111 protein-coding genes and 12 tRNA genes (2 of these 123 only partly in view) are annotated in these 112,101 nt (G+C 65.1%); 94 read left to right on the forward strand and 29 right to left on the reverse strand.

Annotation, left to right across the window (positions count from 1 at the left end):
• From ASD68_RS02355 to ASD68_RS02370, 4 genes are all read left to right on the forward strand, one after another.
• Positions 1-539, forward strand: partial view of an aspartate-semialdehyde dehydrogenase gene (locus ASD68_RS02355; RefSeq protein ID WP_056603034.1) — the 3' portion only. Its footprint begins 490 nt before the window's first position; the window shows 539 of its 1,029 coding nt (coding positions 491-1,029); its start codon lies beyond the left edge, outside the window; it ends in the stop codon at positions 537-539.
• 363 nt (positions 540-902) lie between these two features.
• On the forward strand, positions 903-3,254 hold the full coding sequence (locus tag ASD68_RS02360; protein ID WP_056603036.1) for a FimV/HubP family polar landmark protein: 2,352 nt from the start codon (positions 903-905) through the stop codon (positions 3,252-3,254).
• A 95-nt stretch (positions 3,255-3,349) separates the two neighbouring features.
• Positions 3,350-4,117, forward strand: a complete 768-nt coding sequence (gene truA / locus ASD68_RS02365; RefSeq protein WP_056603040.1) for a tRNA pseudouridine(38-40) synthase TruA — start codon at positions 3,350-3,352, stop codon at positions 4,115-4,117.
• Entirely contained in the window at positions 4,114-4,740 is a 627-nt protein-coding gene (locus tag ASD68_RS02370) for a phosphoribosylanthranilate isomerase (protein ID WP_056603043.1), read from the forward strand. Before truA ends, ASD68_RS02370 begins: the two co-directional genes overlap by 4 nt.
• Positions 4,741-4,746: 6 nt before the next feature.
• Here the strand turns inward: ASD68_RS02370 and ASD68_RS02375 are convergent, their stop codons facing one another.
• Positions 4,747-5,631: a LysR family transcriptional regulator gene (locus ASD68_RS02375; protein ID WP_056603046.1), complete on the reverse strand. Its 885-nt coding sequence runs from the start codon at positions 5,629-5,631 to the stop codon at positions 4,747-4,749.
• 106 nt (positions 5,632-5,737) lie between these two features.
• Here ASD68_RS02375 and trpB point away from each other — a divergent pair, with 106 nt between their 5' ends.
• From trpB to accD, 3 genes are all read left to right on the forward strand, one after another.
• Positions 5,738-6,949 carry a tryptophan synthase subunit beta gene (trpB, locus tag ASD68_RS02380; RefSeq protein ID WP_056080806.1) on the forward strand — a complete coding sequence of 404 codons (1,212 nt, stop codon included), beginning with the start codon at positions 5,738-5,740 and terminating at the stop codon, positions 6,947-6,949.
• Positions 6,946-7,746, forward strand: coding sequence for a tryptophan synthase subunit alpha (gene trpA, locus ASD68_RS02385; RefSeq protein ID WP_056603049.1), 801 nt, complete (start codon positions 6,946-6,948; stop codon positions 7,744-7,746). The genes trpB and trpA overlap by 4 nt, the downstream gene beginning before the upstream one ends.
• A gap of 195 nt (positions 7,747-7,941) precedes the next feature.
• Positions 7,942-8,811: an acetyl-CoA carboxylase, carboxyltransferase subunit beta gene (accD, locus tag ASD68_RS02390; protein ID WP_056078394.1), complete on the forward strand. Its 870-nt coding sequence runs from the start codon at positions 7,942-7,944 to the stop codon at positions 8,809-8,811.
• 437 nt (positions 8,812-9,248) lie between these two features.
• Here accD and ASD68_RS02400 read toward each other — a convergent pair whose 3' ends face one another.
• Together ASD68_RS02400 and ASD68_RS02405 are read right to left on the reverse strand one after the other, a co-directional pair.
• Complete coding sequence (locus ASD68_RS02400; RefSeq protein WP_056603056.1) at positions 9,249-9,812, reverse strand: phosphatase PAP2 family protein; 564 nt, start codon at positions 9,810-9,812, stop codon at positions 9,249-9,251.
• Entirely contained in the window at positions 9,781-10,941 is a 1,161-nt protein-coding gene (locus ASD68_RS02405) for a glycosyltransferase family 1 protein (protein ID WP_056605047.1), read from the reverse strand. Before ASD68_RS02405 ends, ASD68_RS02400 begins: the two co-directional genes overlap by 32 nt.
• 156 nt (positions 10,942-11,097) lie before the next feature.
• Here ASD68_RS02405 and ASD68_RS02410 point away from each other — a divergent pair, with 156 nt between their 5' ends.
• The 16 genes from ASD68_RS02410 (at position 11,098) to hisIE (ending at position 23,565) form a co-directional block, all read left to right on the forward strand.
• Positions 11,098-11,532 (forward strand): DUF4399 domain-containing protein, encoded by a 435-nt coding sequence (locus ASD68_RS02410; RefSeq protein ID WP_056080813.1) that lies wholly within the window; start codon positions 11,098-11,100, stop codon positions 11,530-11,532.
• 72 nt (positions 11,533-11,604) lie between these two features.
• Positions 11,605-13,005 carry a glutamate--tRNA ligase gene (gene gltX, locus ASD68_RS02415; RefSeq protein WP_056603059.1) on the forward strand — a complete coding sequence of 467 codons (1,401 nt, stop codon included), beginning with the start codon at positions 11,605-11,607 and terminating at the stop codon, positions 13,003-13,005.
• 181 nt (positions 13,006-13,186) lie between these two features.
• Complete coding sequence (locus ASD68_RS02420) at positions 13,187-13,465, forward strand: hypothetical protein (protein WP_056603062.1); 279 nt, start codon at positions 13,187-13,189, stop codon at positions 13,463-13,465.
• A 42-nt stretch (positions 13,466-13,507) separates the two neighbouring features.
• On the forward strand, positions 13,508-13,990 hold the full coding sequence (locus ASD68_RS02425; RefSeq protein ID WP_056078415.1) for a transcriptional repressor: 483 nt from the start codon (positions 13,508-13,510) through the stop codon (positions 13,988-13,990).
• 142 nt (positions 13,991-14,132) lie between these two features.
• On the forward strand, positions 14,133-14,564 hold the full coding sequence (locus ASD68_RS02430) for a MerC domain-containing protein (RefSeq protein WP_056078418.1): 432 nt from the start codon (positions 14,133-14,135) through the stop codon (positions 14,562-14,564).
• Between the two features lie 79 nt (positions 14,565-14,643).
• Positions 14,644-15,591, forward strand: a complete 948-nt coding sequence (locus ASD68_RS02435) for a cation diffusion facilitator family transporter (protein ID WP_056603065.1) — start codon at positions 14,644-14,646, stop codon at positions 15,589-15,591.
• An 86-nt stretch (positions 15,592-15,677) separates the two neighbouring features.
• Positions 15,678-15,839: a 30S ribosomal protein THX gene (locus ASD68_RS16460; protein WP_082520091.1), complete on the forward strand. Its 162-nt coding sequence runs from the start codon at positions 15,678-15,680 to the stop codon at positions 15,837-15,839.
• Between the two features lie 156 nt (positions 15,840-15,995).
• Positions 15,996-16,328, forward strand: a complete 333-nt coding sequence (locus tag ASD68_RS02440; protein ID WP_056078423.1) for a YerC/YecD family TrpR-related protein — start codon at positions 15,996-15,998, stop codon at positions 16,326-16,328.
• Entirely contained in the window at positions 16,325-17,218 is an 894-nt protein-coding gene (gene hisG, locus ASD68_RS02445; protein ID WP_056603069.1) for an ATP phosphoribosyltransferase, read from the forward strand. Before ASD68_RS02440 ends, hisG begins: the two co-directional genes overlap by 4 nt.
• Positions 17,219-17,389: 171 nt before the next feature.
• Entirely contained in the window at positions 17,390-18,715 is a 1,326-nt protein-coding gene (gene hisD / locus ASD68_RS02450) for a histidinol dehydrogenase (protein ID WP_056603072.1), read from the forward strand.
• A complete protein-coding gene (gene hisC, locus ASD68_RS02455) occupies positions 18,712-19,764 on the forward strand; it encodes a histidinol-phosphate transaminase (RefSeq protein WP_056603075.1) in 1,053 nt (350 codons plus the stop codon). Before hisD ends, hisC begins: the two co-directional genes overlap by 4 nt.
• Positions 19,761-20,825 (forward strand): bifunctional histidinol-phosphatase/imidazoleglycerol-phosphate dehydratase HisB, encoded by a 1,065-nt coding sequence (gene hisB / locus ASD68_RS02460; RefSeq protein WP_056078435.1) that lies wholly within the window; start codon positions 19,761-19,763, stop codon positions 20,823-20,825. Before hisC ends, hisB begins: the two co-directional genes overlap by 4 nt.
• Positions 20,825-21,415 (forward strand): imidazole glycerol phosphate synthase subunit HisH, encoded by a 591-nt coding sequence (gene hisH, locus ASD68_RS02465; protein WP_056078437.1) that lies wholly within the window; start codon positions 20,825-20,827, stop codon positions 21,413-21,415. The genes hisB and hisH overlap by 1 nt, the downstream gene beginning before the upstream one ends.
• A 10-nt stretch (positions 21,416-21,425) precedes the next feature.
• On the forward strand, positions 21,426-22,157 hold the full coding sequence (hisA, locus tag ASD68_RS02470; RefSeq protein ID WP_056603080.1) for a 1-(5-phosphoribosyl)-5-[(5-phosphoribosylamino)methylideneamino]imidazole-4-carboxamide isomerase: 732 nt from the start codon (positions 21,426-21,428) through the stop codon (positions 22,155-22,157).
• Positions 22,151-22,921, forward strand: a complete 771-nt coding sequence (gene hisF / locus ASD68_RS02475; RefSeq protein WP_056603082.1) for an imidazole glycerol phosphate synthase subunit HisF — start codon at positions 22,151-22,153, stop codon at positions 22,919-22,921. Before hisA ends, hisF begins: the two co-directional genes overlap by 7 nt.
• Before the next feature lie 17 nt (positions 22,922-22,938).
• Positions 22,939-23,565, forward strand: coding sequence for a bifunctional phosphoribosyl-AMP cyclohydrolase/phosphoribosyl-ATP diphosphatase HisIE (gene hisIE / locus ASD68_RS02480; RefSeq protein ID WP_056078446.1), 627 nt, complete (start codon positions 22,939-22,941; stop codon positions 23,563-23,565).
• A gap of 21 nt (positions 23,566-23,586) precedes the next feature.
• Here hisIE and ASD68_RS02485 read toward each other — a convergent pair whose 3' ends face one another.
• Complete coding sequence (locus tag ASD68_RS02485) at positions 23,587-23,826, reverse strand: hypothetical protein (protein ID WP_056078449.1); 240 nt, start codon at positions 23,824-23,826, stop codon at positions 23,587-23,589.
• Positions 23,827-24,119: 293 nt separating this feature from the next.
• Here ASD68_RS02485 and ASD68_RS02490 point away from each other — a divergent pair, with 293 nt between their 5' ends.
• Positions 24,120-25,382: a cupin domain-containing protein gene (locus ASD68_RS02490; RefSeq protein WP_235578609.1), complete on the forward strand. Its 1,263-nt coding sequence runs from the start codon at positions 24,120-24,122 to the stop codon at positions 25,380-25,382.
• 8 nt (positions 25,383-25,390) lie between these two features.
• Here ASD68_RS02490 and ASD68_RS16740 read toward each other — a convergent pair whose 3' ends face one another.
• The 5 genes from ASD68_RS16740 to ASD68_RS02515 form a co-directional block, all read right to left on the reverse strand.
• Positions 25,391-26,185 carry a DUF4232 domain-containing protein gene (locus tag ASD68_RS16740; RefSeq protein WP_056603085.1) on the reverse strand — a complete coding sequence of 265 codons (795 nt, stop codon included), beginning with the start codon at positions 26,183-26,185 and terminating at the stop codon, positions 25,391-25,393.
• Between the two features lie 92 nt (positions 26,186-26,277).
• Positions 26,278-27,282 carry a C13 family peptidase gene (locus tag ASD68_RS02500; protein WP_056603088.1) on the reverse strand — a complete coding sequence of 335 codons (1,005 nt, stop codon included), beginning with the start codon at positions 27,280-27,282 and terminating at the stop codon, positions 26,278-26,280.
• Positions 27,283-27,302: 20 nt separating this feature from the next.
• Complete coding sequence (gene mtnC, locus ASD68_RS02505; protein WP_056080818.1) at positions 27,303-27,989, reverse strand: acireductone synthase; 687 nt, start codon at positions 27,987-27,989, stop codon at positions 27,303-27,305.
• A 67-nt stretch (positions 27,990-28,056) separates the two neighbouring features.
• Positions 28,057-28,614 (reverse strand): acireductone dioxygenase, encoded by a 558-nt coding sequence (locus ASD68_RS02510; RefSeq protein WP_056603091.1) that lies wholly within the window; start codon positions 28,612-28,614, stop codon positions 28,057-28,059.
• Entirely contained in the window at positions 28,611-29,258 is a 648-nt protein-coding gene (locus tag ASD68_RS02515; RefSeq protein WP_056603094.1) for a methylthioribulose 1-phosphate dehydratase, read from the reverse strand. Before ASD68_RS02515 ends, ASD68_RS02510 begins: the two co-directional genes overlap by 4 nt.
• A 162-nt stretch (positions 29,259-29,420) precedes the next feature.
• Between ASD68_RS02515 and ASD68_RS02520 the strand changes: the two genes are divergently transcribed.
• Positions 29,421-29,756, forward strand: a complete 336-nt coding sequence (locus ASD68_RS02520; RefSeq protein ID WP_056603098.1) for a high-potential iron-sulfur protein — start codon at positions 29,421-29,423, stop codon at positions 29,754-29,756.
• Positions 29,757-30,140: 384 nt separating this feature from the next.
• Here the strand turns inward: ASD68_RS02520 and ASD68_RS02525 are convergent, their stop codons facing one another.
• Together ASD68_RS02525 and ASD68_RS02530 are read right to left on the reverse strand one after the other, a co-directional pair.
• Entirely contained in the window at positions 30,141-31,619 is a 1,479-nt protein-coding gene (locus ASD68_RS02525) for an amino acid permease (RefSeq protein WP_056603101.1), read from the reverse strand.
• 89 nt (positions 31,620-31,708) lie between these two features.
• Entirely contained in the window at positions 31,709-33,238 is a 1,530-nt protein-coding gene (locus ASD68_RS02530; protein ID WP_056078467.1) for an amino acid permease, read from the reverse strand.
• A 171-nt stretch (positions 33,239-33,409) separates the two neighbouring features.
• On the opposite strand from ASD68_RS02530, the gene ASD68_RS02535 reads away from it, so the two are divergent.
• Positions 33,410-33,964, forward strand: coding sequence for an NUDIX hydrolase (locus tag ASD68_RS02535; protein WP_056605053.1), 555 nt, complete (start codon positions 33,410-33,412; stop codon positions 33,962-33,964).
• A gap of 86 nt (positions 33,965-34,050) precedes the next feature.
• Here the strand turns inward: ASD68_RS02535 and ASD68_RS02540 are convergent, their stop codons facing one another.
• The 4 genes from ASD68_RS02540 to ASD68_RS02555 all read right to left on the reverse strand — a co-directional run bounded on the left by ASD68_RS02540 (position 34,051) and on the right by ASD68_RS02555 (position 39,838).
• The gene (locus tag ASD68_RS02540) at positions 34,051-34,572 is read right to left on the reverse strand and encodes a 3-hydroxyanthranilate 3,4-dioxygenase (RefSeq protein WP_056603104.1); all 522 of its coding nucleotides are present in this window, start codon (positions 34,570-34,572) and stop codon (positions 34,051-34,053) included.
• A gap of 235 nt (positions 34,573-34,807) precedes the next feature.
• The gene (locus ASD68_RS02545) at positions 34,808-35,878 is read right to left on the reverse strand and encodes a PLP-dependent cysteine synthase family protein (RefSeq protein WP_056603107.1); all 1,071 of its coding nucleotides are present in this window, start codon (positions 35,876-35,878) and stop codon (positions 34,808-34,810) included.
• A 152-nt stretch (positions 35,879-36,030) separates the two neighbouring features.
• Entirely contained in the window at positions 36,031-37,920 is a 1,890-nt protein-coding gene (gene parE / locus ASD68_RS02550; protein WP_056603111.1) for a DNA topoisomerase IV subunit B, read from the reverse strand.
• Positions 37,921-38,035: 115 nt separating this feature from the next.
• Entirely contained in the window at positions 38,036-39,838 is a 1,803-nt protein-coding gene (locus tag ASD68_RS02555) for an aminopeptidase P family protein (protein ID WP_056603115.1), read from the reverse strand.
• Positions 39,839-40,001: 163 nt separating this feature from the next.
• Here ASD68_RS02555 and ASD68_RS02560 point away from each other — a divergent pair, with 163 nt between their 5' ends.
• The 8 genes from ASD68_RS02560 to truD all read left to right on the forward strand — a co-directional run bounded on the left by ASD68_RS02560 (position 40,002) and on the right by truD (position 47,922).
• Complete coding sequence (locus tag ASD68_RS02560) at positions 40,002-41,672, forward strand: CTP synthase (RefSeq protein WP_007082770.1); 1,671 nt, start codon at positions 40,002-40,004, stop codon at positions 41,670-41,672.
• A gap of 34 nt (positions 41,673-41,706) precedes the next feature.
• On the forward strand, positions 41,707-42,540 hold the full coding sequence (gene kdsA / locus ASD68_RS02565) for a 3-deoxy-8-phosphooctulonate synthase (RefSeq protein WP_056603118.1): 834 nt from the start codon (positions 41,707-41,709) through the stop codon (positions 42,538-42,540).
• Between the two features lie 67 nt (positions 42,541-42,607).
• The gene (gene eno / locus ASD68_RS02570) at positions 42,608-43,909 is read left to right on the forward strand and encodes a phosphopyruvate hydratase (protein ID WP_056603121.1); all 1,302 of its coding nucleotides are present in this window, start codon (positions 42,608-42,610) and stop codon (positions 43,907-43,909) included.
• A gap of 18 nt (positions 43,910-43,927) precedes the next feature.
• Complete coding sequence (ftsB, locus tag ASD68_RS02575; RefSeq protein WP_007082767.1) at positions 43,928-44,269, forward strand: cell division protein FtsB; 342 nt, start codon at positions 43,928-43,930, stop codon at positions 44,267-44,269.
• The gene (ispD, locus tag ASD68_RS02580; protein WP_007082766.1) at positions 44,266-44,961 is read left to right on the forward strand and encodes a 2-C-methyl-D-erythritol 4-phosphate cytidylyltransferase; all 696 of its coding nucleotides are present in this window, start codon (positions 44,266-44,268) and stop codon (positions 44,959-44,961) included. The genes ftsB and ispD overlap by 4 nt, the downstream gene beginning before the upstream one ends.
• A 46-nt stretch (positions 44,962-45,007) precedes the next feature.
• Positions 45,008-45,481 carry a 2-C-methyl-D-erythritol 2,4-cyclodiphosphate synthase gene (gene ispF / locus ASD68_RS02585; RefSeq protein WP_007082765.1) on the forward strand — a complete coding sequence of 158 codons (474 nt, stop codon included), beginning with the start codon at positions 45,008-45,010 and terminating at the stop codon, positions 45,479-45,481.
• A complete protein-coding gene (gene mgtE / locus ASD68_RS02590) occupies positions 45,478-46,872 on the forward strand; it encodes a magnesium transporter (protein WP_007082764.1) in 1,395 nt (464 codons plus the stop codon). Before ispF ends, mgtE begins: the two co-directional genes overlap by 4 nt.
• A 39-nt stretch (positions 46,873-46,911) precedes the next feature.
• Positions 46,912-47,922, forward strand: coding sequence for a tRNA pseudouridine(13) synthase TruD (gene truD / locus ASD68_RS02595; RefSeq protein WP_056603124.1), 1,011 nt, complete (start codon positions 46,912-46,914; stop codon positions 47,920-47,922).
• A 97-nt stretch (positions 47,923-48,019) separates the two neighbouring features.
• On the opposite strand, the gene ASD68_RS02600 is transcribed toward truD, so the two are convergent.
• A complete protein-coding gene (locus tag ASD68_RS02600; protein WP_040671227.1) occupies positions 48,020-48,562 on the reverse strand; it encodes a Smr/MutS family protein in 543 nt (180 codons plus the stop codon).
• Between the two features lie 194 nt (positions 48,563-48,756).
• Between ASD68_RS02600 and surE the strand changes: the two genes are divergently transcribed.
• From surE to ASD68_RS02620, 4 genes are read left to right on the forward strand one after another with little or no spacing between them, the layout of a single operon-like run.
• Positions 48,757-49,554 (forward strand): 5'/3'-nucleotidase SurE, encoded by a 798-nt coding sequence (gene surE, locus ASD68_RS02605; protein ID WP_007082761.1) that lies wholly within the window; start codon positions 48,757-48,759, stop codon positions 49,552-49,554.
• Positions 49,555-49,602: 48 nt separating this feature from the next.
• Complete coding sequence (locus tag ASD68_RS02610; protein WP_056078509.1) at positions 49,603-50,253, forward strand: protein-L-isoaspartate(D-aspartate) O-methyltransferase; 651 nt, start codon at positions 49,603-49,605, stop codon at positions 50,251-50,253.
• Complete coding sequence (locus tag ASD68_RS02615) at positions 50,253-50,858, forward strand: DedA family protein (RefSeq protein WP_007082759.1); 606 nt, start codon at positions 50,253-50,255, stop codon at positions 50,856-50,858. Before ASD68_RS02610 ends, ASD68_RS02615 begins: the two co-directional genes overlap by 1 nt.
• Before the next feature lie 35 nt (positions 50,859-50,893).
• On the forward strand, positions 50,894-51,862 hold the full coding sequence (locus ASD68_RS02620; protein ID WP_056603129.1) for a peptidoglycan DD-metalloendopeptidase family protein: 969 nt from the start codon (positions 50,894-50,896) through the stop codon (positions 51,860-51,862).
• A gap of 24 nt (positions 51,863-51,886) precedes the next feature.
• Here ASD68_RS02620 and ASD68_RS02625 read toward each other — a convergent pair whose 3' ends face one another.
• Both ASD68_RS02625 and yhbY read right to left on the reverse strand, forming a co-directional pair.
• Positions 51,887-52,276, reverse strand: a complete 390-nt coding sequence (locus tag ASD68_RS02625) for an Mth938-like domain-containing protein (RefSeq protein ID WP_007082757.1) — start codon at positions 52,274-52,276, stop codon at positions 51,887-51,889.
• Between the two features lie 14 nt (positions 52,277-52,290).
• The gene (yhbY, locus tag ASD68_RS02630) at positions 52,291-52,587 is read right to left on the reverse strand and encodes a ribosome assembly RNA-binding protein YhbY (protein ID WP_007082756.1); all 297 of its coding nucleotides are present in this window, start codon (positions 52,585-52,587) and stop codon (positions 52,291-52,293) included.
• Between the two features lie 80 nt (positions 52,588-52,667).
• On the opposite strand from yhbY, the gene rlmE reads away from it, so the two are divergent.
• From rlmE to ASD68_RS02710, 16 genes are all read left to right on the forward strand, one after another.
• A complete protein-coding gene (gene rlmE, locus ASD68_RS02635) occupies positions 52,668-53,321 on the forward strand; it encodes a 23S rRNA (uridine(2552)-2'-O)-methyltransferase RlmE (protein ID WP_050982466.1) in 654 nt (217 codons plus the stop codon).
• A complete protein-coding gene (gene ftsH / locus ASD68_RS02640) occupies positions 53,314-55,272 on the forward strand; it encodes an ATP-dependent zinc metalloprotease FtsH (protein WP_200945314.1) in 1,959 nt (652 codons plus the stop codon). The genes rlmE and ftsH overlap by 8 nt, the downstream gene beginning before the upstream one ends.
• 259 nt (positions 55,273-55,531) lie before the next feature.
• Positions 55,532-55,608: transfer RNA gene (locus ASD68_RS02645), tRNA-Arg, on the forward strand.
• Between the two features lie 178 nt (positions 55,609-55,786).
• Positions 55,787-55,863, forward strand: a tRNA-Pro gene (locus tag ASD68_RS02650).
• A 24-nt stretch (positions 55,864-55,887) separates the two neighbouring features.
• A tRNA-Arg gene (locus tag ASD68_RS02655) sits at positions 55,888-55,964 on the forward strand.
• A gap of 15 nt (positions 55,965-55,979) precedes the next feature.
• Positions 55,980-56,056 (forward strand) — tRNA-His (locus ASD68_RS02660).
• Between the two features lie 35 nt (positions 56,057-56,091).
• Positions 56,092-56,167: transfer RNA gene (locus ASD68_RS02665), tRNA-Lys, on the forward strand.
• A 278-nt stretch (positions 56,168-56,445) separates the two neighbouring features.
• Positions 56,446-56,530: transfer RNA gene (locus ASD68_RS02670), tRNA-Leu, on the forward strand.
• Between the two features lie 87 nt (positions 56,531-56,617).
• On the forward strand, positions 56,618-57,910 hold the full coding sequence (tig, locus tag ASD68_RS02675; RefSeq protein WP_056603131.1) for a trigger factor: 1,293 nt from the start codon (positions 56,618-56,620) through the stop codon (positions 57,908-57,910).
• Positions 57,911-57,992: 82 nt separating this feature from the next.
• Positions 57,993-58,622 carry an ATP-dependent Clp endopeptidase proteolytic subunit ClpP gene (clpP, locus tag ASD68_RS02680; protein WP_056078525.1) on the forward strand — a complete coding sequence of 210 codons (630 nt, stop codon included), beginning with the start codon at positions 57,993-57,995 and terminating at the stop codon, positions 58,620-58,622.
• Between the two features lie 110 nt (positions 58,623-58,732).
• Entirely contained in the window at positions 58,733-60,025 is a 1,293-nt protein-coding gene (gene clpX / locus ASD68_RS02685; protein WP_007082751.1) for an ATP-dependent Clp protease ATP-binding subunit ClpX, read from the forward strand.
• Positions 60,026-60,192: 167 nt separating this feature from the next.
• Positions 60,193-62,676, forward strand: coding sequence for an endopeptidase La (lon, locus tag ASD68_RS02690; RefSeq protein WP_056603134.1), 2,484 nt, complete (start codon positions 60,193-60,195; stop codon positions 62,674-62,676).
• Positions 62,677-62,976: 300 nt separating this feature from the next.
• Positions 62,977-63,249, forward strand: coding sequence for an HU family DNA-binding protein (locus ASD68_RS02695; RefSeq protein WP_007082749.1), 273 nt, complete (start codon positions 62,977-62,979; stop codon positions 63,247-63,249).
• A gap of 19 nt (positions 63,250-63,268) precedes the next feature.
• Positions 63,269-63,343, forward strand: a tRNA-Val gene (locus ASD68_RS02700).
• A 7-nt stretch (positions 63,344-63,350) separates the two neighbouring features.
• Positions 63,351-63,427 (forward strand) — tRNA-Asp (locus ASD68_RS02705).
• A gap of 20 nt (positions 63,428-63,447) precedes the next feature.
• Positions 63,448-65,505 carry a SurA N-terminal domain-containing protein gene (locus ASD68_RS02710; protein ID WP_162247401.1) on the forward strand — a complete coding sequence of 686 codons (2,058 nt, stop codon included), beginning with the start codon at positions 63,448-63,450 and terminating at the stop codon, positions 65,503-65,505.
• A gap of 159 nt (positions 65,506-65,664) precedes the next feature.
• On the opposite strand, the gene ASD68_RS02715 is transcribed toward ASD68_RS02710, so the two are convergent.
• On the reverse strand, positions 65,665-66,855 hold the full coding sequence (locus ASD68_RS02715; protein WP_235578610.1) for a transglycosylase SLT domain-containing protein: 1,191 nt from the start codon (positions 66,853-66,855) through the stop codon (positions 65,665-65,667).
• Positions 66,852-67,616 (reverse strand): hydroxyacylglutathione hydrolase, encoded by a 765-nt coding sequence (gloB, locus tag ASD68_RS02720; protein WP_056605063.1) that lies wholly within the window; start codon positions 67,614-67,616, stop codon positions 66,852-66,854. Before gloB ends, ASD68_RS02715 begins: the two co-directional genes overlap by 4 nt.
• A 202-nt stretch (positions 67,617-67,818) precedes the next feature.
• On the opposite strand from gloB, the gene ASD68_RS02725 reads away from it, so the two are divergent.
• From ASD68_RS02725 to dnaQ, 3 genes are read left to right on the forward strand one after another with little or no spacing between them, the layout of a single operon-like run.
• Complete coding sequence (locus tag ASD68_RS02725) at positions 67,819-68,505, forward strand: class I SAM-dependent methyltransferase (RefSeq protein ID WP_235578611.1); 687 nt, start codon at positions 67,819-67,821, stop codon at positions 68,503-68,505.
• 22 nt (positions 68,506-68,527) lie between these two features.
• Complete coding sequence (rnhA, locus tag ASD68_RS02730) at positions 68,528-68,971, forward strand: ribonuclease HI (RefSeq protein ID WP_056605065.1); 444 nt, start codon at positions 68,528-68,530, stop codon at positions 68,969-68,971.
• Positions 68,968-69,711: a DNA polymerase III subunit epsilon gene (dnaQ, locus tag ASD68_RS02735; protein ID WP_056603142.1), complete on the forward strand. Its 744-nt coding sequence runs from the start codon at positions 68,968-68,970 to the stop codon at positions 69,709-69,711. The genes rnhA and dnaQ overlap by 4 nt, the downstream gene beginning before the upstream one ends.
• Here dnaQ and ASD68_RS02740 read toward each other — a convergent pair.
• Positions 69,704-70,405 (reverse strand): protein phosphatase 2C domain-containing protein, encoded by a 702-nt coding sequence (locus tag ASD68_RS02740; RefSeq protein ID WP_056603145.1) that lies wholly within the window; start codon positions 70,403-70,405, stop codon positions 69,704-69,706. The two genes, dnaQ and ASD68_RS02740, sit on opposite strands and share 8 nt — an antisense overlap.
• Positions 70,406-70,516: 111 nt before the next feature.
• On the opposite strand from ASD68_RS02740, the gene ASD68_RS02745 reads away from it, so the two are divergent.
• Positions 70,517-70,607, forward strand: a tRNA-Ser gene (locus tag ASD68_RS02745).
• Positions 70,608-70,698: 91 nt separating this feature from the next.
• Here the strand turns inward: ASD68_RS02745 and ppsA are convergent.
• Positions 70,699-73,071 (reverse strand): phosphoenolpyruvate synthase, encoded by a 2,373-nt coding sequence (gene ppsA / locus ASD68_RS02750; protein ID WP_056603147.1) that lies wholly within the window; start codon positions 73,069-73,071, stop codon positions 70,699-70,701.
• Positions 73,072-73,297: 226 nt separating this feature from the next.
• Between ppsA and ASD68_RS02755 the strand changes: the two genes are divergently transcribed.
• Positions 73,298-74,113, forward strand: coding sequence for a pyruvate, water dikinase regulatory protein (locus tag ASD68_RS02755; protein WP_056078546.1), 816 nt, complete (start codon positions 73,298-73,300; stop codon positions 74,111-74,113).
• Positions 74,114-74,149: 36 nt separating this feature from the next.
• Positions 74,150-74,626: a DUF1249 domain-containing protein gene (locus ASD68_RS02760; RefSeq protein WP_056078550.1), complete on the forward strand. Its 477-nt coding sequence runs from the start codon at positions 74,150-74,152 to the stop codon at positions 74,624-74,626.
• A 71-nt stretch (positions 74,627-74,697) separates the two neighbouring features.
• Here ASD68_RS02760 and ASD68_RS02765 read toward each other — a convergent pair.
• The 3 genes from ASD68_RS02765 to ASD68_RS02775 form a co-directional block, all read right to left on the reverse strand.
• Positions 74,698-74,774, reverse strand: a tRNA-Asp gene (locus ASD68_RS02765).
• Positions 74,775-74,819: 45 nt separating this feature from the next.
• A tRNA-Glu gene (locus ASD68_RS02770) sits at positions 74,820-74,895 on the reverse strand.
• Positions 74,896-74,904: 9 nt separating this feature from the next.
• Positions 74,905-74,980 (reverse strand) — tRNA-Ala (locus ASD68_RS02775).
• A gap of 178 nt (positions 74,981-75,158) precedes the next feature.
• Between ASD68_RS02775 and ASD68_RS02780 the strand changes: the two genes are divergently transcribed.
• The 5 genes from ASD68_RS02780 (at position 75,159) to ASD68_RS02800 (ending at position 80,137) form a co-directional block, all read left to right on the forward strand.
• The gene (locus ASD68_RS02780; RefSeq protein ID WP_056603149.1) at positions 75,159-76,913 is read left to right on the forward strand and encodes a cation:proton antiporter; all 1,755 of its coding nucleotides are present in this window, start codon (positions 75,159-75,161) and stop codon (positions 76,911-76,913) included.
• Positions 76,914-77,094: 181 nt separating this feature from the next.
• Positions 77,095-77,847, forward strand: coding sequence for an FKBP-type peptidyl-prolyl cis-trans isomerase (locus ASD68_RS02785; protein WP_056078556.1), 753 nt, complete (start codon positions 77,095-77,097; stop codon positions 77,845-77,847).
• 146 nt (positions 77,848-77,993) lie between these two features.
• Positions 77,994-79,337: a UDP-glucose/GDP-mannose dehydrogenase family protein gene (locus tag ASD68_RS02790; RefSeq protein WP_056603152.1), complete on the forward strand. Its 1,344-nt coding sequence runs from the start codon at positions 77,994-77,996 to the stop codon at positions 79,335-79,337.
• On the forward strand, positions 79,334-79,552 hold the full coding sequence (locus ASD68_RS02795; protein WP_056078561.1) for a SlyX family protein: 219 nt from the start codon (positions 79,334-79,336) through the stop codon (positions 79,550-79,552). The genes ASD68_RS02790 and ASD68_RS02795 overlap by 4 nt, the downstream gene beginning before the upstream one ends.
• 21 nt (positions 79,553-79,573) lie before the next feature.
• Positions 79,574-80,137, forward strand: a complete 564-nt coding sequence (locus tag ASD68_RS02800; RefSeq protein WP_056078563.1) for a DUF2058 family protein — start codon at positions 79,574-79,576, stop codon at positions 80,135-80,137.
• 41 nt (positions 80,138-80,178) lie between these two features.
• Here the strand turns inward: ASD68_RS02800 and ASD68_RS02805 are convergent, their stop codons facing one another.
• Positions 80,179-82,257, reverse strand: coding sequence for a 3-hydroxyacyl-CoA dehydrogenase NAD-binding domain-containing protein (locus ASD68_RS02805; protein WP_056603155.1), 2,079 nt, complete (start codon positions 82,255-82,257; stop codon positions 80,179-80,181).
• 291 nt (positions 82,258-82,548) lie between these two features.
• Here ASD68_RS02805 and ASD68_RS02810 point away from each other — a divergent pair, with 291 nt between their 5' ends.
• The 11 genes from ASD68_RS02810 to recO all read left to right on the forward strand — a co-directional run bounded on the left by ASD68_RS02810 (position 82,549) and on the right by recO (position 94,635).
• The gene (locus ASD68_RS02810; protein ID WP_235577482.1) at positions 82,549-83,031 is read left to right on the forward strand and encodes a hypothetical protein; all 483 of its coding nucleotides are present in this window, start codon (positions 82,549-82,551) and stop codon (positions 83,029-83,031) included.
• A 10-nt stretch (positions 83,032-83,041) separates the two neighbouring features.
• A complete protein-coding gene (locus tag ASD68_RS02815; protein ID WP_056603157.1) occupies positions 83,042-85,600 on the forward strand; it encodes a bifunctional diguanylate cyclase/phosphodiesterase in 2,559 nt (852 codons plus the stop codon).
• Positions 85,601-85,767: 167 nt separating this feature from the next.
• Entirely contained in the window at positions 85,768-86,361 is a 594-nt protein-coding gene (gene rpoE, locus ASD68_RS02820; RefSeq protein ID WP_200945315.1) for an RNA polymerase sigma factor RpoE, read from the forward strand.
• Positions 86,358-87,017 carry a sigma-E factor negative regulatory protein gene (locus ASD68_RS02825; protein WP_056603160.1) on the forward strand — a complete coding sequence of 220 codons (660 nt, stop codon included), beginning with the start codon at positions 86,358-86,360 and terminating at the stop codon, positions 87,015-87,017. Before rpoE ends, ASD68_RS02825 begins: the two co-directional genes overlap by 4 nt.
• Positions 87,018-87,158: 141 nt before the next feature.
• Positions 87,159-88,616, forward strand: a complete 1,458-nt coding sequence (locus ASD68_RS02830) for a Do family serine endopeptidase (RefSeq protein WP_056603164.1) — start codon at positions 87,159-87,161, stop codon at positions 88,614-88,616.
• A 182-nt stretch (positions 88,617-88,798) separates the two neighbouring features.
• Positions 88,799-90,592 (forward strand): translation elongation factor 4, encoded by a 1,794-nt coding sequence (gene lepA, locus ASD68_RS02835; protein ID WP_056080845.1) that lies wholly within the window; start codon positions 88,799-88,801, stop codon positions 90,590-90,592.
• A gap of 102 nt (positions 90,593-90,694) precedes the next feature.
• Positions 90,695-91,594 (forward strand): signal peptidase I, encoded by a 900-nt coding sequence (gene lepB / locus ASD68_RS02840; RefSeq protein ID WP_056078578.1) that lies wholly within the window; start codon positions 90,695-90,697, stop codon positions 91,592-91,594.
• Between the two features lie 127 nt (positions 91,595-91,721).
• Positions 91,722-92,108, forward strand: a complete 387-nt coding sequence (locus ASD68_RS02845; RefSeq protein ID WP_056078581.1) for a DUF4845 domain-containing protein — start codon at positions 91,722-91,724, stop codon at positions 92,106-92,108.
• A 16-nt stretch (positions 92,109-92,124) separates the two neighbouring features.
• On the forward strand, positions 92,125-92,784 hold the full coding sequence (gene rnc, locus ASD68_RS02850; protein ID WP_056603166.1) for a ribonuclease III: 660 nt from the start codon (positions 92,125-92,127) through the stop codon (positions 92,782-92,784).
• Positions 92,785-92,905: 121 nt separating this feature from the next.
• Entirely contained in the window at positions 92,906-93,835 is a 930-nt protein-coding gene (era, locus tag ASD68_RS02855; protein WP_056603169.1) for a GTPase Era, read from the forward strand.
• Between the two features lie 89 nt (positions 93,836-93,924).
• Entirely contained in the window at positions 93,925-94,635 is a 711-nt protein-coding gene (gene recO, locus ASD68_RS02860) for a DNA repair protein RecO (protein WP_056603172.1), read from the forward strand.
• Between the two features lie 9 nt (positions 94,636-94,644).
• Here recO and ASD68_RS02865 read toward each other — a convergent pair whose 3' ends face one another.
• On the reverse strand, positions 94,645-95,379 hold the full coding sequence (locus ASD68_RS02865; RefSeq protein WP_235578612.1) for a response regulator: 735 nt from the start codon (positions 95,377-95,379) through the stop codon (positions 94,645-94,647).
• Positions 95,380-95,424: 45 nt separating this feature from the next.
• Between ASD68_RS02865 and ASD68_RS02870 the strand changes: the two genes are divergently transcribed.
• The 16 genes from ASD68_RS02870 to ASD68_RS02950 all read left to right on the forward strand — a co-directional run bounded on the left by ASD68_RS02870 (position 95,425) and on the right by ASD68_RS02950 (position 110,044).
• Positions 95,425-97,449: a hypothetical protein gene (locus ASD68_RS02870; protein ID WP_056603178.1), complete on the forward strand. Its 2,025-nt coding sequence runs from the start codon at positions 95,425-95,427 to the stop codon at positions 97,447-97,449.
• A 35-nt stretch (positions 97,450-97,484) separates the two neighbouring features.
• Positions 97,485-98,087: a YdbL family protein gene (locus ASD68_RS02875; protein WP_056078599.1), complete on the forward strand. Its 603-nt coding sequence runs from the start codon at positions 97,485-97,487 to the stop codon at positions 98,085-98,087.
• Between the two features lie 66 nt (positions 98,088-98,153).
• On the forward strand, positions 98,154-99,491 hold the full coding sequence (gene rlmD, locus ASD68_RS02880; RefSeq protein ID WP_056603180.1) for a 23S rRNA (uracil(1939)-C(5))-methyltransferase RlmD: 1,338 nt from the start codon (positions 98,154-98,156) through the stop codon (positions 99,489-99,491).
• Positions 99,492-99,685: 194 nt separating this feature from the next.
• Complete coding sequence (locus ASD68_RS02885; RefSeq protein ID WP_056603183.1) at positions 99,686-100,207, forward strand: CYTH domain-containing protein; 522 nt, start codon at positions 99,686-99,688, stop codon at positions 100,205-100,207.
• Entirely contained in the window at positions 100,201-101,226 is a 1,026-nt protein-coding gene (gene nagZ / locus ASD68_RS02890) for a beta-N-acetylhexosaminidase (RefSeq protein WP_056603186.1), read from the forward strand. Before ASD68_RS02885 ends, nagZ begins: the two co-directional genes overlap by 7 nt.
• 50 nt (positions 101,227-101,276) lie before the next feature.
• Positions 101,277-101,831 carry a hypoxanthine-guanine phosphoribosyltransferase gene (locus ASD68_RS02895; RefSeq protein ID WP_056603189.1) on the forward strand — a complete coding sequence of 185 codons (555 nt, stop codon included), beginning with the start codon at positions 101,277-101,279 and terminating at the stop codon, positions 101,829-101,831.
• A gap of 141 nt (positions 101,832-101,972) precedes the next feature.
• Positions 101,973-102,734 carry an S-methyl-5'-thioinosine phosphorylase gene (locus ASD68_RS02900; RefSeq protein WP_056603192.1) on the forward strand — a complete coding sequence of 254 codons (762 nt, stop codon included), beginning with the start codon at positions 101,973-101,975 and terminating at the stop codon, positions 102,732-102,734.
• Positions 102,735-103,055: 321 nt separating this feature from the next.
• Positions 103,056-103,265, forward strand: coding sequence for a cold-shock protein (locus ASD68_RS02905; protein WP_056078616.1), 210 nt, complete (start codon positions 103,056-103,058; stop codon positions 103,263-103,265).
• A gap of 159 nt (positions 103,266-103,424) precedes the next feature.
• Entirely contained in the window at positions 103,425-104,462 is a 1,038-nt protein-coding gene (locus ASD68_RS02910) for a N(4)-(beta-N-acetylglucosaminyl)-L-asparaginase (RefSeq protein WP_056603195.1), read from the forward strand.
• A complete protein-coding gene (locus tag ASD68_RS02915; RefSeq protein ID WP_056603198.1) occupies positions 104,459-105,202 on the forward strand; it encodes a copper homeostasis protein CutC in 744 nt (247 codons plus the stop codon). The genes ASD68_RS02910 and ASD68_RS02915 overlap by 4 nt, the downstream gene beginning before the upstream one ends.
• 200 nt (positions 105,203-105,402) lie before the next feature.
• On the forward strand, positions 105,403-106,605 hold the full coding sequence (gene fabV / locus ASD68_RS02920) for an enoyl-ACP reductase FabV (protein ID WP_056603204.1): 1,203 nt from the start codon (positions 105,403-105,405) through the stop codon (positions 106,603-106,605).
• A gap of 90 nt (positions 106,606-106,695) precedes the next feature.
• A complete protein-coding gene (locus ASD68_RS02925) occupies positions 106,696-107,010 on the forward strand; it encodes a type II toxin-antitoxin system RelE/ParE family toxin (RefSeq protein ID WP_056603207.1) in 315 nt (104 codons plus the stop codon).
• 2 nt (positions 107,011-107,012) lie between these two features.
• Positions 107,013-107,303, forward strand: coding sequence for a helix-turn-helix domain-containing protein (locus ASD68_RS02930; RefSeq protein WP_200945316.1), 291 nt, complete (start codon positions 107,013-107,015; stop codon positions 107,301-107,303).
• Between the two features lie 216 nt (positions 107,304-107,519).
• Complete coding sequence (locus ASD68_RS02940) at positions 107,520-107,999, forward strand: GNAT family N-acetyltransferase (protein WP_056603213.1); 480 nt, start codon at positions 107,520-107,522, stop codon at positions 107,997-107,999.
• Between the two features lie 125 nt (positions 108,000-108,124).
• Positions 108,125-108,520: a GFA family protein gene (locus ASD68_RS02945; protein ID WP_056603217.1), complete on the forward strand. Its 396-nt coding sequence runs from the start codon at positions 108,125-108,127 to the stop codon at positions 108,518-108,520.
• Between the two features lie 177 nt (positions 108,521-108,697).
• Complete coding sequence (locus ASD68_RS02950; RefSeq protein ID WP_056603220.1) at positions 108,698-110,044, forward strand: MFS transporter; 1,347 nt, start codon at positions 108,698-108,700, stop codon at positions 110,042-110,044.
• 69 nt (positions 110,045-110,113) lie between these two features.
• Here the strand turns inward: ASD68_RS02950 and ASD68_RS16470 are convergent, their stop codons facing one another.
• Positions 110,114-110,449 (reverse strand): Lrp/AsnC ligand binding domain-containing protein, encoded by a 336-nt coding sequence (locus ASD68_RS16470; protein ID WP_235578613.1) that lies wholly within the window; start codon positions 110,447-110,449, stop codon positions 110,114-110,116.
• Positions 110,450-110,475: 26 nt separating this feature from the next.
• On the opposite strand from ASD68_RS16470, the gene ASD68_RS17040 reads away from it, so the two are divergent.
• Both ASD68_RS17040 and ASD68_RS02960 read left to right on the forward strand, forming a co-directional pair.
• Entirely contained in the window at positions 110,476-110,793 is a 318-nt protein-coding gene (locus ASD68_RS17040) for a hypothetical protein (RefSeq protein WP_162247395.1), read from the forward strand.
• A 129-nt stretch (positions 110,794-110,922) separates the two neighbouring features.
• On the forward strand, positions 110,923-111,309 hold the full coding sequence (locus ASD68_RS02960; RefSeq protein ID WP_056603226.1) for a carboxypeptidase-like regulatory domain-containing protein: 387 nt from the start codon (positions 110,923-110,925) through the stop codon (positions 111,307-111,309).
• Between the two features lie 146 nt (positions 111,310-111,455).
• Here the strand turns inward: ASD68_RS02960 and msrA are convergent, their stop codons facing one another.
• Positions 111,456-112,101, reverse strand: the 3' portion of a protein-coding gene (gene msrA / locus ASD68_RS02965; protein ID WP_056603229.1) for a peptide-methionine (S)-S-oxide reductase MsrA. The gene runs 65 nt beyond the window's last position; only the last 646 of its 711 coding nucleotides appear in the window; its start codon lies off the right edge, out of view — the gene reads right to left on this strand; its stop codon occupies positions 111,456-111,458.

Here is a 112,101-nt window from a genome sequence, read left to right on the forward strand (position 1 = left end):
CGGGCGCAGGCCGCTCGGGCATGGACGAGCTGGGCAAGCAGACCGCCGCGCTGCTGAACTTCCAGAGCGCGGAGCCGCAGAAGTTTCCCAAGCAGATCGCGTTCAACGTGATCCCGCACATCGACGACTTCCAGGCCAACGGCTACACCAAGGAAGAGATGAAGCTGGTGTGGGAAACCCGCAAGATCCTGGAAGACGACACCATCCAGGTGAACCCGACCGCCGTGCGCGTGCCGGTGTTCTACGGCCATGCCGAGGCGGTGCACATCGAGACGCGGGCCAAGATCAGTGCCGAGCGCGCTCGCGAACTCCTGGAGCAGGCGCCGGGCGTGGTGGTGCGTGACCAGCGCGAGGCGGGCGGCTATCCCACGCCGGTCAGCGATGCAGCCGGCACCGATCCCGTGTTCGTGGGCCGTATCCGCGAGGACATCTCGCACGAACGTGGCCTGGACATGTGGGTGGTGTCGGACAACATCCGCAAGGGTGCCGCGCTCAACGCAGTGCAGATTGCCGAAGTGCTGATCGCCGACTACCTGTAAGCGCACCACCGCAGCCGTGCCCACCGTGAACTGCAGCCAAGCGGATTCGCGGTGGGCATTCTGCTTTCTGCAGGGCGCCGATAGCCCGCGGCCCCAGGCGAATGCGCCGCTTTCCGCCGTGCGCGGCACCGCCCTGACCGGGCCATGAAACCGGCGCGGGCGGTGGCGAAGGGCTTCGTCATCGGTATTTCCGGTAACGTCGCGCTACGGCATGGGCGAGAACGCGTAACAGAAATGTGTCGCAAGTATTCGACCTGCCTATTGTTGATTGGCCAGTTTGTAACTTAAAGTGGCATGCGTTTCGAGAAGCCGCCGGTATTGGCGGCCATATGAAAGTGCCAGGTTTGTTCGGGGGAACACGTGATGAATCGTTCGTTGAAGTGGTCGGTGCTGATGGCGCTGGCCCTGGGTAGCAGCCAGGTCATGGCGCAAGGCAGTGGGCAGGCCGGTGCGCTGGATCTCGGCCAGATCCAGGTCAAGTCGGCCCTCGGCCAGCCCTTGCTGGCGGAAATCCCGGTGCATTCGAGCCATCCGGCCGACCTGCGCAACCTCAAGGTGCAACTGGCCTCGGGCGAGGATTTCGCACGGGCCGGCATCGCGGGCGGTCGCACGACCTTGCCGCTCGAATTCAAGGTTGTCGACCTCGGCAACGGTCGCCAGGTGATTCGCATCACCAGCAGCACGGCGGTGGACGATCCCTACCTCGACCTGCTGTTGCAAGTCGATGGGGCCGCTGGCAAGAGCGTGCGCGAGTACACGCTGCTGCTCGATCCGCCAGGCTCGATCGCCGGTGCCCCGGCGTACACGCAAGCTCCGGCGCCGGCGCCGCGGGCGGCACCCGTACATCGCGCGGCACCGGCCGCCGCCGCACCTGCAGCCGCGCCCGCACCTCGGGCGAACGCGGCGGCCAATGGCAACTATGGTCCGGTCCAGCGTGGACAGACCTTGTCGACGATCGCGCGCAGCGCGGTGCCCGACGCGGATGTGCACCAGGTCATGCTGGCATTCAAGCGCGCCAATCCCGACGCTTTCTACCGCGACAACATCAACGCGCTGAAGAGCGGTGAGGTGTTGCGCGTGCCCACGCGCGAGGAGATTCAGTCGACCGAGCGTGCGGCTGCCGTCGCCGAAGTGCGTCGCGAAAACAGCGACTGGCGCGCCACTGCCGCCAGCACGCCGACCACCGTGGCCGATGCGGCCACGCGTGCTTCCACCAGCAGCGCGCCGGCCGCCAGCCAGGCGTCGTCGGCCGATCGTCTGGCGCTGGTTCCGGCCAGCGCAGGCAAGTCGTCCTCGGGTGCCGATGACAAGGCATCGGCGGCGCTCAAGCAGGATCTGCTGCGCAGCCAGGAAAGCATTGCCAACCTGCAGCAGCAAAGCGGCGACCTGAAGGATCAGCTCAAGGAGCTGGCCGACATCAACAGCAAGAACAAACGCTTGCTGGCGCTGAAGGACAACCAGATCGCCGAATTGCAGGCAAAACTGGCCGCCGCCGGCCAACCGGTGGAGGGCGCGCCGAAGAGCGCCGCCGTCGTTGCGGCGCCTGCCCTCGCGACCACGACCAGCGCCGCGAGCAAGGCCGAACCCGCCGCCCTCGCACTGGCTGGCACCGCCGCTGCCAAACCGACACCGGCACCGGTCACCGCTGCATCCACGGCAATGACCACGGCAATGACGGCGCCGGCAAAGACCGAAGCCCCCGCCAAGGCCAAGCCGGCGGCGCAGCATCCTGCGCCCAGGTCGGCGTCCGAGGCGGCCGAGGTCGAGCAGCCCTGGTATATGCAACAGGTGGCGTGGCTCGCCGCGGGCGGCGTTATCGTGCTGTTGTTGTTGCTGGCCTTGCTGGGTCGCCGCAAGAAAACCGTGAAACTGCCGGCAGCGGCGGCATCGTCATCGCTGGCCGACCGCTTTGCGGCGGCGCCCACGGATGAATATGGCGGCGATGATGTCGACCAGAACGAATTGCTGGATCAGCTGGCCGAGCACCCGGATGACGTGAGCCTTCATCTGGAGCTGGTGAGCCTGTATTACTCGCGCCGCGACGTGGAGCACTTCGAGGCGGCGGCGGAGGCGATGCATGCGCATATCGCCGATCCGCAGCAGGAGGAATGGCAGGACGTGGTGCACATGGGCGAGGATCTTTCGCCCGGTCATCCGCTGTTCGCCGCTCACGACGACATGCCCGCCGATGATGAGACCCAACTGCGTCCGGCATTCGATATCGACCATTACGGCGAAGAAACCGAGTTCGCGCCGGTGGCCCCGGCTTCGCCGAAAAAGGTGAGCGAGTACAACTTCAACTTCCAGCTCTCGCCGACGCCTTCGGCGTCGGAGTCGCCCAAGGCGCCTTATACCGAAGTGCCGCCGGCGGATGAATTTGCGTCATTCCAGTCGGAGGACGACATCCTGCCTCCGTCGCCCGCCGCCGAGTTCGAACCACTGGACATCGGTGAACCGGCCGCCGACGAACCTGTTTCCACCTGGAAGTTCGATGGTGATGAAATGGCCGCTCCGGCCGAGTCGTTCGATCACGATGCGGGTGCCGAACCGGGCGAATTCAGCGACGACCCGGTCGACACCAAGCTCGATCTGGCCCGTGCCTACATGGACATGGGCGACGCCGATGGCGCCCGCGCCATGCTCGACGAAGTGCTGCGGGAAGGCACCCAAATGCAGCGCGACGTGGCACAGCGGTTGTCCGACAGCCTCAGCTGAGCGGGAATCGCGCATGATGCAACGGGCCGGCTTGCCGGCCCGTTGTCGTTGGCGTACTGCTAACCTTTGTTGTTTTCTTTCCGGCTTCACACGTCATGCGCATCGCCCTGGGCATCGAATACGACGGGACCGATTTCTTCGGCTGGCAACGGCTGAAGGAAGGTCCCAGCGTGCAGGCCCGACTGGAACAGGCGCTGTCGCGGGTGGCCGATCATCCCGTGGAAGTCAGCTGTGCCGGACGCACCGATGCGGGCGTGCACGGGCGTTGCCAGGTGGTGCATTTCGACACGCCGGCGCAGCGGGACATGCGCGGCTGGGTGCTGGGCAGTTGCTCCAACCTGCCGGACAGCGTGGCGGTGTTGTGGGCGCAGCCGGTGGCGGACGATTTCCATGCGCGCTACGCCGCCCGCAGCCGGCGCTACCGCTACCGCATCCTCAACCGTCCCGTGCGGGCGGCACTGGAAGCGCGTTACGTGACATGGGAGCGCTTGCCGCTCGATGCCGCGCGCATGCACCAGGCGGCCCAGGCGTTGCTGGGACTGCACGATTTCAGCGCGTTCCGCGCGCTGTCCTGCCAGGCGAAACATCCCCATCGCACCGTGTTGTCGGTCGATGTGCGGCGCGATGGTGAATACGTCACGCTGGAGATCGAGGCGAACGGTTTCCTGCATCACATGGTGCGCAATATCGTGGGGTCGCTGCTGCTGGTTGGACGTGGCGAGCGGCCGGTGGAATGGATGGCCGAACTGCTGGCCGGATGCGACCGCCAGGTGGCCGGTCCCACCGGCCCGGCGTCCGGCCTCACGTTTATCGGGCCGCGCTACGAGGCCCGTTGGGGCCTGCCACCGGAGGTAAGCCAATGACCCGCATCAAATGTTGCGGCATGACCCGCGTCGAGGATGCGCTGCTGGCGGCGCGCCTGGGCGCCGATGCCATCGGCGTGGTGCTTACCGCGCGCAGCAAGCGCCGCGTGGCGCTGGATCAAGCCGCGTCGATCGTGGCTGCGATGCCCGCGTTCGTCACCACGGTGGCGTTGTTCATGGACGACGATGCGGAGCTGGTGCAGCAGGTGCTGCGCGACGTGCGTCCGGACCTGCTGCAATTCCATGGGGACGAAACCGACGCCTGGTGCCAGCAGTTCGGTCAGCCTTTCCTGAAAGCCGTGGCGATGGGCGAGGGCGCCGCGGCGTTGCCGGCGTTGCAGGCTTATCCGCACGCTCGCGGCTTGCTGCTGGACGGTCACGGTGCGGGCGAGGCCGGAGGCAGCGGCAAGACCTTCGACTGGTCGTTGATACCGCCGGATATGGGGGCGCGGTTGATCCTGGCCGGAGGGCTTTCGCCCGCGAATGTAGCCAGCGCGGTGCGCGAGGCGCGGCCGTGGGCGGTCGACGTCGCCAGTGGTGTCGAATCGTCGCCGGGCATCAAGGACCCCGTCAGGATGGCAGCCTTCATCCAGGCGGTACGTGAGGCGGACGCTGACCGCTAGGGCGTGTCAGCCCCTGGCCAGCTCGTTCGCCAGCCACGCCGCCAATGCCGGCGCGCGTCGATCGTGTCGGCGACCGGGTACGGCCAGGATCCAGGCCGCATCGGTCGGCACGAATTCCCATGGCGCCAACAAACGACCGGCAGCCAGTTCGTCGGTGACCAGCGGCGCGGGCACGATGGCGACGCCGAGGCCTGCGATGGCTGCTTCCAGCAGGTAATAGAGATGGGGAAATCCCTGCCCTGAAGGCGGCGAGCCTGGCAGCTTCGCCGCACGTGCCCACTCGTGGGAAGCTTGCGGTCGCGATGCGGTATGCAGCAGGGGTTCGTCCAGCAGGCAGGACGCGGGTTGGCCCTTCAGTTTTGGCCAGCCGCTGTAACCCGGACTGACCACGGGGCCGACGGTTTCCGGCGCCAGCACCTCCACCTGCCAATCCTTCGGCCACGGCGGCGCGGCCAGCAGCAACGCGGCATCGAGGCCGTCCAGCGCATGCGGCAAGTCTTCCAGCGCCGACAGGTGCAAGGGGATTTCCGGCAGGTCGTGGCCCATGCGCTCCAGGCGCGGAATCACCCAGCGCGCCAGCAGGCTGCCGGAGCAGCCGAGCACAAACGGCGTGCGTGTCTGGTCACGGGAAATCTCGACGCAGACATCGCGGAGCTGGCCGAACGACAAGGCGGCGGCGTCCCTCAGACGGAGGCCCGCCGCGGTCAGGCTCACGCCACGTCCCTGGCGTTGAAACAGAGGTACGCCCAGCTCGGCTTCCAGTGCACGGATCTGACGGCTGATCGCGCCGTGCGTCACGTGCAGTTCGCTGCCGGCGCGGCTGATGCTTTCCAGTCGTGCTGCGGCTTCGAACGCGCGCAGGGCGTTCAGTGAGGGGAGTTCCCGGGCCATTCGTATGTGTGAGTTTTACTGACAGGTTGCGTGCGATCTTATCGCTTTTTGCGGCGCCGGTGCTGCGCTATGGTGACGCTTCATCTCCGTCACATCGAGCTTCAACATGCCCACCATCGACGACTTCCACGCCTGGCCCGACGAGCTCGGCCGCTTCGGCAACTACGGCGGCAGCTACGTTGCCGAGACGCTGATGGCGCCGCTGGCCGAGTTGACCGAGGCCTACCTGCGCCTGCGCAAGGACCCCGAATTCATCGCCGAACTCGACCGCGACCTGAAGTATTACGTCGGTCGGCCCAGCCCGATCTATCACGCCGAACGCCTGTCGCAGCACGTGGGCGGGGCACGCATCCTGCTGAAGCGCGAGGACCTGAACCACACCGGCGCGCACAAGATCAACAACACGGTCGGCCAGGCGTTGGTCGCCAAACGCATGGGCAAGCCGCGCATCATCGCCGAGACCGGCGCCGGTCAGCACGGCGTCGCCAGTGCCACGGTCGCCGCGCGGCTGGGCCTGAAATGCGTGGTCTACATGGGTGCGGTGGACATCGAGCGGCAGAAAATGAACGTCTACCGCATGAAGCTGCTGGGTGCTGAAGTCGTGCCGGTGACCTCCGGTTCGAAGACGCTGAAGGACGCGTTGAACGAGGCGATGCGCGACTGGGTTACCAACGTGGCCGACACCTTCTACATGATTGGCACGGTGGCCGGTCCGCATCCGTATCCGCTGATGGTGCGCGACTTCAATGCCATCGTGGGCCGCGAGGCGCGCGCACAGATGCTGCAGGATTACGGCCGGCTGCCCGACGCGCTCACCGCCTGTGTCGGTGGCGGTTCCAACGCGATCGGCCTGTTCCACGAATTCCTCAACGATCGCGACGTACGCATCGTTGGCGCCGAAGCGGCCGGCGATGGTATCGAAACCGGCCATCATGCCGCGTCGCTGGCGGCGGGCCGCCCCGGCGTGCTGCACGGCAATCGCACCTACGTGCTGTGCGACGACAACGGCCAGATCACCGAAACCCATTCGGTCTCCGCTGGTCTGGATTACCCCGGCGTCGGTCCCGAACATGCCTTCCTGAAAGACGCCGGCCGCGCCGAATACGTGGGCGTCACCGATGACGAAGCGTTGCAGGCATTCCATCTGCTGGCGCGCACCGAAGGCATCCTGGCCGCGCTGGAATCCAGCCACGCGGTGGCGCAGGCGATCAAGCTGGCGCGCGAATATCCGAAGGACGGCCTGGTCCTGTGCAACCTGTCCGGCCGCGGCGACAAGGACGTGCACACCATTGCTGCGCGCGAAGGAGTGGAAGTATGAGCCGCATCGATTGCCGCTTCGCGGCCCTGAAAGCCGCCAGCCGCACCGGTCTGATTCCGTTCGTCACCGCCGGTGATCCGTCGCCCGAGCACATGGTCACGCTGATGCATGCGCTGGTGGAGGGCGGGGCTGACCTGATCGAGCTGGGCGTGCCGTTCTCCGATCCGATGGCCGATGGCCTGGTGATCCAGCATGCCAGCGAGCGGGCGATCGCCAAGGGCGTCGGTATCGGCGAGGTGCTGGGCTGGGTGGCTGCGTTCCGCCAGCGCGATGCAGAGACGCCGATCGTGCTGATGGGTTACCTCAACCCGGTCGAGATCCATGGCTACGCGCGTTTCGCGCAGGAGGCCGTGCAGGCCGGCGTGGATGGCGTGTTGCTGGTCGATTGCCCGCTGGAGGAAGCGGCCGTCTTGCAACCGCTGCGCGATGCCGGCTTGCAGCAGATCCTGCTGGCGGCGCCGACCACCGCACCGGTGCGGATGGAGCGGTTGTGCGAGGCCGCGGAGGGCTTCCTGTATTATGTGTCCTTTGCCGGGATCACCGGGGCAGGGCAGCTCAGCACGCAGGATATCGCGGGGCGCGTGGCTGGCGTCCGGGCCAGCGCCAAGGTACCGGTGGCGGTGGGTTTCGGCATACGCGATGCACAGAGCGCGAAGGAAATCGCGGGGTTTGCCGACGCTGTGGTGATCGGCAGCGCGCTGGTCGCGCGGTTGGCGGGAGCCACCGGGCCGGACGACATCGCCGGCCGGGCGAAGGATTTCCTGCAGCCGATCCGGGCAGCGCTGGACGCACACTGAGAGGTTGTGATTTTTCGACCTCTCAGCCCGGCCACGATGGCCGGTCGCGGATCGGTCACGCAAGTGACTGATTCGCGTGAGCGCGTCCGGGCATGTACCGGGCGCGCGATGGAAGAAAACCACAGGACGTGGTTTTCTTCCCAGCTCTGAGCGGTCATCTGGCCGCTTCAGGTCAGAAACGTTTGAGGTGTTTGCATGAACTGGTTGCAGAAAATCATGACGCCGCGCACGCGGCCCCAGAGCTCCACCGCCGGCAAGGGCTCGGTGCCCGAGGGCGTGTGGGAGAAATGCGGTGGCTGCGGCGCGGTGCTGTACCGGCCCGAACTCGATCGCAACCTGATGGTGTGCCCCAAGTGCGGCCATCACCATTACATCGCGGCGCGCACGCGGTTGCGTGCGCTGCTGGATGAAGGCTCCGGCCAGGAGCTGTGGGCCAGCATGGAGCCCACCGATCCGCTGAAATTCCGCGATTCGAAAAAGTACCGCGACCGCATCATCGCCTCGCAGAAGAAGACCGGCGAGAAAGACGCGCTGCTGACCATGAGCGGCAAGCTGAAAGGTCGCCCGTTGATGGTGGCGGCGTTCGAGTTTGCCTACATGGGCGGCTCGATGGGTTCGGTGGTGGGCGAGAAATTCACCCGCGCCGCCGAACGCGCGCTGGCCGACAAGAGTGCGCTGGTGTGCTTCTCCGCCACCGGTGGCGCACGCATGCAGGAGGCGCTGTTCTCGCTGATGCAGATGGCCAAGACCTCCGCCGCGCTGGCGCGCCTGCGCGATGCCGGCGTGCCGTACATCAGCGTGCTGACCAACCCCACCACCGGCGGCGTCTCGGCCAGCCTGGCCTTGCTGGGCGACATCAACATTGGCGAGCCGAAGGCGTTGATCGGTTTTGCCGGCCCGCGCGTGATCGAACAGACGGTGCGCGAGACGTTGCCCGAGGGCTTCCAGCGTTCGGAGTTCCTGGTCGAGCACGGCGCCATCGACATGATCGTCGACCGCCGCGAGATGCGCGACAAGCTGGCCGACCTGCTGGGCATCCTCGGGCGCGAACAACGCGCGGCCTGACCGCCACGTTGTCGCCATGCGATGCCGCCTTCGGGCGGCATCGTCGTTTCCGCACACGGGTTTTCCACAGCGGTTGTGGAAGCAGCTCGGTAAAGCCTGTGGACAAGCCGCGGCCACGGCTTTTGCATCAGCCACTTGCTACGCATTGCGCAGGAAATGAGCAGCGGCTTTCCACGCGGCGTCGCCAGCGCGGTGCCAGTTTTCCACAGCCGTTGTGCGCCGCTTCTGTACAAGCCTGTGGACAACACCGACGCGTCCTTTGCCGACAATCACTTGGCACGGCGTGTCGATGTTTTGCCCAGTTCGCGATACTTCATCGCGAAGTTCTCCACAGCGATTGTGGACCGCCGTTGGTAAAGCCTGTGGACAACCAGTCTATGTGTCTGAGCGCAAAGGAACTGCCGACGGCGTGCGCAGTTGCTGACCAGGCGAAGGGCTCAGGTCAGTGATTGCATCACCCACAGCGACGCGGTGCCGAGTCCCCCGCCGATGGCGATGGCGGCGAGTACATCGCTGGGATAGTGCAGGCCGAGAATCACCCGCGAGGCGGCGACCAGTGCGGTGAAGCCCAGCAACAGGGACGCCATCGGCGGATACCAGGCCAGCGCCACCACGGTGAAACTCACCGCCTGCAAGGTGTGCCCCGAAGGGAAACTGAACTCGTCCAGCGGCGGCACGTGCGCGATCACGCCGGGGCAGGAGCGGTAGGGCCGGGGTCGGCGCGTCCAGCGTTTCAGCAGGCGGTACAACAGCAGCGCGGCCAGCCCGGTCACGGCCATGTGCGCAGCGGCGATGAGGCCGTCGCGTCCACCGAACAAGGCCAGCACCGCCATCAGCGTGTACCAGAACACACCGTCGCCAAGGCGGCTGATCGCGCCGAAGAACAAGCCGACCATGCGCCGAGCGCCCCAGCGGTTGGCCGCCACGCAGACGCGGCGGTCCAGTGCAAAACGTGGCCCGAGCAAAAGCTCAGGCGTGGGCGATGGTGGTGGCGTGCTCATGCAGGTTCTCCTCGGCCATCTCGCGCAGCAGGGTTTCGAAATCGCAGATCACGGCCTCGGGCGACAGGCCGGCCATGCCGACGTGGGCGGCGCGGCCCATGTATCGGATCAGCGCCGGATTGCTGGCCAGCTTCACCGCCGCATCGGTGAAGGCCGGTGCGTTGCCCGGCTCGATGCCATAGCCGTTGATGCCGTCGACCAGGTGTTCGCGCGCCGCACCCTGGGCATAGGCGACCACGGGCAGGCCGGCAGCCAGCGCCTCGAGGATCACGTTGCCGAAGGTTTCGCTGAGGCTGGGGAAGGGAAACAGGTCGGCGCTGGCGTAGTGGCGTCCCAGCGCTTCGCCGCGCTGCACGCCGGCATGGATGAAGTCCGGACGCGCCGCCATCAGCGCGGCGCGGGCCGGGCCATCGCCCACCCACACGTAGCGTGCCTGTGGCAGTTGCTGCTGGATGGCGCGGAAGGTATCTATCGCCAGGTCGAGGTTTTTCTCCGGCGCGATGCGTCCCACGTAGAGGACCACGGGCGCCGACGCATCGACGCCCCACGCGGCGCGCAGGCTGTCGTCGCGTCGGGAAGGATGGAACAGCTGCGTGTCCACCGCCCGTCGCAACAGGCGCGCATTGGAGATGCCCATGCCGTGCAACTCCCGCACGAGCGCGTGGGTGGGCACCAGGGTGGCGGCCGCCCGCTGGTGAAAGCGGCACAGGTACGCGCGAACCCATGGCGTGAGCATGCCCACGCCGTAATGCTCGGCGTAGTTGTCGAAGCGGGTGTGGAAACCGCTGCTCAGCGGGATGCCCAGGCGGCGCGCCGCCCGCATCGCCGACCAGCCCAGCGGGCCTTCGGTGGCGACGTAAACCGCGTCGGGTCGCCGCAGCTTCCAGTGCTGATTCAACGTGCGCCCGGCTGGCATGCCGAAGCGCAAGCCGGGGTAGCGCGGCAGGGCGCCGCCGCGCACCTCGAGTACATCGATGCCGGGTTCGTCCTGCTGCGGTCGCGCCTGGCGCGGGCGGATCAGGTCGACATCGTGGCCGCGCGCTGCCAGGCCGGCGGCGAGGCTGTGGACGGTCAGGGCCACGCCGTTGATTTCCGGCGGATAGGTTTCGCTGACGATACCGATACGCATGACATGCCCCGTGCTGGCTTGGCCCAGCTTCGCGGGGCGGCGTTGCGTCGGCATGGCGGGGGCATGACATCACGGTGACGCCAGACGCGAGTGCGGTTTCTTTGGCGGCGACACTGCGCCTACACTGGCCGTTGTCATCATGCCTGGAGAATGAATGTGAAACGTATCCTGCTTGCGCTTGCCCTCACTGGACTGGTCGGTTCCGCGATGGCCGTCGATGCGCCGGGCTTGCCCGTCACCAAGGCGCCCGCCGGTGCCGAGGTCTACATCATCTCCCCCAGCGATGGCGCCACCGTGGGCCAGGATGTCACCGTGCGCTTCGGCCTCAAGGGCATGGGCGTGGCGCCGGCTGGGGTGGCCAAGGAACACACCGGCCATCATCACCTGCTGGTCGATGTGACCGAACTGCCCGCCGCCGGCAAACCGATCCCCGCTGATGCCCATCATGTCCATTTCGGCGGCGGCCAGACCCAGACCACGCTGAAGCTGGCGCCCGGCACGCACACGCTGCAACTGGAGCTGGGCGACCAGAACCACGTGCCGTTCGATCCGGCCGTGGTGTCGAAGAAGATCACCATCCACGTGAAGTAAGCCATCGCGTCGGTTATCGGTGGCGGATCGGCTAAAATCGGTGGCTTCATCCCCACCTTGCCGATGCCACCGATGACCGTACGTACCCGCTTCGCTCCCAGCCCCACCGGTTTCCTGCATATCGGCGGCGCGCGTACCGCGCTGTACTGCTGGCTGGAATCGCGTCGTCGCGGCGGCGAATTCGTGTTGCGCATCGAGGACACCGATCGCGAGCGCTCCACCGACGCGGCGGTGCAGGCAATCCTCGATGCCATGCACTGGCTTGGCCTCGATGCGGACGACGGCCCGTACTACCAGACCCAGCGCCTCGATCGCTACAAGCAGGTAGCCGATGAACTAGTCGCTGCCGGCAAGGCCTATTACGCCTACGAGACCAAGGCCGAGATCGAGGCGATGCGCGAGGCGGCCATGAAGGCGGGCGAGAAGCCGCGCTACAACGGCTATTACCGCGACCGCAACGAACCGCTGCGTGACGACCCGAACCGGGTGATCCGTTTCCGCAACCCCGCGGAGGGTTCGGTGGTGTTCGACGACAAGGTCAAGGGCCGCATCGAGTGGGCCAACAGCGAGCTGGACGATCTGGTGATCTTCCGCTCCGATGGCTGGCCCACCTACAACTTCGCGGTGGTGGTCGACGACATCGACATGGGCATCACCGAGGTGATCCGCGGCGACGACCACGTCAACAACACGCCGCGGCAGATCAACATCTACAAGGCGCTTGGCGCGACCGTGCCGGAGTTCGCGCACCTGCCGATGATCCTGGACAAGGAAGGCAAGAAACTCTCCAAGCGCACCAGCGCGGTCAGCGTGATGGAATACCGCGTCGACGGTTTCCTGCCGCACGCGATCCTCAATTATCTGGTACGTCTGGGCTGGTCGCATGGCGACCAGGAAATCTTCTCGCGTGAGGAAATGATCGCGCTGTTCGACATCGCCGACGTCAACAAGGCCGCCTCGCGCTTCGACACCGAGAAGCTGGCCTGGCTCAACCAGCACTACCTGAAAACCGACGAGCCGCAGACGCTGGCGGCCGAGTTCGAATGGCATCTCGCGCAGGCCGGCATCGACTTCAGCCAGGGTCCGGCACCGACCGACGTGATCGTGGCGCTGCGCGACCGCGTGCACACGTTGAAGGAAATGACCGAGCGCGCGAAGATCTGGTACGCGCCGATCGTCGAGTGGGACGAAAAGGCGGTCGCCAAGCATTTGAAGAACGATGCGGCACCAGCCGTGCTGGAAGCGGCGAAAGCGTTGCTGGCCGAATGCACCTGGCAGCCCGAGCCGATCCACGACGTGATCGCGCAGGTGGCCGCGAAACTCGACCTGGGCATGGGCAAGATCGCGCAGCCCTTGCGCGTGGCGATGACGGGCACCCAGGTGTCGCCGTCGATCGAACACACCATCTATCTCGCCGGCCGCGCCGAGGCGCTCAAGCGCATCGATGATGCGCTGGCGTTGGCGCGGGGGTGAGTCTTGGTGTGGGCGGGGGTTCGAGGGAACGCGTGCCCCCATCCGCCTTCGGCACCTTCCCCCGCGGGCGGGGGAAGGAAGCAGCAGGTTCGCCGCGAGCCCCTTGGTTTCCTTCCTCCGCCAGGCGGGGGAAGGTGCCGAAGGCGGATGGGGGCGCTCTCCGCTTTTCCAGGCAAACTCCATGAATGACCTGCTCGCCAAGGCACTGCAAGGCGTCGACCCCGACGCCCCGGGGGCGTTCTGGCAGATCTTCGCCAATCTGTTGCATTTGGTACCGTGGGCAGCCATGTTCTGGTGGAACCTGCTTTTCATCGCCATCGGCGCCCTGCTGGGCCGCTGGCGGGGACGCACGGCGGAAGGCGTGGCGTGGGCGGCGGTGCTGGGACCGATCGGCTGGCTGGTGATCCTGTTCAGGCATCGCCGAAAACAGCGGGTCCTGCCGCCACCGCTGCCGCGCTGAACCCCGCCGCCGGCACTATGATCGACAACGAGGTGAATCAACGTGGCACACGAAGGCGCCGACATCCTGCACACCCACCCGCATCATCACGATGCGAAGGGTTTTGTGCATGCGGTCGAAGCGGCCAGCCAGGCACGTGGCCTGCGCCTGACGCCGCTGCGCAAGGAGGTGCTTGAGCTGATCGCCAGCGAACACAAGCCGATCAAGGCCTACGACCTGCTTGCCCTGCTGCGCGAGAAGCACGGCAATGCGGCGCCGCCCACGGTCTACCGGGCGCTGGATTTTCTGCTCGAGAACGGCTTCATCCACAAGCTGGAGTCGATCAACGCTTTCGTCTCCTGCCATCACCCCGATGAAGCCCATCAGGTGCCGTTCCTGATCTGCGATGTCTGCTCCAGCGCGCAGGAAGTCTGCGATGAACGCGTGGCAAGCCTCATCGAGGCCCAGGCCAGCGCCTTCGGTTTTCGCCCGCAAGCGCAAACGCTGGAAGTGCACGGGGTCTGCAAGCGCTGCCTCAAGCTTTGACCGCCCGCGTTGTTGTAGGGGCGACTTCAGTCGCGATGCTCCTTTCCCGCCGGTCCAAAAATGAAGTGGCGCTCAGTAATGTTATAAAGTAACATTACCGCACAGGCAGAAGCGGCCATCTCCGGCAGCGCCCGGCAACTCGATGAATTCCGAACAAGCGAGCAAAACCCGGTGGTGGCACATGGCCGACCGCGTCGGTGCGGTTGCATCGTTCCTGTGCGCGATCCACTGCGCGCTGTTGCCCTTCATGATCGCGGCCTTGCCTTTCCTCGGCATGGAATTTCTGGCGGACCATCGCTTCGAGCGCGGCTTCGTGATGTTTGCCTGCGTGCTTGCGTTGCTGGTGCTGGTGCGAGGTTTCCGCCGGCACCGGTGGTCGCTGCCGTTGCTGCTGGCCGCGCCGGGGCTGGGCCTGCTGCTGCTCGGCGTGACGTATGCCGAGAGCTATTCCATCGTGCTGCACAGTGCGCTGGTGACCTGCGGCGGCTTGCTGCTGGCCGCGGCGCATTTCATCAATCTCCGCCGTGACCACCGCAGCGATGGCCATGTGCATGGTCCCCAGTGCGCGCACTGAGCGCCGGTGATTCTTCAAGCTCCCGCGCGGGCGGTGAGAGTGATTGTGTAACGGCCGGCCCGCTTTCTAGCATGGGCGCATGAGCCACCCGCACTCCCACGATCACAACCACGCACACGATCACGATCACCCGCACACCGTGACCACGGACCGCCGCGGAAAACTGATGTGGGCGCTGTGCCTGACCGTGGCGATGACGCTGGTGGAAATCGTCGGCGGCTGGTGGTCCGGCTCGCTGGCGCTGCTGGCCGACGCCGGCCACATGGCGGTGGATTCGCTGGCACTGCTGCTGGCCTTCATCGGCGCGCGGATGGCAGTGCGCCCCGCCGATGCGCGCCGCAGTTACGGCTACGGCCGGATCGAAGTCCTGGTGGGCTTCGTCAACGCGCTGAGCCAGTTCGCGCTGGTGGGCTGGATCGTCTACGAGGCCGTTGTTCGCCTGCGGCATCCGACGCCGATCCTTTCGGGGTTGATGCTGGGCGTGGCGATCGCCGGGTTGCTGGTCAACGCGGTGGTCCTGCGCACGCTGCACGGCCACGCGCACGATGACGTGAACATGGCCGGCGCAAGCCTGCACGTGCTGGGCGATCTGCTCGGCTCGCTGGCGGCGGTGGGTGCAGCGCTGGCCATACGCTGGTTCGGCTGGTTGTGGGCCGACCCGGCGTTGTCGCTGGTCGTGGCGGTGTTGCTGCTTGGCAGCGCCTGGCGGTTGCTGCGCCGTTCGTCGCACATTCTGCTGGAGGGCGTACCCGAGGGGCTGGATACCGCCGCCGTGGAGGCCGCCTTGCGCGACGCCGACGACGCCATCTGCGATGTTCACCACCTGCATTTGTGGCAACTGGCCTCGGGTTCGCGGATGGCCACCGTCCACGCCGAGCTGCGCGAGGATGCCGACAGCGCCCGGGCGATGCGGGCGATCAACGACGTGCTGCGCGAGCGCTTCGGCGTGCAGCACGTGACCGTACAGATCGACACCGGCGGTTGCCTCGACCGCCACGGCGGCTGCGCCGAACATGTACCGCACTAGAACCCGGCCGGGGCTTCGTGGCTATGGCCGGCGTTGCCGCGCTGCTATGATTCAAGCCTCCCCACGATACGCATCAAGGAGTTTCCATGGGCAAGGGTGATCGCAAGACACGGCGCGGCAAGACCAACCGCGGCAGCTATGGCAACAGCCGCGCGCACACCGCGCAGCCGGCAGTGGTCGGCGCCAAGCCGACGGTGACCAAGCCGGCGGCGGCCAGGAAGGCAGCACCGAAGAAAAAGTCGGCCTGATCTTCACCTGACGAAAGCCCCACCCCGGTGGGGCTTTTTCGTTTGAGGCCGTGTCTGGCGGGTTTTCCCGACACGCGCATCCCCGTTTTCAACGCTTGCCGCACTGCGGCACACTGCGTATGATGCCGACCCAACGTATTAACGCGTTAGTACATTATGAAGCGTCGATCGCGGGATCCCGAGACACCCATCGAGTCCGCCGAGCTCAGTCTCTGCGAGGCGTTGCTGTCGCTGAAGAACGCCGAGGAGATGGCCGCCTTCCTGCGTGACCTGTGCACGCCATCGGAACTGGAAGTGCTGGTCGACCGCTGGCGCGTGGTGCCGCACCTGCTCGAAGGTGTGTCGTATCGCGAAATCCATGAGCGCACCGCCGTCAGCATCACCACGATCGGGCGGGTGGCGCGTTATCTCAACCAGGGCAGCGGCGGCTATGTGGCCGCCGCCGCCCGTGCCGCACGGCGACGGGCACAGAAGAGGACAGAGGCATGAAGGAACGTGACCGATTGCGGATCGCGATGCAGAAATCGGGCCGGCTTACCGAGCCCGCGCTGGATTTGCTGCAGCGTTGCGGCCTGAGCTTCCGCCAGAGCCGCGACAAGCTGTTTTGTTTCGGTGAAGGCGAACCGGTGGATTTGCTGCTGGTACGCGACGACGACATCCCGTCGCTGATCGCCCAGGGCGTGTGCGACCTGGGCATCGTCGGGCGCAACGTGCTGAACGAATTCCAGCTCACCGCTGGCGAGGAAAGTCCGCCGCTGGCGGAATTGCGCCCGCTGGGTTTCGGCCGCTGCCGGTTGTCCATCGCGGTGCCGCAGGAGTTCGAATACCAGGGCCCGCAACATCTCGAAGGTACGCGTATCGCCACTTCGTATCCTGGGTTGCTGGCTGCGTGGTTGCGCAAGAACGGTGTGGATGCCGGCGTGATGACGCTGGCCGGCTCAGTCGAGATCGCCCCGCGCCTGGGCACTGCCGATGCGATCTGCGACCTGGTGCAAAGTGGCGGCACGCTGGTGGCCAACCAGTTGCGCGAGACGGACGTGCTGCTGGAAAGCGAAGCGGTACTGGCCGCCGCCGGCACACCACCGGCCGATGAGCGCGGCGACATGCTGGAGCTGCTGCTGAAACGCCTCGACGGCGTGATCCAGGTGCGCGAATCGCGCCTGCTGCTGTTGCAGACCTCGCGCCAGACCCTGGAAGCGGTCACCCGGCTGCTGCCGGGCGGCCCGCAGCCGACCCTGATGCCCGTGGCCGGCCAGCCCGACCAACTGATGCTGCAGGCGCTGTGCGCCGGTGAAGTCAGCTGGCGCCAGCTGGAAGAAATCAAGAAGGCCGGCGCGCGCGAGATGTTCGTGTTGCCGGTGGAAAAAATGTTGGCGTGAATCCGAGAGGTGCGTTTTCAACCTCTCGGCCCGGCCACGGATGGCCGGACATGAAGCAGTCACGCAAGTGACTACTTCATGTGAGCGCGTCCGGGCATGCACCGGACGTGCGATAGAAGAAAACCACAGGAAGCGATTTTCTTCTCAAACTCTGAAGCTGGGTATTGAACGATGAAACAGCTGGACTGGAATCAACTGGACGAATCCGCACGGCGCGAGGCGCTGGCGCGTCCCACGCAGTCACGCACCGACGACCTGAGCGGCGGCGTGGCACGCATTGTCGCTGCCGTGCGCGAGCGCGGCGACGATGCCTTGCGCGAATTCAGCGCCGCCTACGACGGCTGCGCGCTCGACGCACTGGAAGTGACTGAGGCCGAGTTTGCCGCTGCCGAGGCTGCGCTCGATCCCGCGCTGAAGGCGGCGATCGACGAAGCGGCCGCGCGCATCGAGCATTACCACCGCGCCACCGCGTCGAAGCCGGTCGCCGTGGAAACCGCGCCCGGCGTACGGCTGGAGCGCATCGTGCGGCCGATCAATCGAGTGGGCCTGTATGTGCCCGCCGGTACCGCACCGCTGCCGTCCACCGCCTTGATGCTGGGCGTACCGGCGCGGGTGGCCGGTTGCCGCAGCGTGGTGCTGTGCTCGCCGGCGCGCGCCGATGGCAACTGCGACGCGGCGGTGTTGTACGCCGCACGCGTTACTGGCGTGCATCGGGTGTTCAAGATTGGTGGCGCACAGGCGATCGCGGCGATGGCCTATGGCACCGCCTCGGTGCCGCGCTGCGACAAGCTGTTCGGGCCGGGCAATGCCTGGGTCACCGAAGCCAAGTTGCAGGTGTCGGTGGACGCCAACGGTGCGTCGATCGACATGCCGGCCGGGCCTTCCGAAGTGCTGGTGATCGCCGATGAGCAGGCCAACCCGGTATTCGTCGCGGCCGACCTGTTGTCGCAGGCCGAGCACGGCGTCGATTCCCAGGTCATTCTGCTCACCCCGTCGAAGGCCATGATCGAGAAGGCCGCCAGCGAGGTCGAGCGGCAGTGTGCGCAGTTGCCGCGCCGCGAAATCGCAGAGAAGTCGCTGGCGCAGAGCCGCCTGATTCTGGTGGATTCGCTGGTGCAGGCGGTGGAAGTGAGCAACCGTTACGCACCGGAGCACCTCATCGTGCAGGTGCAGGATCCGCACGCGCTGCTCGACGGCATCGAATCGGCGGGCGCGGTTTTCCTGGGCGAATGGGCACCCGAATCGCTGGGCGATTACTGCAGTGGCAGCAACCATGTGCTACCCACCTATGGCCATGCGCGCAGCTACAGCGGCGTGTCGGTATCGAGCTTCCAGAAGCAGATCACCGTGCAGGACGTCAGTGCCGCCGGCCTGCGCGCCATCGGTCCCTGTGCGGCGACGCTGGCGGCGGCCGAACAACTGGAAGCCCACCGGCGCGCCGTGACCTTGCGGCTGGCCGCACTGGATGCGCGCGAAACGACGGAAGCATCGGCATGAGCGTGCTCGATCTGGCGCGGCCGGAAATCCGCGCGATGCAGCCGTATTCGTCGGCACGCATGGAAGCCAGCGGCGGCAAGGTTTTTCTCAACGCCAACGAATCGCCGTGGACGCCGCAAGGTGACGACCTCGGCTGCAACCGCTATCCCGATCCGCAACCCGCGGCGCTGATCGATGCCCTGGCCGCGCTCTACGGCGTGCAGCGCGACCAGCTGCTGGTGGGTCGTGGTAGCGATGAGGCCATCGACCTGCTGGTGCGTGCGTTCTGCCGCGCGGGCGAGGACGCGATCCTGATCCAGCCGCCCACGTTCGGCATGTATGCGGTGTGCGCGCACATCCAGAACGCCGCCGTGATCGAGGTGGCGCTGGCGGCCGATTTCACGCTGGACGTGGATGCGGTGCTGGCGGCGGTGACGCCCGCGGTGAAGCTGGTTTTCATCTGCTCGCCGAACAACCCGACCGGCCAGACGGTGCCGCGCGCTGCCGTGGAACGGTTGGTGCAGGCGTTGGCCGGGCGCGCGGTGCTGGTGGTGGACGAAGCCTACGTGGAGTTCGCGGAGGCGGGCAGCGTGGCCGACCTGATCGGTCAGTACGACAACCTCGCCATCCTGCGCACCTTGTCCAAGGCCTGGGCGCTGGCCGGCGTGCGCGTGGGCACCTTGCTGGCGCACGCCGACGTGATTGCCTTGCTGCGTCGGATCATGCCGCCGTATCCGTTGCCGTTGCCTTGCGTCGCGGCGGCGCTGGACGCGTTGTCGACACCTTCCATCGCGGCCGAACATATAGCGATCATCGACGAACAGCGTGGCGTGATGCGCGCGGCGCTGGCGCGGGTCGCCGGTGTGCGCGAGGTACTGCCGTCGCAGGCGAATTTCCTGGCCGTGCGTTTCGATGACGCCGGCGCGGTCTACCAGCGCCTGCTTGCCGCCGGCATCGTGGTGCGCGACGTGCGGCGCTATCCCAACCTTGCCGATGCGCTGCGCATCACCATCGGCACGCCGGCGGAAAACGCCCGCGTGCTGGCCATTCTCCAGGGAGGTGCGGCATGAGCCGCAAGTTGCTTTTCGTCGATCGCGACGGTTGCCTGATCGAGGAGCCTGCTGACGAACAGATCGACAGCTACGAGAAGCTCGCGCTGTTGCCGGGCGTGATCGCCGCGCTTCAGCGCTTCGTCGGCGCGGGCTACGAACTGGTGATGGTGACCAACCAGGATGGCCTGGGCACCGACAGTTTTCCCGAGGCGCATTTCAGCGGCCCGCATGAACTGCTGCTGCGGATACTCGCGTCGCAGGGCGTGCGGTTCCACGAGGTGTTGATCGACCGCAGCTTTCCGCACGAAGGCCTGGATACGCGCAAGCCGGGCATCGGCCTGATGCGGCATTACCTCGCCGACGACAGCTGGAGCCGGGCCGCGTCGGCGATGGTCGGCGATCGCGAAACCGACCTGCAGTTTGCTGCCAACCTGGGCGTGCGTGGTTTCCGGGTGGGGCCGCAAGGCGTGAGCTGGACGGAGCTGGCGCACCAGTTGCTGGATGCGCCGCGTACCGCCACGGTCACCCGCAACACCAAGGAAACCCGCATCACCGTCAGCGTGAACCTGGACAAGGTGGCCGAGCCGAAGGTGCACACCGGCCTGGGCTTCTTCGACCACATGCTGGAGCAGATCGGCAAGCACGGCGGTTTTGCGCTGGAGCTGCGCTGCGATGGTGACACCCACATCGACGATCACCACACCATCGAGGATTCCGCGCTGGCGCTGGGGCAGGCCATGAAACAGGCGCTGGGCGACAAGCGCGGCATCGGCCGCTATGGCTTCACGCTGCCGATGGACGAGTCGCTGGTCAGCGCCGCACTGGACCTTTCCGGGCGGCCGTACTTCGTGTTCGAGGGCAGTTTTCCGCGCGAGCGTGTGGGCGACATGGCGACCGAACTGGTGCCGCATTTCTTCCGCTCGCTGTGTGAAACGATGGGCGCGAACCTGCGCCTCACCGTGCAGGGCGAGAATGCGCACCACATGATCGAGGGCTGCTTCAAGGCGGTGGCGCGCACTTTGCGCCAGGCGATCCGTCGCGAAGGCAACGAGCTTCCCAGCACCAAGGGCACGCTGTAATGAGTGTCGTGCTGGTCGATGCCGGCGGCACCAATATCGGCTCGGTGCGCTACGCGCTGCAGCGCCTTGGCGTGGATGCCGCCTTGACGGCGGATGCGGCGGCGATTCGTGCGGCCGACAAGGTGATCCTGCCCGGCGTAGGTGCCGCCGCGCCTGGCATGGCGCGCTTGCGCGAATTGGGGCTGGTGGATCTGCTGCGCTCGCTGACCCAGCCCGTGCTGGGGGTATGCCTGGGCATGCAACTGCTGTGCGAACGCTCGGCCGAAGGCGATACCGAATGCCTGGGCCTGATTCCCGCGCCGGTGTTGCGCTTTGTCGAAGCCCCCGGGCTGCGCGTGCCGCACATGGGCTGGAACCGCCTGGAAACAACGCGGCACCATCCGCTGGTGGATGGCCTTGGCAGCGACGACCAGGCGTATTTCGTGCACAGCTATGCGGTGCCGGTGGGCGATTACACGCTGGCCACGGCCGACTACGGTGGCGCGTTTTCCGCGGTGATCGCGCGCGGCAATTTCCACGGCATGCAATTTCATCCCGAGCGTTCCGCCGCCGTGGGGGCGCGGCTGCTCGGTAATTTCCTCAAGCTATGACGGCGTTCTCATGACGAGTTTTGCGGTGATTCCCGCGATCGATCTGCGCGGTGGCCAGGTAGTGCGGCTGAAGCAGGGCGACTATGCGCAGCAGACCACCTATGCCGCCGACCCGCGCGAACTGGCCTGGAGCTATGCGGAGGCGGGCGCGGACTGGCTGCACCTGGTTGACCTCGACGGCGCCCGCTCGGGCAACCTCGACAACCTGGCGGTGATCCGTTCGATCGCCGCCAGCGGCATGCGTATCCAGGCCGGTGGTGGCGTGCGTGCCGAAGAGGATCTGCACCGACTGTTCGATGCCGGCGTGCACCGCGTGGTGCTCGGCAGCGTGGCCATTCGCGATCCCGACCAGGTAGCGCGCTGGCTGGACAATCACGGTGCCGAACGGCTGGTGATCGCGCTGGACACGCGCCGCATCGGCGATCGCTGGGCTTTGCCCAGCGCCGGTTGGACCGAAGTGGAAACACGCACGCTGGACGAGCTGGCGCCCTGGTATGCCGAACGCGGTGCGCGCCACCTGCTGTGCACCGACATCGATCGCGACGGCATGCTGGCCGGGTTCAATCTCGACCTCTACCGGCACCTCAGCGAAAGCGTGCCGCAACTGGCGTTGCAGGCGTCCGGGGGCGTGCGCTCGCTGGACGATATCCGCGCCGCCCGCGACGCTGGCGCACAAGGCGTGATCCTGGGCCGCGCGCTGCTGGAAGGTCGCTTCACTTTGGCGGAAGCACTGGTATGTTGAGCCGCCGGCTGATTCCCTGCCTGGATGTGCGCGACGGCAAGGTCGTCAAGGGCGTGCGTTTCCGCGATCACGTGGTGATGGGCGAAATCGTGGAGCTTGCGCTGCGTTACCGCGACGAGGGCGCCGACGAGCTGGTGTTCTACGACATCACCGCCAGCCCCGAGGGACGCAGCGTGGATCGTGGCTGGGTCGAGAAGGTGGCGCGGGCAATCGACATTCCGTTCTGCGTGGCCGGCGGCATCCGTTCGGTCGATGACGCGCGCGCCGTGCTGCATGCGGGCGCCGACAAGATCTCGGTGAACTCGCCCGCACTGGAACGGCCCGGACTGATCGACGAACTGGCCGCCGCATTCGGCGTGCAATGCGTGGTGGTCGGCATCGACTCGCTGCGGGACGCCGACGGCGAGTGGCGCGTGCGCCAGTACACCGGTGACCCCAGCAAGACCCAGGCGCTGCCGCGCCGCACGCTGGACTGGATGACCGAGGCACAGCAACGCGGTGCCGGCGAGATCGTGCTCAACTGCATGGGCAGCGACGGCGTGCGCCGCGGCTACGACCTGGAGCAACTGCAGGCCGCGCGCGCGATCTGCAACGTGCCGTTGATCGCCTCCGGTGGCGCCGGTAAACCCGAACATTTCCGCGACGCCTTCGTCGAAGCCGACGTGGACGGCGCGCTGGCCGCCAGCGTGTTCCACTCCGGTGCGATCGCGATCCCCGCATTGAAACACTATCTGCACGAGCAGGGCGTCCCGGTACGCCTGTAGCACGAGGAATCACAGCGATGAGCGATACCACCGATACCAGCCGTCTCGATTGGTCCAAGGGCGAAGGCCTGCTGCCGGCCATCGTGCAGCATTGGTTGAGCGGCGAAGTGCTGATGCTCGGCTACATGAATGCCGAGGCGCTGGCCGAAACGCAACGCAGTGGCCACGTCACCTTCTACAGCCGCAGCAAGCAGCGCCTTTGGACCAAGGGCGAAGTCTCCGGTCACGTGCTCGACCTGAAATCGGTCCGCATCGACTGCGATGCCGACACCTTGCTGATCCAGGCCGACCCGCACGGCCCCACCTGCCACGAAGGCACCTCAAGCTGTTTTGGCAACGGTGACGACGTGCGTCCGCCGCTGGGCTTCCTGGCCGAACTCGATGCGCTGGTCGCGCAACGCCACGCCGACCGCCCCGAAGGCAGCTACACCACGAAACTGTTCGACGGCGGCATCCGCCGCATCGCGCAGAAAGTGGGCGAAGAAGGTGTCGAGACCGCGCTGGCGGCCGTGGCGCAGGGCGATGAGGAACTGCTGGGCGAGGCCGCGGATCTGGTGTTCCATCTCACCGTGACCTTGCGCGCACGAGGTTTGTCGCTGGCGGATGTGGCGAAGGTGCTGGTCGCGCGGCATCGCAAACCCTGACCGCGAGAGGTTGGCGGCCGCTCAGCCGCCGCAACCACCGCAGCATATCGTGGGCAACTGAACCACCTGGTCCGGCGCGATCGTCCAGCCCGTTCGCTGCATGACGTCGATCAGATCCTCGATGGTCACGAACGACGAGATGCGCAAGGTCGAACCGCTGGGGTCGAGATCGACGAGGGCGTTCGAGTCGACATCGAACATGGCGTCTTCGACGGCTTCGAGTTGCGGGCGTGTGTCGGTAATGGCGATGTGGAATTCCATCGTTGTGTCTCGCTCATGAAATCCTTGGGTTACTGGGCCGATCTTCATCGAGCCGGGCGGCCAGCGTCTTGATCCTGATCAGGTTTCGCCGCGGGTGCGACGATCCGGCGCGGGAAGCTTGCCCGCGCTTGACCGGCGTCAATGAGGGAGCGGGTCGGTACGTCGACCATTCGCGCAACGCTCATGGCGACGCCGCACCCAGGCTCCAGTGCGGCACTGCAGGCCTTTTGCAATACTAGGTGGCGCGCAGCGGGAAGCTTTCGGCCCTGCGATTAACTCAAGACAGAAGATCCATGAACCCGATAGATTTTCATTCCCTGCTCGATCCCGGCACATCCGGAGAACCGCCGGCACCGGCGGCATTGAGTGGCCGTGAACTCCAGGAACTGGTGAGCCCGCTCGATGCCGGGGAGTTCGTGGATTCATTTTTCTCGCGCACGTCGGTGAGCGTCAAAGGACATCCCGGAAAATTCGACCATATTTTCGGTTGGGCGAGATTGAGGCAGGCGCTTTCGCGCGGAAAGGCGCTGGCCGGTACCAGCTACAACATAAAAGCGGCCTTTACGCGTGGTGAGGAGGCCGGAAGTTCGCGGGGCATGATCGACGCGGACCATAACCAGGTCGCCGACTTGCTCAACGCGGGCGCGACGATCTGCATTACCGATATCCACCTGGCCGATCCCGTGCTTTGCCAGTGGGCACAAGCCGTGCGCGCGCAGCTCAATTTCAATGGTCTCGTGGGCGCCAATTGTTACGTCTCGCCCGACGGTTCGGGGCTGCCCACGCATTACGACAAGCGGGTTGCCACAAGCATCCAGATCGCCGGCAGCAAGCGCTGGCGGTTCTCCATGAAGTCGGCCAAGCCGTGGCCGCTCGAGAATGCCGTGTATCAACCCGGCATCAGTGCGGATGTCGGCACGCTGCCCGAACATATGGAGTTTGGCGAGGTGGAGCTCAATCCCGGCGACTTGCTCTGCCTCCCGGCCGGGGCCTGGCATTCGGCGCGCGGCGTGGGCTATTCATTGGCGCTGAATGTCTATTTTTCGCCCCGTAATCTGTTTTTTGACCTCGGACCGCTGGTTCAGCGGCTCTCGATGTCGAGCGAGAAATGGCGAGGTGGGCCGCCTGCCACCCTGGAGAAAGCCCGGGGAAGCATGCCGGACGCGGTAGCTGCGTATATCAGCGAATGCCTGGACGAAATCAGCAAGGTGGCCGCCGAGCCCTGGCTGAAATCGCTGAAGCAGGAGCCCTTCACGGGATGGAAGGCGGCACCGCTGCTGCCGGTGCCGAAGATGGCACCGGATCAACGATTCAGCGTGTCCGCGTCACTGCGTTTTGTCCAGGTGCAGGACGACATCGTCGTGCCGTGCGAGACCGGCGTGCTCAAGTTTCCCGTCGCCATGGGGCCGGTACTCCAGCAGCTGTCGTCCCAGGTGGGGAGCTTCACCATCCCCGACGTTCTGGCATGGCAACGGGACCCGGGTGGTCCGGGGCGTGACGAGATGCTGTTCGCGCTGAAAATGCTGTACGAGCACGGCATCCTCAGGATGGAATAACCCGCCCATCAGGGCGCGCGACAAGCCACGCCATTGGCCGAAGGGTAAGTCTCGCCCTCGCGCAGCGGCGAGAGCCACGCGTCGTGCATGCCTTTGGTCCACCACTGCCAATGATCGCCCACGTAACGCGCGCCGTCGGCCGAGATGGCGATATGCAGGTGGTGGGTGTTTCCGTCGAGCGTGACCACGGCGGTGGCGGTATCGGGGTAGCTGGCCTGTACCTTGCGGCCGTCGTCGCAGGCATAGGAAAGCACCGGCGCTGCCACGGCGCGGAATGGCGTAAGCGTATAGGTGGTCGGCTTGCCACCGGCGCCGCACAGGTGGCCGGTGAAGGCCGTCGAAACCTTTTCCCCGCCGATGGCCAGATCGATGAGGGCAGGGGATTCGCAATGCCCATCCTCGTAGACATTGCCGGACACCCAACGCATCTCGCTTTCCACGGCTGCGCCGGGTGCCAGCCGGATCGTCGACGACGCGGGCGCGGCGGATGGCTGCGCGATGATGTCCACGGGCCGCTTATCGGCGTCGGTCAGCACAAGCTGCGGTTGCGCGGGGACGATGCACGCAGCGGTTCCCGTATTGCGCACGACCAGCATGGTGCCGGAGTGAGACATGCCGTTGAACTGGCCGTCGCCACTGTCGACGCTGAAGCCCAGTTGCGATGCGCGGCACGCGTTGGTGGCAGCGGCAGGGGTCGGGTTGGCGACCGGTGCGTGCGAGGAGCATGCCGCGATCGTGCATAGCGACAGCAAAACCAGCACTGCGCGAAATACCGTCGTTGATGCCGCAAGCTGCGTTTTCATGTGCGCACTCCGGTGAAATCAGCGGCTGAAGCTAGCACGCGTGGTCGTGGCGGCAGGTGAAGCATGCGGCGGGTCGGGAGGCGCGCACTCGATCAGTGCGCGATGTTTGCCGAATCCGTTGAGCGGGTTGCCGGCGCGAACGGAACCTCCGTTCCGGGCGCGACGCCCTTGCGCCACAGGTCCAGTTGCGCGGTGATGCCCTTGCCGACATCGATCTGCGGCTCGGATGGCGTGAGCTTGTCCCGATTTTCCCAGCCCGCGATGGTCGTGCTGGCGCGCTGGAAGGCATCGATGAAATTGTCGGTGTGGTTCAGCGCACCGACCAGCCAGGCCTTGCCGAAATAGGTGATGTCCGAATCGCTGCCGCAGCCGAACGAGCTGCGGTCGCTGCGCGCGGCGGTGATGACCAAGGTGCCATCGCCACGCAGCGGCGGCACGAATCCGCCCGAATAACAGGCATTCACCACCACGACTTTCCAGCGGAAGGCATGCTCGTGCAGGATGCCGGCGAGGTCATTCGCGCCGATCTGGTCGAGCGGTACGGGATCCATGTCGACCAGCAGGTAGTGGTCCTCGCTACCGTGGCTGGTGACGTAAAGCATCAGGATGTCCTCCGGATGCATCACGCGGGCGAGCCCGTCGAGCACTGCCTCGAGGTTGCTCCAGCTGGCCAGCGGGCGCGTGCTGAGCGAGGCGGGGTTGTTCTCCAGCACCAACGTGTGGGTGGCGGCGCCGAAGCGGGCGGGAAACAGCTTGGCGGCGTATTCGACCTCGTTGCGAAAGACGTCCTCGCTGGCGTCGCCGGCAAAGGCCACCAAATAGAGGTTCGGCTTGCCGTCGATGCGCGGCGTCAGTTGCGCCAGCGCGTTGCGGACCAGCTGTGGTTGCGCGTAGATGAGTTGTTCGGGTGACGGGCCGCCAGTGGGCCAGCGATCGTCGGCAACGGGTTCCGTCGCCACCGGCGCCGCGACGACGGAAGTCGCTGGTGTTGCACCAGGGGGATGTGCCGCCGTCACTGCGAGTGTGGCCGGCTGCCACCAAGTGGTCAGCCAGACACCGGCGACGAAAGCGAGCAGGGCGATCAACAGCGAGCGCATGGTCAGCCTTCCGCTAACCGTCAGAGCGCGATCGCGTCGAAATCGGCAAAGACCGGGTGGTGGGGCTGGGCGGGTGCCTCCAGTGGCGGGCGCACCAGCCAGCCGGTCTGGAAACCCGCTTCCCGGGCGGCATCGAGTTCCTCGACGATGTCGGACAGGAACAGCGTGTGTTGCGGCTGCTCGTCGATCGCCGCCGCGATGCGGCGATAGGATTCCGCCTCGCGCTTGGGTCCGGTTTCGGTGTCGAAATAGCCGGCGAAAAGCGGCGTGAGATCGCCCGCTTCGCTATGCCGGAAAAACAGCTGCTGTGCGGGTACCGAGCCGGACGAATAGACGTAAAGACGCAGGCCGTCGGCGCGCCATTGGCGCAGGCGGGCGGCGACCTCGGGATACATGTGGGCAACGTAGTCGCCGGCTTCGTAGCCGGCCTTCCAGATCATGCCCTGCAAGGCCTTCAGCGCGGTGGACTTGCGGTCCTCATCGATCCAGCGCAGCAGCAGTTCGATCACTTCCTGACGGCTGGCTTCGATGAAACCTGCTTCCTTCGCCGCCTCATGCAGCCAGTGCTGCACGTCGGGCTGGTCGGCATGGGTTTCGACAAAGGCCGGCAAGCGCTTGCGGGCGTACGGAAACAACACGTCGCGCACGAAGGTGATGGCGCTGGTGGTGCCTTCGATATCGGTGACGACGGCGCGGATTTCGATCATGACCTTGACCACGGGGAACGGCTGACCAGCATAAACGACTGGCACCGTGGCGAGTAACCGCGCGCGTTCACGGCAGCGGCAGCGGCGTCATCCGCGGGAATCGAGTGGCCAGGTCGGTGCCGGTGAACTGGGCGACCCAGCCTTCCTTGTTGGTGAACAGGCGGATTGCCACGAAGTACGGCGATTCGCTCATGTCGAACCAGTGCGGGGTGCCGTCGGGCACGCCGATGAGGTCGCCCTTTTCGCACAACACGTCGTAGACCTTGTCGTTGATGTGCAGGGTGAACTGCCCCGCGCCGGCCACGAAAAAGCGCACCTCGTCCTCGCTGTGGGTGTGCTCGCTGAGGAATTTCTGGCGCAGCGTGGCGCGGTCGGGGTGGTCGGGCGTGAGGCTGATCACGTCCACACTCTGGTAACCCTTTTCCGCCATCAACCGATCGATGTCGCCACGGTAGGCGGCGATCACTTCGTCCTGGCTGGCGCCGGGCTCGATCGGCTGGCTTGCCTCCCAGCGCTCGAAGCGCACCCCCACCTTGCCCAGCTCGCGGGCGATGGCGGCATGGTCGCGGTACTCGGCCAGCGCGGATTGCGGTTGTGCCTCGTCGAAAATGCGCAGCTGACTCATGATGACAATCTCCTCAGGTCCATTTCGCATTCGAGCAGGAACTCGAGCGCTTCGAGATGGCGGCGGGCCTCGGCCATGTCGCGGCCCCAGGTGTAGATGCCGTGGCCGTCGATAAGGTATGCGTGCAAGGGTTTGCCCGCATCCAGCCAGGCATCCACCTGGGCCACCAGATCCGGCATGTGCTGGGTGTTGGGAAACACCGGGATCTCCAGCACGCTGTCGTGGCTGGTGTAGCCGCTGATGGCTTTCTGCAATTCCCAGCCCTGAAGCTGGATGGCGCCGCGCGCGGCGTAGAGCCGCGATGCCACGCTCTGGGTACGCGAATGCGTATGCAAGACGGCGGTTATTTCCGGCCAGCGCCGGTAGACCTGCGTGTGCAGCGCGGTTTCGGCGCTGGGCCTGGCCGTGGTGCCCACCGCGTGGCCGTGAAGGTCGATCAGCATGATGTCGTCGCGGCCGAGGTGGCCCTTGTCGCGGCCGGAGATGGTGATGGCCGCATGTTCGTCGTCCACCCGCATCGAGAAATTGCTGCTTGTAGCCGGCGTCCAGCCAAGCGCCGCCAGTCGCCGCGCGGCCTCGGCGATGGCGTCGGCGCGGCTGTCGAACAGGCTTTGTGGCATCGCGGCGGGCAGCTGCTGGGTCATACGGTTTGGCCGTCCAAATGAATCGGCATCATACCACGGGGCCTTTCGCGCCAAGGGCGTAATGCGAGCCATTCGCGCAAGTCAGGAAGCGTTGAGGTAAATGGCGTGACACTTCCGCGATCCGGTGCAGGGTGCGCCGGTCACCTCGACGGAGACTCTGCCATGTCGAAAGAAAACGATATCGAATCGCGCCGCCACTTCCTGAAAATCGCGGCGGGCACCACCGCGGCTGCCGTGGTCATGGGCGGCTTGCCGCGCTTCGCACGCGCCGCCGATCTGCCGCCGGTGAGCCCCACTGATCCGACCGCCAAGGCGCTGGATTACGTGGAGGACGCGACCAAGTCGACCAATCCGAAGCACAAGGCTGGCGACGTGTGCCACAACTGCCAGTTCTACACGGCCACCAATACCACCGGCCGTGGACCTTGCCAGTTGTTCCCCGGCAAGTCGGTCGATGCGAAGGGCTGGTGCGTTTCGCATACGCCGAAGAAAGCCTGATCGCATAGCTCCATTCAAAAAAGAGGCCGGCTCGAAGGAGCCGGCCTCTTTTGCATGCGCGCTTGCAGGCAGCGCAATCGCAAACAGGGAATGGGGGTGGAGCCAGAGAAAGTGCTGCCCGACACGCCAGGTTGAGGAGCTGACCCTGCCTGACGTGCCGGGCGGCGATCCGGGGCCCACTGCCAAGTGATCAACCCGCGGATCGCCATGATACCCCCGCGTGAGCCCGTTGGGGCAATCTCGGGCGGAATTCTCCGGAAAAATATTTCGTTAAATTCTTCTAAAACAGACACTTGCAGCATATCTCTGAGGCTGCATCCGATATCTGGCAATGGTCGGTGCCAACTGCGCGCGGGCGCCATAATTGGGCGAAATTTGCGTCTTTTAGACGCTGTTACGTGCCATTTCCTGCTGATGCAGATGGCTGTGCCGGCGCCCGTAGGCGAAGTAGATCACCAGCCCGATCACCGTCCACAACACCATCAACCCCCAGTTGTACCAGGCCATGGTGGCGAGCAGGGCGGCGCAGCTGAGGATGCCCAGGGAGCAGATCAGCGGCGCCCACGGCACCCGGAACGTACGCGGCAGTTCCGGCCGTGTTTTGCGCAGGATCCACACCCCGGCGCAGACCGCCATGAAGGCGATCAGGGTGCCCATCGAAACCAGGTCGCCCAGCACGTCCAGCGGGAAGATGGCTGCCAGCAACGCGATGCCGGCGCCGGTGATCAGCGTGTTCAGGTGCGGCGTGCGATAGCGCGGATGGATGCGCGTGAACACCTTCGGCAGCATGCCGTCGCGGCCCATGATCATGAAGATGCGCGGTTGGGCGATGATCATCACCAGCACCACCGACGCCAGCCCCAGCATCGCGCCCACTTCCACCAGCCAGCGCAGCCAGCCCAGCGCGGGATGACCCTGCAGTGCGGTCACCACCGGCTCGTTGGTGCCCAGCAGCGTGTAGGAACTGAGCCCGGTCATCACCGCGGCCATCGCGATATACAGCACCGTGCAGATGGCCAGCGAAGCGAGGATGCCGATCGGCAGGTCGCGCTGCGGGTTGCGCGATTCCTGCGCCGCCACCGACGTGGCCTCGAAGCCGATGTAGGCGAAAAACACCATCGCCGCACCGCGCAAAACGCCGCCCCAGCCGTACTTGTAGTGGCCTTGCGATTCGGGGATGAAGGGGTGCCAGTTGGACGGGTCGACATAGCGCCAGCCCACGACGATCACCAGCGCGATCAGGCCGACTTTCAATACCACCATGGCCGCGTTGGCGAGGCTCGATTCGCGGATGCCGACGTAGCAGAGCCAGGTCAGCAACAGCACCAGCACCACTGCGGGCAGGTTGAACAGCGCGCCGGTGGCGATCAGTTGATGATCGGCGGTGAATGCCAGCGGTGCGTTGGTCAGCGCCGCCGGCAGGCTCAAGTCCATGTTGAAGGTGTGGCCGATATGGTCGAGCAGGCTCAGGAAATAACCCGTCCAGCTCACCGCCACCGCCGAGGCGGATACGCCGTATTCCAGCACCAGGTTCCAGCCGATGAACCACGCCACCAATTCGCCAAGGGTGGCGTATGCATAGGAATAGGCGCTGCCGGAGACCGGGATCAGGGTGGCGAATTCGGCGTAGCACAGCGCGGTGAACGTGCTGCAGATGGCTGCCAGCAGGAACGACAGGATCACCGCCGGCCCCGCGTGATCGGCGGCCGCCTGGCCCGTGATGACGAAGATGCCGCCACCGATCACCGCGCCGATGCCCAGTGCCGTCAGCCCCATCGGGCCCAGTGTGCGGCGCAGGGTGGGGCCGTTGGCGTCGTCGGCATCGCTGAAATCGGTCTTGCGGGCGAGCAACTGTTTGAGCATGGCAACTTGTCGTCGGGAGCGGATGGTTGTTGCGCCGCGTGCGCGACACGTCGTGTGTGAGCGGCCGGCGTGGTGCCGGCCGCCGCGTCTCAGCGCGCGCCCTGGCGCAGTTTGCTGTGGCGGTAGCCGTAGAAGCCGTAGATCAGGAAGCCGATCACGATCCAGCTCACCAGCAGCGGCCAGCGCACTTCAAACGCCTGCCAGAACAGGAACAGGCAAGCGACCGCACCCAGCGGGCAGACCAGCCACGGCAGCGGCACGCGGAACGCGCGCGGCAGCTCCGGCCGCGTGCGGCGCAGCACCAGCACGCCGATGCAGACGGTGGCGAACGCCAGCAAGGTACCCATAGACACCAGGTCGCCAAGCACGTCCACCGGGAACAGGCCGGCCAGGATGCTGGCGATCACGCCCACCATGATCGTGCCCACGTACGGGGTGCGGTGTTTCGTGTGCAGGCGGCCCAGCGCCTGCGGCAGCAAACCGTCGCGCGACATCGAATAGAAGATGCGCGGCTGGCCCATCAGCATCACCAGGATCACCGAGCTCAGGCCGGCCAGCGCCGCGAACACCACCAGGATCTTCAACGCGCCCAGGATGTAGCTGGAGGGGCTGCCGGCGGCCACGGTGCCGAGTACATAGTTGATCGCGGTGGCAACCGGCTCGGGCGTGTTGAGCATGCGGAACGGCGTGGTGCCGGTCATCACCGCAGCCATCGCCACGTACAGCACGGTGCACAGCAGCAGCGAGCCGAGGATGCCGATCGGCATGTCGCGCTGCGGGTTCTTCGCCTCGCCGGCGGCGGTGGAGACCGCGTCGAAACCGATATAGGCGAAGAACACCAGCGTGGCGCCGCGGTAGATGCCGCTCCAGCCGAACTTGGAGCCGCCCTCGTTCTCGGGGATGAACGGATGCCACAGATCGGGGTTGATGTAGTTGAACATCACGATCAGGAACAGCAGGATCACCGACACCTTGATCGCCACGATGATCGCGTTGACCGTCGCCGACTGCGTGATACCCATGTAGCAGAGCCAGCTGATCGCGCCCACGATGATGATGGCCGGCAGATTGATCAGCGCGCCGGTGGTGACCAGCGCGTGGCCGCCTTCGGCAAACGTGAGTGGGGCCGAGGACAGCGCCGCCGGCAAGGTGAAATTCAGGCCGGTCATCGTGCTGAGCATGCGCAGCAGTTCGCCGAAGTAGCCCGACCACGCCACCGCCACGGTGGATGCCGCGAACAGGTATTCCAGCACCAGCGCCCAGCCGACGAACCAGGCGACCACTTCGCCCAGGGTGGCGTAGGAATAGGAGTAGGCGCTGCCGGAAACCGGCAGCATCGCGGCGAACTCCGCGTAGCACATGCCGGCCAGGCCGCAGGCCACGGCCGCGATCAGGAAGCTGAGGATCAGCGCGGGGCCGGCGAACTGCGCCGCCGCCGTGCCGGTGATGGCGAAAATGCCCGCGCCGATGACCGCACCCACCCCGAGCATCACCAGGTGTCGCGCCGTCAGGACGCGTTTGAGGGTGACCTCGCCTTCGGCGCTACCCTCCACCGGCTCGCCCGCGTCCACATGGGGCATGGCCTTGATGGGATGGGTGGCAAAAAGATTTTTGATCATCAAACGCCCCTTGGCATGAGTGCGTCCGCTAGTGCGCTGCAGCAGTGCGCGACGCGGGTGCGGAGATGCGAATAGTGGGCCAACATAGCCGAGCGTTGGGGGTTGTACAAGCTGGATTCAGGCCCTGCGAAGGCTTGCTGCAGCGCACTTTCATGAACCGGACGGATGACGATGCAGGCACCACAAAACTTTCTGATCGAGTCGCTGCGTCGCTACCGTGACTTATGGCAGGGGGAGGAAAAAACCGTCGCGCAATTCGAGAATTTCCTGCAAAGCCACCCCGATGTCTTCGATCGGAGCCACACCGTGGCGCACTTCACCGGCTCGGCATGGCTAGTCAGCGGCGACGGCGAACGGGTATTGCTGATGCATCACCGCAAACTTGACCGCTGGCTGCAGCCCGGCGGCCATGCCGATGGCGATTCCGACCTGGCAGGTGTGGCCTTGCGCGAGGCGCAGGAGGAAACCGGCGTGCCGGGTTTGCGCGTCGAGGGCGGCATCTTCGATATTGACCGCCATCGCATTCCACTGCGCGGAGCCGAGCCGGAGCATTGGCACTACGACGTGCGCTACGTGGTGCGGGCCGGGGGCGATGAACGCTTCGTGGTCAACAGCGAATCACGCGCGCTGGCATGGCGGCCGGTGGTGGAAGTGGCTACTGATTCCAGCCTTGAGGCCTCGCTGCGCCGCATGGCGCAAAAATGGCTGGCTCGCGAGTCACTGTAGGAGCGACTTCAGTCGCGACGCTCCTGATTTTCATGAGTCTCAAGGAAAGGCGTCGCGACTGAAGTCGCTCCTGCAAAAAAGCAGGCCTACGCGTATTTCGCCGGCGCCGGATTAAGGTGTCCGCAAGCCGTACATGTGCGCGCCTCGACCGAGCCGTAGAAGCGATCAAACACCGGCGGGAAATCGTGCTCGATGCTGTCGAGCACGAAGTACTCCTCGAACAGGGTGTGGTTGCAGTGCTCGCAGAACCACAGCAGGCCATCCTTTTCATTGGCGAGGCGACGGCGTTCGATCACCAGGCCGATCGATCCGGGCATGCGCTGCGGCGAGTGCGGCACGCGCGGCGGCAGGTAGAAAACTTCGCCGGCGCGGATCGGTATATCGCGCGGTTGGCCCTCGTCCTGCACCTTCAGGATCATCTCGCCTTCCAGTTGGTGGAAGAACTCCGGGCCTTCGTCGTAGTGGTAGTCGGTGCGCGCGTTGGGGCCGGCCACGATCATGATGATGAAGTCGCCATCGACGATGCACTTGTTGCCCACCGGCGGTTTCAGCAGATGGCGGTGTTCGTCGATCCAGCGTTGCAGGTTGAGTGGTGGTAGCAGGGCCATGCGTAGTTCCCGAAGAATAGGTCAGCGCCGAATGCCACTTGTCTGATGGTCATCCGGCTCCCAAAGCCGTTCGCGCTGAGCGTAGTCCGCGCAGCGGGCGGAGTCGAAGCGGTGCCCGGTTGGGGCGGCCCAGGCGGCGTGTCCTTCGACTCCGGCCTTTGGCCTACGCTCAGGATGAACGGATCTTTCCAGGTAAATCCGATGGCAGCTCAATGACACGTGCGTCGGCCAGGTATCACGCGTCGACCCAGCGCCCGCTTTGGATGACCTGCTCCAGCCGCGCCTGCTCGTTGGCCACGTCGAAGCCTTCGGCGGCGAGCCAGTCGTCGTTGTAATACGTCTTGCGATAACGCTCGCCGCCATCGCAGATCAGCGTCACCACCGGTCCCTTTTCACCGCTGGCGCGCAGCTCGCACATCAGCTGCAGCGCGCCGACCAGGTTGGTGCCGGTGGAGCCGCCGCAGCGGCGACCCATCAACCGCTCCAGCACCCGCAACGCCGCCATGCTGGCGTTGTCGGGTACGCGGATCATGCGGTCGATCACCCCACGGATGAACGACGGCTCCACCCGTGGCCGGCCGATGCCTTCGATGCGCGAACCGCAATCCAGCCGCAGCGAGGCGTCACCGCTGTTGAAGTAGTCCATGAACACGGAGTTTTCCGGGTCCACCACCGCCAGCTGGGTGCCGTCGCTGCGGGCGGCGCCGTAGCGGATGTAGCGGCCGATGGTGGCCGAGGTGCCGCCGGTGCCGGCCGAAACCACGATCCAGCGCGGCACCGGATCGAATTCGCGCTCCATCTGGCGGAAGATCGATTCGGCGATGTTGTTGTTGCCGCGCCAGTCGGTGGCTCGTTCGGCGAAGGTGAACTGGTCCATGTAGTAGCCGTCGGACTCGCGTGCCAGTTGCTCGGCGGCACCGTAGACATCGGTGCCGTCAATGAGATGGCTGCGTCCGCCGAAGTGCTCGATCTGCGCGATCTTGTCGCACGAGGTGCGCCGCGGCATCGCGGCGATGAAGGGCAGGCCGAGCAGGCGGGCGAAGTACGCCTCGGAGATCGCGGTGCTTCCGCTGGAGGCCTCGATCACCGGCTGGTCTTCATGCAGCCAGCCATTGCAGATCGCGTACAGGAACAGCGAACGCGCCAGCCGGTGCTTCAGGCTGCCGGTGGGGTGCGCGGATTCGTCTTTCAAATACAGCGGAATGCCGGGGAACGCGGGCAGATCCAGCCGGATCAGGTGTGTATCGGCCGAACGCGCCGCCTCGGCGGCGAGGATCTCGATGGAGCGGCGGGTCCAGCTGGGCATGATGCGATGGCCTGCGGTTCGTGTTGTGTTTTTGCGGCGCGGCCCTTCGACTTCGCTGCGCTACGCTCAGGGAGAACGGTCTGGGGACTACGCATATCTAGAGCCGCTCTCCCTGAGCGTAGCGCAGCGGTCGAAGGGCAACCTGACGCAGGTCAAACCTCCAGCGTCGCCAGGTCGCCTTTCTCTTCCAGCCACGCCTTGCGGTCGCTGGCGCGCTTCTTCGCCAGCAGCAGATCCATCACGCGCGCGGTGCCGTCTTCCTCGGCGGTGGTCAGCTGCACCAGCCGCCGGGTGTCGGGATGGATGGTGGATTCGCGCAACTGCGGCGGGTTCATTTCACCCAGGCCCTTGAAGCGGGTGGTGCTGACCGCGCCCTTCATTTTCTCGCGCTCGATCCGCTGCAGCATCGCCACCTTTTCGCTTTCGTCGAGGCAATAGAACACCTGCTTGCCCACGTCGACGCGGAACAGCGGCGGCATCGCCACGAACACGTGGCCCTCGCTGACCAGCTTGGGGAAATGCTTGAGGAACAGCGCCGACAGCAAGGTGGCGATGTGCAGGCCGTCGGAATCGGCGTCGGCCAGGATGATCACCTTGCCGTAGCGCAGGCCGCTCAGGTCGTCCTTGCCCGGGTCGCAGCCGATCGCCACGGCCAGGTTGTGCACTTCCTCGGAGGCCAGCACCAGGGTGGATTCCACTTCCCAGGTGTTGAGGATCTTGCCGCGCAACGGCAGGATCGCCTGGAACTCCTTGTCGCGCGCCTGCTTGGCGCTGCCGCCGGCCGAATCGCCTTCGACGAGAAACAATTCCGTGCGGGTGAGGTCGGTGGCGGTGCAGTCGGCCAGCTTGCCGGGCAGGGCGGGACCCTGGGTGATCTTCTTGCGCACCACCTGCTTGGAGGCTTTCAGGCGCGCGCTGGCCCGCTCGATCGCCAACTGGGCGATGCGTTCGCCGATCTCGGTGTGCTGGTTCAGCCAGATGCTGAAGGCGTCGTGGATCACGTTCTCGACCATGCCCGCGGCCTGGCGCGAGGAGAGCCGCTCCTTGGTCTGGCCGGCGAACTGCGGATCCTGCAGCCGTGCCGACAGCACGAACGAGAGCCGCTCCCATACGTCTTCCGGCGCCAGCTTCACGCCGCGCGGCAGCAGGTTGCGGATGTCGCAAAATTCGCGGATGGCCACGGTGAGGCCGCTGCGCAGGCCGTTGACGTGGGTGCCGCCCTGCGCGGTGGGGATCAGGTTGACGTAGCTCTCCTGCACCAGCTCGCCTTCGGGCAGCCAGGCCAGCGCCACGTCCAGGCCTTCGGTGTTGCGGGCCACGTGGTGCACGAACAATTCGGCGGGCAGCGCCTCGGCGCCATCGAGTTCGCCGCTCAGATAATCATGCAGGCCGTCCTCGTAGTACCACTCGATGACTTCGCCGCTGGCCGCGTCGGTGAGCTTCACGTTGAGCCCGGCGCACAGCACCGCCTTGGCGCGCAGCAGGTGCTTCAGTTTGGGCAGCGAGATCTTGGGCGAGTCGAAGTATTTGGGGTCGGCCCAGAAGCGCAGCGTGGTGCCGGTGCGCTTCTTCGGCACGCTGCCGAGCAGCTCCAGCTCGCTGGCGCGGTCGCCGTTCTCGAACGCCATGCGCTGCTCGTTGCCGTCGCGGCGGATGGTGACCTCCACCCGCGTGGATAGCGCGTTCACCACCGACACGCCCACGCCATGCAGGCCGCCGGAGAAGCTGTAGTTGTCGCCGGAAAATTTGCCGCCCGCATGCAGCCGGGTGAGGATCAGCTCGACACCGGGGATGCCCTCGTCGGGATGGATATCCACCGGCATGCCGCGGCCGTCGTCGCTGACTTCCACCGAGCCATCGGCGTGCAGGGTCACCTCGATGTGGCTGGCGTGGCCGGCCAGCGCCTCGTCCACCGAGTTGTCCACCACCTCCTGCACCAGGTGGTTGGGCCGGCTGGTGTCGGTGTACATGCCGGGCCGGCGCTTGACCGGATCCAGACCGGAGAGGACTTCAATATCGGCGGCGTCGTAGCGATTGCTCATGGGGCGATGACTGTGAAAGGTAACGGAGCAGGATGGGCGGCAGGGGCGGGCGGGTCAAGGGCGGGAGCAGGAGTTGTGTCGCCATCTCCCGCCGCTCGCCACTCACTTCCGGGTTTCACCTCAACGGTTCGCAATGTCGATGCAGCCAGGCCAGGTCGTCGCCATCCAGCAGCGGGCTCAGGGCGGCGCGTACGGTGGCGTGGTAGTCGTCCAGCCAGGCGCGTTCATCGGGGTTGAGCAGGGCCGGCTCCAGTGCGCGGCGGTCGAACGGACACAGGGTCAAGGTCTCGAACGCCAGGAATTCGCCGAATTCGGTCTGGTCGGCGGCGATCACCACCGCCAGGTTTTCGTGGCGGATGCCGTGACGGCCGGGCTTGTACAGGCCCGGTTCGATAGAGCTGATCATGCCCGGCTCCAGCGGCACCAGCGCGCCACCGGCCGAGGGCGGACGGATGCCGTGCGGACCTTCGTGCACGTTGAGGAAATAGCCCACGCCGTGGCCGGTGCCGTGGCCGTAATCCATGCCGCTGGCCCACAGCGGTGCGCGCGCCAGTGCATCCAGTTGCGGGCCGCTGGCGCCCTTGGGGAAGCGGGCACGCGACAGCGCGATCATGCCCTTCATTACCAGGGTGGCGTCGCGCCGTTGTTCCGGCGTGGTCTCGCCCAGCGCCAGCACGCGGGTGATGTCGGTGGTGCCGCCCAGGTATTGACCACCCGAGTCGACCAGCAGCAGGCCTTCTGCTTGCAGCATGCTGTGCGCCTCGGGCGTGGCGCGGTAATGCGGCAACGCGCCGTTGGCCAGGTAGCCGGCGATGGTGGCGAAGCTTTCGCCGATCCAGCCCGGCTGCGCCGAACGCTGCCGGTGCAGCAGCGTGTCGACATCCAGTTCGGTGAGCGACTCGCCGGCGCCCAGCCGATCCTCCAGTTCCCGGAACGCGCGGACCAGGGCCACGCCGTCACGGCGCATCACTTCACGGATATGGTCGAGCTCGGCCGTGGTCTTGATCGCCTTGAACGCGGTGCTGGGGTTGGCCGCCTCGATGCGCGGCGTATGCGCCGGGATCGCTGCAGCGATGGCGCTGACCACGCGGCCGCTGTCCAGCAGCAGCTTGTCATCGGCACTCAGGGCGCCCAGGGCGCCGGGCAGGTCTTCGTAAGGCTCGATATCGATGCCGTCGGACGCCAGTTCGGCAATCAGCGCATCGTCGAGCTTGGCCCGGTCGACGAACAGGATGGCGCGGCCTTCGGCCTCGACCAGCAGGTGGGCCAGGAACACCGGGTTGCACTCGACGTCGCTGCCGCGAAGGTTGGTCAACCAGGCGATGTCGTCCAGGCTGGATAGCAGGTGGTGGCTGGCGCCCTGCGCGCGCATCGCCTCGCGCAGCCGCGCCAGCTTGTCGGTACGGGGCACGCAGGCGTGGACGGGATCATGCGCAAACACCGGTGCCTGCGGCAGGCTTGGGCGGTCGGGCCAGATCGCACCGGGCAGGTCAAGGTCGATGCGCACGGTGGCACCGCCGACGGCCAGCTTCCGCTCGATCTGGCGCTGGTTGTTGACCGAAAGGCTGTCGCCGGCCACGGCCAGCACGTCGCCCCGCTGCAGTTGCTGCTGCAGCCACGAAAGGTGATCGGGCACACCGGCCACGCGCTCCTTCATCAGGGCGATGCCGCTGCCGGCCAACTGCTGCCCGGCTTGCGAGAAGTAGCGCGAATCGGTCCACAGCCCCGCCTCGGTGGCGGTGACCACGAGGGTGCCGGCCGAGCCGTCGAACCCGGACAGCCAGGTTCGCGCCTGCCAGTGTGCGGGCAGGTACTCGGACAGGTGAGGGTCGGCGCTGGGGACGAGCACGGCGGCAACGCCGTGTTGCTGCATGGCGGCGCGCAAGGCGGCCAGGCGGGTCGGTACGGGCTGGTTCATCGCTGAATATTAGCAGCCGCGTCAGGTCCATCGGCCGCGCGCGGCCGGGTCGTCGCGTGGGTTTTGTCATGCCAGCTGAATCTTTCGTCAGTAATTTGCGCTGATCCCTCGCGGCTGGACGCTGATGCCGCTAAAATGCCGATTTCCAGCACGGCTGAATTTCATGACCCCCCTGATCTTCGTCACCGGCGGTGTAGTGTCCTCGCTTGGCAAGGGCATCGCGGCGGCGTCACTCGCGTCCATTCTTGAGGCTCGCGGGCTCTCGGTCACCATGATGAAGCTCGACCCCTATATCAATGTCGATCCGGGCACGATGAGCCCGTTTCAGCACGGCGAGGTCTATGTGACCGACGACGGTGCCGAGACCGATCTTGACCTGGGGCATTACGAGCGCTTCATGCGTACCCGCCTCACCGGCAAGAATTCCATCACCACCGGCAAAATCTACGAAAGCGTGATCCGCAAGGAGCGCCGCGGCGATTACCTCGGCGCCACCGTGCAGGTGATCCCGCACATCACCGACGAGATCAAGCACTGCATCCACGAGGCCACGCGCGGTTTCGACGTGGCGTTGGTGGAGATCGGCGGCACCGTGGGCGACATCGAATCGCTGCCGTTCCTGGAGGCGATCCGCCAGCTGCGCGTGGAGCAGGGTCCGGAGAAAGTGGTGTTCATGCACCTCACCCTGGTGCCGTATATCAAGGCCGCTGGCGAGATCAAGACCAAGCCGACCCAGCATTCGGTGAAGGAGCTGCGCTCGATCGGTATCCAGCCGGACATCCTGCTGTGCCGCTGCGAGGACGCCCTGCCGGAGGCCGAGCGCCGCAAGATCGCGCTGTTCACCAACGTGCCCGAATCCGCCGTGATCAGCGCGCCCGATGTCGACGTGATCTACAAGATGCCGCTGTGGCTGCATAGCCAGGGGCTGGACGACATCGTGGTGAAGCGGCTCGGCCTGGATGCCGATCCGGCGGACCTGTCCAGCTGGCAGCGCACCGTCGACGCCGTGGAGCACCCGAAGAACGAGGTCACCATCGCCATCGTGGGCAAGTACGTGGAGCACAAGGACGCGTACAAGTCACTGGCCGAAGCGCTGCGCCATGGCGGCATCCGCCAGCAGACGCGGGTGAACCTGGACTGGATCGACTCCGAGCAGATCGAGGCCGAGGGCGCCGCCGAAGTGCTGGGCAAGGTCGACGCGATCCTGGTGCCCGGTGGTTTCGGCAAGCGCGGCTTTGAAGGCAAGGTGTTGACGGCCAAATACGCGCGCGAACACCGCGTGCCGTACTTCGGCATCTGCTACGGCATGCACGCGGCGGTGGTGGATTTCGCCCGCAACGTGGCCGGCCTGACCGACGCCGACTCCAGCGAGAACGACCGCAACACCGCCAATCCGGTGATCGGCCTGATCACCGAATGGACCACCGCCAGCGGCGAAGTCGAGCAGCGCACCGACCGCTCCGACCTGGGCGGCACCATGCGCCTGGGTGCGCAGGAATGCCGACTCAAGGCGGGCACGCTGGCGCGCCAGCTTTACGGCCAGGAAGTGGTGCGCGAGCGCCATCGCCATCGCTACGAATTCAACAACCGCTACCGCCAGTCGTTCGAGGATCAGGGCCTGGTGATCTCCGGCAAGTCGATGGATGACCTGCTGGTGGAAGTGGTGGAATTGCCGCCGCAGAAGCATCCGTGGTTCCTGGCCTGCCAGGCCCATCCTGAATTCACCTCCACACCGCGCGACGGCCATCCGCTGTTCAGCGACTTCGTCCGCGCGGCCGCCGAATACAAGGCCGTGCGTGAGGGCGAACCGTTGGCCGCCCAGGCCAGCGCATGACGCGGTCTTGCCTATTGATCGGGAAATACGTCCTATGAAGCTTTGCGGATTCGATATCGGGCTGGATCAGCCGCTGTTCCTGATCGCCGGCCCCTGCGTGGTGGAGTCCGAGCAATTGCAGCTGGACACCGCCGGTACGCTGAAGGAAATCACCAGCGGGCTCGGCATCCACTTCATCTTCAAATCCAGCTTCGACAAGGCGAACCGCTCATCGGGCGAAAGCTTCCGCGGGCCGGGGCTGGAAGAAGGCCTGCGTATCCTGGGTGAAGTGAAGCGCCAGATCGGCGTGCCGGTGCTCACCGACGTGCACGAATACACCCCGATGGATGAAGTGGCGTCGGTGGTCGACGTGCTGCAGACGCCGGCCTTCCTGTGCCGGCAGACCGACTTCATCCAGAAAGTGGCGCGCGCCGGCAAGCCGGTGAACATCAAGAAGGGCCAGTTCCTGGCGCCGTGGGACATGAAACACGTGGTGGCCAAGGCCAAGGCCGCCGGCAACGACAGCATCATGGTCTGCGAGCGCGGCGCCAGCTTCGGCTACAACAACCTCGTCTCCGACATGCGCTCGCTGAGCGTGATGCGCGACACCGGTTGCCCGGTGGTGTTCGACGCCACCCATTCGGTGCAATTGCCGGGCGGGCAGGGCGCCACTTCGGGCGGCCAGCGCGAATTCGTGCCGGTGCTGGCGCGCGCCGCCGTGGCGGTGGGTGTGGCCGGGCTGTTCGCCGAGACGCATCCCGATCCCAGCAAGGCGCTGAGCGATGGCCCCAACGCATGGCCGCTGGACAAGATGAAGGCGCTGCTGGAGACGCTGCTGGAACTCGACGCCGTCACCAAGCGGCATGGCTTTCTCGAACAAGGCGTGTAGGCATCCGGCCGCGCGCGAATTCGCCCCTACAACCCACAGACCATTCAACTCGACCAACGGAAACCGCATGAGCAACCAGATCACCCGCATCCACGCCCGTGAAATCCTCGACTCGCGTGGCAACCCCACGCTGGAAGCCGAAGTCACGCTCGCCGACGGCGCGTTCGGCCGCGCTGCGGTGCCCAGCGGCGCCTCGACCGGTTCGCGCGAAGCCGTTGAACTGCGCGATGGCGACAAGTCGCGCTACGGCGGCAAGGGCGTGAAAAATGCGGTGGCCAACGTCAACGGAACCATTGCCGACACGCTGAAGGGTTTCGATGCGGCGGACCAGAAAGGGCTGGATGCGAAGCTGATCGCGCTGGACGGCACGCCCAACAAGGGCAAGCTGGGTGCGAACGCGCTGCTCGGTGTTTCGATGGCCGCAGCGCATGCGGTGGCCGCGTCGCGCGGCGAGCCGCTGTGGAAGTACCTGTCGAAGGACGGCAAGCCCGGCGCCCTGCCGGTGCCGATGATGAACATCATCAACGGCGGCGAGCACGCGGACAACAACATCGACGTGCAGGAATTCATGGTGCTGCCGGTCGGCCTGCCCAGCTTCGCCGAAGCGCTGCGCGCCGGCGCCGAGATCTTCCACGCGCTGAAGAGCGTGCTGAAGGGCAAGGGCCTCAACACCGCCGTCGGCGACGAGGGTGGCTTCGCGCCCAACCTGCGCTCCAACATCGAAGCGCTCGATACCATCCTCGAAGCGGTCAACAAGACCGGCTACAAGGTGGGCAGCGAGATCCTGCTGGGCCTGGACGCAGCAAGCTCGGAGTTCTACAAGGACGGCAAGTACGACCTGGCCGGCGAAGGCAAGAAATACAGCTCGGCCGAGTTCGTCGACCTGCTGGCCGGCTGGGCCAAGCAGTACCCGATCATCACCATCGAGGACGGCATGGCCGAAGGCGACTGGGACGGCTGGAAGCTGCTGACCGACCGGATCGGCGATTCCGTGCAGGTGGTGGGCGACGACCTGTTCGTGACCAACCCGGTGATCTTCCGCGAAGGCATCGAGAAGAAGATCGCCAACTCGATCCTGATCAAGGTGAACCAGATCGGCACCCTGTCCGAAACCCTGGAAGCCATCGCGATGGCCGATGCGGCGAAGTATTCGGCCGTGATCTCGCATCGCTCCGGCGAAACCGAGGACACCACCATCGCCGACATCGCGGTGGCCACCACCGCCACCCAGATCAAGACCGGCTCGCTGTGCCGCAGCGATCGCGTGGCCAAGTACAACCAGCTGCTGCGCATCGAGGAAGCCCTGGGCAGCGCCGCGCGCTATGCCGGCCGCGACGCGTTCCCCAACCTGACGCGCCTGCCCGGTTGACGGGAGTCACGACATCCCATGCTGCGCTGGGTTGCCCTGATCCTGATCGTCACGCTTGTCGGGCTGCAGCTGAAACTGTGGTCCGGCAGCGGTGGCGTGCGCGAGGTGGACACCTTGCGTGTTTCGTTGAAGAAGCAGACTGACGAAAACGCGCGGCTGGTCCAGCGCAACCAGGCGCTGGCGGCCGACGTGCTGGATCTGAAGCATGGCGAGCAGGCGGTCGAGGCGCGTGCTCGCAACGAGTTGGGCCTGATCAAACCCGGCGAGACGTTCTATCAGGTGGATGAGCGGCCGGCCACGGCGGCCAGCGTTTCGCTGCCGCCCCCGCCGCCCGCTGCGCCACCCGCGGGCGCGCAATGACCGGCGCGCTGTGGTGCGTGGTGCCGGCCGCCGGGCGCGGCACGCGGGTGGGTGGCATGTGTCCCAAGCAGTACCTGCCGCTGGCGGGTCGACCATTGATCGAACACACGCTGGAGCGTCTTGCCGCACACCCGCAAATCGCCGGCCTGCTGGTGACGCTGGGTGCGGATGATGCGCGCTGGCCGGGTATCACCGAGCTCAACGGCAAGCGCGTGATGACGGCCCCGGGCGGTGCCGAACGCAGCGACTCGGTATTGGCCGGCATCGACGCGTTGCCGGCCACGGTGGGGCAGGACGACTTCGTGCTGGTGCACGATGCGGCACGTCCCTGCGTGCGCCTGGCCGACATCAGCGCGCTGATCGAGCAGGGATGTGCGAAGGATGGTGGCCTGCTGGGTGCCCCGCTGCGCGACACGTTGAAGCGCGCCGACGCGGCCGGCTGCAGCGCGCAGACGGAGCCGCGCGATCAGCGCTGGCGCGCGTTCACGCCGCAAATGTTCCGCCGTGGTCAACTGGCTTCGGCCTTGCGCGCGGCGGCGAAGGACGGCCGCGCCGTAAGCGACGAGGCCATGGCGATGGAATTGGCTGGTTACGCCCCGTTGCTGGTGGAAGGCGCCGAGGACAACATCAAGGTCACCACCGCGGCGGACTTTCCGCTGGCGGCGTACCTGCTTTCAAGGATCGTGACATGAACGCAATCGCGAGGGACTCTTTCGCGCTTTCACCCGGCATGCCGCGATGAGGATCGGGCAGGGCTTCGACGTGCATGCGTTCGGCGAGGGCGACCACGTCATGCTGGGCGGCGTGCGCGTGCCCCATGAGCGCGGGCTGGTGGCGCATTCGGATGGCGACGTGGTGATCCATGCGCTGTGCGACGCGATTTTCGGCGCACTGGCACTGGGCGACATCGGCACGCATTTCTCGCCGCGCGACGAGCGTTGGCGCGGTGCCGACAGCCGCCAGTTCCTGCGCCACGCCGCCCAGTTGATGAAGCAGCAGGGCTACAGGCTGGGTAACGTGGATGTCACCGTGATCGGCGAAGCTCCGAAAGTCGGCCCGCACGTGGCATCCATCCGTGAATGCCTCGCCGCCGATCTCGGCTGCGACGTCGGTCGCATCAGCGTCAAGGCCACCACCACTGAAAAACTCGGCTTCTGCGGCCGGGGCGAAGGGATTGCCGCGCAAGCGTGCGCCCTGCTGGAGCACGCGTGACCGAGGTAGAAGCCCGCAGCGCCGCCAGCCGGCTGCACGACCAGCTCGACGTCATCGTCGAGTTGCTGCATCGGCACGAGGCGGACGGCCGTCTGCCCGCGGATGTGCTGGTGGATCTGCGCCAGCAGCTCGACGAGCTGCATCCGGCGGACATCGCCTTCATCCTCGAATCGCTGCCGCTGGATGACCGTCTGGCGATCTGGCAACTGGTGAAGGCCGATCGCGACGGCGAGATCCTGCTGGAAGTCTCCGACGCGGTGCGCGAATCGCTGATCGCGGATATGGATCGCCACGAGATCCTTGCCGCCGCCGAGACCCTCGACGCCGACGAACTGGCCGACCTGGTCGAAGACCTGCCCACGGCGATGCTGCCGGAGCTGATGGCGGGCCTGGACGCACAGCAACGCGAGCAGGTGCAGTCGGCGCTGTCCTACGAGGACGACCAGCTCGGCGCGCTGATGGATTTCGAGATGGTGACCATCCGCGAGGATGTAAGCCTGGAAGTGGTATTGCGCTACCTGCGCCGCTGGGACGAACTGCCGGCGCAGACCGACAAGCTGTTCGTGATCAACCAGGACAACCTGCTCACCGGCGTGCTGCCGCTGCACTGGCTGCTGGTCAACGCGCCGGACAAGATGGTGAGCGACGTGATGGCGCCCGACGTCAACACGTTCCACCCCGAGAACGACGCCTACGAAGTGGCGCAGGCGTTCGAACGCTACGACCTGGTGACCGCCCCCGTGGTGGATGACAACGGCCACCTGATCGGCCGCATCACCATCGATGCGATGGTCGACGTGATCCGCGAGGAAGGCGAGAGCGAGGCGTTGAGCCGCGCCGGTCTGCGCGAGGAGGAGGACATCTTCGCCTCGGTGTGGGCCAGCTTGCGCAACCGCTGGTCGTGGCTGGCGATCAACCTGGTGACCGCGTTCATCGCGTCACGGGTGATCGGCCTGTTCGAGAATTCGATCGAGCGGCTGGTGGCGCTGGCCGCGCTGATGCCGATCGTGGCCGGCATCGGCGGCAACTCCGGCAACCAGACCATCACCATGATCGTGCGCGCGCTGGCCTTGAACCAGATCACCGCCGAAAGCGCCAAGCGCCTGTGGCGCAAGGAACTGACCGTGTCGCTACTGAACGGACTGATCTGGGGCGGCGTGATCGGCGTCGTGGCGTGGTGGCTTTACGACAGCCTGTCGCTGGGCCTGGTGATGACCGCAGCGATGACGTTGAACCTGTTGCTGGCCGCGTTCGCCGGCGTCGGCATTCCCGTGCTGATGACCCGGTTCGGGCGCGACCCGGCGCTGGGTTCCAGCGTGCTGATCACCGCGATGACCGACAGCGGCGGCTTCTTCATCTTCCTCGGCCTGGCCTCGATTTTCCTGATGTAACGCAGCGTCCGCTGCCTGCACCACGCACTCTGGATATTCATGTCCGAACTCCCTTACGCCTGCGGCACTCCACCCTTGACCGCGCGGCTGCGTGCCAGCCCGGAGGATTTTCAGGTGGAGGAAATCCTCGGCTATGACGCCGACGGCGCCGGCGAGCATGTCCTGTTGTGGGTGGAGAAACGTGGCGCCAATACCGACTGGGTGGCCCGCGAGCTGGCCCGGTTCGCCGGGGTGGCACCGGTCGCGGTGGGTTACGCGGGCCTGAAGGATCGCCACGCGGTCACCCGGCAGACGTTTTCCCTGCAACTGGCGGGCAAACCCGATCCGGATTGGTCGACCTTCCCGCATGCGGAAGTGAAAGTGCTGGCGGCCACGCGTCATTCGCGCAAGCTCAAGCGCGGCGCGTTGCGCGGCAATCGCTTCGTGCTGGTGTTGCGCGAGGTGCAGGGTGATCGCGAGGCGGCCGAACAGGTGCTGCAGCAGATCGCCGCGCGCGGCGTGCCCAACTATTACGGCGAGCAGCGCTTCGGCCGCGAAGGCGGCAACGTGGCGCAGGCGCGGGCGATGTTCGCGGGGCGCAGGGTGGAACGCAGCAAGCGCTCGTTCCTGTTGTCCGCCGCGCGCTCGCAGATCTTCAACGAGGTGCTGGCCGCGCGGGTCGAGCGGCAGGCGTGGGACACGCCGCTGGCAGGCGAGATCTGGTCGCTGGCCGGCTCACGCTCGTGGTTCGGGCCGGAGCCTTTCACCGCGATGCTGGCCGAACGCCTGGCCCGCGGCGACATCCATCCCTCGGGTCCGCTGTGGGGGCAGGGCGAACCGCCCACGCAGGATGAAGCCGGTGCGCTGGAGCGCGAGATCGGCGCCGCGCACCAGGACTTGGCCGAGGGGCTGGCGGCGGCGCGCATGGATCAGGAGCGCCGCCCGCTGCGCTTGCTGCCGCACGATCTGAAGTGGCGCTGGCTCGCTGACGACGCGCTCGAGCTGGTCTTCGAATTGCCCGCCGGCGCCTACGCCACCGTGGTGGTGCGCGAACTCGCCGCCGTGATGTAGGAGCGATTTCATTCGCGCTGCTCTTTTGCCTTGGAGCCCCAGAGCAAGAGCATCGCGACTGAAGTCGCTCCCACCATCCGTATGGCGCAGCTTTCCTCTAGCGCTTGAGCAAAACGACTACCGCGCCCGTGCCGCCCAATGCCGGCCGCGCCGATGCGAAGGCGATCACATCGTCCCGTCGACGCAGCAGGCGATCGGTGAGCGCTTTCAATACCGGACCCGCTGCGCGCGAACGCAAACCCTTGCCGTGCACGATGCGCACGCAGCGCCAGCCTTCCCGTCGCGCCTCGGCCAGAAAATCCACGATGCTGCTCTGGGCTGCGGCGGCATTCATCTGGTGCAGGTCGATGTGATCCTGCACGCTGAACTGGCCGCGTTTGAGTTGCCGCAGCAGCCTGGGTGAATAGCCGTCGCGCAGATAGCTCAGTTCCTCGCCCACTTCGAGGGCGGCAGGGTCGAAGTCGAGCTTCAGCAGATCGCCTGCCACCGCCGCCTCGTCGGCCTCGAACATGCGTGGGTAGGGCGCCGGCTTTGCCGCCGCCGGGGGCGCGGCCACCGCTTCGAGCGGCCGCGTGCCGCCGATCGCCTCGCGAAACAGGCGGCTGTCGTCATCGCTGATCGGCGCGGGCTGGCGTTTCATGCGGCCATGGTAATGCGTCGCACCGCGGACCGGCGCCATGTGAATGCGTGGCCTCGCTACGGTAGACTTGAACGCTTGGAGCGCATCGCGCTGGATAAACGTTTCTGGTGGAAATTTTGCGGCCCGGCAGCTTGCCCGGCTCGTCCCTCCCACCGGTTCGGCGGCTGCAGCTCAACGGTTTCCTACGGATCAGCATGCGAGTTCTGGTAAGCAACGATGATGGCGTGGATGCACCGGGCATCCGCGTGCTGGCCGATTGCCTGGGCACGGTCGGCACCGTGACCGTGGTGGCGCCGGACCGCGACCGCTCCGGCGCCAGCAATTCGCTGACCCTCGACGCGCCGGTGCGTGTACTGCCTATGGGCGACGGCTATTACCGCGTGGCTGGCACGCCCACCGATTGTGTCCATCTGGCGTTGTCGGGGCTGCTGCAGGATGAGCCGGATATCGTGGTGTCGGGCATCAACAACTCGGCCAATCTCGGCGACGACGTGATCTATTCGGGCACGGTGTCGGCGGCGATGGAGGGGCGTTTCCTGGGGCTGCCGGCCATTGCCGTCTCGCTGGTCAGCAGCGACCATCAAGGGACGCATTACGAATCGGCGGCGCGCGCGGTGCTGTTGCTGATGCAGCGCTTGCTGGTCGATCCGCTGCCGGCCGATACGATTCTCAACGTGAACGTGCCCGACCTGCCGTGGAAGGAGATCGCCGGTTTCGAGGTCACCCGGCTTGGCCGCCGCCATCGTTCGGCGCCGTCCGTGTTGCGGGCTGACCCGCGCGGCCGTCCGATCTGGTGGATCGGGCCGGCGGGCGAGGTTGATGATGCCGGGCCGGGGACGGATTTCGATGCGGTGCGCCGTGGCTTTGTTTCGGTCACGCCCATCCACGTGGACCTGACCCGGTTCCAGGCGCTGGAGAAAGTCAGCAGCTGGATGCAGGCGCTGACCGATGATCTGGCGGACGGATCCGCCACCCAACATGAGGTTGTTTGAACGGTGAATCCCTATCCTCTGCCCGCCGCGGCCTTCAAGGGCGAAGGCATGACTTCGCAGCGTGCGCGCGACCGGCTGGCCAACAGTCTGAAAGATGCCGGCATCCGTGACCCGCGCGTGATCGAAGTGATCCGCAACACGCCGCGGCATCATTTCATCGACCAGGCGCTGCATGCGCGCGCCTACGAGAACACGGCGCTGCCGATCGGCCACGGCCAGACCATTTCGCAGCCGTGGGTCGTGGCGCGGATGACCGAGGCGCTGCTGGAATCGTTCGACGCGAAAGAGGGCATGCCGCGCAAGGTGCTGGAGATCGGCACCGGCTCGGGCTACCAGGCGGTGGTACTGGCGGCGCTGGTGCCGCAATTGTTCACGGTGGAGCGGATCGAGGAGTTGCTGCGCCAGGCGCGGCGACGTTTTCGGCAGCTCGGGCTGCCCAACGTGCGCTCCAAGCACGACGACGGCAAATTGGGCTGGGCCGACGAGGCGCCGTTCGACGCCATCATCCTCACCGCTGCAGGAGATACCGTGCCCACCCGCATTCTCGACCAACTGACCCCCACGGGCGTGCTGGTGGCACCGGTGGGTTCGCCCAGCAGCCAGACGCTGATTCGCCTGCGTGGCGACGGGCAGGGCGATTTCATCCAGGAAGAACTGGGTGCCGTGAGTTTTGTGCCCCTGCTTGGCGGGATCGGCTGATGCGCCTGTTCGAGCGGCTTTACGCCCGTGCGCTGGTGTGGGCGCGCGAGCCGCGCGCGGTCTATTACCTGTCCGGCCTGAGTTTCGTCGAGGCGTTCATCTTCCCGATTCCGCCGGAAGTGATGCTGGCACCGATGATGCTGGGCAAGCGGCAGCGGGCGTTCCATTTCGCGAACATCAGCCTGCTGTTCTCACTGCTCGGCGCGCTGGTGGGCTATCTGCTGGGTCACTGGGCCTTCCACGCCCTGAAACCCGCGCTGGAGGCGCTGCATTTCCTGGCGCCGATCGAGCACGGCGTGGAGGTGCTGCGAACCCAGATGGCAACCCATCACTGGGGCATGTTCGGCGTGCTGATCCTGGCCGCCCTGCAGCCGGTGGTGCCGATGAAATTCATCACCTGGGCGTCGGGTATCGTGGGTGTGCCGATCCTGCCGTTCCTGGCGTGCATGGCGCTGGGGCGAGGCAAGCGGGTCTGGTTGCTGGCTTTGCTGATCCGCTTCTTCGGTGATCGCGCCGAACGCATTCTGCACAAGTACATCGAGTGGTTCGGCTGGGCGGCGCTGATCGTGCTTGCTGCATTGTTGGGATGGTGGTTGTTGCGTTGAACCGGCGCATCATGAAAAGGAGTGGACGGCTCGTTATGCTGATGACCATGAATCGAATGCCGCACTTGTTCTTCGTCTCGCTCGCGACGCTGGCCCTGGCCGGTTGCGGAACCATGCGCAGTTCGGTGGTGTTCGAGCCGGCCGCCGGCCAGGCCCCCACGAAAGCTCCCGCGGTATCGACCAAGGCTCCAGTGGCATCGACGGTTGCGCCTCCGGCCCGCACGCCCATTCCGGGTGGCACGTACGTCGTGGCGCATGGCGACACGCTGTATTCGATCGCATTCCGCAGCGGCGTCGACTTTCGCGATCTGGCCCAGTGGAACGGTGTCGCCGCGCCGTTCACCATCTGGCCTGGCCAGACATTGAAACTGTCGCCCCCGGCAGCCGCCGCCGCGCCGGCCGCGCCGTCGTCACCGCCGCCAGCTACGGCTGTGGCATCGGCACCGGTATTCCAGACGATTCCGCCGGCTACCGCCACGCCTGTGCCGGCCACGACACCAGTCGCGGGGGCGGTTGGGGCCGGTACGGTTCAATCGGCCACGGTTGCCGCCGTACCTGTCGCCGGTGAGGCTGCGCCGCCGAGCCTGCCCCCGGCGGCTCCGCCTGCTGCCGTGGGTGCCTCGCATTCGGCCGGCGGCATCACCTGGCGTTGGCCGGCATCAGGTTCGGTAATCAAGCGGTTCAAGGCCAGCGATGCCATTCCAGGCATCGAGATCGCCGGCAATTCGGGCGAACCCGTGCGCGCGGCAGCGGGCGGCGTGGTGGTCTACAGCGGCAATGGACTGGTGGGCTACGGCGAGCTGGTGATCATCAAGCACAGCGACAGCTATCTTTCCGCCTATGGCCACAACCGCAAGCGGCTGGTCAAGGAAGGGCAGCACGTCAGCGCAGGCCAGCAGATTGCCGAGATGGGCTCCACCGGCGCCAGCCGCAACGAGCTGCAGTTCCAGATCCGCAAGGACGGAAACCCGGTGGATCCGTTGAGGTACCTGCCGGCGCAATGATCGCCGCCGGCGCCAGGCTGGCGGTCAGGAAACCGTGGCGGCGCCACCAAGAATGAACGCGGCAAGCACCCGGCGCCCTTCACCGGCCAGCAGGTTGTATGTGCGTGCGGCCGCCGCATTGTCCATCACCTCGATACCCACGCCCTTGCGCAGAAAACCGGCCATGAAGGCCGCGGCAGGAAAGACCTGTCGCGCCCCGGTGCCCAGCAGCACCAGCTCCGGCTGCAACGCGAGCAAGGTCTCGACGTGATCAGCCGCAAGCGCGCTGGCGTTTTCCACCGGCCAGTTTTCGACAACCTGGTTCGGCGCGAGCAGGAAGCTGCGCTGCAGTTCCCGATCGGCCAGGGTGATGGCGCCGACGTCCACGTGGCGCACGTAAAGGTAATCGTCGGGGCGATCCAGCGAGAGATCCATCGGATCCTCCTGCGTTAACGGGGCAAGGCGATTTTGGGCTCGTCGGCGTTGCGGCGAAACAGCACCACGACGTGACCGATCTGGTGGATCTTTTCGGCCTGCGTGCCGCCGGTCAGCACATCGATTTGTGCCTGCCGTTCGTCCTTGTCGCCGCCGGACAACTTGACCTTGACCAGTTCGTGGATATCCAGCGCCTGGTTCAGCTCCTTCACCACCGCTTCGGTGGCTCCCTTGTTGCCGAGCAGGACCACGGGGCTGAGGTCATGCGCAAGGCTGCGCAGGTAGCGGCTCTGCGAGGATGAGAGGGGCATGCGGGGTGGCCGATTCGCGGTGGGGGAACCGCAAAGGGTATCATGCGCCCTCCAGCTCCCCACAAGTGACCATCGACGACATGGCCCGCAGCAAGAGCAGCGCCGTCTGGCTGCGCGAACATTTCAAAGACGAATATGTGAAGAAGGCCCAGGCGGCCGGCTTGCGTTCGCGCGCGGTCTACAAGCTCGAGGAGTTGATCGACCGCGACCACCTGCTCAAGCCGGGCATCAACGTGGTCGATCTTGGCGCCGCGCCAGGCAGCTGGTCACAGTTGGTGCGCAACCGGCTCGGCGACACCGGCAAGGTGCTGGCGCTCGATATCCTGCCCATGCAGAGCATCGCCGGCGTCGATTTCCTGCAGGGCGATTTCCGCGAGGAATCCGTCCTGCGCGAGCTGGAATCGCGTCTGGAGGGGCAGAAGCTGGATCTTGTACTGTGCGATCTGGCCCCCAATATGAGTGGTGTGGCGCTGGCCGACCAGATTCGTGCCATGGTTCTGGCTGAGTTGGCGCTCGATTTCAGCAAGCAGTGGCTCAAGCCAGGCGGCTCGTTCCTGATCAAGTTGTTCCAGGGAGCCGGATTCGACGTTTACCTGCGCAACTTGCGCGCGGAATTCACCCGCGTAACGATGCGTAAACCCAAAGCCTCGCGCGCCCGGTCGCGCGAGGTCTACGCGCTGGCGGTAGGCCGCAAGCCTTCCGCCGCGTCACCGGCGAGAACCGTGCATGAATGAAACAGCGAAAAACGTGTTGCTCTGGGTAATCATCGCGGTGGTGTTGTTCACCGTGTTCCAGAGCTTCAGCCCGCGCGGCGCGGCCTCGTCCGAAATGCCATACAGCGGCTTCGTGCAGAGCGTCGACAACGGCAACGTGGCCAGCGCCACGATCAGTGCCGATCAACCCGCCACCATCAGCGGCAAGCTGAAGGACGGCAGCCCGTTCCGCACCGTTGCGCCGATGCTGGGCTTTTCCACCAACGAGGTGGTCAAGCAGATGCAGGACAAGGGCGTGGAAGTGCGCCAGGACCCGGCCGAGGGTTTCTCGCTGATCGGTTTGCTGGTGAGCTGGCTGCCGGTGTTGCTGATCGTGGGCGTGTTCATCTGGTTCATGCGCCAGATGCAGTCCGGCGGTGGCGGCCGTGGCGCGATGAGTTTCGGCCGTTCACGCGCCAAGTTGCAGGGTGAGGATCAGATCAAGGTCAACTTCAGCGACGTCGCCGGTTGCGACGAGGCGAAGGAGGAGGTCGGCGAACTGGTCGAGTTCCTGCGTGATCCGGGCCGCTTCCAGAAGCTGGGCGGCAAGATTCCGCGCGGCGTGCTGATGGTCGGCCCCCCGGGTACCGGCAAGACCCTGCTGGCGAAGGCCATCGCGGGTGAGGCCAAGGTACCGTTCTTCGCGATCTCCGGTTCCGATTTCGTCGAGATGTTCGTCGGCGTCGGCGCCAGCCGCGTGCGCGACATGTTCGAGCAGGCCAAGAAGCATGCCCCGTGCATCATCTTCATCGACGAGATCGACGCCGTCGGCCGCCATCGCGGCGCCGGCCTGGGCGGTGGTCACGACGAGCGCGAGCAGACGCTGAACCAGTTGCTGGTGGAGATGGACGGTTTCGAGGGTACCGAGGGTGTCATCGTGATCGCCGCCACCAACCGTCCCGACGTGCTCGATCCGGCGTTGCTGCGTCCGGGCCGCTTCGACCGCCAGGTGGTGGTCGGCCTGCCCGACGTGCGCGGCCGTGAGCAGATCCTCAAGGTGCACATGCGCAAGGTGCCGATCGCCAATGACGTCGACGCCATGACCATTGCGCGTGGCACGCCGGGCTTCTCCGGTGCCGACCTCGCCAACCTCGTCAATGAGGCGGCCCTGTTCGCGGCGCGCGAGAACGCCCGCGAGGTTCGCATGAGCCATCTGGACAAGGCGCGCGACAAGATCCTGATGGGCAGCGAGCGGCGCTCGATGGCGATGAGCGAGGACGAAAAGAAGCTCACCGCCTATCACGAGGCCGGGCACGCCATCGTGGGTCGCCTGGTGCCCGAGCACGATCCGGTCTACAAGGTCACGATCATCCCGCGCGGGCGCGCGCTGGGCGTCACCATGTACCTGCCCGAAGGGGACAAGTACAGCATCAACCGGGTGGCGATCGAATCGCAGCTGTGCTCCCTCTACGGTGGCCGCGTGGCGGAGGAGTTGATCTTCGGCGCGGACAAGGTCACCACGGGTGCCTCCAACGACATCGAGCGCGCGACCAAGATGGCGCGCAACATGGCGACCAAGTGGGGTCTTTCGGACGAGCTTGGGCCGATTACCTATGGCGAGGACGAGGACGAGGTGTTCCTCGGTCGTTCGGTGACCCAGCACAAGAGCATCTCCAACGAGACCGCCAGCAAGATCGACGAGGTCGTGCGCAGCATTCTCGACCGTGCGTTCGCGCGGACCAGGGAGCTGCTCACGGCGAACCTGGACAAGCTGCACGCCATGGCCGATGCGTTGCTGCAATACGAAACCATCGATGCCCACCAGATCGACGACATCATGGCCGGGCGCATTCCCGGTCCGCCCGCGGACTGGAGCAGGAACAACTCGACCGGCAGCACGCCGCCACCGCCTCCGCCAAGAGGGGATGCCGGCCAGCCGGTGGGCAACGTGGGCGATCCCGCGACGCAGAACAGGGCCGGTATCGACGATTGAAATGGACGGCCAAACGGGCGTGCTTATGCTGGCGTGCCCGCTGACCCGCTCGGCTATTCACGCGCCACGATCGTGGTTGTGCAACTTCGGTACGTTTAGGCCGTGACGTGCCTCCATTTCAGCGACGTCGAATGACGCGCAATAAAAAAATTCACGAAAAAGGTTGACGCAAGACGACGGAATCTGAATAATTCCGCTTCTCGCTTCACCGCCTCGGTGTCCCAAACACGGCAGCGGTGAGATGAAAATTTTTTTCAGTGCGCCCGTAGCTCAGTTGGATAGAGTACCTGGCTACGAACTAGGTGGTCGGGAGTTCGAATCTCTCCGGGCGCACCATTTTTATACTGTTGGATGAGGTGCTCGCACCTCGGTGCCTTTCACGAACGGAAGTGCTTTTGCCGATTGTTGAAAGGGGCTCCAGATGTCATGGTGTGCTTCGACACGGATTGACTGGGCGAGGCGTCACCCGTAACAATTCAAGGCTTCGGTGTTTGATCAGCCGGGGATTCGAAAGCGGGGTATAGCTCAGTCTGGTAGAGCGTTGCGTTTGGGACGCAAAAGTCGGGGGTTCGAATCCCTCTGCCCCGACCAGCGATACGTTCTGCCATAGGGACTGCGCCTGTAGCTCAACCGGATAGAGCATCGGCCTTCTAAGCCGACGGTTGCAGGTTCGAGTCCTGTCTGGCGCGCCAGTTGCAAGATTTATGGTGGATGTAGCTCAGCTGGTTAGAGTCCCGGATTGTGATTCCGGTTGTCGTGGGTTCGAATCCCATCATCCACCCCAGTTTCAAACCCGGTTCCGGCGTCACGTCAGTTCATGGGCCGTTAGCTCAGTTGGTAGAGCAGTTGACTCTTAATCAATTGGTCGAAGGTTCGAATCCTTCACGGCCCACCAATCAGAACAGGCACCTCACGGCGACGTAGGTGCCTGTTTTTTTATATGTGGTCCAGCCCATGGCAGGGAATTCGACGGAGGCGGGCGCAGCTGTCGTCGGGCGCGAAGGCGCGGCCTGCAAGCGGTCTGGCGTGCTTGTGCTGCATGGTGCGGCAACCGTAAAATGGCCCGTTATCCAGCGCCTGAATGCCATCGGTGGACAAGGGGTGGTGGCGGTATCCGGGTCGACGTTGACCGGTGCGCCGGGGCAAGGTTTTTGTTGCGCCAGTTGCGGCAAGGCGAGAGTGGCGGAATTGGTAGACGCACCAGATTTAGGTTCTGGCGGTTAACCCCGTGGGGGTTCGAGTCCCCCCTTTCGCACCATGCCAAGCTGGTTTTTTTCATTTGCGGTGGCACAGCCGCCATGGTGCCTGTGGCAGGCCCATACATCAGGTAGTACCAGGAGACGTCATGCAGGTTTCGGTTGAGAACATCGGCACCCTCGAGCGCAAGCTCACGGTGAAGTTTCCCGCGGAGCGTTTCGATTCGCAGGTGAGCGCACGTATCGCGGAAATGGGCCGCACCGTGCGCTTGAAGGGCTTCCGTCCGGGCAAGGTGCCGGTCGCGGTGATCAAGCAGCGCTTCGGCAGCCAGGTTCGTGGTGAGGTGCTGTCCGACCTGATCGGCAGCACGTTGCGCGAGGCGGTGACGCAGGAAAAACTGCAGCCGATCGCGAACCCGGCGATCGACACCACTGGCGTGCCGGAAAACGGCGAGATTGCGTACACCGCCACGTTCGAGATCATGCCCGAGTTCCCGGTGGTCGATGTGGCCGCGCTGGAGATCACGCGCACCGTGGCCAGCGTCACCGATGCCGATATCGACAAGATGCTGGAAACCCTGCGCCAACAGCGCCGTAGCTTCGAGGACGTTGCCCGTGCCTCGATCGAGGGCGATTTTGTGATGTTCGAATATGCCGCCAAGGTAAACGATTACCGCTTCCCGGCGGATGGTCTGGAGCGGGCGGGCAGCGTGCTTGGTTCGGGCACTTTGTTCAAGGCGCTGGACGACTCCTTGCTTGGCCGCAGTGCCAACGACGAATTCGAGGCGGATGTCGCGTTTCCCGCTGATTTCCGCAACCCGATGCTGGCTGGAAAGACCGCCAAAGTCAGTTTCAAGATCATCAAGGTGCAGGCGCAGAACCTGCCCGAGGTCGACGGTGAGTTTGCCAAGCTGTTCGGCATTGCCGACGGCAACCTGGAGACGTTCCGCAAGGAAGTGCGCGCCAACCTCGAGCGGGAACTGAATGCCGCGTTGATGGGCCGGTTGAAGTCCGAGGTGGCGGAGAAAGTCGCCGAAGCGCACAGCAATCTCGACGTGCCGCCGATGCTGGTGCGGTCGGAGGCGCAGAACCTGGCGGCCAACAGCGTGCCGCGTGGCGAGCAGCCGTCACCGCAGCTGATCGAGTCGGCCATGCCGATGGCGCGCAAGCGCGTGATCGCAGGCTTGCTGATGAGCGAGATCGCCCGCAAGCAGGAGCTCAAGATTGACCGTACCCGCGTCGCCGAGCAACTGGCGGCGATTGCCTCGACCTACGAGGAGCCGGAAAAGGTCATTGAACTCTACAACGGCGACCCCCAATTGATGTCCGGGCTGCAGAATCGCGTGATGGAAGACCAGGTGGCCGAGTGGGTGGCTGAACACGCCAAGACCACCAGCCTGGATCTGAGTTTCGACGAGGTAATGCGCCCGGCAGGTGCCTGATTCCACCGGTACCGTTCCAGTCCGGCCCTGATGTATCGGGCCGGATGCCATACTGTCAGGCACATCACCCGGAGAGCTGCTAATGGCCATGGATCAGATCCAGAACCTCAATTTGGTACCGATGGTCGTCGAGCAGACGGCCCGTGGCGAGCGCTCCTACGACATCTATTCACGCCTGTTGAAAGAGCGCGTGATTTTCCTGGTTGGCGAGGTCAATGACCAGGTGGCCAACCTGCTGGTTGCGCAGATGCTGTTCCTGGAGTCCGAGAACCCCGACAAGGACATCCAGTTCTACATCAACAGTCCCGGCGGCGCTGTCACCGCCGGCCTGGCGATCTACGACACCATGCAGTTCATCAAGCCGAGCGTCAGCACGATGTGCATCGGCCAGGCCTGCAGCATGGGCTCCTTCCTGTTGATGGCCGGCGCCAAGGGCAAGCGTTATGCGCTTCCCAACTCCCGCGTCATGATCCATCAGCCTTCCGGCGGTGCGCAGGGCCAGGCGACCGACATCGAGATCCAGGCGCGGGAAATCCTGTATGTACGCGAACGCCTGAACAAGTTGTACGCGGAACATACCGGTCAGCCGCTGGCGAAAATCGAGCTGGACATGGAGCGCGACCGCTTCATGGACGCGAACGAAGCCAAGGCTTACGGCCTGATCGATGAAGTGCTGGAAAAGCGCGCCGGCGAAACGGTGAAATCGGCCTGATTCCCAGCACCAACCTTATTGTCACGGGGTAGGGCTCCGCGTCTGCAGGCAGACGCGGAGCCCTGTGGTATTCTCGCGACGCATTCAGATTGACCAGCGGGATCGAAAGTATGAGTGACGACCGGCAGGGGCGTTCCAGCGACAGCGGCAAGATTCTCTATTGCTCGTTCTGCGGCAAGAGCCAGCATGAAGTGCGCAAGCTGATCGCGGGTCCATCCGTATTCATCTGTGACGAATGCGTCGAGCTGTGCAACGACATCATCCGCGAGGAGCTCGAGGAAAAGGCCGCTTCGGGCCGCACCCAGCTGCCCAAGCCGCGCGAGATCCGTGAATCGCTGGACCAGTACGTGGTGGGCCAGTCACGCGCCAAGAAGGCGCTGGCGGTGGCGGTGTACAACCACTACAAGCGGATCGAGTCGCGCCAGAAAAGCGACGACATCGAGCTGGGCAAATCCAACATCCTGTTGATCGGCCCCACCGGCTCGGGCAAGACGCTGCTGGCTGAAACGCTGGCGCGGCTGCTCAATGTGCCGTTCACCATCGCCGACGCCACCACGCTGACCGAAGCGGGCTATGTGGGCGAGGATGTCGAGAACATCATCCAGAAGTTGTTGCAGAAGTGCGACTACGACGTGGAAAAGGCGCAGTCGGGCATCGTCTACATCGATGAGATCGACAAGATCTCGCGCAAGAGCGAGAACCCGTCGATCACCCGTGATGTCTCGGGTGAGGGTGTGCAGCAGGCCTTGCTGAAGCTGATCGAGGGCACGCTGGCCTCGGTACCGCCGCAGGGCGGGCGCAAGCATCCACAGCAGGAATTCCTGCAGGTCGACACCAAGAACATCCTGTTCATTTGCGGCGGTGCCTTTGCCGGGCTGGAAAAAGTCATCCAGCAGCGCTCGGAGACCACCGGTATCGGCTTCTCGGCGGAGGTGCGCAGCAAGGAGCGCACTGAAAACCTCGGCAAGGTGCTTGCTGATGTCGAGCCCGAGGATCTGGTGCGGTTCGGCCTGATTCCCGAGTTCGTCGGACGCCTTCCGGTGGTCGCCACGCTCGATGAGCTGGACGAGGCGGCTTTGGTGAAGATCCTCACCGAACCGAAGAACGCCGTCACCAAGCAGTTCAAGAAGCTGTTCGAGATGGAGGAGGTGGAGCTGGAGTTCCGCCCCGAGGCGTTGCAGGCGATCGCCAAGAAGGCGCTCAAGCGCAAGACCGGCGCCCGTGGCTTGCGCACCATCCTCGAACAGGTGTTGCTGGAAACCATGTACGAGCTGCCCTCGCTGGAGCACGTGAGCAAGGTTGTGGTGGATGATGCGGTGATCAACGGCCAGGCCGAGCCCTACCTGATTTATCGTGGCAATCTGCAGCAGCGCGTGGCCAGCGACGGTAACGACGCAGCCTGATCGATACCCCGTGAAAAAAAGCGGCCCCGGTGAGTTACCGGGGCCGTTTTTTTGGGTACGGTGGCATGGAAACCTTGTGCATCGCGCCGGATGCCTCCACTTGACGTGTCATGGGCCCCGGCGCAGTGTCGGAGCCAGTATGTCGATTCACCAGGAACTATTTTTCGATGGCCAAGACCGTCCGTAAAACCGAATTGCTGGATGCGCTGCCCGTGCTGCCGTTGCGCGACGTGGTGGTGTATCCGCACATGGTCATTCCATTGTTTGTCGGCCGCGACAAATCGATGCGCGCGCTCGAACGCGCGATGGAAGGCGAACGTCAGATTCTGCTGGTAGCGCAAAAGAGCCCGGATATCGACGATCCGGAAGCCGCCGACCTGCACACGGTCGGTACGCTGGCTGGCGTGCTGCAGCTGCTCAAGCTGCCTGATGGCACGGTCAAGGTGCTGGTCGAAGGCCAGTCACGGGTCACCATCGAGGACTGTCGGGAAGCCGACGGCATGCTGGTGGCGCGTTCGCGCACGATTGAGCCCGTGTACAACGCCAAGGAGCGCGAGCTCGACGTGGTGTCGCGCACGTTGATCTCGTTGTTCGAGCAGCTCGTCAAGCAGAGCCGCAAGCTTCCGCCCGAAGTGCTGGCCAGCCTGTCCGGCATCGAGGAGCCGTCGCGCGTCGCCGACTCCATTGCCGCGCATCTTTCCGTGCGCATGGCTGACAAGCAGAAGGTGCTTGAAACCGCCGACGTGGCGCAGCGGCTGGAGCTGCTGATCGGCCTGGTCGACAGCGAGATGGATCTGCAGCAGGTGGAGAAGCGCATCCGCGGCCGGGTCAAGACCCAGATGGAAAAGAGCCAGCGCGAGTACTACCTCAACGAACAGATGAAAGCCATCCAGAAGGAGCTGGGCGACAACGAAGAGGGCACCAACGAAGTCGAGGAGCTGCAGAAGAAGATCGAAAATGCCGGCATGCCCAAGGCCGTGCTGACCAAGGCGCGGCAAGAGTTCGGCAAGCTGAAGCAGATGTCGCCGATGTCGGCGGAAGCGACGGTGGTGCGCAACTACCTCGATTGGCTGGTCGGTGTGCCGTGGAAGAAGCGCAGCAAGGTGCACAAGGACCTGCGCGTGGCGCAGGAAGTGCTGGACGCCGATCATTTCGGGCTGGAAAAGGTCAAGGACCGCATCCTCGAATACCTGGCGGTGCAGCAGCGCGTGGCCACGATGAAGGGCCCGATCCTGTGCCTGGTCGGTCCGCCGGGTGTGGGCAAGACCTCCCTGGGCCAGTCGATCGCGAAGGCCACCAACCGCAAATTCGTGCGAATGAGCCTGGGTGGCGTGCGTGACGAGGCCGAGATCCGTGGTCATCGGCGCACCTACATCGGCTCCATGCCGGGCCGCATCGTGCAGAACCTGACCAAGGTCGGCACCCGCAATCCGCTGTTCATGCTGGACGAGATCGACAAGATGTCGATGGACTTCCGTGGCGACCCGTCGTCCGCGTTGCTCGAAGTGCTCGACCCGGAACAGAACCACGCCTTCAACGACCACTACCTGGAAGTCGATTTCGACCTGTCCGAGGTGATGTGGATCGCCACCGCCAACTCGCTGAACATCCCCGGCCCCTTGCTCGACCGCATGGAGGTCATTCGCATTCCCGGTTATACCGAGGATGAAAAGCTGGGGATCGCGCAGCGGTATCTGCTTGCCAAGCAGTTGAAGGCGAACGGCCTCAAGCCCGAGGAACTGCAGGTGGACGAGGAGGCGCTGCGGGACATCGTGCGCTACTACACGCGCGAGTCCGGTGTGCGCAACCTCGAGCGTGAGATCTCCAAGATTTGCCGCAAGGTGGTCAAGGAGCTGACCCTGGGTGAAGTAACCAAGGCCAGGAAGGCGAAAACAAAAAGCGCGAAGCCCCAGAAGAAAGCCGTTGCCGGTGTCGAAGTGACGTCGGCGAATCTGGACCATTACCTCGGCGTTCGCCGTTTCGATTTCGGCCGCAAGGAAATCCAGAACGAGATCGGCCTGGTCACCGGGCTGGCCTGGACACAGGTCGGCGGCGAGCTGCTCAGCATCGAGGCATCGATTGTTCCCGGCAAGGGGCGGTTGGTGAATACCGGGCAACTCGGTGATGTCATGAAAGAGTCGATCCAGGCGGCGCTGTCGGTGGTGCGCGCGCGCGTTGATCAGCTCGGCATCGATCCCGAGTTCCACCAGAAGCTCGACGTGCACATCCACGTGCCGGAGGGCGCCACGCCCAAGGATGGCCCGAGTGCCGGCGTGGCGATGTGCACCGCGCTGGTGTCCGCCCTCACCAAGATACCGGTGCGTTCGGAGGTGGCCATGACCGGCGAAATCACCTTGCGTGGACGCGTGCTGCCGATCGGCGGGCTGAAGGAAAAATTGCTGGCGGCGCTTCGTGGCGGCATCACCACGGTGATCATTCCGGAAGACAACAAGAAGGATCTTGTCGACATGCCGGCAAACATCACCACGTCGCTGGAGATCCATCCGGTGCGCTGGATTGACGAAGTGCTCGACATCGCGCTGGAGCGTCCGTTGCAGCCCAGCCAGGCGGTCGATTCCGAGGAAGCTCATGCGTCCAAGGAAGGCGCGCCAGCGGAGGACGGCGCCGAGGTCCATTCGCGCACGCATTGAGTTGTTGGCCGGTCTCCATGGCCGGCTCCTGTTCACCTGACAAGACGGCGGGCCATGCTGAATCGGCATCGTTCGCCGTTTGCTTTACGCATCATTTCGTGCGCTGTATTTCCGCGAAAACGCTTGCCGTGACTTGTGTTGCGAAGTTCGGCAACGCACTGGTATAAAGGCGGAACCGCAGATTTCATGCCCACCGCGGCGATTCCGGTTGCGACACGGCACCTGGCGCGAGCCAATCATCCACGCTGGCGTTGTTTCGTCGAAAACGAACCGCGCCGGTCGAAAACTAGGAGCTTCTCAATGAATAAAACCGATCTGATCAACGCCATCGCCGAAAAGGCCGAACTGACCAAGGCCGATGCAACCCGCGCGCTCGAAGCGTTCTTCGAGACCGTGCAGAAGACGCTCAAGAGCGGCGAAGACGTTTCTGTCGTCGGATTCGGTACTTTCACCGTGCGCGCGCGTGCTGCCCGTACGGGTCGCAACCCGCGGACCAACGAAATGATCCAGATCCAGGCGTCCAAAGTGCCGGCGTTCAAGGCTGGCAAGACCCTGAAGGATGCCCTAAACTAAGCGGCTGACGCTTGGTTCCGGGTGCTTAGCTCAGCGGTAGAGCGTCGCCCTTACAAGGCGGTGGTCGTAGGTTCGATCCCTACAGCACCCACCAGAAATGCGGAGCGGTAGTTCAGCTGGTTAGAATGCTGGCCTGTCACGCCGGAGGTCGCGGGTTCGAGTCCCGTCCGCTCCGCCACAGTTCACAAGGGCGCCCGTGTGGCGCCCTTGTTTTTTGGCACAAGGCTTCGTCAAGGCGAGGCTGATCATCAGGCGGCGTGTGATCGATGTTCTTGTAGCATCGCACGCGGGGGTAGCCTGGTGTTCGCATCGCGCTTCATGCGCCTACAACCACGTTGCGGGAAGATTCCAATGCTGCAGGCAATGCGTAACAAAATGCATGGATGGCCAGCCATCATCCTTCTGGGCATTTCCGTTTTCGCCATGTCGTTTTTCGGCATGGAAGGCTACCTGACGTCCAGCAGCGACATGTCGGTGGCAAAGGTCGGCAAACATGAGATCAGCCAGAACGACATGCAGGATCGGCTGAACCAGTTGCGGCAGCGCGCCAACGCGGAGCAGGGCGACCAGTTCGATACCAGCATTTTCGAAAAGCCGGAAATGAAACTGCGCGTGCTGAATTCGATGATCGATCAGCAGTTGCTGCTCAAGGCCAACGATGATTTCGGGCTGCGGGTGTCTGACCAGGCCGTGCGCGATTACATCGCATCCATCCCGGCGTTCCAGGTCGATGGTCATTTCGACCCGACGTCCTACAGCGCGGTGCTGGCCAGCCAGCGCAAGACGCCCGAAATGTTCGAGGCCGAGGTTCGCTCCGATCTGGCCGTCCAGTTGCTCCCACGCGCCATCGATGCCAGCACCATCATTCCCGCGGCCGACGCCGAACGTTTCCTGGCGCTGCGCATGCAGCGTCGCGATGTCCGCTATTTCCTGTTGCCGCGTCCGACGATTTCCGACACCAAGGTGACCGACGAGCAGATCGATGCCTACTACAAGGCGCATCTGGCCGACTACACGGACCCCGAGCGTGTTTCGGTGAAATACATCGAAGTGAACGGTGCGGATCTCGCGTCGGCATCGGCCCCCAGCGACGAGGAACTGCGCAAGCGCTACGCCGATGAGAAGCAGCGCTTCGTGCAGCCGGAGCAACGCCTGGTTTCGCACATCCTCATCGACGTGCCCGCCAACGCCACGCCTGAGCAGCAAAAGGCCGCCCTGGCCAAGGCCAACGATATTGCCGCCCACGCGACTCCCGAGGATTTTGCCGAGCTGGCCCGCAAGGACTCGCAGGACCTGGGCTCCAAGCGCCAGGGCGGCGACCTGGGCTGGTTGGAGCGGGGTGTGACCAATCCGGCGTTCGAGTCGGCCATGCTCGCCATGACCAAGGGCCAGATATCCAAACCCGTGTTGTCGCCGGAGGGTTACCACATCATCTGGCTGCGTGATGTTCGCAGCGGAGACGCCAAGCCTTTCGAGGAAGTGCGCGACACGCTGGTGAAGGAGGCGACGGCGGCGGACAAGGATCGGTTGTACAACGAAGTGGCGGGCAAGCTTTCCGACAACACGTATCAGAACCCGTCCTCGCTGGAGCCTGCTTCCGAGGCCCTGAAGCTGCCGATCAAGGAAACGCCCCTGTTTTCCCGCACGGGTGGTGAAGGCATCGCAGCCAACCCCAAGGTTGTCGCCGCTGCGTTCTCGGATGACGTGCTGGCCCAGGGCAACAATTCGGGTTTGATCGATCTGGGGGGCGACCACTCGGTGGTGATCCACGTCGACAAACATTTGCCGTCGACGCCGCGGGCGTTGGCCGATGTGCGCGACGACGTACACGATCGCATCATCGATGAACGTGTCGCGGCTGAAGCGAAGACGCAGGCGCAGGCGTTGCTGGCCCGCTTGCAGAAGGGCGATTCGATGGACGACGTAGCCGCTTCCTCGAAGCTCGATGTGACCACCGTCAAGAATGCGCTGCGCGTCCAGGCGGATCTGCCGCCATCGGTCCGTGACCGCGCGTTCCTCTTGCCGCACCCGGTCGATGGCAAGCCGCAGTACGCCTCGGTCGATATGGACAAGGGCGTCTACGCTTTGCTCGCGGTGGACAAGGTGCAGCCCGGCGATCTGTCCGAGGTGACAGCCGACCAGCGTGAATCGCTGCGGCAGCAGATGGCGCAGGCCTACGGTGCCGAAGCGACGAGCGAACTGATCGAGATTTTGCGGTCGCGGACCGAGATCAAGATCAACAAGGAACGCCTGTAACCTGATCCGTAGCCTTGCCGCGAGGCCCGGCAGTGGACAAAGTTGAAAAGGAAAAGGCGGCCATGGGCCGCCTTTTTCGTGGTGTCGTTTATTGGCGAGCGTGCCGGTCGCCGTCGAGGTGGCTTGCGCGTTCGGCCAGCCACGCTGCGGATCGTCCACTCAGTGGGCGCTGCCCACTTTCAGTACCAGGCCGGGCTTGATCGAATGTCCGCGCAGGTGGTTCCAGCTCTGCAGTTGGTCGACGCTGACCGAATAGTGGCGGGCAATGCCCCAGAGGCTGTCGCCGGGACGGACGGTATGGTGGCGCGGTGACGCGGCCGATGGCTGGCTGGTGCCTGCGCTACCCGCCGAAAGCGATGCGGCTGGTTCACGATCCGCGTCTGCGGTGGAGGCCTCGTTGACCAGTGCGGTGCGAAACTGTCGTACGTGCTTCGCAGGCAACACCAGGTAGGACGCCGCCTGGGCATCGATGCTGTCGCTGCGGAATGCCGCATTGAGGTGCTTGAAGCGATCGACCGACATCCCCGCGTGGCTGGCTGCGTCCGTGATCGACAAGGATTGATCGACGGGCACCTTGACCAGCTGCCGTTCGGGCGGCAGCGCCGGCAGGGTCACGCCGAATCGCGCCGGTTCACGCACGACGCAGGCAATGGCCAGCAGTTTGGAGAGGTGTTCACGAGTCCCGCGACGAACCGGCAGCTCGGGTATGGCTGGCAGTTCGGTGGGTGCGCCGTGTTTCTTCACCAGCTTGCGCACCGCGAATTCGCCCGCGTTGAACGCGTAATCGGCGAGCCGCCAATCGTCGAATCGCCGGTGGTATCGCTGCAATTCTTTCATGACCGCGTGCGTTGCCGCGGGTACGTCCAGGCGTCCGTCGTAGTTGTCGTCCACGCGCAGGCCCATGGCGCCCGCCGTGGCCGGCATGATCTGCCACATGCCGGCAGCCCGATTCCGGTGCCGCCCCGGCACGGGCTGGAAATGACTCTCCACCCACGGCAGCAGCACGAACTCTCCGGCGACGTCGTACTGGTCGGCGACCTGTTGCACATAGATCAGGCGTGGCAGTACCGCGCTCAATTGGCTTTCGAACTGCTTCGGATGGCGCGTGTAGGTACGGGCCCAGGCGGTGATCGTCGGATCGGCCGCGCAATCGGCCATCTCGAAACGGCTGCGCAGTTGTTGCCATACATCGATCGGCGCTTGTGGCGCGGTTTCCGATGGCGGGAGCAGGCGGCTGCCATCGGTGGCAACCGGCGTGGTGACCACCGGGTGACGGGTCTTCTGCGAAGGGTCGGTGGCGCAGGCTGTCAGCACCAGCGTCAGCGTGAGCGGTAGTAGCCGCCGACTCATGCGGCGAACGTGTTCTTGGCGTGGCGCAACGCGGCGAAGCGGGCAACGCGGTCGCCGCGGCCGTCATGGTGTTCGCACCAGCTCGATACGTCGTCGCTATCCACCCGCAGGAAGGGATTGGTGGCCAGCTCGCTGGCAAGCGAGACCGGCACGGTGGGCAACCCCTGCGCCCGTAACTGGTCCACTTCCTGGCATCGGGCCGTGAGGGCGGCATTGGCCGGTTCAACCGTATGCGCGAAACGTCCGTTGGCCTGGGTGTATTCGTGGCCGCAACAGACCAGAGTGTCTTCCGGCAGCGTCGACAAGTGGTCCAGGGATGCCAGCATTTGCGCGGGCGAGCCCTCGAACAGGCGGCCGCATCCGAGACTGAACAAGGTGTCGCCACAGAACACGATGCCCGCGCCGACGTAGGCGACGTGGCTCAAGGTGTGGCCGGGAATGGCGATGGTGTCGAATTCAACACGGGGCGCCGCGAACTCGATGCGCTGGCCGTCCGCGACGGGATGCGTGGTCGCGGTGATGCGCCCGTCGTCGGGGGCGTAGACGGGCACGTCATGTTGCGATGCCAACGCCGCGGCACCGCCGATGTGGTCCAGGTGATGATGCGTCAGCAGGATCGCGCGCAACTGCAGACCGTTCGCGACCAGCGCGCCTTCGACCACCTGTGCCTCGCCCGGATCCACCACGATGGCGTCGCCTGCGTCGTCATGCAGAAGCCAGATGTAGTTGTCGGAAAGCGCCGGTAGGGGGATCAGGTGCACGATGAACTCCACAGCGTTGGGTGATCCGGAAACCGACGTGCAGCCTTCCGAGGCGGGAAACGCCCGACTATAAGGGGGCGGCGCCGGCATCTCGTTAGCCTTGTGTTAAATGGTTTCTACCGTTCAGTTGCACCCACGGCCTCCGCCGCCGGCATGGTTGGCAGCAGCTACACTTCACGGATAGATGAGTCAGGACGTACGCATGCTTCATCGCGATCACCGGATCTACAGCAGCGCGCCTTTGCGGCAGCTGGCCGATGAGCAGACGCGCGCGATGTTGCCGGATATCCAGCGCAGTGCCGGCGCGTGTGCGTTGTCGCTGGGCGCTTCCGGCGATGTCGTGGTTCCCTCATTGCCGATGATCGGCGGCTGGACCCGGATGTGGATCGCCGCGGGCGGTTATCGCGGCGATGTGTGCGCCGCGATCGACGCACCGTTGCCCTTTCTGGATGAAGCCTTCGATGTGGTGTTGCTGCGCCATGCCCTTGAGGTCGTGGCTGAACCCTCGATCCTGCTGGGCGAAGCCATGCGCGTACTGGCACCGGGCGGCGTGCTGGTGGTGACCGGGGTGCATCCCGTGAGCGGCTGGGCGCCCTGGTTCTATTGGCGATCCGGTGGCACGCGGATACTGCGGTTTCCGGGGCAACTCGGCAGGCGGCTTGAACGCCACGGGCTGGAAATCGAATGGACGCGGCGGGTGGGTGGGCCGTGGCCCAGTGACGCGCCCGGGCATGCGGCATCGTTCAACCCCTGCGGCGGTGGCTACGTGATGATGGCGCGGAAAAGGTGTCGCAGGGCGACGCCATTGCGCATACTCCCCGCCCCAACCCGACTGCACGTTGCCAGTGGAAGGCTTTCACCCGGCACGCGACGCAGTGCGGTTTCGTGATTTCAATTCATAGCGAGCCATGATGAGCGAAGTGGAAGCATTTACGGACGGCGCCTGCCTGGGCAATCCAGGCCCCGGTGGCTGGGCGGCACTGTTGAGGGCGAAAGGCAGCGAACGCATGATTGCCGGCGGCGATCCGGCCACCACCAATAACCGCATGGAGCTGATGGCGGCGATCGGCGCGCTGGAGGCACTGAAGCGCCCCTGTCAGGTCGTGCTCACCACCGATTCGCGCTACGTGATGCAGGGCATCGAGCAGTGGATGCCGAAGTGGGTGGCCAATGGCTGGCGCACTGCGGACAAGAAGCCGGTGAAGAACCAGGATCTGTGGCAGCGCCTGTCGGCGGCCGCGGCATCGCACCAGGTGCGCTGGAAGTGGGTACGTGGGCATAACGGCCACGTCGAGAATGAACGGGTGGATCAGGCGGCGCGCGAGCAGGCCGAGTTGCTGCGGGTAAGCGCATGAGGCAGGTCGTTCTCGATACCGAAACCACCGGCTTGGAAGTGCGCCAGGGCCACCGGCTGGTGGAAATTGCCTGCGTGGAGATGGTCGAGCGCCGGCTCACTGGCCGTTATTACCAGACTTACCTCAACCCTGACCGCGCCATTGATGAAGGTGCGCGCATGGTCACCGGCATCGAAGACGCGTTCCTGCTGGACAAGCCGCACTTCGAGGACGTGGCCGAGGAATTCCTGGCGTTTATCGATGGTGCCGAACTGGTCATCCACAACGCCAGTTTCGATATCGGCTTTCTCGATGCGGAACTGGCGCGCCTGGGCGAGCAGGCCGGGCGGGTAGGCGACCGCTGCGCCGTGCTCGATACACTGAAAATGGCGCGGGAGCTCTTTCCCGGCCAACGCAACAACCTCGATGCCTTGTGCAAACGGCTGGGCGTGGACAACTCGCGTCGCGATCTGCACGGTGGCCTGATCGATGCGCAGTTGCTGGCCGACGTCTATCTGGCCATGACCTCGGGCCAGGTCGCGTTCGATCTGGGTTTCGAGGACGAAGCCGATACGCGCAGCACAACGGTGGCCGTGCCATTGTCACTGCAGGAGCGACCGCGCGTGCTCCGTGCCTCAGCGGAGGAAGTGGAAGCGCACCAGAACCGGCTTGCCGCACTGGACAAGAGTGCAGCCGACGGCAGCCTGTGGCGCCGGCTTGCGTCGCCGCAGGCCGAAACCGTCGAGCAAGGCATCAACTGATGCGTGCGAGGATCGCGGTGATGTTGTCGCTGCCACCGCCGTCCAGCGCGCCAAGCAGCAGTTGATCGACGCATTCCTGCGCGGCCAGGTCCGTGCGCGCCACCAGCCGGCCGATGGCCGCGTCGGTGACATCCTCGGTGAGCCCGTCGCTGCACAGCAGAAAGCCCATGCCGGGAAGGGCGGTGCCGCGATTCATGCCGATGTGCAGCTGATCCGCCGCCGTCACGCCCAGCGCCTGGGTCAACACATTGCGCTGCGGATGTTGCGAGGCCTGCGCGGGATCCAGTTGGCCCGCTTCCACCAGCGCCTGTACCAGCGAGTGGTCATGGCTGATCTGGCGCAAACCCTGTTGCCATAGATAGATGCGGCTGTCGCCCACCCAGGCAACTTCGTAGCTGTCGCCGATGATCCGCAACGCGGCAATGGTGGTGCCCATGGGGAGTCGATCGCCATTGCCGCGCGTAAGCGCCAGCAATCGTTCGCCGGCACCTTGCACGGCTTCGATGAGCCCATGCCCGCGCGTGACCAGGTCGACCACGGCATCGCGCACCAACGCCGAAGCCACCTCACCGTGCTGGTGCCCACCCATGCCATCGGCTACCAGAAACAGGCCCGACGAGGCGTCGGCGTAATACGTGTCCTCGTTGCGCGTGCGGCGCAGGCCGACGTGGGTAGCGTGTCCGAATTCGATCATGGCCGTTCAATGGGGGCGAGCCGTCGCAGCATGCCGCAAGCGCGGTGTGTTGTCACGACAGATGGGCTCGCGTATGATTCCCGGCTCGCATGAGCCACCATGCGCCCCACTGGAGAGGTGGCAGAGTGGTCGAATGTACCTGACTCGAAATCAGGCGTAGGTGAATAGCCTACCGAGGGTTCGAATCCCTCCCTCTCCGCCAGACAATCCCTCCCTCTCCGCCAGCCACGCACGTCCTTCGACTCCGCTGCGCTACGCTCAGGACGAACGGATTTCTAGGCCTAAGGCTAGACTCAACCCGCCTTCTTCTTCGCCAGCCGCAACCAGGTATCGACCACCGTATCCGGGTTCAGCGACAGCGACTCGATCCCCTGTTCCATCAGCCACTCGGCGAGATCCGGGTGATCGCTGGGTCCCTGGCCGCAGATGCCGATGTACTTGCCCTTGGCGCGGGCGGTCTTGATCGCCATCGCCAGCAGTTTCTTTACCGCCGGGTCGCGCTCGTCGAACAGGCTGGCGACGATGCTGGAATCGCGGTCGAGGCCAAGGGTGAGCTGGGTGAGGTCGTTGGAGCCGATCGAGAAACCATCGAAGATGTCGAGGAATTCATCGGCGAGCAGCGCGTTGGAAGGCACTTCGCACATCATGATGACCTTCAGGCCGTGCTCGCCCTGGACCAGTCCATTGCGCTTCAGCACCTCGATCACCTTGCGGCCCTCACCCAACGTACGCACGAACGGGATCATCACCCACACATTGTCCAACCCCATCGTTTCACGCACGCGCTTCACCGCCTTGCACTCCAGCGCGAAAGCGTCGGCGAAGCTGGGATCGACGTAGCGGCTGGCGCCGCGAAAGCCGATCATCGGGTTCTCTTCGTGCGGCTCATAGCGCGTGCCGCCGATCAGCCCCGCATATTCGTTCGACTTGAAATCGGACAACCGCACGATCACTGGCTTGGGATGGACCGAGGCGGCGATGGTGGCGATGCCTTCGGCCAGGCGGTCGACATAGAACTCGACCGGACCGGCATAACCGGCGATGCGCTCGTCGATCTTGGCCTTCGTCTCGGCGTCCTGCTTGGCATATTCCAGCAGCGCCTTCGGATGCACGCCGATGTGACTGGCGATGATCATTTCCAGGCGGGCCAGGCCGATGCCCGCGTTGGGCAGCATGCCGAAGTCGAAGGCGCGCTCGGGGTTGGCCACGTTCATCATGATCTTCAGCGGCGCCTCGGGCATGTCGCCCAGGTCCGCGGTGATGCGTTCGAACTTCACGATGCCCTCGTAGATCGTGCCGGTGTCGCCTTCGGCGCAGGACACGGTGACGTCGGTACCGTCGGGGATCAGCTCCAGCGCGTTGCCGGTGCCGACAACGGCCGGCACGCCCAGTTCGCGGGCGATGATCGCCGCATGGCAGGTGCGGCCGCCGCGATTGGTGACGATGGCCGACGCGCGCTTCATCACCGGCTCCCAGTCGGGATCGGTCATGTCGGCAATCAGCACGTCACCGGGCTGCACCTTGTTCATGTCGGACAGCGAACGCACAACGCGGGCCTTGCCGGCGCCGATCTTCTGGCCGATCGATCGGCCCTCGGCCAGGATCTTGCCTTTTGCGCTCAGGTGGAAGCGCTCGAGCTGGGTGGCGTGAGAGCGTGATTTCACGGTTTCCGGGCGCGCCTGCACGATGTAGATCTTGCCGGTGTGACCGTCCTTCGCCCATTCGATGTCCATCGGGCGGTCATAGTGTTTCTCGATGATCAGCGCCTGCCGCGCCAGCTCCTGCACGTCCTCGTCGCTGATGCAGAACCGGTTGCGCAGTTCGGCAGGCGTGTCTTCCGTGCGCACACGTTCGTCGGCCGCATCGGAATAGACCATGCGCAATTGCTTGGCGCCAAGGTTGCGGCGCAGGATGGCCGGCTTGCCGGCGTTCAACGTCGGCTTGAAGACGTAGAACTCATCCGGATTCACCGCGCCCTGCACGACCATTTCGCCCAGGCCGTAACTGCCAGTGACAAACACCACGTCGCGGAAGCCCGACTCAGTGTCCAGCGTAAACAACACCCCGGACGCACCCACGTCCGAACGCACCATCAACTGCACGCCGGCGGAGAGGAACACCTCCTCGTGCTTGAAACCCTGGTGCACGCGATAGGCGATGGCGCGATCGTTGTACAGCGAGGCGAAGACTTCCTTCACCGTGTGCAGTACGTCGTTGATGCCGGCCACGTTGAGGAAGGTTTCCTGCTGGCCGGCGAACGAGGCGTCCGGAAGATCCTCTGCGGTGGCCGATGAACGTACCGCCACGGCGATGTCGCTGGCGCCGGCGTCCTTGCACAGCGTGGCGTACGCGTCGCGGATTGCCTGCTCGAGTTCGGCGGGCAGGGCGGTGTCCACGATCCATTGGCGGATTTCCTTGCCGGCAACCACCAGCGCGTCGACGTCATCGACATCCAGCGAGGTCAGTCGATCCTGAATTCGTTTCGCCAGGCCGCTTTTCTCCAGATACTGCTGGAAGGCCTCGGCGGTGGTGGCGAAACCGCCCGGCACCGACACGCCCAATCGGGACAGGTTGCCGATCATTTCGCCAAGTGAGGCATTCTTGCCGCCTACCTTGCCAAGGTCGGTCATGCGCAGCGCATCGAGCCAAAGCACCAGATCGTTCAAGGGGATCTCCTGAAGGCTTTCGTGTGACAACGGGAAGGGTGCAAACTGACCAGAACGGTCGGCAAAGGAGTGGTATTGTCCGCTGCCGGTCGTGTGCAGCACAAGAAGACCATTGTCGTTGATCCCCACTCCAACTGCATACCAGTCAGCCTTGATGCAGTAAGTACAATGATTTACTCGCAACTTATGGCGTCGTAATAGCGGTCATGACCAACCGGGAGCAGGCATGCAACGCACGGTTTTCTTCATATCCGACTCCACTGGTATTACCGCGGAGACGATCGGCAACAGCATCCTGACCCAGTTCGAGGGCGTCACGTTCGACAAGCATCGCCTGTCGTTCGTGGATGACGCGCAAAAGGCCGAGGCCGCCGCGGTGCGGATCAAGACCCATTACGCGCAGAGCGGGCAGCGACCGATCGTGATCAACACGATGGCCGAGCCGGCCTTGTGCGACATCGTCGCGGCCAGCGGGGCGTTGATGATGGATGTGTTTGCGCCGTTCATCGGGCCGCTGGAGGACGAGCTGGGCGCCAAGCGCTCCGGCGCGGTCAACCGCGCGCACGGCATGGTGGACTACGGCAAATACGAGGCGCGCATCAACGCGACCAACTATGCGCTGTCGCACGATGACGGCATCGACGTGAACTATGCCGACGCGGATCTGGTCCTGATTGGCGTGTCGCGTTCCGGCAAGACGCCCACCTGCCTCTACATGGCCTTGCACTATGGTGTCAGTGCCGCCAACTACCCGTTGACCGAGGAGGATCTGGACCGGCTGGAATTGCCGGCGCTGCTGCGTCCTTACAAGTCGCGGTTGTTCGGCCTCACGATCGAGCCGGCGCGGTTGGCGCAGATCCGCGAACAGCGCAGTCCGGGCAGCAAATATGCGACCTTGAAGCAATGCCGCTGGGAGCTGGACCAGGCGGCCCGGCTGATGCGCCAGGCCGGCATCCCCAGCCTCAACACCACGCACGTGTCGATCGAGGAAATCGCCAGCAAGATCTTTTCCCGCTTCGGTATCGAGCGGACCATGTTTTGAACGCAGGGTTTTGAACGCAGGAGTTTCGTGACAACGATGAGTGCCGTACTGGACAGCCGAACCAACTTGTTGCCGGGGCGCTTTGGCTTCCTGATGGGGCTTTATGCGGAAAATTACCATCGGCTGACGCGGCTGTTCGCGCCGCAGCAACTTGAGCCCGGCCGCTACCTGTCCAACGTGGATGACGGCTTGAACGTGCATCTCCATGTGCAGGAGTGCCATCCGTATACGCTGGAGCTTGAGCTCACCTACGATTTCGTCGACGCCCATACCGGCCAGCGTTCGCCATCGGCGCAGCTGCGCATGTATACCGACGCGCACGTGGCCGAAGCGATGCATTGCCATCCCGGGCGACACCTGTGGCAGGTGCTGGGTCCGTTCGCTCCGGCGCATACGGTGTTCCAGCATCGCCTGCGCATGAACGGCTTCCTGTCGCGCTGGCTGGAATATCTGGCGGAGCAGGGGCATTCGACCGGTACGCTGGAGCGCGATCCGGCGGATACGATCGGCTGAGTGCGAAACGGTCGCGCACACGAATCGCGCGCAACAAAAAACCCGCGCAAGGCGGGTTTTCCGTTGTGTAGTGGCGGAGCGGACGGGACTCGAACCCGCGACCTCCGGCGTGACAGGCCAGCATTCTAACCAACTGAACTACCGCTCCACATTTTGTTTTACAGCGTGTACGTTCCAGCGTTGCGAGCCAACTTGGCGTCCCCACGGGGATTCGAACCCCGGTCGCCACCGTGAAAGGGTGGTGTCCTAGGCCTCTAGACGATGGGGACAATTCAAGTTGGTGGAGCCAGGCGGGATCGAACCGCCGACCTCCTGCATGCCATGCAGGCGCTCTCCCAGCTGAGCTATGGCCCCGCCGCTGGAAGCCCGGAAGAATAGGTCCGAGTGTCATATCCGTCAAGCATTTTTTTCACATCGGCGTAGCCCCGCGAACTGCATCCGGCAACTCGGTCCTCCGGCTTGTGCTTTCGCGAACGAATAGTGAGCGGGTGTTCGTTTAAGCTGGGAAATCCCGCGGCGTTGAAGAGAAGGCATGCACGAAATCGGTTTCATCCGCGACCTGGCCATGGTGATGATCGTGGCCGGTGCCACCACGATCCTGTTCCAGCGTCTGCGGCAGCCTGTATTGCTGGGCTACATCCTCGCCGGCGTGCTGATCGGCCCGCATACCCCGGGTGTGCTGGTGGCGGACCCGCGAGCGATCGAAGACATTTCCAACCTCGGTGTCGTGTTGCTGATGTTCACCCTGGGGCTGGAGTTCAGCGTGCGCAAGTTGCGCCAGGTGGGCGTGGGCGTGCTGGTGGTCGCGGTGGCCGAGGTCGGGTTGATGCTGTGGATCGGCTTCGGCATCGGTGAGTTGTTTGGCTGGAAGGGCATGGACTCGCTGTTCCTGGGCGCAATCATCTCGTTGTCATCGACGATGGTGGCCACCCGCATGCTTTCCGAGGGTGGGCAGCGGCACCACCCGTTTGCGCAGTTGGTGGTGGGCTTGCTGGTGGCAGAGGACATGCTGGCGATCATCATGCTGACCCTGCTGACGGCCGTAGCCATCGGTGGCTCGGTGCAGGCGGAAGCGGCGTTTACGCTGATTGGCCACCTTGGCCTGTTCGTGATCGTGGGCATGATCCTGGGGCTGCTGTTGCTGCCGCGGCTGGTGGATTACGTGGCCGGTTTCGGTCGTGACGAAACCTTGCTGGTCAGCGTGCTGGGCATCTGTTTCGGTGCCAGCCTGCTGGCGGCGTGGATGGGTTTCAGCGTGGCCCTGGGCGCGTTTCTGGCGGGTGCCATCGTGGCGGAATCGCGCAGCGTCGCCCGCGTGATGCATCTGGTCGAGCCACTGCGCGACATGTTCGCGGCGCTGTTCTTCGTGGCTATCGGTCTGAAGATCGACCCGGCGATGCTGCTGCATTACGTCGTGCCCGCGCTGTTGATCGCCGGCGCGGTGATCCTGGGCAAGACGCTGGCCTGCAGCGTGGGCATTTTCGCCGTCGGTCACGATGCGCGTACCTCGCTGCGCGCCGGCCTGGGGATGGCGCAGATCGGCGAGTTCTCCTTTGTGATCGCCACGTTGGGTTTGTCGCTGGGCGTGATCAGTGACTTCATCTATCCGATCGCCGTGGCGGTGTCGGTGGTGTGCATGGCGGTCTCGCCCTATCTGAACCGTTCGGCCGACAAACTCGCCAACGGACTGACCCGGATAACGCCACGCTCGGCGCGGTTGCTCGCCACCAGTTACAGCGGCTGGCTGGCCAACCTGAAGCCGGTCAATGAGAACGCGGCGCTGGCGGCGATCTTTCGCCGGTTGTTGTGGCATATCGGCATCAACGTGCTGCTGGTGGTCACGCTTTTCATGCTGGGTGCCTACGTCAATGCGCATAACTGGGCGTGGTTCTCGATGGTCGGCATCGGGCGCGAATTGCGCCACACACTGATTTGGGCGACGGCATTGTTCCTGTCGCTGCCGATGCTGATCGCGGTGTACCGCAAGGCCGAGGCGCTGGGCATGCTGTTGGCGGAAATCGGCATCAGCGAGCGCTTTACTGGCGCCTATACCCAGCCGATGCGCAACGTGCTGGCGCGGATCATTCCGCTGGTGACTTTGCTGGCGCTGGGGGTGCTGGTCAGTGCGTTGGGTTCGACCATCCTGCCGCCGCGTGGAGTGGCGCTGTCCCTGGCTCTGCTGGGTGTGGTGCTGGCGGTGGTGATGTGGCGCAACCTGGTGCAAATGCACGCGCGCCTGCAGGCGGCGCTGAAGGACACGCTCGACAAGCCGGAACACACACCCTGACCGTGGTGGCGGTCGGCGGCATGTGAAATCGGTGTCATGCCGAATGAACCTTTACCGTTGCCGAAGGTCGGACGTTTGCATCGTTGCCAAGACCGGACAGGAACCGCACAATGCGTGGCCTGCCTCCATCGGGGAGGCCCGGATGGTGACGCCGGCATATTCCATGACGAGGGAGTTTCGAATGAAGCAATTTCTGCGTCCCACGCTGACCGCCACTGCGCTGGTCGTTGCGTTGGGCATGACGTCGAGCGTGTTCGCTCAGGCTGCCACCGGCGCCGCCGGCACGGTCGACAAGGCCAAAGCCAGCTACGTGATTGGCTACCAGATGGGCGAGCAGGTGCCGCCGATCATGCGCGACGAGCTGGATCCGACCGCCGTTGCCAACGCCGTCAAGGCTGCCATGCTCGGCCAGAAGCCGACCATGACCGACACCGAGGCCAAGCAGGTTCATGACGCGTTCATGGCCAAGATCCAGGCCAAGTACAAGGTCGAAATGGACAAGCTCGGTGCCAAGAACAAGGCTGAAGGTGCCGCGTTCCTGGCCAAGAACAAGTCCAAGCCGGGTGTGAAGACCACGGCTTCCGGCCTGCAGTACGAAGTGATCACCCAGGGTAGCGGCCCGCGCCCGGGCGCGAACGATACGGTCGAGATCAACTACACCGGCAGCTTCATTGACGGCCAGGTGTTCGATGCCTCTTCCAAGCACAACCCGCCGGGCGCCGCCAAGATTCCGCTGGCTGGCGTGATCCCCGGTTTCCGCGAAGGCCTGCAGTTGATGCAGGCGGGTGGCCATTACAAGTTGTACATCCCCTCGACTCTGGCCTATGGCTCTGAGCCGCGTCCGCCGATGCCGCCGAATGCCACGTTGATCTTCGACGTGACGCTGGTCAAGACCGGCCCGACGCCGGCCGGTTCGGGTGCCTCAGGCGGCTGATCGCCTCCCAGGTCCCGCGATGGCGACATGGCAAGGGCGCGAAGCGATTCGCGCCCTTTGCTTTTCTCGATAGGCAACAAGGGTCACGTTGCCGTCGGCAGCCGGCTAGAATAGTCGGCTCGGTTCCAGGGAATTCTTCTTTAGCGATGAAACTCACGATTTTTGGCACCGGTTATGTAGGCCTGGTAACGGGCGCCTGCCTCGCGGAAATGGGCAACCAGGTGATATGCGTCGACATCGACGCATCGAAAATCGAGCGCCTTCAGCGCGGTGAAGTTCCCATCTACGAGCCGGGCCTGGAGCCCATCGTGCGGTCCAATGGCGCCGAGGGGCGGCTTGGATTTACCACCGATGCGGTGGCCGCCGTGGCCCATGGCGAGGTCATTTTCATTGCGGTAGGGACGCCTCCGGACGAGGACGGCAGCGCCGACCTTCAGTATGTGCTGAGCGTCGCCCGCACCATCGGGGCGCATCTCGACCGGTACGCAGTGGTGGTGAACAAATCCACCGTTCCCGTGGGTACCGCCGACCGGGTGCGCGCCACCATTTCGCAGGTATTGGAATCGCGTGGCGTCGAGGTGCCTTTCGACGTGGTTTCCAACCCCGAGTTCCTGAAGGAAGGGGCTGCGGTGGAGGATTGCCTGAAACCCGACCGCATCATCGTCGGCGCTTCAAGCGAGCGCGCAGTGACGGTGTTGCGCAGCTTGTACGCGCCGTTCAACCGCAGTCACGACCGGATGGTAGTGATGGACGAGCGTTCGGCCGAGCTGACCAAGTACGCCGCCAACGCGATGCTGGCGACCAAGATCAGTTTCATGAATGAGATCGCCAATATTGCCGAGCGGGTCGGTGCCGACGTGGAACTCGTGCGTCAGGGTATCGGCTCCGATCCGCGCATCGGTCACCATTTCATTTACCCGGGCGCCGGTTACGGTGGCTCGTGTTTCCCCAAGGACGTGCAGGCGCTGGAGCGGACCGCGCGCAGCTATGGCTACGACGCACGCCTGCTGGCGGCGGTCGAGGCGGTCAACCACGATCAGAAGGCCAAGCTATTCGAGTTGATCTCGCGCCACTTCGATGGCCAGTTGGCGGGCAAGACGATCGCGCTGTGGGGTTTGGCATTCAAACCCAATACGGACGACATGCGCGAAGCGCCGAGCCGGCGACTGATGGAAGCGTTGTGGCAGGTCGGTGCCAAGGTGCGTGCGTTTGATCCGGAAGCACGGGCTGAAACGGCTCGCCAGTACGGCGAGAGGGACGACCTGGTCCTGTGCGAGCACGCCTACGATGCGCTGCAAGGCGCCGACGTACTGGCCATCGTCACCGAATGGAAGGCGTTCCGCAGTCCCGATTTTTCGCGCATCCGCGGCCTGTTGAAAACCCCGGCCATTTTTGACGGGCGCAACCTCTATGAACCATCGACGGTGGAGGCGGCGGGGCTGGCGTATTACGGCATGGGTCGCGGGCGCAGCCTGCAGGTGGCGAAGTGAGTAACGACGGGCTGGAGCAGCGGCTGGCCGAGCTGGAAGTGCGGCTGACCTTCATCGACGACACCGTCGAGGCGCTTGCGGTGGCTGATGCTGATCAGTCGCAGCGCATTGCGGCGCTGGAACGTGCGGTGCGCGAGCTGCGCGGCGAGTTGATGTCGGTACGGCTGGGCCAGGCGCCGGACCCGCACAGCGAGCCGCCACCGCCGCATTATTGATACCGATCGAGATTTCCGACCATGGCCGATTCCCTGCGCGACCAGTTGCTGAAAAGCGGCATCGTCAAACAAGTACGCGAAGAAAAACGCCCCGCTGCCCCATCCGCCAGGCCGGCGCAGAAAGGCAGGCCGTCGAAGCCGCCACGCCACCGCTCACCTGCCGCCGATACCGATGCCGACGGCATCAATCTGGCGCGTGCGTATGCGATGCGGGCGCAGACCGAAGCCAGCGAGCGCAAACGTGCCGAGCAGGAGGCAGCGGAACAGGCGCGTCTGCGGCGCGAGCAGAAGCAGAAGGTCCAGCAGTTGCTGGCGGGGAACGCGCTCAACAAGGCGGATGCCGACCAACCACGCAATTTCGAGTATGGCGGCAAGATCCGCCGCATCTACGTCGATGCGGCACAGCTGACGGCGCTCAATGCCGGCGAGCTGGGCGTGGTGCAGCAGGGTGGTCGCTACGTGCTGGTAAGCCGCGACATCGCCGAGCAGGTCAAGGCGGTAGACGCGAGGCAACTGGCGCTGCTGGTCGATCCCGCTGCGGCAGGTGTCGGCGACGATGGCGTGCCCGACGATCTGATGTGGTGAAGCGGCCTGGAACAACCGGCGCGCCGCGCCGGTAATCCAGTCTATGCGTCGGCCATGAGTGTCGCGCTGGCACTGACCGCCAGGGCCGGGTTGTCCCAGCCTTTCTTGGGCATGAAACGTTCGCCGTGGCGTTGCGCCAATTGCTCCAGCTTCTGCTTGAGCTTGTCCACGCCTTCGCTGCGCGCGTACTGGATCGGGCCGCCGCGGAACGGCGCGAAGCCGGTGCCGAAGATCACGCCCGCGTCGAGCAGGTCGGCGTCGTCGACCACGCCCTCGTCGAGGCAGGCGATCGCCTCGTTCACCATCGGCAGGATCATGCGCTCCTGCAGGTCCGGCGGGGTGACGTAATCCGGGTCGACTTCGGGTTTCTGCGGCTTGCCGTCCTGCCAGACATACAGGCCCTGGCCATCCTTCTTTCCGCGCTTGCCGGCGCCGAGCCGGTCATCCAGCCCGGGCGGAAGTTCCAGCCCGAGGAACGGCGCCAACTCCTTGCCGACCGAGGCGCAGACATCGAGCCCTACAGTGTCGGCCAGTTCGATCGGGCCCATTGGCATGCCGAATTTCTTCGCCTCGCGATCCAGCACCGGGCCGGGTACGCCCTCGGCATACATGCGCATGGATTCGAGCAGGTACGGCATCAGGATGCGGTTGACCAGAAAGCCCGGCGTGCCCTTTACCGCCACCGGCAATTTGCCGATCGCCTTGCAGAACGCCAGCGCGCGCTTCTCGATCGCCGGATCGAGCCGGTCGTGACGCACCACTTCCACCAGTGGCATCTGCGCGACCGGGTTGAAGAAATGCAGGCCCAGGAAACGCTGCGGCGCGGTCAGCCCTTCACGCAGCTCATTCAACGGAATGCTGGACGTGTTGCTGGCAAGTATTTCGTCGCTTTGGAACTGCGGCTCCATCGTGGCGTACAACGCACGTTTGGCGTCGGCGTTCTCGTAGATGGCCTCGATCGCCAGATCGGCCTCCGCCACGCCGCTGCCTTCCACGTCGGCGCGCAGGCGCTGCGCGGCCGCGGCGATTTTCTCCGGCGTCTTGAGCTTTTTCTCGTACAACGCATGGGCGCGGTCCAGCGCCGGTTGCACGTATTTCATCTCGCGATCCTGCAGCGTCACCTGGAAGCCCTTCAACGCAGCCCACGCGGCGATGTCGCCACCCATCACGCCCGCGCCCACCACGTGCACGTGCTCAATGCCGTGCTCGACGCCGGCGCCCTGGTTCTTGAGGCGCTCGCTGAGGAAGAAGATGCGGATGAGGTTTTGCGCCGTCGACGTTTCGGCCAACTTGGCGACGGAACGTGCCTCCAGCTTCAGCCGCTGACGGATATCTGGCCCACCACGCTTCCATACATCGATCAAGGCGAACGGCGCGGGGTAGTGCTCCTTGCGCACTTTCGCGGCCGTCTGCTTCAGCACCATCGGCGCCAGGATCTGGCGCACAGGCCATAGGTTGCTGGCCCAGGCCTTGGCGCGTCGTGCCAGCGGGCGAGCGGAAGGGCGACGCACCATGTGACGCGCCTCGGCCAGCAATTCGTCGGCGCTGGCCAGGCGATCGACCACGCCCAGGTTCAGGGCGCGTCGGGCGGACAAGGGTTTGCCTGTCAGCATCAGCGGCAAGGCGTCGGTCGCGCCGATCAGCCGCGGCAAGCGCGCGGTGCCGCCCCAGCCGGGATGGATGCCGAGTTGCACTTCGGGCAGCGCGATGCGGGTTTTTTCGTCGTCGACGGCGATGCGCTGGCGGCAGGCCAGAATCAGTTCGGTGCCGCCGCCCATGCAGGCGCCGTGCACGGCCGCCACCGTGGGGCAGGGCAGGCGCGCCAGCGCTTCATAGATCCGCTGGCCGTTCTCGATGTTCTCCAGCACCGTGCCGCGCCGGGCGTAATCCTTGAACTCGGTAATGTCCGCACCGACGGCGAAGCCGGCGGCCTTGGCGGAATGAATGATCACCCCGGCCGGGTTCTCGATCGCCAACCGTTCGACGATCTGCCCCAGCTCGTCCAGCACGGCACCCGAAATGGCGTTGACGCTGCTGCCGGCGCGGTCGAGGGCGAGGGTGACGATGCCGCTGTCGTCCTCGTTGGCTTTCCAATGATTGAAGCGTAATCCTTCGAACATGGGATCTGCAGACATGGCTTGGGAATGTCGAACCTTACCGTTCCATCGCCGTGAATGCGAGACTCATCCCTCGTCGATTCGGGCATCGCCGGACGAAGGGGCGAGGGCGAACGCGGGATCGGTCAAACGTTAATTTTTTGGCGGCGGCTGTTGTCGGCAGGGATCCAAAAAAGTGCGCGCGGTGGCTGGGCGATGGCGCGCGCACCGGGCTAGACTTGCGGAGGACCTGGTTGCCGCACCGGCGGGGATATCAATGACGAGACGCATGCTGTGGGCACAATGATCTTGCCGATGGATACTGCATCGTCGCAGGCTGGCACCGAGGTGTTCGAACAGATCCTCGGCGCGTCCAGCGGCCTGGTGCTGCTGCAGAGCGAGGATTGCCCGGGCTTGCTCGAACAGTTCCGCTCGATCGCCCGCCACACCGGGCAGGCGGTCTACCTGTGGCAGCCGGACACCGGCCTGGGCAGCATGCGTGATGCGCACGTGCGCGTTCCCGATTGCCAGCGCCTGGGCAATGCGCTGCGTTTCATGCAGCAAAGCCTGCATTTCGGCGTGTACGTGCTGGTTGGCCTGGAGTTGCCGCTCTCGGCGATGGACGACACCTTGCTGCGTCAACTGGCACGCATGCCGCAGGGCCACCTGCGTCGCGTGGTGCTGGTGAACGCGCCGCCCGCGCTGGCCGAGCACCTGGGTACGCTGGCGGTGCACCTGCGCAGCGACGACAGCTCACCGCGTCGGCTGCGTCTTCGCGATGGTCGCTGGCTCATATGAGGGCTTGCGCATGATGGCCGGCGTCCTGATCGTGGCCGAGCAGCGCGAGCTGCGCCGGCTGGTGTTCGACGCGCTCGACCAGGCGGGCTACGCGCAGATCTACAGTGCACGCGACATCACCCATGCGGCCATCCTGCTGGAGGGACGCCCGCCCTTGCAGTTGATGGTGGTCGTCATCAAGGGTGATGGCGTGCAGGGCTGCGCCTCTTGCGGGCAACTGCGCCAACTGCCGGCGACCCTCGACGTGCCCTTGATGGTGATAACGACCGACGAGGCACCGCTCCATCCCGATCATTGGCCGGCTGGCACCGTGGACTGGTTGCATGCCTCGCGCGTTACCGCGGAACTGTTGCCGCGCTGGCGCCGGGCCAGCGCCCTTGCTGGCGCGCCCTTGCCGGCGCTGCCGCAGGTGCCGCTGCCGGCGCCGGCTGGCGACCGTTATGCGTTTCAGGAAGACGACAGCGAATGGCTGATCGCCGAGTTGTCTGCCACCTGCCCGCTGCTCGAGGTCAGTTCCGCCGTGATCCGGCACAGCCGCCTGCCGGCTGATCATTGGAAGGCACGCCCGCTGTCGCAGGTGCTTTCCTTCGAGGGCGTGACGATCGAGCAGGTGATCACCGAGGCCAATCGACGCTGGTATCCCTGCCAGCGCCGTTCGGCCGAAGGCAGCGATACCGGGCAGGCAAACGCGCGGCTGGTAAGCCACGACGGGCACGATGCGGTGGCGTTGATCTTCCGCAGCGATCGCGCGGATCTGCGCGCCGAGGCGGCGCTGTCGTTGCTGTCGCGCATGTTTGCCTCGACCAATGGCGTCGATGCGCAAACGGCGGCGGCGCGTTTGCTGTTCGATGAACTCGGCCTCGATTACCTCGCGGTCTGGTCGTTGCCTTCCGGGAGCGCCGGCATACCGGTGCAGCAACTACAGTTGTGGAACGGCCCCGAACCAAGCTGGCCGCCGCCTGCGGCGCAGCCTTCGCTGGCCCAGGTATTGGCCGGCGGCACGGTGAACTACCGGCACGATGCGCGCAACCAGGTGGCCAACGATCCACTGCTGCAGGTGCTGGGCCTGACCGACTTCGCCGGCATGCCGCTGTACGACGAGCGGCATACCGTGCTGGGTGCCATGCTGGCCGGCAGTCGCCGTGGCTTTGGCGCGGCGGGCATCGTCGAACCCGTACTGCATTGTGCCGCGGCGCGGTTCGCGCAAATGCTGGAGCTCGGCCTGACCCGCGAGCAGGGTCGCAGCGAAGGTCTGCTCGACGCGCTCACCGGTCTGCCGAACCGCTTGCTGTTCAACGACCGACTGGAAACCATCATCCGCGAGGCGGTTCGCAACGGCGAATGCTTCGCCGTGCTGTTCGTGGATCTGGACCGCTTCAAGGCCGTCAACGACAGTCACGGCCATGCCGCCGGCGATGCCGTGCTTCGCTCGGTATCGCGGCGCCTGTGCGGCAGCGTGCGCGCGTCCGATACGGTGGCGCGCTATGCCGGCGACGAGTTCACCGTGGTGCTGCGCCACATCGTGAAGAACGATGACGTGCTGCGCGTGGCGGAGAAGATCGTGCAGGTGATGGAGACGCCGCTGTACCTCGACGACGGCACCGAGCTGCAGATTACCGTTTCGATGGGCGTGAGCTTTTTCCCGGACGACGCCAGCGACGCCGAGACCCTGCTCAAGCACGCGGACGAGGCGATGTACGCGGCCAAGCACCTGGGCCGCAACAACTTCCAGATCTACGAAGTCAGCCCGGAATACGCGCAGGAGCACGGCATGGCGCTGAAGACGCGCCTGCGCCACGCCGAGGGCAACGGCGAGCTGCGCGTGGTCTACCAGCCGCAGGTGAACACCGAGACCGAGGACATCGTCGGCATGGAGGCGCTGCTGCGCTGGGAGCACCCGGAGCTTGGCACCATCAGTCCCGCGGTGTTCATTCCGCTGGCGGAGGAAACGGGCCTGATCGTGTCGATCGGCGAGTGGGTGATGCGCACCGCCTGCCGCCAGGCACGGGAGTGGGAGGAGCGCTACGGCTTGCGCCTGCGCCTTGGCGTCAACCTCTCGGCGGTGCAGTTGATGGAGCCGCGCCTGCTCGACACGGTGGCGAAAGTGCTGATGGATACCGGGCTCGATCCCGACCTGCTGGAGATGGAGGTCACCGAGAGCATCAGCATCAAGGAAGCGCCGAACCTGGTGGAGAACCTGCACGGACTGCATGAACTGGGCTGCCACATCGCCATCGACGACTTCGGTACCGGGGCCGCTTCGCTCGACTACCTGCGACGCCTGCCCGCCGACCGGATCAAGATCGACCAGAGCTTCGTGCGCAACATCGGCGTGGACCCGGATGACGAGGCAATCGTGCGCGCCACCATCGAGATGGCGCACCGGCTGAAGCGTGCCGTGGTGGCCGAGGGCGTGGAGATCGAGCAGCACCTGGAATTCCTGCGTGCCCACGGTTGCGACGAGTTGCAGGGCTACCTTTTCTGCCGGCCGGCCACGCCGGTCAGCTTCGGCAACCTGCTGGCCGAGCGGCAGCGGCTGCTGAGCACGCGAGCCACCGAGCCCGCCTGAACGGACGGATGGCGGGGGCCAACGTTTTTTCCACAATCAATCCGGCGCGCGACATTACACTGTGCGGCGCGCAAGCTGAACTTGTGCGGCGGGCGTCGGTCTGAGCTGCGCGTTCGGCTCCCACAGTTTCGCAGCGGATGACGGCATTGATGATGGATACGGCCCGCATGGGCGAAAACGAACTGGACAAGGCGCTGGTTGAGCGCGTCCAGAAAGGGGACAAAGCCGCCTTCGATCTGCTGGTGCGCAAATACCAGCACAAGCTGATCGGGCTGGTATCGCGCTACGTACGCAGCCACGCCGAATGCGAGGACATCGCCCAGGAGGCGTTCATCCGCGCGTGGCGCGCCATCGGCTCGTTTCGCGGCGACAGCGCGTTCTACACCTGGCTGTACAAGATCGCGGTAAACACCGCCAAGAACCACTTGGTGGCCGCCGGCCGGCGACCGCCCACCGACGACATCGATGCCGATGACGCGGTGTTCATGGCCGGCTCCCAGCGCATGCACGACAACGCCACGCCCGAGCGCGAAATGATGCGCCAGGAAATTGAACAATCGGTGTTCTCCACTGTCCAAGCGTTGCCCGAAGAGCTGCGTACCGCCATAACACTGCGTGAAGTGGATGGCCTCAGCTACGAGGAAATCGCCGAGGCGATGGGCTGTCCGATCGGTACGGTGCGGTCACGCATATTTCGGGCACGTGAAGCGATCGATGAAAAACTGCGGCCACTGTTGTCGGACCGCGAGGACCAGACATGAATCAGGCAGGCATGAACCCGGAACACCGCGAGCAACTCTCGGCCGCCATTGATGGCGAATTGTCGGCGGAGGAGCTGCGCTTTCTGCTGCGTCGCCTCGACCATGACGCCGCGTTGTCGCAGGCGTGGTCGCGGTATCACCTGGCCGGCGATGGCGTCCGGCGGCAAATGCCGCCGCTGGCGTCGGCCGGCTTTGCCGCGCGTGTCATGCGGGCCGTCGAGCGAGAATCGGCCGCGGTGCCGGCGGCAGGCGCACGCCGCCATTGGCTGCATTGGTCGGCCGGCGGCGCCATAGCCGCCAGTGTGGCGGTGGCCGCATTGCTGCTGGTGCAACCGGCGGGTGAAACGGGTCGCGTCGAAACCGCCGCGGTCGATTCGGCGGGCGTGACCACATCGTCCGAGCATGCCGCGCTGCCGTCCTCGGCGGTGCCGGCCACGGTTCCACCGTGGTTGAGCGGCAACTCGGCCGAGTTGTACAGCCAGCGCGCGTCGGCCACGCTGGGTGTGCCCGGCGACGGCAATCTGGTGCCATATGCCCGCGACGGGACGCCGATGCATCGCTACCGCACGCTCGACAACCACGACGGCAGCTATCTGCTGTTGCTCGATCCGCAGCAACAGCGCGATACCGCGAACAGTCGCGCATTCCCGCGCTGACCGGCGCCCGCGTGTTGCTCTCCGCGGACTTCCTGTTTTCACGCGTCGCCGGTTCGTGATCCGGCCGACGCGGTTGCTGGCGACCGGTCATGCCCCGACCGGTCGCGTATCCAGCTGTTTGCCCACTCCCAAGGAGGAATCATGAATCGATCCATCTTGCGCGTTGTCGCGTGCCTCGCGCTGACCGGCTTTCCCGCGTTCTTCGCGGTGCAGGCGCAACCGGCCGCTGCTGCAGGCCTGCCTGATTTCACCGGGATCGTTGAAAGGAATGCACCCGCCGTGGTGCATGTCGAGGCGAAATACACTGGCGCGAATGATCGCCGCCGTGGTGTGGTGCCGGGCCCGGGCCAGGCAGATGATCCGCAGGCCGAATTGTTCCGGCGCTTCTTCGGCATGCCGATGATGCCGTCGCCGCAGGAGCAACGGCATACCTCGCTGGGGTCGGGCTTCATCATTTCCGGCGATGGTTACATCCTCACCAACAATCATGTGGTTGAAGGCGCGGACAAGGTCACCGTGCGGCTGCAGGACCGGCGCACGCTGACCGCCAAGGTCGTCGGCACCGATCCGACGTATGACATCGCGCTGCTGAAGGTCGACGCGGGCGGCAAGTTGCCGACGGTGAACATCGGTGATTCGCGCAGCCTGAAGCCCGGCCAGTGGGTGCTGGCGATCGGCTCGCCGTTCGGCTTCGACTACACCGTGACGCAAGGCATCGTCAGTGCGGTGGGCCGCAACCTGGGCCAGCGCGACCAGCCGTACACCTCGTTCATCCAGACCGACGTGCCGATCAACCGCGGCAACTCCGGCGGCCCGCTGTTCGATCTCGCCGGCGCCGTGGTGGGTGTGAACTCGCAGATCTATTCCAACACCGGTGACTACCTGGGTGTGTCGTTCTCGATCCCGATCGACGTGGCGATGAACGCCGTGCAGCAGATCAAGAGCAAGGGCTACGTGTCGCGCGGCATGCTGGGCGTGATGGTGCAGCGGGTCGACGACGACATGGTCAAGGCGTTAAAGCTGGACAACGGCGTTGGCGCGGCGGTGGCGGCGGTGACGCCCGACAGTGGCGCGGAGAAGGCCGGCGTGCAGCCTGGCGACATCATCCTGACGTACAACGGCCACGTGCTGCAGCAGGCTGCTGATCTGCCACCGCTGGTCGGCATGACCAAGCCAGGCACCACGGTTCCGATGGAGATCCTGCGCAACGGCAAGAGGCAGACGCTCAAGGTCACCATCAGCGAGGCCGAGCGCGACAAGAACGCGGTAGGTGCAAGCACTGGCGGCCCGTCGTCCGCCAGCAGTGGCTCGGCGGCACTGGGCCTGACCGTACAGCCGCTGGACAACGACACCCGCAAGCAATTGGGGCTGAAGTCGGGGCAGGGCGTGGTGATCGGCGAGATTACCGGTCCGGTGGCGGCGCAGGCCGGGTTGCGTGCGGGTGACGTCATCCTGATGGTCAACCAGAAACGGATCGGCACGGTTGGCGAATTCCATGACGCCACCAAGGACGTGAAGCCCGGCAGCACGGCCTTGCTGCTGGTGCGTCGCGGCGAGCAGAGCAACTTCGTGGGGTTGACCGTGCCCGACGGGAAATAAGCGCCACGTTCCACCGCTTTCACGCGCGGGCGCCATCCGACCGGTGGCGCCCGTCGCGTTTCCACGCTGGCAGATGCCGGTTCCATGCGATAATGCCGGGTTCGCGCCGCCATACCGGTGACGCGCGCCTGCGCTCCCCGCATGGCGACAAATCCCCTCGTTCGGCAGGCCAGCAGCGTTCCATGGAATTGATTCGCAACTTCTCCATCATTGCCCACATCGATCACGGCAAGTCGACGCTGGCCGATCGCATCATCCATCTCTGTGGCGGCCTGGCCGACCGCGAGATGGAAGCCCAGGTGCTGGACAACAACCCGATCGAACGCGAACGCGGCATCACCATCAAGGCACAATCGGTATCGCTGCCGTACACCGCGCGGGATGGCAAAACCTATCAACTGAATTTCATCGACACGCCGGGCCACGTCGATTTCTCCTACGAAGTCAGCCGCTCGCTGGCGGCGTGCGAGGGCGCGCTGCTGGTGGTCGATGCGGCGCAGGGCGTCGAGGCGCAGTCGGTGGCCAACTGCTACACCGCGGTGGAGCAGGGGCTGGAAGTGATTCCGGTGCTGAACAAGATTGACCTGCCCACGGCCGACGTGGAAAAGGTGAAGGGCGAGATCGAGGCTGTCATCGGCATCGACGCCACGGACGCGGTGGCGGTCAGCGCCAAGACGGGGCTCAATGTGGTTGAGGTGCTGGAGGCGATCATCGCCCGCATCCCGCCACCCAAGCCGCGCGACACCGATCGGCTGCAGGCGCTGATCATCGACTCCTGGTTCGACAACTACCTGGGCGTGGTGTCGCTGGTGCGCGTGATGCAGGGCGAGATCAAGCCCGGCGACAAGCTGCTGGTGATGTCCACGGGCCGCAGCCACGAAGTGGGCGAGGTCGGTGTGTTCACGCCCAAGCGCAAGAAGCTAGCCAAGCTGGGTGCGGGCGAAGTGGGCTGGATCAACGCCTCGATCAAGGACGTGCACGGCGCGCCGGTGGGCGACACCCTGACCCATGCCGGCAAGCCCGCCGACAAGGCATTGCCCGGTTTCCAGCACATGCAGCCGCGCGTGTTCGCCGGCCTGTTTCCGGTGTCGTCGGATGACTACCCCGCGCTGCGCGAGGCGCTGGACAAATTGCGCCTGAACGACGCGGCGATGTTCTTCGAGCCCGAGTCGTCCGAGGCGATGGGCTTCGGTTTCCGCTGCGGCTTCCTCGGCATGCTGCACATGGAAATCGTGCAGGAGCGGCTGGAGCGCGAATACGACCTGGACCTGATCACCACCGCGCCCACCGTGGTCTACGAAGTGCTGAAAAGCGACGGCACCACGATGCTGCTGGACAACCCGGCCAAGCTGCCCACCAACACCAGCCTGATCCAGGAAATCCGCGAGCCGATCATCGTGGCCAACATCCTCACCCCGCCCGACTACATCGGCAACGTGATCACCCTGTGCGAGGAAAAGCGCGGCGTGCAGCGTTCGATCCAGTACCTGGCCACCCAGGTGCAGATCAGTTACGAGCTGCCGCTGGCCGAGGTGGTGATGGATTTCTTCGATCGGCTGAAGTCCGTCTCGCGCGGCTACGCCTCAATGGACTATCAGTTCGAGCGTTTCGAGGCCGGCCCCTTCGTGCGCACCGATGTGCTGATCAACGGCGATCGTGTCGATGCGCTGAGCCTGATCCTGCATCGCAGCCATGCCGACCGCAAAGGCCGCGAGCTGGTCGAGCGGATGAAGGACCTGATCCCCCGCCAGCAGTTCGACGTGGCGATCCAGGCGGCCGTCGGCGCGCAGATCATTGCACGCTCCACCGTCAAGGCGCTGCGCAAGAACGTGCTGGCCAAATGCTACGGTGGCGACGTCAGCCGCAAGAAGAAATTGCTGGAAAAGCAGAAAGAAGGCAAAAAGCGCATGAAGCAGGTCGGGCGGGTGGACATTCCGCAGGAAGCTTTCCTTGCCGTGCTGAAAGTGGATAAATAGTTTGGCCGGGATTCGGGATTGGGGATTCGGGATTCGGAGCGCAGCAGCTCTTTCGAATCCCGAATCCCCAATCCCGAATCCCGGCTCCTAATGGAGCCCCACATGGAATTTGATTTCTCGGCGATCCTGCTCGGCCTCACCGTCCTGTTTGGCGTGGTGTGGGGGCTTGACCGGCTGTTTTTGTACAAGCAGCGCAAGGCGCGGCTCGATGCCGCGGGTACGGAATACAGCGACCCGGTACCGGTGGACTGGGCGCGCTCACTGTTCCCGGTGGTGCTGGTGGTGTTGCTGCTGCGCACGTTCGTGGCCGAGCCGTTCCGGATTCCGTCCGGCTCGATGATGCCCACGCTGGACGTGGGCGATTTCATCCTGGTCAACAAGTTTGCCTACGGCCTGCGCCTGCCTGCGTTCAACAACAAGGTCGTGGACCTGGGCGAGCCGCAACGTGGTGATGTGGTGGTGTTCCGCTTCCCCGGTTTCCTGTGTGACGACGGCACCGGCAAGCTGATCCGCAGTGGCGATCCGGGCTGCAGCGATCCCCACGCGAAGGTGCCCAGCCAGAACTGGATCAAGCGCGTGGTGGGCCTGCCGGGCGACTCCATCGAAGTGCATGGCGCCGATCTGCTGATCAACGGCAAGCCGGTGCAGGCCGAGGAGATCGGGCCGTACACGGGCAACCCGCAGCGCGCGGAGGACCGCCTGATGCTGGACATGGGCGCCACCGTCTGGAAGGAGCACCTGGGCAAGGTCAACCACATGATCGCGCGCATGCCGGCCTACAACATTCCCAACCCGATCCCCAACGCCAAGGTGCCCTCGAAGGTGCCGGAAGGTTGCTACGTGGTGATGGGTGACAATCGCAACAACAGCGAGGACAGCCGCTGGTGGGGCTGCATGCCGGAGAAGAACCTGGCCGGCAAGGCGTTCCTGATCTGGATGAGCTGGAAGGGCTGGGGTACCGGTGGCGTGGACTTTTCCCGTATCGGCACGGTCATTCATTGATCGGTGCCCCGGATTCGGACGTGCCATTGGTGCGAGAATTCGCCGGCATCGCCGATCCCGGCGAGCATTGGGGTTTCGGACTGCATATCGGGCAGGCAAGCCGCGCAGGCGGCATAGCGAGGGGACTATGAAATCGAGGCAATCGGGCATCACCCTGATCGGGTTCCTGGTGATTCTGGCCGTGGTGGGCTTTCTGGGTTACATGGCGATGCGGCTGGCGCCGTCGTACAGCGAATACATGGGCGTGGAGAAGGCGATGACGCAGATCTCCACCTCTGGCGTCGATGGCAAATCGCTGGACGACCTTCGCCGCGAACTGATGTTCAAGATGAACTTCCAGTACGTCGACGACGCCACCATCCAGCCGTCCGACATCACCCTGGTGCGCGACCGCGACGGCGGCCCGACCCAGTTGCGGGTGGCCTACGAGAAGGTTGTGCCATTCATGTACAACATCGATTTCCTGCTGCACTTCGACAAGAGCGTGCCGCTGCAGGGCAATCCGAACCAGTAACCGGCCAGCGCATCCCTTGGAATTCAATTACCGTTTTCGCGATCGTTCGCTGGCCGAGTTGGCGTTGACCCATCGCAGCATGGGCAAGCCCAACAACGAGCGGCTGGAGTTTCTGGGCGACGCCTTGCTGGGTGCGATCGTCGCCGAAATGCTGTTCGAGGCGCACCCCAAGGCCAGCGAAGGCGAGCTGTCGCGGTTGCGTGCGCAACTGGTCAGCGGCCAGGCGCTGGCCGTGGTGGCGCGTGAATTGTCATTGGGCGACGAGTTGAAACTGGGCACCGGCGAGTTGAAGACGGGTGGCTTCCGCCGCGAGTCGATCCTTGCCGACGCGTTCGAGGCGATGGTGGCTGCCGTGTACATGGACGGCGGTTTCGACGCATGCCGTGAAACCGTGCGTGGTCTCTTCGGTGAACGCATCGCGGCCTTGCGCCGGTCATCCAAGGACGCCAAGACGCGCCTGCAGGAATGGCTGCAGGCCGGCGGTTGGCCGCTGCCGCATTACGAGCTCGTCGCCAGCCACGGCGAAGACCACGCCAAAACCTTCGATATCCGCTGCAGCGTCAGCGAGCCGATGGCATTGGTCGCCGAAACCACCGGCCCCAGCCGTCGCGGCGCCGAGCAGGACGCCGCCGAGATCGTGCTGGCGCAATTGCTGGATGGGCAGCGCAAAGCCTGATCCACGTTTTCACCATCCCCCCGGAATCCGCTCCACCGCCGCACCATCGCGTGGCGGCGGCTGCCATTTCCTTTGGCGACAAGGCATTACACTTGCCGTCCAACTTGCCGAGCACTCTGTCATGAACCACGAACTGGATCCCGCCGCCGTCCTGCCGCACGAGAATTATCGCTGCGGCACGGTGGCCCTGGCCGGCCGGCCGAACGTGGGCAAGTCCACCTTGCTCAACGCGTTGATCGGCTTTCGGCTGTCCATCATCAGCCCGCGGCCGCAGACCACCCGCCACCGCATCCTCGGCATCAACACCACCGAGGCGGGCCAGATCATGTACGTGGACACGCCGGGCCTGCATCGCGGTGCCAAGCGCGCCATGAACCGCAGCTTGAACCGCGCCGCGCGCTCGGCGATCAGCGATGTCGACCTGGTGGTGCAACTGATCGAAGCCGGCCGCTGGACCGACGAAGACGAAGCGCTGTACGCCGCGCTGGTCGAGCAAACCACGCCGCGGCTGCTGGTGATCAACAAAGTCGACCTCAACAAGGACAAGACGGTGATGCTGCCGTTCGTGGCCGAGCTGGTGGCCAAGCACAATTACGACGAGATCCATTACGTCAGCGCGCTGAAGGAGCAGGGCCTGAAGGAGCTGGAGCAGGCCATCCTGAAACGCCTGCCGATCCAGCCGCCGGTGTACGGCGAGGATGAGGTTACCGACCGCAGCGAACGCTTCCTGGCGGCCGAAATGGTGCGTGAGCAGTTGATGCTGCGGCTGGATCAGGAGCTGCCGTACGCCACCACGGTGGAGATCGAACGGTTCGAGGATCGCCCCGACGGCATCGCCGAAATCCACGCCATCATCTGGGTCGAACGCGACGGCCAGAAAGCCATCGTGATCGGCAACGGCGGCGCCCAGCTCAAATCCATCGGCAGCAGCGCCCGCCGCCACATGGAGCGCATGTTCGAACGCAAGGTGTTCCTGAAGCTGTGGGTGAAAGTGCGCGAAGGCTGGGTCGACGACGACAACATGCTGCGCAAGTTCGGGTATACCGATTAGCCGGGATTCGGGATTCGGGATTCGCAGGAGCCTGCCAGCCCGAGCTTTTACAAATCCCCAATCCCGAATCCCCAATCCCGTCCCAAGCCATGCGCCTCGAACTGCAACCCGCCTACGTCCTGCATTCGCGCCCGTACCGGGAGACGTCGCTGTTGCTGGAATGCCTGACCCGCGATCAGGGGCGGTTGGGTGTGGTGGCGCGTGGAGTGCGGGGGGAGAAGACGCGTTTGCGCCGGGCGCAGCTGGAGCCGTTCCAGCCGCTGGCAATGGGGTTGCTGCTGCGCGGCGAGTTGGCCACGCTGACGTCGGTGGAAACCACGGGTACGCCGCTGCGGCTAATCGGGAATGCCGGGCTGGCGGGGCTTTATCTCAACGAACTGGTGGTACGCCTCAGCGAACGGCAGGATCCTTCGAGCGCGTTGTTTGATGCCTATGCACTGGCGCTGCAGCGGCTGGCCACGGATGAGTCGCTGGCCTGGAGCCTGCGCCGCTTCGAGCGCGACTTGCTGCAGGCGATGGGTTACGCCCTGCAGCTGGAGCATGATGCGGAAACGGGCGAGCTGCTGGAGCCGCAGGCGCATTACGAATACCGGGTCGAACAGGGCGCGGTGGCGTGCCTGCCGGGTCGCAGGCATGTCCTGCGTGGCAGCGACCTGCTGGCGCTGGCGCACGACCGCATGCCGGACGACGAAGGTCTGAAAGCGCTGCGCGGCATGATGCGCGAGGTAATCCGTTTTCATCTCGGTGGCGGCGAGTTGCGCGCCTGGCGAGTGCTCGGTGGCACCACCTCGTGGCGCTGATGGCCGGGGTCAGGCATCCAGCGCCAGCAGGGTCGCGTCCAGTGCCTGGTTGAAGCGCTGCAGGCTTGGCGCGATGTCCATGGACGCGTGGGCGAGCGCTTCCTGCAACGCCACGGTTTCGGTCGACAGCATGGCGGCGCCACAAAACCCGCAGGACGACCGCAACCGATGCAGCCGTTCGGCAAGCGCGATGCGGTCGACGTCCATGTTCGCGAGCTCGTCCTTGAGCCGCTCCAGTTCTCCCCGCAACAACCCGCGCAGCGCCTGCATGGTGACCGGGTCGCCGCTGGCAAGCAGGCCGGCCTGATCGTCAAGCGGTGGGGTCGGGTGGTTGGCCAGCGATCCCAGCAACCGTTGCAGGTCCACCAGCTTGCAGGGCTTGACGAGTACCTCGGCGAAACCGGCCATCAGCAACGCCGAGCGTTCGCTGGGCGCCATCTCGGCACTGCTTGCCACCGCGATGGCGTGCCGCGAACGGGCCCGCGCATCCGATCGCAGCGTCGACAGAATCTGCAGCGCCCCCGCGCCGGGCATGCGGCAATCCAGCAACAGCAGGTCGAAAGCCCGGTCGCGGGCCAGCGCCAACGCCTCGATGCCGTCGGCGCAGGTGACCACGCGGACATCCAGCCGGCCCATGCCGTCCGCCAGAAAGCGGCGGCTGGCCGGGTCGTCGTCCGCTACCAGCACATCCACGCCGGTGGCGTGAAACGGGAATGAAGACGGGGCGGTGACGGTGGCGGCCATGACGAAATCCATATCGTTCAGCTGAGTTTGGCAGAATGGCCCGACATGCGTTTTTCATCAAGCCATCTTCTGCTGGTTTTTTGCCTGCTGTTTCTTGCCGGCGGCTGGGCTGCGCCCGCGCGTGCGGATGTGGTCTTCGCGGCCCGTTCCATCAGCGTGCCGGGGGTGAAGCTGTCGACGGTAACGGTGCGTCTCAGCGATCGTGCCGATGGCGGCATCCACCTGCAGTTGAGCGCGAAGCAGGCGGATGTGGCGGCCATGGGCTGGCGCAAGGTTGGCCTGGCGCTGGATGGCGACCTGCAGCGCGACGCGCGCATGCGCTGGGTTCTGGATGGCCAGCTGCAATTGCGTGGCGCCCCGGGCGGCGCGCTGGGCGATGCCACGCTGCGGCTGGTCACCAGCGAGACCACCAACACCATCCAGGTCGACATCGAACAGGGCAAGGCAAAGGCCAGCGCCGCGCTGCCGCTGGATCAACCCACTCACGCGCAGATCACGCTTACCCAGTTGCCTGCCACCTGGCTGCAGGGTTTGCTGGGTACCGTGTGGTCCGGGAGGCCCACCGGTGGCCGGCTGGATGCCGAGCTGGCGCTGGATGTGCGTGATAGCGGCCTGCAATCCTCCGGCCAGTTCAGCCTGGCCGGCGTGGGCTTCGACACTCCCGCCGGCACGCTGGCTGCCGAGGGCCTGGGTGGCTCGGGCCGGTTCGGGTTGGACACGACGAGAGTGCCCTCGCGCATCGACCTGGACGCCAACCTGCGCGGCGGCGAATTGCTGCTGGGGCCGATCTACGCCAGCCTGCCGGATCATCCGGTGCAACTGGGGTTGAACGCCACCGCCCAGCAAGGCGCCTTCGCGCTGGAGCATCTACGCGTGAACGACGCCGATGCCCTGCAACTGGAGGGCGCGCTCGCTTTCGACGCGAAGGGCGAATTGAAGCAACTCAAGCTCGACCGGCTGCATGCGGCGTTTCCGGCCGCCTACGAACGCTACGGCCGTGCGTGGCTGGCCACGATGGGTTTGCGCGATGTGCAGTTGAGCGGGCAGTTGAACGCCAGCGTGGACATGCGCGCGAACGGCTTGCGCGCCTTCGCCTTCACCACCGACGGGCTGGATCTGACCGAGGCGGATGGTCGCATCAGCGTGAATGACCTGCGCGGTGGACTGGACTGGGTCGCATCGGGCGATCGTCCCGCCACGACACTGCAATGGAAGGGCTTCAAGTTCTATCGACTGCCGGTGGGCGGCACGCAATCGCGCTGGCAAAGCCGCAACGGCGCGCTGGCACTGCAGCAGCCCATCGACATGGCCTTGCTGCAAGGCCAGTTGCATCTGGGCGAATTCAGCTGGCGCCCGGCCGCGGCCAGCGGGCAACGGCTCTCGACCGCGCTCAACGTGACCGGGGTCGATATGGCTGCCTTCAGCCAGGCCATGGGCTGGCCGAAATTCCCCGGCACCTTGGGCGGCGCCATTCCCTCGCTGAAATGGGTGGATGACCGGGTCGAGCTGGCCGGAGGACTGTCGGTGAATTTGTTTGGCGGATTTGCCGACATCACCGATCTTTCGCTGCAGCAGCCGTTCGGCAACAGCCCGATGCTTGCCGCCGACATCAAGCTGAGCCAGCTCGACCTGGGCGCCATCACCAGCGTTTTCGACTTCGGCAGCATCACCGGCAAGCTCGACGGATCGATCGACGACCTGCGCCTGGTCAACTGGCAGCCGGTAGCCTTCAAGGCACGGTTGCTGGCCGGTGACGGTGGCCGCATCAGCCAGCGCGCGGTGAACAACCTCACGTCCGTCGGTGGCGGTGGCATCGCCGCCGGCTTGCAGGGCGCGGTGCTGAAGCTGTTCAAGACCTTCGGCTACAAGCGCATCGGCCTCAATTGCACCTTGCAGGGATCGGTCTGCCGGATGAGCGGCCTTGAGCGCGAACAGGGCGGATACACTATCGTGGAAGGCAGTGGTTTGCCGCGATTGCAGGTGATCGGCCACCAGGCCGAGGTCGACTGGCCCACCCTGGTCCGCCGCCTGAAGGAAGCCATCGCCGGCAATGCCCCGGAAATCCGCTGATGCTTCCCCCCCCACACCCCAGCCGGAGTTGCCGCATGCGCAAGCTCGTATATCTGATCCTGACCACCGTGACCGTGGCGCTGGTCGGTTGCGTCACCATCAACGTGTATTTCCCCGAAGCGGCGGCGCAGAAAGCGGCGGACCAGTTCATCGGCAACGTGCTCGACGGCACCGGAAAGGCACCTGCCGAACCGAAGAAGGAAACCCCGCCCCCCGGCAACGGCCCGCAGCCGTCGGCGATGCTGCTGGACTTGCTGATTCCCGCGGCTTACGCCGCCGATGCGCCCAACCTGCAGATCCAGAACGCCACCACCGAGGCCATCCGTGGCCGCATGCGCGCACGCGTGCAGGGTGCGCTGGGCGGCCTGCTCGACAGCGGCGCCGTGGGCTTTACCAACGACGGCCTGGTCGCACTACGCGATGCCGCCAAGGTGCCGCTGAGCCAGCGTGCGCAGGCGAATGCCACGGTGGCTGACGAAAACCGTGATCGCAACGAGTTGTACCGCGAGATTGCCCAGGCCAATGGCCATCCGGAATGGCAAGACCAGATCCGCACCACCTTCGCCAAGGGCTGGGTCAAGCACGCACATGCGGGTTGGTACTACCAGAACGCCGCCGGCGCCTGGCAGCAGAAATAGCCGCCGCGGTCGGTGCCGCCGATCTGAGATAATCGGCGGCCCACCGCTGCGGCCCGATGCGTTTTCATGTCCCGATCCAACTCCGTTCCTGCCACTCCCTTCGAAGCCACCATCACCGACCTGAGCCACGACGGCCGCGGCGTCGCCCGCGTGGACGGCAAGGCGTTGTTCGTCAGCGGTGCCTTGCTGGGCGAGCAGGTGATGGTGCGCCTGCGCAAGCGCCACCGCCATTTCGACGAAGCGGAAGTGGTCGAAGTGATCACCCCTTCGTCGCATCGGGTCGAGCCGCGCTGCCGGCATTTCGCCGAGTGCAGCGGCTGCTCGCTGCAGCACCTGGACGCCGAAGCGCAGATCGCGGCCAAGCAGCGCGTGCTGGCGGAAAACTTCGAACGCATCGGCAAGGTCGCACCGCAGCAATGGTTGCCGCCGCTCACCGGCGAGCCGTGGGCGTATCGGCGCAAGGGCCGCCTGTCGGTACGCCACGTTCTGAAGAAGGGGCGCGTGCTGGTGGGCTTCCGCGAGGAGGCGAATCCGCGTTTCGTGGCCGACATCCAGCAGTGCGAAGTACTGCATCCGGCGATTGGCCCCAAGGTGGGCCTGCTGGCCGAACTGATCAACGGGCTGGACGCGGTCGATGCCATCGCGCAGATCGAATTCGCCGGCGGCGACGACACCATGGCGCTGGTGTTCCGCCACCTGCAGCCGCTGGGCGAGGGCGACCTGGCCGCGCTGACCGCGTTCGGACAGCAGCATGGGTTGGCCATCTACCTGCAGCCCGGCAACAACTCCAGCGTGCATCCGCTGTGGCCGGCGCAGCCGCGGCTGGCGTTCCGCATCGCCAGCGACGACGCGCGCTTCGCCGATGTGGAGCTGGAGTTCGAGCCGCTGGATTTCGTGCAGGTCAACGCCAACATGAACCAGCGCATGGTGGCGCACGCAATGGCGCTGCTCGATCCGCAGCCGACCGACCGCGTGCTGGACCTGTTCTGCGGCCTGGGCAACTTCACCCTGCCGATCGCCCGTCGCGTGGCCGAGGTGGTAGGCGTGGAAGGCGAGCACGGCCTGGTGCAGCGGGCAGCGCAGAACGCCGTGCGCAACGGCATCGACAACGCCACCTTCCACGTCGCCAATTTGTTTGAAGACCAGCGCGCCAGCGACTGGGCGCGCACGCCGTGGGACAAGGTGCTGCTCGATCCGCCACGCGCCGGTGCCGACCAACTGCTGGCCTACCTGCCGCATCGCAAGACGCGACGCGTGGTGTATGTCTCCTGCCACCCGGCCTCGCTGGCACGTGACGCCGGCATCCTGGTCAACCAGCATGGATTCACGCTGGCATCGGCGGGCGTGATGGACATGTTTCCGCATACGGCCCACGTGGAATCGATCGCCTTGTTCGAACGTTGAGGCTGATCACCCCCGGCCGCTCGCCCTGAGCGTAGGCCCGCAGGCCCGAAGTCGAAGGATGCTGGGGAAGACGCTTCGACTTCGCGACCTGCGGTCGCTACGCTCAGCGTGAACGGTGGGGTTGATGCGTTGCCCATTACCTCAACCGAAGCACGCCAAGTGTTTTCCCTCCCTCTCCACTCACGCCAACTCCAATGCCGATCGAGATCGAACGCAAATTCCTCGTAGCCACGGATGACTGGCGCGCCGCTGTCGAGCACAGCGAGCCGATGGCGCAGGGCTATCTGGTGGGCGCGCAGGCGCTGCGCGATGGCAGCGCGCGGGCCTCGGTCCGTGCGCGGCTGGCCGGCGAGCAGGCGTGGCTCAACATCAAGGCCGCCACGCCAGGCATCGCGCGGGCCGAGTTCGAATACGCGATACCGGCAGGCGATGCCCAGGCCTTGCTGGAGACCTTGTGCGACGGCGTGCTGCAGAAAACCCGCCACCATGTGCGGGTTGATGGCGTACTGTTCGAGGTCGATGAATTCGAAGGCGAGAATCGCGACCTGGTGGTCGCGGAGGTGGAACTGCCGGCGGTCGATGCGCCATTTCCCCGGCCACCGTGGCTGGGTCGCGAGGTGAGCTCGTTAGTGCGCTACTACAACGTCAACCTGATCGCGCATCCGTACCGGCAATGGTCGCCGGCGGAACGTGCCGCCGAGGATGCCGCATGCTGATGATCGGCGTGGCCGCGCTGGAGCTGGCCGAGCACGAGAAGCGCTGGCTGAGCGAGCCCGGCGTGGCTGGTGTGTTGTTGTTTTCGCGCAACTACCAGTCGCGCGATCAGCTGTCCGCCTTGTGCGACGCGATTCGCGAGGCCGGCGGCGACGACATGCTGATTGCGGTGGATCAGGAGGGCGGTCCGGTACAACGCTTCCGCGACGGCTTCACCCGGCTTCCGCCGCTGTCGGCGATCGGCGAGCGCTACGCGCACGATCCGCACGAGGCGGTGCGCCTGGCCGAGGAGCACGCCTGGGTCATGGCCAGCGAGCTGCGCGCCAGCGGCGTCGATTTCAGTTTTGCACCCGTGGTGGATCTGGCTCGCGGCAATGCCGCGATCGGGCTGCGCGCGTTCCATGCCGAGCCGGCGGTCACCGCCGAACTGGCGCAGGCCTATGTGCGCGGCATGCACCTGGCCGGCATGGCCGCGGTCATCAAGCATTTCCCCGGCCACGGTTCGGTGGCCACCGATACCCACAAGGCCGCGGCGATCGACCCGCGACCACTCGAACGGATTCTCAGCGACGATCTGCTGCCCTTTGCCGAATGCATCGAGGCGCGGGTGGAAGCGGTGATGATGGCGCACGTGACCTATCCCGCGGTGGACACGCAGCCGGCGGGCTACTCGCGCGTCTGGATCGAGCGCATCCTGCGCGGCGAACTGGGCTTTACCGGCGTTGTCGTCAGCGACGACATCAGCATGGCCGCCGCCGGCGCGGCCGGTTCCGTGGGCGGCCGCGTGCAGGCCCATCTGGATGCGGGCTGCGACCTGGTGCTGGCCTGTTTCCCCGACGTGGTCGACGAGGCCATCGCCGCGGTGCAGGGCAGGGAGACAGGCCGTGCATCACTGGCCAGCCTGCGTGGCGCCATCGCCGCTGGCTGGGACGGACTGACCGACAACCCGCAGCGCGATCGCTTCGTTGCGCGGATCACTGCTTTGCATGCCGGGCCGGGAACAGGGAATGGGGAATCGTAGAAGCGAAACCTGCGCTGCACCGACCACCCCCGATTCCCATGGAGACACTTATGAGCCCTTCCGTACCTTCCCTTGCCGTCGCGCTGGCCAACGCCGAACTGCTCTATGAGCGGGCCACGCTGGAGAGCGTGATTGCCGACATGGGTCGGCAGATCGACGTGGCGCTGGATGGCGAGCGGCCAGTGTTCCTCACCGTGATGAACGGCGCGCTGGTTTTTGCCGGGCAGCTGGCGCTGGCGATCCGCACCGATCTCGAATTCGATTACGTGCACGCCACCCGCTACCGCGGCGACACCGCCGGCAGCGAGCTGATGTGGTTGCGCGAGCCGCAGGTGTCATTGCGTGATCGCATCGTGCTGCTGGTCGACGACATCCTCGACGAAGGTCACACCCTGAAAGCCGTGCGCGACGACTGCTACCAGCGCGGCGCAAAGAAGGTGCTGATCGTCAGCCTGTCCACCAAGGATCACGATCGCCTGGTCGACGGCATCGCGTCGGATTTCAACGGCGTCGTCCTGCCCGACCGCTACGTCTTCGGCTACGGCATGGACTACCACGAACAGGGCCGCAACCTGCCGGGCATCTACGCGCTGCGTGATGAATAACTCCTCCCCCTGCCTCGCAGGGGGAGGTCGGGAGGGGGTGACGCTCTTGCGTTTGACTTGAAGATCAAAAGCTACCCCTCCCCAGCCCTCCCCTGCGAGCAGGGGAGGGAGCAAAACCACCATCTCCACACGGACAACACCATGTCTCATTCCGACCACACACCCATCGACCTGGCCGTCATCGGCGGCAGCGGGCTCTACCAGTTTTCCGGGCTGGAAAACGCCACGCGCCATGCCGTGAAGACGCCGTACGGCGCCGCATCGGGTGACGTGGTGGTCGGCGATTTCGTGGGCCGGCGGGTGGCGTTCCTGGCGCGCCACGGCGAGTCCCACAACCTGCCGCCGCACCGGGTCAACTACCGCGCCAACGTGTGGGCCTTGCACAGCCTGGGCGCGCGGCGGGTGGTCGGCGTCAACGCTGTGGGTGGCATCCGCGCCGACATGGGGCCGCGGGTGATCGTGGTGCCCGACCAGCTCATCGATTACACGCACGGCCGCGACACCAGCTATTGCGATGTCGAGGGCGCCGAGGTCAGGCACATCGATTTCAGCGAGCCGTACACCGAATCCCTGCGCCAGTCGCTGCTGCAGGCGGCGCGCAAGCGCGGCGTGCCGGTGATCGACGGCGGCTGCTACGGTGCCACCCAGGGGCCGCGGCTGGAAACCCGCGCCGAGATCGCCCGCATGAAGCGCGACGGCTGCGACTTGGTCGGCATGACGGGCATGCCAGAGGCCGTGCTGGCGCGCGAGCTGGGGCTGGACTACGCCTGCCTGGCGCTGGTGGCCAACCATGCCGCCGGTTGCGGCGACGAGGACGAGATCAGCATCGAGGAAATCTTCGCCCATCTCGCGGCGGCCACGGCCGAGGTGCCCGGGCTGCTCTCAACGCTGCTGGAAGATTGACGATATCCGCCCGCTCCATACGGACGGCCGAATGGCAGGTTGCGCTTTGCCCTCGAACCCGCTGATACTTTTCCCCGCACCAATGCGGGGAGCCGAAGGATACGGTGGTTCAGCGCACAGATCTGGTGCATCCAGCCCCAGGAGCGTGGGCGGTAGAAATCTTCCGGGCTGCAAAAGCGGCAGCGTGGTCCATATTTCCGCCGGTTCTTGACCCATGGAACCACCATGGGTCGGCGAAACGGCGAAAATCTGTCCTCACACTGCCACTTTTCGCCTCGAAAGTTTCCACCACCCACACTCCCCAATTGCAGAGGTCGACGCATGAGTTTCGGTACGGTCAAGTGGTTCAACGACGCCAAGGGTTTCGGTTTCATCGCGCCCGAGGACGGTGGGGATGACGTATTCGTCCATTTTTCAGCGATCAATTCCAAGGGCTTCCGCAGCCTGCAGGAAGGCCAGCGCGTGCAGTTCGAAGTAACCCAGGGCCCGAAGGGCGCCCAGGCATCAGCCGTCGAGCCAGCCGTCGCCTGATCGGCAGGCGAGGGTTGTGCAGCAAGATTGAAACCCCGCATCCTGTGCGGGGTTTTTTCTTTCCGCGCGAGCCCGCCGCCGCTTTTCTCCCTCCCCTGCTCGCAGGGGAGGGTCGGGGAGGGGGCGCTCTTCAGGCTCGCCTACAAACGGGACCGCGCCATGCCCAACCGCAGAAACTTCCTGAAAACCTCCCTGCTGGGTGCGTCGGCGTCGATGCTGGCATGGGGCGGTCGGCTCGGCGCGGCTCCCGCCCGCCGTAGTACGAAGGCCGCCGCGGCGCGGGTTGTTTCCACCTGGGATTTCGGCATCGCCGCCAACCAGGCGGCCTGGGGAATCCTGGGCAAGGGCGGCAATGCGCTGGACGCGGTCGAGACCGGCGTGCAGGTGCCGGAGTCGGACCTGAAGAACCACAGCGTGGGCAAGGGCGGTTATCCCGATCGCGATGGCCACGTCACCCTCGACGCCAGCATCATGGACGCCGATGGCAGTTGCGGCGCCGTGGCCGCGCTCGAGCACATCGAACACCCCATCTCGGTGGCGCGGCGGGTGATGGAACGCACGCCGCATGTGCTGCTGGTGGGCGAGGGCGCATTGCAATTCGCGCTGGAGCAGGGTTTCAGCAAACAGGATCTGCTCACGCCCGAAGCCGAGCAGGCCTGGCGCGAGTGGTTGAAGACAGCAAAATATCAGCCTTCGATCAACAGCGAAGTGCGCGATTACGGCACGGGCCTTCCCGGCGGTGCGCACAACCACGACACCATCGGCATGCTGGCGATCGACGCCAACGGCCGCATGGCCGGCGCCTGCACCACCAGCGGCATGGCCTGGAAACTGCGCGGCCGCGTGGGCGACAGCCCGATCATCGGCGCCGGGCTGTACGTGGACGGCGACGTGGGCGCGGCCACCTCCACCGGCGTGGGCGAGGAGGTCATCCGCAACGCCGGCAGCTTCCTGGTGGTGGAGCTGATGCGCCAGGGGCGCTCGCCGCAGGAGGCGTGCAAGGAGGCGGTGATGCGCATCGTCCGCAAGCGCCGCGAAGCTTCCAAAACGCTGCAGGTCAGCTTCCTGGCGATGAACCGCGACGGCGAAGCCGGCGCGTACGCGATCCAGCACGGCTTCGCCTACGCCGTCTGCGACGCGCGGAAACAGGATGGGCTGGTTCCCGTGCAAAGCGTCTACAGCACCAGCTATTCATGATCCTGGAAATCGCCGCCAACTCGGTCGCTTCCGCGCTTGCCGCGCAGCAGGGCGGGGCCAACCGCGTCGAGCTTTGCACGGCGCTGGAGCTGGGCGGCCTCACGCCATCCCACGCGCATATCGCGCTGGCCCGCGACCACCTGCGCATCCCGCTGTACGTGCTGATCCGTCCGCGCGCCGGTGATTTTCTCTACACCGATCTCGAGTGCGAAACGATGCAGCGCGATATCGAAAGCTGCGTGTCGCTGGGCTGCGATGGCGTGGTGCTGGGCGTACTCGATGCGGATGGGCGGGTGGACAGCACACGCTGCCGCGCACTGGTCGCCGCCGCCGGGACACTCGGTGTCACCTTCCATCGCGCGTTCGACCTCAGCCGCGATCCCGCGCAGGCATTGGAAGATATCGTGGCGCTGGGTTGCGAACGCATCCTCACCTCCGGCACCTGCGCCAGCGCGCCCGACGGCGCGGCGTTGATCCGTGACCTGGTGCGCCAGGCTGCGGGGCGCATTGCGGTGATGCCCGGTGCCGGCATCAACGCGCAAAACATCGCCGCGCTGGCACAAGCCACCGGCGCCCGCGAATTCCACGCCTCCGCCAAGCAACAGCAGCCTTCCGGCATGCGCCACAAGCGGCCAGCGCTGGGCGACATGGAAGGTGGCGAACTGCGTAGCGACGTCGAGCAGGTGCGTGCGTTGGTGGAAGCCCTACGGGCATTGGATCCTTCGGCAACACCGCGTTAGCCAGCGCGGAAGTCTCGCACTTCCAACCCCGTTCCCCCTGAGCGTAGCCGCCCCGCGGCGAAGTCGAAGGGCGCCTCGCAACAAGGCCCCACTATCCGCAGCCGCGTCGCAGCACCAGCCCAAAGCGATCCCTACCGCAGCGCATGGATGCCCCGCTTGGTTACTATGGCCCATTGCCAAATAACTGCTGGAGCCATCGCGTGATCATCAAGCCCAAAGTCCGCGGATTCATCTGTGTCACCGCTCACCCGGTCGGTTGCGAGCGCAACGTGCTCGAGCAGATCGAGATCACCAAGGCCGCGGGCCACGATGCGAGCAAGGGACCGAAGCGCGTGCTGGTGATCGGCGCCTCCACCGGCTACGGCCTGGCCTCGCGCATCACTGCCGCGTTCGGCTACGGCGCCGCCACGCTGGGCGTGTTTTTCGAAAAGCCCAGCAGCGACGACAAGACCGGTACCGCCGGCTGGTACAACTCCGCTGCGTTCGACAAGGCCGCCAAGGCTGCCGGCCTGTACAGCAAGTCGATCAACGGCGACGCCTTCGCCCACGAAACCCGCGCCAAGGCCATCGAGATCATCAAGAACGAGATGGGCGGCCCAATCGACCTGGTCGTCTACTCGCTGGCCTCGCCCGTGCGCAAGATGCCCGACACCGGCGAAGTCGTGCGCTCGGCGCTGAAGACGATCGGCGAGCCGTTCCACAACACCTCGGTCGACACCAACAAGGACACCGTGATCGAAGCCACCGTCGAGCCAGCCACCGAGCAGGAAATCAAGGACACTGTCACCGTGATGGGCGGCGAAGACTGGGCGCTGTGGATCGACGCGCTGAGCAAGGCCGGCGTACTCGCCGACCACGCCAAGACCATCGCCTACAGCTACATCGGCACCGAAATCACCTGGCCGATGTACTGGCACGGCACGCTTGGCCAGGCCAAGCAGCACTTGGACAACACGGCGAAACAATTGCGTGACCGTCACCCCGGCCTCGAAGCCTACGTCGGCGTGATGAAATCCGTCGTCACCCAGGCCAGCGCCGCCATCCCGGTGATCCCGCTATACGTGTCCATCGCCTTCAAGATCATGAAGGAGCAGGGCATTCACGAGAATCCGATCGAACAAGCCAACCGCCTCTTCCACGACCGCCTCTACCGTGCCGACGGCGCTCCCGCCCCGACTGACGACGAAGGCCGCCTGCGACTGGACGACTGGGAACTGCGCGACGAAGTGCAGGACGCCTGCACAACCCTCTGGCCCACCGTCACCACCGAAAACCTGCGCGAGATCACCGACTACGCGGGGTACAAGCATGAGTTCTTGAAGTTGTTCGGGTTTGATCGCGACGACGTGGATTACGACGCCGAGGTTGAGGCGGATCGGCGGTTTGATTGTTTGGAAGGCTGAGGCCGCTGCTGCGTACACCAACACCTGTTCCCCGGAAATGGCCATGTGTACGTCGTTGACGTATGTGCGCCACTGGCGTAGTGTTTGCTTATGATCTTTGTTGAAACACCCCTGTTCACCAGTCAGATCAAGTTGCTACTCAGCGACGATGACTATGGGGTGTTCCAGCGCGCGCTGGCCGAAAACCCGCAGGCGGGTGATGTCATTCCGGGTACGGGTGGCCTGCGCAAGGTCAGGGTGGCGGCGAAGGGACACGGCAAGAGCGGTGGTGCGCGGGTGATCTACTACCACTTTGTGTCCGCTTCGCGCATTGGTCTGTTGTTCGTCTATCCCAAGAACGAACAGGTCAGCCTGACGCCAGCGCAGAAACTGGCGCTCAGGAAAATCATTGAGCAGTGGAGGTAATCGTGGACGCCAAACATTTCGCCAGTCTCTTCGAAAGCGTGACGCAGATGGACGAGATCGTCCATGGCGTGAGGGAGCCCTCGCGCGAATTCCATATCGATGCCATCGAAGTGGCAGGTATCCGCAAGGCCACGGGCCTGTCACAGGCCAAGTTCGCCACGCTGATCGACGTACAAGTCGGCACGCTGCGTAATTGGGAGCAAGGTCGGCGCGAGCCAACCGGGCCTGCCAAGGCGTTGCTGCGGGCTATCAGCAGGGATCCCAAAAACGTCTTGCAAGCACTGGCTGGCTGATGAGGTGAGGGGGTGGTGGAAAGGGCATTCTTGAGCATACCGATCGCGTTGCTGACACCTGTTATCTACTGGCTTGTGTACCTTGCCGCTATGCAACTGAATTTCCCGGTCTGGTTACGCACAGCACTTCTCGGCGCGGTAGCGGGGGGCGGCTTCGCTCTGACCATGCGAGTGATCGCAGGCGCCACGACTCTGCGGCCCAAAAGCTAGACGGTCATGGCACCTGACATCGTAGTGGGACAAGCCGACACGCCGGGCTTCGTTGAGATTGCTCGGGGTCTGTTTCGCGAGTATGCCGAGGCAATCGGCACGGACCTCGAGTACCAGGGGTTTTCCGAAGAGCTTGCCGCTTTGCCCAGCCCGTACATACCGCCGCGCGGCGCGTTGCTCATTGCTCGGGTGGAAGCGGTGGTGGCCGGCTGCGTGGCCATGCGGCCATTGACGGAGGAAGTGGCGGAGATGAAGCGCCTCTACGTTCGGTCGGGTTTCCGCAGCTCCGGCCTCGGTCGCCTGCTCGTGGAGGCCGTCGTGAAGATCGCGAGTGGCGCAGGCTACAAGGAGCTTCGCCTGGATACATTGGCCAGCATGGGGGCGGCTCACGCACTGTATCTTCGCCTTGGCTTTGTCGAGATTCCGCCCTACAACACGTCGCATCTGCCGGGAACCCGCTTCTTCTCCCTCAAGCTTGCCGCCTGAGCGCCGCAAGGGACTTCCGATCATTCGGCGATTGAATTGCCGGGAATGCCGAAGCAGTCATGCCGCGGCAGATCCAACGATAAGTTTGGCGACTTGGGTGCTGCTCAATTCCACGAGGATCTTCCATGACCAACCGCCAAGCCACTTGCCGTTGCGGAAACCTCATCATCCACACCCGCGGCGAACCGGTCCGCGTATCCATCTGCCATTGCCTCGCCTGCCAGAAACGCACGGGCAGCGTGTTCGGCATGCAGGCGCGGTTTCCGCTGGATGCGGTGACGATCGAGGGGCAGAGCAGGGAATACGCCCAGGCGGGCGACAGCGGCGCCGTCGCCCGCTTCCGGTTTTGCGGCGACTGCGGCGCCACCGTGTGCTGGGAGAGCGACGGGGTGCCGGGGTTTGTCACCGTGGCAGTTGGTGCGTTTGCGGACCCGGGTTTTCCGCCGCCGCAAGTGTCGGTTTACGAGGAACGGAAGCATTCCTGGCTGGGTTTGCCGGACGAGATGGAGCACTTCGATTGAAGCGCGGCCACCGGTGAGCTAGCAGCGGCGGAGCACTTTCTGCTGACTGGCGAGGAAGCTCGTCATCCATCGACGAAGCGGCCAGCGCGGAGTTGAATGGCGCATTCGCGATTGCCTTGAATGCCACCCATGCCCGATGCTGCGCCAGTCGCAGCGTGGGCTGCCGGGGGCAATTCGATGACCGATCATGTTGCGGAGGCCGCAGGCCTCGATCCGCCTGCAGCGCGTGTGTTGCCGCGGCGGCATGTGGTCGCGGTGGCGTTGGGCAATGCGCTGGAGTTCTATGACTTCATCACCTATGCCTTTTTCGCGGCGCAGATCGGTCGCACGTTTTTCCCCTCGGATCGACCGGGCGTCAGCCTGCTGGCTTCGCTGGCGACGTTTGGTGCGGGCTTTCTGACCCGTCCGCTGGGCGCGTGGGTGATTGGGCGGATGGGCGACCGGCGCGGGCGCAAGCCGGCGATGTTGCTCTCGTTCGGGCTGATCGGCATCGCGGTGATCGGCTTGCCGCTGACGCCTTCGTATGCGGCCATCGGCCTGTGGGCGCCGGCGTTGGTGGTGGGGTTCCGGTTGCTGCAGGGGTTTGCGCTGGGTGGGGAGGTGGGGCCGAGTACGGCGTTTCTGATGGAGGCGGCGCCGCTGATGCGTCGTGGCTTCTATATCTCGATGCAGGCGATGAGTGCGGATGCGGCGGTGCTGGTGGCGGGGCTGGTGGGCGTGCTGCTGGCGCACTGGCTCAGCCCGGCGGCGCTGGATGCGTGGGGCTGGCGCGTGGCGCTGGGGCTGGGCGCGGTGATCGTGCCGTTTGGCTGGTTCATGCGGCGCAGCCTGGTGGAGACACTGGATGTTGCCGCCACTCGGGCCGCGACTGCGGCACCATCATCCGGCCCGCGAATGCCCGGCTACCGGCGCGTGGCCCTGCTGGGCTTGGCGATGCTGGCGGCCGCGACCACCACCAACTACGTGCTCGACTACATGACCACCTACGCCAGCATCACGCTGGGCATGCCCGAGCGTCTGGCGCTGGGTGCCACGGTGATGGTGGGTTTGTGCGGGCTGGTGTGCGATCCGCTCAGTGGCTGGCTGTCCGACCGGATCGGCCGCAAGCCGGTGATGGTGGTGCCGTGGGTGGTGTTGCTGCTGACGATCTTCCCCGCGTTCTGGTTGCTGGGGCGCGAGCGTTCCAGCATCGCGTTGTTCGGCATTACCGCGGTGTTGACGATCGCCTCGACCTTGTCCACCGGCACAGTGCTGGTGGCGGTGACGGAATCGTTGCCGGCTCACGTGCGCTCCGGCGGGTTGGGGATGATCTATGCGGTGGCGATCTCGGTGTTCGGCGGCTCCACCCAGTTCGTGGTGGCATGGCTCACGCAGTTGACCGGCAGCGCGCTGGCGCCGGCCTGGTACATGATCGGTGCGGTGGCGGTGGGTTTGCTGGCGATCACGCAGATGCCGGAGACGGCGCCGGTAAAGCGCGTGCGGAAAGCGCCGATGGCAGTGGCCGAAGCAGCGCCATTGGCGTAGGCGCGAACCAGTGAACGTAGCGCTTCGCGGTGAAAACTACCCGACCAGTCTGCTGCACCGGCGCGTGTCTCAGGCGGGCAGCGCGTCTACCGGCACAGCCAGACCGCGCTTGAGCGTGTCCAGCGCCACGCGCGTGCGGAGGCGTTTCACGTTGGCGTTGGCGGTGACGAGGCGTCGCATCAGCGCGTCGTAATCGTCCACGTCCCGCGCAGTCACGACCAGCACATGGTCGTCATCGCCGGTGCGGCGAAGAACGACAGCAGCCCGCCCGAAACGATGAATGTTCGCGCTCAATCCACTGGCAAAGTGCCGGTGTTGATCGACGACGACGCGCCGCCATTGTTCGACTTCAGCGTGTCTGCGAATACCTGGAAGACCTGGGCAACGGCGCGAAACGGATTCCATCCGAACACAGTGCGCGCTTTCGGACCATGGCCGACGGCCCTGGCAACAGGCATGGCGACGCTGGCATCGCTGCGCGCCTGGCGGCGCTGTGTCCGATGTCCGCAGGGGAAGTGTCCGCGGACGGCTATTCATTTTCGACGATGGGCGAAAACAGCGTGGCAGCGCGGTTTTCAAGGCGTATTGGCGTTGGCACGACGTTTGCCATATCGAGCCTGAAAGCTTCATTCCTCATTCGATGGAGAGCCGCCATGAACCTCAATCGCGAAACCATGCTGTTGCAGAGCCTGTTCGGCGCCTGCGTCCTGATTTGCACGATGACCCTCGGCAGCATGCTGCTGATGTAGGCGGTCGATCGCGCGTAATACCGGCTACACGCCGGCGTGGGCCGGACTCGTCCGTCCCGTTTCACAGCCGTGGCCAAACCCCTGGTGCGCCCGTGCTTTTTTCTCCCCCACAAACCTAGGACATGATCCATGAACAACATTCTTTCGTTCCGTTCTGCCTTGCATCGCATCGCCCGTGGTCTGGCTTCGGCCGGTGTGGTTGGTGCGTGCGCCGTGGCCGGTATCTCGACCGCCAGCGCACAGGCCACGGCAGGCAAAGTGTTCGGCAAGGCGCCGGCGGGCTACAGCATCACGGTGCACAGCGATACGACGGGTATCGGCCGCACGGTAAAGGCGGATGCGGACGGCCGCTACTCCGCGGCTCAACTGCAGCCCGGCAGGTACACGGTCACGCTGAAGCAGGATGATCAGCCTGTGGCCAAGCATCTCAACGTACCGGTGACGGTGGGCCGCGGCATCGAAGTGGATTTCAAGTGCGGCGAGATCAAGTGCGACGAGCCTGTCGCCACGAAGTGAGTCCTGGCGTACCAAGGTGCGCCTGGTGACGAGGAGAGGCCCGGGAGCCGCCGGGCCTCTTTTCACTGGCATGGACTGTTGGGATGGGCGCCGTGGAAAATCGAGCGACCTCGCGCGCGAGCATGCGCGCGGGTTTGCCGCGCAGCTCAGTGCAGCTGCACTTCCACCATCGCCTGCGGCGCCTGATAGACATCGGGGAACAGCTCTTTCAGGTGCCGGACCATCGGCGCGTCGTTGTACATGATGTACAGATTGTCCGGATGCCGTTCGGCGTAATGCTGGTGATAGGCCTCGGCGCGATAGAAGTGCTTCAGCGGCACCACCTGGGTGACGATGGGTGCGGTGTACGACTTGGCCGCGGTCAGTTGCGCGATGTAGTCGGTAGCGATCTTCTTCTGTTCGGGGCTGTTGTAGAAAATGACCGAACGGTATTGCGTGCCGCTGTCCGGGCCTTGCCGATTCAATTCGGTGGGGTCGAAGGCCACCGAGAAGAACACCTGCAGCAGCTGGCCGTAGGTGATCTGGCTGGGGTCGTATTTCACCTGCACCGATTCGGCGTGGCCTGTGCCGCCTCCACTGACGATGTTATAACGGGCCGTGTCGGCGCTGCCGCCGGCGTAGCCTGCGGTGACCTGGCGCACGCCCTTGACGTGCTCGAACACCGAGGACACGCCCCAGAAACAACCACCGGCGATGACCGCGGTCGCCTCACCGGGCATGGTGGGTTTGCTGGCGTCGACCGTGGGAGCCGGTCGGCGGGTAGCGGTGATGGCGGCGGAAGCGCTCTGGCAC

The organism is Rhodanobacter sp. Root627, from assembly GCF_001427835.1.
Taxonomy (GTDB): domain Bacteria; phylum Pseudomonadota; class Gammaproteobacteria; order Xanthomonadales; family Rhodanobacteraceae; genus Rhodanobacter; species Rhodanobacter ginsenosidimutans.

Bases quoted from the DNA above. Each gene is read 5' to 3' on its own strand.
- ASD68_RS02360 (WP_056603036.1), top strand. From the start codon at position 903: ATGAATCGTTCGTTGAAGTGGTCGGTGCTGATGGCGCTGGCCCTGGGT.
- ASD68_RS02810 (WP_235577482.1), top strand. From the start codon at position 82,549: ATGGATACTGCATCGTCGCAGGCTGGCACCGAGGTGTTCGAACAGATC.
- ASD68_RS02525 (WP_056603101.1), bottom strand. From the start codon at position 31,619: ATGCTCAAACAGTTGCTCGCCCGCAAGACCGATTTCAGCGATGCCGAC.
- ASD68_RS02800 (WP_056078563.1), top strand. From the start codon at position 79,574: ATGGCCGATTCCCTGCGCGACCAGTTGCTGAAAAGCGGCATCGTCAAA.
- ASD68_RS02520 (WP_056603098.1), top strand. From the start codon at position 29,421: ATGTCGAAAGAAAACGATATCGAATCGCGCCGCCACTTCCTGAAAATC.
- ASD68_RS02760 (WP_056078550.1), top strand. From the start codon at position 74,150: ATGAGTGCCGTACTGGACAGCCGAACCAACTTGTTGCCGGGGCGCTTT.
- ASD68_RS02805 (WP_056603155.1), bottom strand. From the start codon at position 82,257: ATGTTCGAAGGATTACGCTTCAATCATTGGAAAGCCAACGAGGACGAC.
- ASD68_RS02510 (WP_056603091.1), bottom strand. From the start codon at position 28,614: ATGAGTCAGCTGCGCATTTTCGACGAGGCACAACCGCAATCCGCGCTG.
- ASD68_RS02500 (WP_056603088.1), bottom strand. From the start codon at position 27,282: ATGCGCTCGCTGTTGATCGCCCTGCTCGCTTTCGTCGCCGGTGTCTGG.
- ASD68_RS02695 (WP_007082749.1), top strand. From the start codon at position 62,977: ATGAATAAAACCGATCTGATCAACGCCATCGCCGAAAAGGCCGAACTG.
- ASD68_RS02940 (WP_056603213.1), top strand. From the start codon at position 107,520: ATGGCACCTGACATCGTAGTGGGACAAGCCGACACGCCGGGCTTCGTT.
- hisB (WP_056078435.1), top strand. From the start codon at position 19,761: ATGAGCCGCAAGTTGCTTTTCGTCGATCGCGACGGTTGCCTGATCGAG.
- ASD68_RS02515 (WP_056603094.1), bottom strand. From the start codon at position 29,258: ATGACCCAGCAGCTGCCCGCCGCGATGCCACAAAGCCTGTTCGACAGC.
- parE (WP_056603111.1), bottom strand. From the start codon at position 37,920: ATGAGCAATCGCTACGACGCCGCCGATATTGAAGTCCTCTCCGGTCTG.
- ASD68_RS02870 (WP_056603178.1), top strand. From the start codon at position 95,425: ATGCGTTTTTCATCAAGCCATCTTCTGCTGGTTTTTTGCCTGCTGTTT.
- era (WP_056603169.1), top strand. From the start codon at position 92,906: ATGAACCACGAACTGGATCCCGCCGCCGTCCTGCCGCACGAGAATTAT.
- ispF (WP_007082765.1), top strand. From the start codon at position 45,008: ATGAGGATCGGGCAGGGCTTCGACGTGCATGCGTTCGGCGAGGGCGAC.
- lon (WP_056603134.1), top strand. From the start codon at position 60,193: ATGGCCAAGACCGTCCGTAAAACCGAATTGCTGGATGCGCTGCCCGTG.
- hisA (WP_056603080.1), top strand. From the start codon at position 21,426: ATGACGAGTTTTGCGGTGATTCCCGCGATCGATCTGCGCGGTGGCCAG.
- truD (WP_056603124.1), top strand. From the start codon at position 46,912: ATGTCCGAACTCCCTTACGCCTGCGGCACTCCACCCTTGACCGCGCGG.
- hisIE (WP_056078446.1), top strand. From the start codon at position 22,939: ATGAGCGATACCACCGATACCAGCCGTCTCGATTGGTCCAAGGGCGAA.
- ASD68_RS02405 (WP_056605047.1), bottom strand. From the start codon at position 10,941: ATGCGTATCGGTATCGTCAGCGAAACCTATCCGCCGGAAATCAACGGC.
- ASD68_RS02875 (WP_056078599.1), top strand. From the start codon at position 97,485: ATGCGCAAGCTCGTATATCTGATCCTGACCACCGTGACCGTGGCGCTG.
- ASD68_RS02905 (WP_056078616.1), top strand. From the start codon at position 103,056: ATGAGTTTCGGTACGGTCAAGTGGTTCAACGACGCCAAGGGTTTCGGT.
- ASD68_RS02960 (WP_056603226.1), top strand. From the start codon at position 110,923: ATGAACAACATTCTTTCGTTCCGTTCTGCCTTGCATCGCATCGCCCGT.
- ispD (WP_007082766.1), top strand. From the start codon at position 44,266: ATGACCGGCGCGCTGTGGTGCGTGGTGCCGGCCGCCGGGCGCGGCACG.
- ASD68_RS02615 (WP_007082759.1), top strand. From the start codon at position 50,253: ATGCGCCTGTTCGAGCGGCTTTACGCCCGTGCGCTGGTGTGGGCGCGC.
- lepB (WP_056078578.1), top strand. From the start codon at position 90,695: ATGGAATTTGATTTCTCGGCGATCCTGCTCGGCCTCACCGTCCTGTTT.
- truA (WP_056603040.1), top strand. From the start codon at position 3,350: ATGCGCATCGCCCTGGGCATCGAATACGACGGGACCGATTTCTTCGGC.
- hisC (WP_056603075.1), top strand. From the start codon at position 18,712: ATGAGCGTGCTCGATCTGGCGCGGCCGGAAATCCGCGCGATGCAGCCG.
- ASD68_RS02535 (WP_056605053.1), top strand. From the start codon at position 33,410: ATGCAGGCACCACAAAACTTTCTGATCGAGTCGCTGCGTCGCTACCGT.
- lepA (WP_056080845.1), top strand. From the start codon at position 88,799: ATGGAATTGATTCGCAACTTCTCCATCATTGCCCACATCGATCACGGC.
- recO (WP_056603172.1), top strand. From the start codon at position 93,925: ATGCGCCTCGAACTGCAACCCGCCTACGTCCTGCATTCGCGCCCGTAC.
- ASD68_RS02620 (WP_056603129.1), top strand. From the start codon at position 50,894: ATGCTGATGACCATGAATCGAATGCCGCACTTGTTCTTCGTCTCGCTC.
- ASD68_RS02785 (WP_056078556.1), top strand. From the start codon at position 77,095: ATGAAGCAATTTCTGCGTCCCACGCTGACCGCCACTGCGCTGGTCGTT.
- tig (WP_056603131.1), top strand. From the start codon at position 56,618: ATGCAGGTTTCGGTTGAGAACATCGGCACCCTCGAGCGCAAGCTCACG.
- nagZ (WP_056603186.1), top strand. From the start codon at position 100,201: ATGCTGATGATCGGCGTGGCCGCGCTGGAGCTGGCCGAGCACGAGAAG.
- ASD68_RS02435 (WP_056603065.1), top strand. From the start codon at position 14,644: ATGAGCCACCCGCACTCCCACGATCACAACCACGCACACGATCACGAT.
- ASD68_RS02950 (WP_056603220.1), top strand. From the start codon at position 108,698: ATGACCGATCATGTTGCGGAGGCCGCAGGCCTCGATCCGCCTGCAGCG.
- ASD68_RS02530 (WP_056078467.1), bottom strand. From the start codon at position 33,238: ATGATCAAAAATCTTTTTGCCACCCATCCCATCAAGGCCATGCCCCAT.
- rlmD (WP_056603180.1), top strand. From the start codon at position 98,154: ATGTCCCGATCCAACTCCGTTCCTGCCACTCCCTTCGAAGCCACCATC.
- ASD68_RS02825 (WP_056603160.1), top strand. From the start codon at position 86,358: ATGAATCAGGCAGGCATGAACCCGGAACACCGCGAGCAACTCTCGGCC.
- ftsB (WP_007082767.1), top strand. From the start codon at position 43,928: ATGCTGCGCTGGGTTGCCCTGATCCTGATCGTCACGCTTGTCGGGCTG.
- ASD68_RS02910 (WP_056603195.1), top strand. From the start codon at position 103,425: ATGCCCAACCGCAGAAACTTCCTGAAAACCTCCCTGCTGGGTGCGTCG.
- surE (WP_007082761.1), top strand. From the start codon at position 48,757: ATGCGAGTTCTGGTAAGCAACGATGATGGCGTGGATGCACCGGGCATC.
- eno (WP_056603121.1), top strand. From the start codon at position 42,608: ATGAGCAACCAGATCACCCGCATCCACGCCCGTGAAATCCTCGACTCG.
- ftsH (WP_200945314.1), top strand. From the start codon at position 53,314: ATGAATGAAACAGCGAAAAACGTGTTGCTCTGGGTAATCATCGCGGTG.
- ASD68_RS02400 (WP_056603056.1), bottom strand. From the start codon at position 9,812: ATGAGCACGCCACCACCATCGCCCACGCCTGAGCTTTTGCTCGGGCCA.
- ASD68_RS02430 (WP_056078418.1), top strand. From the start codon at position 14,133: ATGAATTCCGAACAAGCGAGCAAAACCCGGTGGTGGCACATGGCCGAC.
- ASD68_RS02440 (WP_056078423.1), top strand. From the start codon at position 15,996: ATGAAGCGTCGATCGCGGGATCCCGAGACACCCATCGAGTCCGCCGAG.
- ASD68_RS02845 (WP_056078581.1), top strand. From the start codon at position 91,722: ATGAAATCGAGGCAATCGGGCATCACCCTGATCGGGTTCCTGGTGATT.
- ASD68_RS02925 (WP_056603207.1), top strand. From the start codon at position 106,696: ATGATCTTTGTTGAAACACCCCTGTTCACCAGTCAGATCAAGTTGCTA.
- ASD68_RS02490 (WP_235578609.1), top strand. From the start codon at position 24,120: ATGAACCCGATAGATTTTCATTCCCTGCTCGATCCCGGCACATCCGGA.
- ASD68_RS02915 (WP_056603198.1), top strand. From the start codon at position 104,459: ATGATCCTGGAAATCGCCGCCAACTCGGTCGCTTCCGCGCTTGCCGCG.
- hisD (WP_056603072.1), top strand. From the start codon at position 17,390: ATGAAACAGCTGGACTGGAATCAACTGGACGAATCCGCACGGCGCGAG.
- ASD68_RS02560 (WP_007082770.1), top strand. From the start codon at position 40,002: ATGACCCCCCTGATCTTCGTCACCGGCGGTGTAGTGTCCTCGCTTGGC.
- hisF (WP_056603082.1), top strand. From the start codon at position 22,151: ATGTTGAGCCGCCGGCTGATTCCCTGCCTGGATGTGCGCGACGGCAAG.
- ASD68_RS02555 (WP_056603115.1), bottom strand. From the start codon at position 39,838: ATGAACCAGCCCGTACCGACCCGCCTGGCCGCCTTGCGCGCCGCCATG.
- accD (WP_056078394.1), top strand. From the start codon at position 7,942: ATGAACTGGTTGCAGAAAATCATGACGCCGCGCACGCGGCCCCAGAGC.
- ASD68_RS02865 (WP_235578612.1), bottom strand. From the start codon at position 95,379: ATGGCCGCCACCGTCACCGCCCCGTCTTCATTCCCGTTTCACGCCACC.
- ASD68_RS02540 (WP_056603104.1), bottom strand. From the start codon at position 34,572: ATGGCCCTGCTACCACCACTCAACCTGCAACGCTGGATCGACGAACAC.
- hisG (WP_056603069.1), top strand. From the start codon at position 16,325: ATGAAGGAACGTGACCGATTGCGGATCGCGATGCAGAAATCGGGCCGG.
- mtnC (WP_056080818.1), bottom strand. From the start codon at position 27,989: ATGATCGAAATCCGCGCCGTCGTCACCGATATCGAAGGCACCACCAGC.
- ASD68_RS02715 (WP_235578610.1), bottom strand. From the start codon at position 66,855: ATGAGTCGGCGGCTACTACCGCTCACGCTGACGCTGGTGCTGACAGCC.
- ASD68_RS16740 (WP_056603085.1), bottom strand. From the start codon at position 26,185: ATGAAAACGCAGCTTGCGGCATCAACGACGGTATTTCGCGCAGTGCTG.
- clpX (WP_007082751.1), top strand. From the start codon at position 58,733: ATGAGTGACGACCGGCAGGGGCGTTCCAGCGACAGCGGCAAGATTCTC.
- trpB (WP_056080806.1), top strand. From the start codon at position 5,738: ATGCCCACCATCGACGACTTCCACGCCTGGCCCGACGAGCTCGGCCGC.
- ASD68_RS02370 (WP_056603043.1), top strand. From the start codon at position 4,114: ATGACCCGCATCAAATGTTGCGGCATGACCCGCGTCGAGGATGCGCTG.
- clpP (WP_056078525.1), top strand. From the start codon at position 57,993: ATGGCCATGGATCAGATCCAGAACCTCAATTTGGTACCGATGGTCGTC.
- ASD68_RS16460 (WP_082520091.1), top strand. From the start codon at position 15,678: ATGGGCAAGGGTGATCGCAAGACACGGCGCGGCAAGACCAACCGCGGC.
- ASD68_RS02545 (WP_056603107.1), bottom strand. From the start codon at position 35,878: ATGCCCAGCTGGACCCGCCGCTCCATCGAGATCCTCGCCGCCGAGGCG.
- hisH (WP_056078437.1), top strand. From the start codon at position 20,825: ATGAGTGTCGTGCTGGTCGATGCCGGCGGCACCAATATCGGCTCGGTG.
- ASD68_RS02900 (WP_056603192.1), top strand. From the start codon at position 101,973: ATGTCTCATTCCGACCACACACCCATCGACCTGGCCGTCATCGGCGGC.
- trpA (WP_056603049.1), top strand. From the start codon at position 6,946: ATGAGCCGCATCGATTGCCGCTTCGCGGCCCTGAAAGCCGCCAGCCGC.
- rpoE (WP_200945315.1), top strand. From the start codon at position 85,768: ATGGGCGAAAACGAACTGGACAAGGCGCTGGTTGAGCGCGTCCAGAAA.
- yhbY (WP_007082756.1), bottom strand. From the start codon at position 52,587: ATGCCCCTCTCATCCTCGCAGAGCCGCTACCTGCGCAGCCTTGCGCAT.
- ASD68_RS02790 (WP_056603152.1), top strand. From the start codon at position 77,994: ATGAAACTCACGATTTTTGGCACCGGTTATGTAGGCCTGGTAACGGGC.
- ASD68_RS02600 (WP_040671227.1), bottom strand. From the start codon at position 48,562: ATGAAACGCCAGCCCGCGCCGATCAGCGATGACGACAGCCGCCTGTTT.
- ASD68_RS02945 (WP_056603217.1), top strand. From the start codon at position 108,125: ATGACCAACCGCCAAGCCACTTGCCGTTGCGGAAACCTCATCATCCAC.
- gltX (WP_056603059.1), top strand. From the start codon at position 11,605: ATGACCGTACGTACCCGCTTCGCTCCCAGCCCCACCGGTTTCCTGCAT.
- kdsA (WP_056603118.1), top strand. From the start codon at position 41,707: ATGAAGCTTTGCGGATTCGATATCGGGCTGGATCAGCCGCTGTTCCTG.
- rlmE (WP_050982466.1), top strand. From the start codon at position 52,668: ATGGCCCGCAGCAAGAGCAGCGCCGTCTGGCTGCGCGAACATTTCAAA.
- ASD68_RS02780 (WP_056603149.1), top strand. From the start codon at position 75,159: ATGCACGAAATCGGTTTCATCCGCGACCTGGCCATGGTGATGATCGTG.
- ASD68_RS02420 (WP_056603062.1), top strand. From the start codon at position 13,187: ATGAATGACCTGCTCGCCAAGGCACTGCAAGGCGTCGACCCCGACGCC.
- ASD68_RS02815 (WP_056603157.1), top strand. From the start codon at position 83,042: ATGATGGCCGGCGTCCTGATCGTGGCCGAGCAGCGCGAGCTGCGCCGG.
- ASD68_RS02625 (WP_007082757.1), bottom strand. From the start codon at position 52,276: ATGGATCTCTCGCTGGATCGCCCCGACGATTACCTTTACGTGCGCCAC.
- ASD68_RS02485 (WP_056078449.1), bottom strand. From the start codon at position 23,826: ATGGAATTCCACATCGCCATTACCGACACACGCCCGCAACTCGAAGCC.
- ASD68_RS02895 (WP_056603189.1), top strand. From the start codon at position 101,277: ATGAGCCCTTCCGTACCTTCCCTTGCCGTCGCGCTGGCCAACGCCGAA.
- rnhA (WP_056605065.1), top strand. From the start codon at position 68,528: ATGAGCGAAGTGGAAGCATTTACGGACGGCGCCTGCCTGGGCAATCCA.
- ASD68_RS02740 (WP_056603145.1), bottom strand. From the start codon at position 70,405: ATGATCGAATTCGGACACGCTACCCACGTCGGCCTGCGCCGCACGCGC.
- ASD68_RS02610 (WP_056078509.1), top strand. From the start codon at position 49,603: ATGACTTCGCAGCGTGCGCGCGACCGGCTGGCCAACAGTCTGAAAGAT.
- ASD68_RS02885 (WP_056603183.1), top strand. From the start codon at position 99,686: ATGCCGATCGAGATCGAACGCAAATTCCTCGTAGCCACGGATGACTGG.
- ASD68_RS02755 (WP_056078546.1), top strand. From the start codon at position 73,298: ATGCAACGCACGGTTTTCTTCATATCCGACTCCACTGGTATTACCGCG.
- dnaQ (WP_056603142.1), top strand. From the start codon at position 68,968: ATGAGGCAGGTCGTTCTCGATACCGAAACCACCGGCTTGGAAGTGCGC.
- ASD68_RS17040 (WP_162247395.1), top strand. From the start codon at position 110,476: ATGGCCGACGGCCCTGGCAACAGGCATGGCGACGCTGGCATCGCTGCG.
- ASD68_RS02725 (WP_235578611.1), top strand. From the start codon at position 67,819: ATGCTTCATCGCGATCACCGGATCTACAGCAGCGCGCCTTTGCGGCAG.
- ASD68_RS02830 (WP_056603164.1), top strand. From the start codon at position 87,159: ATGAATCGATCCATCTTGCGCGTTGTCGCGTGCCTCGCGCTGACCGGC.
- ASD68_RS16470 (WP_235578613.1), bottom strand. From the start codon at position 110,449: ATGGAATCCGTTTCGCGCCGTTGCCCAGGTCTTCCAGGTATTCGCAGA.
- ASD68_RS02375 (WP_056603046.1), bottom strand. From the start codon at position 5,631: ATGGCCCGGGAACTCCCCTCACTGAACGCCCTGCGCGCGTTCGAAGCC.